Consider the following 115,343-nt stretch of genomic DNA (forward strand, 5'->3'; position numbering starts at 1 on the left):
ACTGGCTGTTGAAGAATGTTCCGAACAATAATGGGCGCGTGGGTGTGATGGGCGTCTCGTATCCGGGGTTTCTGGCGATGATGGCGGGGATCGATGCGCATCCGGCGGTGAAGGCGATCTCGCCGCAGGCCCCGATGACGGACGTCTGGATGGGCGATGACTTCTTTCATAACGGAGCGTTTCGCGAGACCTATGGCTTCGACTATGTGCAGGAGTTGGAGAAGCAGAAGACAGCCAAGACGGTCGAGAGCAAAGAGGACACCTACGATTTCTTTTTGAAGCATGTGAACTTTGCCGGGGCGGCAAAGGAAGCGCACATGAGCAAGCTGCCTACGGCAAAGGCGTTTTTGACGCAGCCTGCGTACACGAAGTTCTGGCGGGACATGGCGGTGCAGACGCATCTGACGAAGGTTGAGGTGCCTGCGCTGGAGGTTGGCGGCTGGTGGGACCAGGAAGATATGTGGGGGACGCAGGCGGAGTATGCGGCGTTGGAGCGGCATGATACGAAGCATGAGGTGTTTCTGGTGCTGGGGCCGTGGAACCATGGCGGGTGGGAGTGGACGACACGGCACCTGGGGGCGTTGGACTTTGGCGCGTCTACGGGAGATCAGTATCGCAAGACGGTGGAGGCTCCTTTCTTCGAGAAGTATTTGAAGGACAGGGGTGGCTTTGATTTGAAGGATACTGATAGTTTTCGGACGGGCGTGAACAAGTGGGAGCGCTATGATGTGTGGCCGCCGAAGGTTGGGTTCACGGCAGAGAAGCTTTATCTGACTGAGGGCGGTGGGCTCAGCTTTAGTGCGCCGGTAGATGGCGGGGTGGCGGCGAGTTATGTGTCCGATCCGGCGAACCCGATTCCTTACCGGCATCGGCCTATTCAGGCGACGTATGGAAATGGGTCGAAGTGGCGGACGTGGCTGGTGGAAGATCAGCGTTTTGTGAGCGGAAGGAAGGACCTGGCGAATTTTTCTACGCCGGTGCTTGATCACGATGTGACAGTTACGGGAGATGTGGCTGCGGATTTGTTTGCGGCTACGACAGGGAGTGATGCGGACTGGGTGGTGAAGCTGATCGATGTCTATCCTGACGATGCTGCGGGCGAGATGGCGGGTTATCAGTTGATGATTGCAGACGAGATCTTTCGCGGAAGATATGTCTCAAGCTTTGAGAAACCGCAGGCCTTGGTTCCGGGAAAGGTGACGGAGTTTAAATGGAGTCTGCATGGAGTGGACCATACTTTTCTTAAGGGCCACAGGATCATGGTGGAGGTGCAGTCGAGCTGGTTTCCGCTATACGACCGCAATCCGCAGACATATGTGCCGAATATCATGACCGCACCGAAGAAAGCTTACAAGGCTGAAACAGAGACGATTTATGGTTCGGAGAAGTATCCGTCGCATCTGGAGATTTCGGTGGCGCAGTAAGGAGTTTTGGGGAGGGTGGCATGATTCGGACGATCAGCAGCCGGGAGGTCTATCGCAATCGCTGGACGCGGGTGCGTGAGGATGTGATCGAGCGGACGAATGGGCAGCGGGGTATCTACGGAGTGGTGGACAAAGATCCGGCTGCGATTATCATTCCGCTGGAGGTGACGGCGGAGGGAGAGTTTGTTTATCTAATCGAGCAGTTTCGTTATACGGTGGGTGCGCGGCATATCGAGTTTCCGCAGGGCGGCTGGGAGATGGCCGAGGTCGACGCGGAGGAGATGGCGCGGGGAGAGTTGCGCGAAGAGACTGGACTGACGGCGGCGAAGATGACTTATCTTGCTACGTTACAGATTGCGTATGGCGTGATGAATCAGCAGCAGCATGTGTTTCTGGCAGAGGGACTGGCGATGGGTGAGGCCGAGCCGGATGCGGAAGAGCATGATCTGGTGGTGCGTCGGGTGAGCGTGAGTGAGTTTGAGCAGATGCTGCTGGATGGGGTGATTGTCGACAACTGCTCGGTGGCGGCGTGGGGACTTTATAAAGTCTGGCGTGAGCGGCGATAGAAATCGTTAGCGCTAGCCTCGTTTTGCCGATACATTGGAGCCATGATTTGCAAGCGGCTTCTCTTGTGTCTGGTTGTACTTCTCTTTTTTTCGAGTGCTGCGGTGGTTAAAGCTCAGACGACGGCTCCTGCCGAGGGCGTGCTGCAGCGATTGATGCCACAGCTTGCGCCGCAGTTCCAGTTGGCTCTGGTTCCACGAGCGGACCATAAAGACTACTTTCGCATTACAGGGACGACCGGCCATATACGGGTGGAGGCGGCTACGACGCCTACGTTGCTGTTCGGGGTGAACTGGTATCTGAAGTATGTGGCGCACCTTCAGATTTCGACCAATGGGTTTCAGCTTGGTCGGGCCGGGTTGAAGCTGCCTGCTGTCGCTGTGCCGATTGAACGACCTGCGCTTTATCCGTGGCGATATGCGCTGAACGAGAACGTCGATGGATACTCTGCGCCTTATTGGAGCTTGAAGCGGTGGCAGCGCGAGATCGATATTCTGGCGATGAGCGGGACGAATGCAGTGTTGATCGAGCGCGGCACGGACCTCGTGATGTATCAGACGTTTCGGGATGCGGGCTATTCGGATGAGGCGATTCGTCAGTGGATCACGCAGCCTGCACACCAGAACTGGCAGTTGATGGGGAACATGTGCTGCTTTGATGAACCGATCTCGCTGGAGTTGCTGAAAAAGCGAGCGGAGTCGGCTAAGGAGCTGATCGCGAGCCTGCGGCGGCTGGGGATTACACCGGTGCTGCCGGGCTACTACGGAATCGTTCCCGCGGATTTTGCGTCGCTGAATCCGGGAGCGCATGTTGTGACGCAGGGCGACTGGAACGGATTTACTCGTCCGGGCTGGCTCGATCCGAGAGACCCGCACTTTGCGAAGCTGGCGGAGTCTTTCTATCGGCATCAGCGCGAACTTTATGGCGATACGACGATTTATGACATGGAGGTATTTCAGGAGGGTGGGAGAGCCGGCGATGTTCCTGTGACCGAAGGCGCGAAGCGAGTGCAAGAGGCGTTAGAGCTGGCGCATCCGAATGCGCTGTGGCTGATGATGGCGTGGCAGAAGACGCCTTCGCCGGAGCTGATTGCCGGTGTGGATGTGAAGCATGTGCTGGTCGCCGATATCGAGCAGGGTCGCATTCCGCGAGACAATCGCGATGCTCAGTTTGGCGGTGCTTCGTGGTTGTATGGCGGATTGTGGGAGTTTGGCGGCCGCACGACGCTGGGTGCTCCGCTGTATGACTATGCGGTGCGATTTCCGCTGATGGCGAAGCGTCCGGGTAGTCACATTGCGGGGACGGCGTTGTTTACCGAGGGGCTGGATACGAACCCGTATGCGTTCGATCTTTATACGGAGATGGCCTGGCATGATGAGCCGGTGGATCTTGCAGTGTGGACAGATGATTATGCTGAGCGCCGTTATGGCAGTAAGGATGCACATGCGCAGAGGGCCTGGCAGATATTGCTGAAGACGGCGTATGGCTATCGTGCAGATGGCAACAGGCAGCATGGCGAACGCGATGCTTCGCAGGACTCGTTGTTCAATGCGCAGCCTTCGTTGACGACGAAGCGGGCGTCATCGCCGGGGCCGGACGTGCTGCGCTATGAGGCTGCCGATCTGCAACCGGCGCTTACAGAGTTGCTTGAGGTCGCGCCTGCGCTGCGGTCGAGTGAGACGTATCGATATGACCTTGTAGATGTTGCGCGGCAGGTAATGGCGAATGAGGGCAGGAGGTTGCTGCCGCAGATCAAGGCTGCCTATGACTCGAAGGACAACGCGGCATTTGCTCAGCTTACCGCTGAGTGGCTTCACGACATGAGGTTGCAGGACGATCTGCTGCGGACGAATGGCGATTTTCTGCTGGGGCGGTGGCTCTCGTATCTTTCGCCATGGACTACGTCTCCGGCGGAGATGGAGAGGCTGAACTACGATGCCCGGTCGATCCTGACGACGTGGGGAAATCGCAGTGCAAGTGAGGCTGGACATCTGCATGAATATGGCAATAAGGACTGGGCCGGGTTGACGAGCGATTACTATATGCCGCGGTGGAAGTTATACTTCGACTCGCTGACGAAGTCGCTTGCGACGGGAGAGCCAGCGGCGCCGATTGACTGGTATGCCTTTGGCGACCGATGGAATCATAGCCGCACGCACTATACTGCTACATCGGAAGGCGATAGCTATGCTGCAGCGCTGGAGATTGCGCGACAGCTTCATCTGGCGCCAGGAGAATCGAAATGACGAGTGAGACGAAGACTGCACTGGTTGGTAGCGAAGAGGTGACAACGACGCGTATAAAGCCGGGACGATTGATGTCGATCGACCTGCTGCGCGGGCTGACCATCGGGTTCATGATTCTGGTGAACAACAATGGAAGCCGTGCGGCCTATGCAGAGCTACAGCACTCTGCCTGGAACGGATTTACGGCCACCGACCTGGTGTTTCCTACTTTTCTATTTTTGGTTGGCGTCTCGACTGTTTTCTCGACTGCCTCGCGACTGGCGCGGGGAGACAGCAAGCAATCGCTGTTTCTGCATACGCTGCGGCGTGCGGTGATCCTGTTTCTGCTGGGGCTGCTGGTCAATAGCTTTCCGCACTTCCACTGGGTCACGCTGCGGTTCTATGGCGTGCTGCCGCGAATTGCGATCTGCTACTTCGTTGTGGCCACGCTCTATCTAATCAATCCGAAGTGGAAGAACAAGCTGGTGCTTGCGATTGCGCTGTTGATCGGCTACTGGGCGCTGATGCGGTTCGTCCCGGTGCCAGGCTATGGGACTCCTGGGCGCGATGTTCCTTTGCTTGATCCTGACCGCAACATTGTGGCATGGCTGGACCGGCATATCTTTGCGGCTTCGCACCTTTATGAGCGGACGCGTGATCCTGAAGGGTTGTTGAGCACGTTGCCCGCGCTGGCGACGACGTTGATCGGATTGCTTACAGGGATGTGGCTGCGGACGCAGCGGGCGTTGGCGGAGAAGGTGCGCGGAATTGCCATTGCGGGTGCGAGCTGCGTGGTGCTGGGATGGCTGTGGAACTTCTCTTTCCCCATCAACAAAAAGCTGTGGACGAGCTCATTCGTGTTGTTCGCTGTAGGGTGGAGCTTGTTGTTACTGGCGCTCTCGATCTGGATGTTCGATGGAGAGGCAGAAGGAAAGACGAAGGCGGTGAAGCGGTCTCGGTGGTTTACTCCGCTGCTTGTCTTCGGCACAAATGCAATTACAGCGTATGTATTCTCAGAGCTGCTGGCGGGTGGTATTGGGAGCATTCATGTGCGGCCTGGGTTGAACCTTCAGCACTGGCTAGCCAATGGAATTTTGAGTGCGGTGCCTGATCCGGCGTTTGCTTCGCTGCTTTATTCGCTTGGCTTCGTTCTCGTCTGCTGGCTGCCTACCTATTGGCTGTTCCGGCGAAAAATATTTATCAAGATCTGAGCATGATGTCGATCAGATACTGCTAAGGTGCTTTAGAAGAGAGACGGGCGGGCCGAGGCTCCCAGCAGCGTGTTGCTGATGGAGGCGGTGGTGTGATGGCCTTCGTTGCCTCCCCATGAGAAGAGGAGATAGACGACGGGCAGGCCGCCGGCGTGGACGGTGAGGCCTGCGGTGAAGGTGTGCCGGAGATGGTCGAAAGAGATATCGTCGCGGTTCATGCCCACCTTGGCCTCGTCGATGGAGAAGAGAAAGCCTGCGGGTAGTTTGCCGAGGGAGTGCTCGAAGGTCTCGCGCAGCAGGAGAAGGTTGGGTGCGCGGAAGCGATAGTCAGGGTAGCTCGCGAGGATAGGCTGACCATTGAGGTCGGAGCCGCCGATGGTGGGATCGAAGTAGAAGGGGACGACGCTTCCGGCGTTAGCGATAGAGCCGGTCATGAAGAGACGAACAGCTATAGATCCTTCGAGATTTTGCGTGAGCGAGATGTGTGGGCAGGCGGTGGTACTGGAACTGGTGGAACAGCTATCGGGGCCGTTCTGATCGTTGGCTGCGGTAAGGCGGACGTTGCGATAGAGGGGGAACTCGTGGCCGAAGTCCGCGTTCCAGCGACGGAAGGAGTAGTGCGAGTCGGACAGCGCAACGAATTGCTGGAACTGGAGGAGGTAGTTGAGGCGGAGAGTATCGCGGAAGAGCGAGGGACGAATGCGGAGTCCTTCTCCGGCTTGGAGAAAGGCGGGCTGACGAGTGAGGCCGGGGGCGGTGGACTCGTTGTAGAGAATAGCGATGGAGGGGCTGGACTCTCCGTTGTTGCTGCGTAGTTGGGGGACGCGGCCATTAAGTTCACCGACGAGTGAGATGCCGGTTTTGCCTGCGAGGGGAAGGATAGCGCTGGCTCCTGCGATGGTTTGCGTGAGGCCGAAGGCGCTTCGATCGGCGGGAAGTGTGTTGGGGCCAAGGCCGTAGAAGTAGATGCGGTTGAGCGAGGTGGTTTCGGCGTAGAGGTTGAAGAGTGGTGCGGTGCGGTAGAGAGGGTTGGTGTTCTTTGAAGGGCCAGCGACTACGATGATCTTTCCGCCGGGTTGGCGAAAGGCTTTCATATAAGCTCCGGCGCGCCAGGAGCCGTTGCCGCTGCCTACGGCATCGAGATCCCAGTTGAGGCGCCACTCGTTCGCATAGTCTTTGTGCTCGACAAAGGCGAGGCCCGCCGCGGTGCCATTTTGTGGCGCGAGGCTGCCGACGGCGATGTGCATGGGCTGTCCGGTAACAAGAGTCTCGGCGCAGTTGGCGAGGCTTCCGAAGTTGAAGGTCTTGCAGGATTGGAGCTGCTCGCCTTCGCGGCGGAAATCGGAGTGGATGCGGCCTTCGTTGCCGGACTGCGATTGTGCGGGCAGCACGGCGAGTATCAGCGCGGCAAGTAGGAGTGGACGCGTAAGGTTGGTCATGACTTTTTCTTCGCGTGTTTTTTAGTGTCTGACTTCTTTGAAGCCGAAGCGGCGATGGCGACTCGGTTCGATTGGCGAGTGGACTTGGCAGGAACGGGTATTGCAGATCTTGTCTCGGGAGCAGTATCCGGCCTTGGCGATGAAACAACGCGTATGGGTGCAGGCGTTGGTTGCGCGGCTGAAGCGCGGTCGCGAAGGGCAGCGGTCATCTCGGAAATGTACTGGGATGCTACGGCCTCGGTCGTCAGATCGTGAGGGAGAAATTTTGTGGGCAGCGTGATCTTCAGTTTGTGTTCGAGATGCTGAAAATGCTTGATCTGCGACTTGATAAGGTCTGAGATCGGACGGTTCTTTCGGAATGCTTCTGGAGGGGGCCCGGGGACGCGAATGGTGGCCATGGCGGCTCCTATGGGTTATCCGAGTTGGAAGCTGGGGCAGTCGTCGTCGCTGCGCATGGTGTCGAGCGAGAGTTGGTCGAGGAAGGTGTTGGCAACTTTCTCGCGAGGAGAACGAGCGTCGTAGGGGCCGATGAAGAAGTCGGTAACAGTGGCAGGGATGGAGGCGTGTTCGAAGACGTCGTTGATGACGCCCCCTTTTTGTACCCAGGGAGAGACGAGGATAGCAGGGACGCGGACGCCGAGGCGGTCGAAGTGGAAGGCGTCGAGTGTGCCGGTGTCTGCGGGTTGGGCGACGAAGCCATCGGGAGTGCAGGGGGGTGGAGGAACGTGATCGTAGATGCCGCCGTGCTCGTCGTAGACGATGAGAATTGCGGTGTTGGGCCAGAGGTTGGGATTGCTGCGGATCTTGTTGTAGACGGTGGCGATGAACTGTTCGCCGGCGCGAACGTCGTGGTCGGGGTGCTGGTCGCAGGCGATGGCTTCGCCGCTGCCGTCGGGTGCGTCGTGGTCGGTGTAGTTGGGCTCAATGAAGCAGTAATCGGGGAGCGCGTTATCGTCGCAGGCACGGAGGAAGTCGGGGAATGTGCCGAAGAGACTGGGCTCATTTTGCAGGAGATTGACGACCTCCATGGTGGAGCTCGCCTGGTCGTAATAGAAGAGTTTGACGGTGTGGTTGGCAGCGAGCAGGCGGTCGTAGATGCTCGGGTATTGTTTGCCGACGTAGAAGAGATCCATGCTGACCTGGCCGAAGGAGGTGCCATAGTGCGCGAAGGCGCGGTTGCAGATGGTGGGGCCGGGGATGGAGGCGAACCAGCGGTTGAAAACAGCGTATTCGGTGGCGAGGGTAGTAAGGACAGGCAGCTTGTCGGGCGTAAAGTAGTAGAGAATTTTTTGTGAGTGTGCCACATTCTGCTGCTGGGTGTAGTAGCTTCGCACGAAGCCCTGCATGGTTGGCGGAAGTGGCGGGCCCTGCGCGGGATCGCCGAAGATCTGCAGGTTGACGGCTGCGAAGTGATGATTGGGGTCGGGATCAAGCTGGCTTTGATATTCGGCTTGCGGCAGCACGGGAACTTGAGCTCCGGTGGTGTCGGGATTGGTTTCTTTGCCGGTGAGTCCGTCGATAGACGGATATTGCGCTTTGAGCGCGCCGAGCATGTGGTCGAAGGAGCGGTTCTCCATCATGAGAACCACGACATGCTTAAGTTGCTGGATTCCGGGTTTTGATCTGTCTGGAGTCATTCCCGTGTCCTCGCTGATTTTTGGTGAGGGTAAGTATGCGGGGTAAATGAAGCGATGTCTATCAAAATCGTAGACAGTGGCGTCGAAAGAAAGACCTGGGGCGATATTTTTGCATCTGAAAGGTATGACAGGAGATTTTGATCGAAGAGAGAGAAGCGCGTGAGCGATAGTAAAGATAAGCGCAAGCGTGGGGTGTGGGGATGGATTGCTGTCTCTGGATTGATCCTTGTTATTGCCCTGGTAATCGTTGCAGATGTAATGCTGCATCGCGCGAACCCTATTTTGAAGGGCCGCGTTGTAGAGACCCTAAGTACGCAGTTCAAGAGCCGGGTGGAGCTGGACAAGTTTCAGGTTTCGGTCTTGCGCGGGCTCGAGGTCTCCGGTGATGGGTTGCGAATCTATCCTCCTGACGATGTGGTTGCGGCAGGTGCAACGAAGCCTCTGATTTCGTTGAATCATTTTTCGTTTCATGCGCCATTATCAGGATTGTTTATCAAGCCAATGCATGTTGGGACGGTGCATGTGAGCGGTATGGCCATTAATATTCCGCCGCGCGAGATGCGCCAGCAGGCACAGGGGCTGGGGCCGAAGCGAAAGATGGGAAAGATCAAGATTGTGGTGGAGAAGATCGTCATCGATGATTCGAAGTTGGTAATCGGAACTGCGAAGCCAAACAAAGATCCAAAGGAGTTCGAGTTAAAGCAGATTGTGATGCTCGATGTTGGACCGGAGCGCCCGTGGAGCTACGATGCGACGCTGGTGAATGCGGTTCCGAAGGGAGATATTCATGCAGAGGGAACGTTTGGGCCATGGAATGTGGAGGGCCCGGGAGACTCGATGGTGACGGGTCACTATACGTTCGATCATGCGGAGTTGAATACGATCAAAGGTATCAGCGGGATGCTCTCTTCGGTGGGCGACTTCAAAGGTCAGCTTGACCGAATTGAAGTAGATGGGACGACGGAGACGCCAAATTTTTCGTTGGATACGGCTAATCACGGGATGCCTCTGCATACAAAGTTTCATGCAATCGTAGATGGCCTGAGCGGTGACACCTATTTGCAGCCGGTGGAGGCAAAGCTGGGTGGATCGGAGTTTTCGTGCAACGGTGCCATTGTGAATGTGAAGGGTAAGGGGCACATTATCGATCTGGATGTAAATGTACCGAATGGACGAATTCAAGACTTCCTGCAGCTCGCGGTAAAGACGGTGCCGCCAGTGATGACAGGGCAAGTGACGATGAAGGCGAAGCTGCACATTCGTCCGGGGAAAGAGAGTGTCTCGCAGAAACTGGGATTGCAAGGTGGATTTTCGCTGCGTCAGATCCATTTCACAAATCCAGAGGTGGAAGACAAGGTGGACATGCTGAGCCTACGCGCGCAGGGCGATCCGAAGGATGCGAAGCCGGGTGCCGCGGATGTTCATTCGCAGATGCAAGGTGAGTTTGTGATGGGAGAAGGAAAGCTCCATCTCTCGAATCTGCTGTATACGCTGCCGGGTGGAAAGGTGCAGTTGAGCGGCGTGTACTCGCTCGATGGAGAGCAGTTTGATCTTACCGGGACGGTGCAGACGGAGGCGAAGCTTTCGCAGATGGTGGCTACGAGGTGGAAGTCATGGCTGCTGAAGCCGGTCGATCCGTTCTTCAGTAACAACGGTGTCGGGACGAATATCCCGGTAAAGATAACCGGTACGAAAGGTGCGCCGAAGTTTGGATTGGACTTCGGTCATAAAGATAAGAAGGGGAAAGATAAACAATAATGTCTGATGGTTAATTATTGCCGGCCTGGTCTTCCATCGCGGGCTCCATCGGATTTTGCATAATGCCCAGATCGATGTAGATGGGGCGCATGACGCGGCGGATGGCTTTGAGCTGAGTGGTGAACCAGGTAGCTCCGATGATGCAGAAGGTTCCGGTGATCATGACGGCGTGTGGAGCGCCGACACGGTGGGCAAGGAACCCCGCGAGAAGGCTGCCGAAGGGAGCCATGCCGACAAATGCCATGGTGTAGTAGCTCATGACACGTCCACGCTTGTCCTCGGGGACGAGGGTTTGGATGACGGTATTGCTGGCGGCAAGGCCCTGCATCATTCCGAAACCGACGACGAGCATGAGCAGGAGCGAGAGAGCCAGATGGTGGGAGAGTCCGAAGAGGATGAGGCCACTGCCAAAGAGGAAGGCGGAGATCTGGATCATCGTGGTGAGACCGCGGACCGATTTTCTAAGAGCTAAAGAGATGGCGGAGATAAGCGCACCTACGCCCGATGCTCCCATGAGATAGCCGAGAGTGTGCGGTCCGCCATGCAACACCTGCGAGGCGAAGATGGGCATAAGGACGATGAAGGGCATGCCCATAAGGCTGATCAGTGCGAACAGGGTGAGGATGGTGCGGATGGGGCTGAAGTCAGTGACGTAGGACCATCCTTCTTTGAGCTGCTCGAACATCGATGTTGCGGCGCGTTTAATCGTTGATGCAGGTACCTGCATCATAAGCAGAGAGACAACGACAGCGATGTAGCTGAACCCATCGATGGCAAAACAATAGCCTTCGCCTACGGCCGCAATGACGAGGCCGGCGAGTGCCGGGCCGATGAGTCGTGCCGTGTTGACCATAGACGAGTTGAGGGCGATGGCGTTGCCCAGGTCCTGTTTATCTTCCACCATCTGGACGAGGAAGGATTGGCGGCCGGGCATGTCGAAGGCATTGATGAGTCCCTGGAAGGCACTAAGGGCGATGATCTCGTGGATGGTGATGACCTTGGCTAGTGTAAGCGCGGCCATGATGAGGGATTGAATGCCGGCAAGTACCTGCGTCCAGACGAGGAGGTTGCGGCGGTTGAGGCGGTCGACGAGCACACCGGCAAAGGGTGCGAGGAGGAAGGTGGGGATCTGTCCGGCAAAGCCGACTACGCCAAGAAGGAGTGCGGAACCGCTGAGCCTGTAGACAAGCCAGCTGGTGGCGATGCGCGTCATCCAGGTGCCGATGAGAGAGATGCTCTGGCCCGTGAAGAAGAGTCGGAAGTTGCGATGGCGCAGCGCTCGCCATGCGTGGGCGTAGCGGCTGGTTTTGGAAGGCACTGTTTCTGTGGTATTCGCCATGCTTAAGGTTAGATGTTCTGGCGAGCTTGGCGGATCATGTCGACGAGAGCGGTTCGCGTTTCGCCGGGTGTGCGCACCTCGTTAGGAAAATTAATGCGAGTGCCTTTCATGCCTTCAGCGGTTTTGAGACGGAGATGGAAGCCGAGACGATCGACAGCAGTCATGGTGGCCTCCGCGGCTTCGAGTTGGGAGTGAGTGCGGGCAAGAAGGATCATTGCTTCGACGTGGTCGGCATTCATATGAGCGAGGATGCCCTGCGCTGAGTCGGCAAGAGGATCAGGTGCAGCGAGAGCATAGTCGGATGCTGTGATCCAGCCCATGACGCCGAAGCCGCCAACGTAGTAGAGATCGAGGATGTCCATGCGGAAGAAGGAGAAGTCGGCGAAGTCGACCCAGTAGCGGGAGTTTTCGTGGCGAGCGAGATAGACCTCACGAACATTGGATTTATCTTCGTCGGGAACTTGCAGGATGTTGCCGATGAGTGTGGCGCGAGCGGCGCCGAGCGGATCGCCGTCGGCTGAGGGTTGGGTGACAAACAGGCTCGCGCGCGGATCGGCCTTGAGGTTCTGTGTGTGCATGGCCATGTTGCTAATGAGGAAGAGAGGGCGGCCTGCGTCGTCAAGCGCATAAGGCATGAGCGAGCCAAAGGGGAAGCCGGGCTGCTTGCGCGAGAGGGTGGACAGTGTTGCAAGAGCATTGAGGTGAAGGAGAGTGCGTGTGCGTTCGGCGTGTGTGGGCTCGGGGACGACGGGAAGCGCGGGGCCGCTATAGGCGTGTTGGGGACGTGTAGACATGAAGACCATTCCGGTTGCGAGGTCAATGTTTTGCTCCAGGACTTTAGAGCTTGTATTTAGAGTATCGCCTTGTGTGGCATTATCGTTTGCGTCTGGCGTAGCGCGCTGTGCTCTCGATGAGAATGAGAGCCAGTCCAGCGAAGAAAATGAGTGCGACGATGGCGGGCGAGAGATCAAGGCGGGATATGATCCAGCCTATGAGGCCGAGCCAGATGAGGATGGCGAGTGCAAACGCACCGTCGTCGACGAAGAGCCCGTAGATCTCACGAAGGATGGTTTTGATCCACTTCATGATCGCTCCCCGATGGGTGCAGAGGATTTTGATTGACTGCGGCAGAGGGGAACCATCACCAGAGCGATGGCTAGATAGGCAGCGATAAGCGCGAGGATTGACCAGTCATCTGCGGGCCATGCGAGATGCATGCCTTCGCCAACCCAGAAGGTCCCGAAGGCGGAGAGCAGAACACCGACGATGAATTTGAGCGTGTTTTCGGGGACACGGGCGAGCGGGCGATGCAGGATGAGACCGAATGCGATGACTGTAAGGAGAGCAGCCACGGCTCCGAGGCTGGCAGGGAAGAGCGTTCCGGTGCGGCCTGCCCCAATGGCGATAACGATGAAGACGACTTCGGTGCCTTCAAGCATAGTGATGTTGAAGGCGGCGGCGAAGGCTATCTTGTCCCATGCTGTGCGGCCTGTGCCGAGGTTCCGCATGGCTTCGGAGTTTTTTGCGAAGGCAGCCTCCTCGTCGTGAAGAGGAATGAGCCCGGCGGAGCGAAGGATGGCCTTGCGCAGCCAGCGTAGGCCGAAGAGCAACAATAGCGTGCCTACGACGAATTGGATGATGGGCAAAGGAATGCGGGTGAGCGCGGTTCCAAGTGCAGTAACGATGATGAGAAGTACCGCGATGGCTGTGGCAGCACCAACCAGTGCGGAGCGCCAGCCGCGTACGCTGCCCACGGCGAGAATGACCGTGAGGGCTTCGACGCACTCCACCAGTGATGCGAGGAAGGAGGCGACGATCGACGTTCCTGTGTGTGCCCAGCCGATGTCCATGATCTCTATGTTAGTGGACGGTCTTCATGCGGCGAGACATGAAGTCCATGAGAAGGTAGTTGCCAAGGTTTTCCGGGCTAGTGAAATAGGCCTTGCCGCGGCACATCGCTGAGACCTTTTGAACGAACTGGACGAGAGAGAAGTCGCTGGCGAGCATGAAGGTATTGATCATGATGTTGCTGCGCTTGCAACGACTGACCTCTTGCAGGGTTTCTTCGATGACGAGAGGATCGAGGCCGAAGGCATTTTTGTAGATACGACCGTCGGCAAGAGTAAGCGCGCTGGGTTTGCCGTCGGTGATCATGACGATCTGCTTCATGTCCTTGGTCTGACGGGCGAGGATACGTTGAGCAAGGCGCAGACCTTCACGTGTGTTGGTATAGTGTGGGCCGACCTTGACGCGGGAGAGTTGCGAGACCGGAATCTCTTCGGCGGAGTCGTGGAAGAGAACGAGGTTGAGTGTGTCGCCGGGGAATTGAGTGCGAATGAGGTGGGCTAGCGCCATGGCGACGCGCTTGGCAGGAGTGAAGCGATCTTCGCCGTAGAGGATCATCGAGTGCGAGCAATCGAGCAGGACGACGGTAGCGCAGCTCGACGTGTAGTCGGCCTGCTGGACGTGGAGATCGCTGTACTCAATGTTGAGGGGCGTGTTCTCTTCGCCTTCGACGGCGGTACGAATGCCCTCGCGGGCGAAGACGCTGGAGAGCGTGGCGGTAAGGTCGAGGTTGAGCGTGTCGCCGAACTCGTAGAGCTTACTGCTGCCGTTGGTCTCGACGCCTGCGGCCTCGTGGCGGGTATCGTGACGGCCGAGGTTGGATTTGCCGAGCGGCCCGAGGAGTTCGCGCAAGGCTTTATAACCAAGGAAGTCCATGGCCTTGTCAGTGACCTCGAAGCGCGCTTCGCCGTTGCCTTCGCCTTGTTGGCCCTGGCCTTGTTCGGGCATCTCGGCGTTGATGAAATTCTGCTCCTGCATCTTCTGAATAATTTGATCGACTAATTCTTCGACCTGATCGGCATCGAGCTGATCGAACTTCTCCTGTGCCTCTTCGTCGAAGATGTCGCCGGATTCAAGGGCTTGTTTGATGGCGTCGCGCAGGTTGTCGAGTGTCTGGTCGTTGAACTCCTGGAACTGCGAGTAAGGGTCGTTGAAACCTGAGTCGAGCAGAAAATCGGAGAGGGCCTGCATGAGGTCTTCTAGCCCGAAGCTGGAAGATAGATCGCCGGTGAACTTGGTATAGCGGATGCGCTTCATAGGGCTGCCTACCAGTTTAGACGCGCTGCGATGGGCCGCGGTCGCTCAATTTGCATCGCCTGTAGTTTCTATGCGCGCGTGCCTGCCATAACGGCGAAGCGATTGTCTTTGAACCAGCAATCGGCATCGGCGAAACCTGCATCTCGGAGCCAGAGGAGTTGGTCGGCGACGGTGGCGCAGCGGTCTTCCTGCTGGCGGAAAAGAGATGCGGTGATCTGTGGCTCGGTGGCTCCGGCGGCGCGGACTTGCTGAAGCCAAAGGGCCTTGTAGCGTTCTTCAAGCGCGGGCGTGGGGCCGGCAACCTGTTCGGCATTGATGAAGACGCCGTTGGGCAGCAGGGACGCATAGATCTTTTTGAAGATGGCGCGTTTGTCGGCGTTGTCGAGATGGTGGATGGAGAGCGAGGAGACGACGGCACAGAGCTTATCCGGCAGAGGCTCGGTGACGTAGTTCGCGTGCTGATACGTGATATTGCGATCGTTCCCGAGACGGTCGCCCGCGAGCGAGAGCATGGGCGTGGAGAAGTCAATGAGGTGAATGCGTGCGTTGGGGAAGCGATTGCGAATCAGGATCGTGAGCAAACCGGAGCCTGCGCCGAGATCGACAATGTTCTTCGCGCCGGCAGGAATAAGGTCGATTGCCCAGCGATAAAAAGTATCGCAGCCGGGAATAAGGCGGGAGCGATCGGCATCGTAGGTGGAAGCGGTGGCGTCGAAGACAGCTTTTGTGCGATTGATCATTAATTGCTCCTTGGAAAGAGCATAAGACATTTGAATGATGTTTTTAATTTATATAACTATTATGAATAGTTGTATTTGCGCTTCCTTGTGGAGGGAGGTCACTGTACGCCAAGTTAGCGGGGTAGGCCTGCGATGACGGTGGTGCTGCCGCCGATGCGTGTGGCAAAGGTTGGCTGTTCGAGGCCTTTCTGAATAGATGCAGGCATCGGGGCGGAATTGGTGTAATGCGAGTAGAACTCTGCGAAGGCGAAAAAGTCAGGACCGTCATCTAGTAGTTGCGTATCGGGAGTGTAGGCCTTGATGATTGCAGGGTTTGTCAGGGCGCTGCCGAGGAAGTCTACGGCGTCATGTATGGTGCGGCCTGTGGGCGAGCGGTACTCGTAGAGGGGAACATGCTGCCGTTCTGCAAAGGATGCGAGCGGAGTGAGGGGTTGCAGCGCGAAGGACTGATAGTGGATGGCGCGCTCATGACGGCGCATCTCCTGCGGAAAGGCGCCGCGCTGGTCCAGCTCGTTGATGGCTTGCTTATAGACGCCGACGCCCCAGTTGAAGAGGCTGTCGTCGGAGGAGATGACGCCGGTTGACACGGCGGCAAGTCCGCGCCAGTAGTGGTGATTATTTGTTTGTTTGCCGGCCTTGTCGAAGTCCATGGTGCGGTGAGCAACTTTGTTCATCCACTGGATGTCGCGCTTCACAACTGCCTGATCGAGTGATGGCTCATTGACGAGAACGGACTCGCTGGTGGCGATGGCGCTGAGTGTCCATTCCACTTGATACCAGGCCTGCGAACTTTCCTGTGGTGTGTAGTCGAGCAGTGCGCCAGCCTGTGCCCATGCGTCGATCTGCTGCTGTGCGCACTGTGCCTCGTTTTTGTCGGAGGTCACCAGCCACTGGTTCATACCGGCAGTGACGCGCTTCTCAAAGTGTCCGTAGATGCGCGTGACTGGTGCCTCCGCAGGGTTGATGGGACCATGTCCTCCGCTGAGATAGTGCGGCGGGATAATCATGCGGCCTGTGGGAGCAGGCACCTCAGGTAGTTTGGTGCAGAAGCTGAGGGAGGCAATGGCCTTTGCTATATGGGGATCGGCGTTGTGTGCCAACTGCGCGTGACGCTGCTGCACGTCGATATAAGAGGCTTTGGGATTGGTGACGTGATCTGCGGCGAATGCGAATGAGCATGCGAGCGCGAGAGTAATGACAGCGCACATTCTTACAGAATTGGCAGACATACGGTTCCTATCCTGATTGCAGGTGTGAGGAGTGATTGAATCAGAGTTAGTTGAAGCCGCGGCGGGTGCGGTTTTTGGCGGCGAAGTCCAGTTCCTTTTCGCGCTCGCGCATCTTCTCGGCGTAATCGATGGCCTGGTCGTTGCGCGACTTCTTTTCGGCGGCACTGAAGACGCGCTCTTCTGCGCGGCTGATGCGTTTGTGGGCGTACATGCCTTCGAGCAGAAATTCGGCGGCGCTCACGGCTACTTCGGGTTTGGTCTTCGCGTTGATCTGTAACGGTGAGAGCTTTTCGAAGAGTCCCTGGATCTGCTGTAGTTCGGCGAGTGATCCGGCGGCGGGCTGCGAGTCGTTGAGCTGAACAGTGCCGCCGAGGTTGAACCATTGCTCGATCTGCTGGGTGTTAGTAGCGGCGAAGTACTGGTCGAAGACGCTGGCGACACTGGTGCGAATAATCTCGCGGATGACGGCGTCGGCTCCGCGCATCTCGCCTTCGTACTCCAGCTCGACCTTGCCGGTGATGCCGGGGAGCGCGGCGTAGATATCGCCTACGCGGGGAACGGTGAGGTTCTCGTCATGGAGCAGGGCGCGGCGTTCGGCGTTCGATATGACGAGCTCCATGGTGGTGATGGGCAGGCGCTGCGAGACGCCGCTGCGCTTGTCGACCTTTTTATCTTCGCGGGCGGAGAAGGCGATCTGCTCGACGATCTGGCGGATGTAGTGAGGGATTTCGATACTGCTGGCGGGGCGATTCGACCAGGCTTCCTGCGTGGTGATGGCGATAGCTTCGTCGATCGACTCGGGATAGTGAGTGCGAATCTCGCTGCCGATGCGGTCTTTGAGCGGTGTGACGATCTTGCCGCGAGCGGTGTAATCCTCGGGGTTGGCGCTGAAGACGATGGCTACGTCGAGAGGCAGGCGAACAGGGTAGCCCTTAATCTGTACGTCGCCTTCCTGCATGATGTTGAAGAGCGCGACCTGAATCTTCCCGGCGAGGTCGGGGACTTCGTTGATGGCGAAGATGCCGCGATTGGCGCGGGGCAGAAGACCGTAGTGCATGGTCAGCTCGGAGCCGAGGTCCTGATTGCTGCGTGCGGCCTTGATGGGGTCGATGTCGCCGACGAGATCGGCTACGGTAACGTCTGGGGTGGCCAGTTTTTCGACGAAGCGGTCGTTGGGCGTCAGCCACGCGATAGGCGTTTCGTCACCGAGTCTGGCGATGAGGTCGCGAGCAAACTTCGAGATGGGCGCATAGGGATTGTCGCGGGTTTCGGCACCGGCAACGTAGGGGCAGGCTGGGTCGAGGAGGGTGGTGAGCGAGCGCAGGATGCGGGACTTGGCCTGTCCGCGAAGGCCCAGCAGGATGAAGTTGTGTTTGCTGAGGACCGCATTGACGATCTGCGGAACTACGGTGTCTTCGTAGCCGACGATGCCGGGAAAGAGGGGCTCTGGATTTTCTTTGCTGCGGGCGCTTGTGCGGAGCTTGGCGATGAGGTTCTCGCGGAGCTCGTCTTTGACGCTGCGGGCGAGGCGTTCAGGGGTGAATTCTGATTTGCGGAGTTGGCCGAGTGTGGTGGGGAGTGCGGTCGCCATGTCTAAGTATAGATGTTTGACTAGGGCAGAGGGTTCGGGCTCTCGTCTGCCATTGTCGCTTCGAATTTGTGGCTTAGGAGATCTCGTCGCGCAGGGCTTCCATCTCGGCGAGAGCGTGCTGATTGCCTGTGCGGTTAGCGGCGGCGATGCCTTCGTGGAGCCGTGTGGCGGCTTCTTCAGTGCGGCCTAGCTTGACCAGGGTTTGTGCGGACATCTGGTAGGCAGGAACGTAGTCGGGGTTGTGGCTGATAAGGATGTTGAATTCGGTGAGGGCCGTATCGGTATTGCCTTCGGCGGCGTAGGCCATAGCGAGACCGTAGCGGGTGAAGGCGTCGGTGGGGTTCTGCTCAAGGATCTGGGTGAAGAGGGCGATCTTGTCCATGGCTTTATGGTGCGGTGTTTGGCGGGGGCTTGGCAAATGGACGCTCAGTTCGACTAAGGCGTTTCCGACTGAAGTCAGAGCAGCGCGAGCCTGCGGCGGTTAGACTTATATGTAATGAGCGATACGGTTTTAGAGCGAACGGTGGAAGAGTCGCAGTCGGAGCGCAGCGAGATTGTCTTTCCGGCAGATGCGAATGCGCTGGGCAATCTGTTCGGCGGACGGCTGATGCAGTTTATCGATCTGGTGGGAGCGATGGCGGCGAGCCGTCATGCAAGGGCAATTACGGTGACAGCCTCGATGGACCACCTCGATTTTGTGGCTCCCGTGCGCGTGGGTGATCTGCTGATTCTGAAGGCGAGCGTGAACCGTGCCTTCAAGACCAGCATGGAGGTTGGCGTGCGCGCCATGGTGGAAGACATTCGCGAGCAGCGGTTGCGGCATGTCTCTTCGGCCTACCTGACCTATGTGGCTGTGGACAAGGATGGCAAAGGCATCCTGGTGCCGAAGGTAGTGCCGGTGACGGAGCACCAGAAGCGACGATATGAAGACGCTGGCCGTCGGCGCGAGATGCGCGGCGAAGAGACGATGCGTAAGCGCGAGATGAGGATGGCTCTAGGTGAGGGCTGGCATCTCTGATAGACGTTAGCGCCGGTGCGATAAAAATTTAGCGGTTTCGGAATAGGAGAACGTAATGGGACACATGGGAGCAGGAGCACCGCAGGGGCCGCAGCCGTTGCCGGGAGTGGAGTATGTCGTTGCCGTTGGCAGCGGCAAGGGTGGAGTCGGCAAGACGACGGTAGCGGTGAATCTGGCAGTTTCGCTGGGCAAGCTGGGGTATAAGGTTGGGCTGATTGACGCCGACATCTATGGGCCGAATGTGCCGATGATGCTGGGCGTGACGCGGCAGCCGAACATCGTCGGGGAGAACCGGATTGAGCCGATCCTCTCACACGGGGTGAAGTTCATCTCGGTGGGATTGATCTCGCCGGGCGACAAGCCGATGGTGATGCGCGGGCCGATGCTGCACCAGATCATCCGCCAGTTCTTGCAGCAGGTGGAGTGGGGCGAGTTGGACTTTCTGATCGTCGATCTTCCTCCGGGAACAGGCGACGTGGTGATCTCACTGGTGCAGACGGTTCCTCTGACCGGGGCTGTGGTGGTTTCAACCGGCTCGGGCGTGGCGTTGCAGGACGCACGCAAGGCACTGGAGATGTTTCATCAGGTGAAGGTCGAGGTGATGGGGCTGGTCGAGAACATGTCGCAGATGACGCTGCCGAGCGGAGAGGTCATCGACGTCTTTGGTGCGGGCGGAACGGAGCGCACGGCGGCGCAGTTTGGGCTGGATTTTCTGGGAGCCGTCGATCTTGATCCTTCGATCCGCGAAGGCGGCGATAAGGGGTTGCCTATTACGCTTGCCGGGCCGGATTCGGCCAAGGCGAAGGCGTTCTACGAGGTGGCGAAGAAGGTCGTGGCCAAGGCTCAGGAGATTGCCGACAGCAGTGAGGATGTGCTCGAAATCAGCTAAGGAAAAATAGTTGAAAAAGCGGGCCGTAGTGTGTGGAGTTGACGGCCAGCGTAGAGTTAAAGGTATCGGGAGGATAGCTGGAATGGCGGATGCGGAGCGAGTGACGGCGCGGCAGCGAGCCATTCTGACGGCTGTCGTCGAGAGCTACATCGAGACTGGCGAGCCGGTTGGCTCGGGAACGATCGCGCGATTACAGATGGGCGATGTTTCGGGCATAAGCTCGGCCACGATTCGCAATGAGATGGCTGAGTTGGCCGAAGCGGGGCTGCTGGAGCAGCCGCACACTTCGGCCGGCCGAGTGCCGACGGCGCGGGCGTTTCGCATGTATGTGGAGCAATTAAGCGGCGGCGCGAATCCCAGGGTGAACCCAAGAATTGATGCGGCGCGGCTTCCGGCACGGTCGCGGCGGCAGATCGATTCGAGCTTTATAGGATTGGCCGGAGTGCAGGCAGTGCTGGAGCGGACATCGCATGTACTGGCGACGCTTTCGAGCGGCGTGGGAGTGGCCATCGCCGCTGCAGCGGATGGTGACATGCTGGAGCATGTGCATTTTTCACGGCTGGCTCCGGCGCGGGTGCTGGCAGTTGTCGTGACTCGCAGCGGAACGGTGCGCGACCGCGTATTAGCGCTCGATCGGGACCTTACGCTGCGTGAGCTGGAGATAGCGGCGAACTTTCTGAATGAGAACTTTCGCGGATGGAGCGTGGAACGGGTTCGCTCCGAGATTGCGCGGATGCTGGAGCAGGAGCGAAGCGAGTACCAGCGGCTGCTGAATTCCGTGCAGCAGCTCTGGACGAAGGCGGTGCCGGAGAGCGACGTTCCAGTGCAGACGGTCTACGTTGAGGGTGTGGCCAATCTGTTGGGCAGCCAAAGCGTAGGCAGCTATGAAGATCGTGAGCGGTTGCGCGAGGTACTGGCGGCGCTCGAGGCGAAGCAGCGGCTGGTTGAGCTGTTGAATGCCTATATCGATGCCCGACAGGAGAGTGTCCGCGTAGTCTTCGATCTGGAAGAGCAGGCCCCGGAGATGGCGGGGCTGGTACTGATTGCGGCACCGGCGCGTATGGGTGGTGAGAGCCGGGGAACGGTGGGTGTCATCGGCCCGAAACGGATGCACTATGAGAACACGATGAACGCGGTGGGCTATATTGCACAGGTATTTGATCGGATGCTGCATCCAATAGAGTGATAGCTTTCCGCTGGTGGGGTGGACAATGACCGTGGAACGGCAGTGGGATCGACTCGCGCGATGGGTCCGAATGGGCAACAATAGAAGAGGTAACGATATGAGGAGACACGAACACATGCAAGACGAGATGACGGTGGAAGGTGTGCAGGAAGGCGATGTTGCGCCTGGCACGACGCCTGAGCCGATAAGCGAGACGAGTGTCGCGCACGCGGAACTGGAGCTGGTGAAGGGAGAACGCGACCAGTTGATCGACCGGCTGGCTCGACTGCAGGCGGAATTTGATAATGCCCGCAAGCGCGAGGCGAAAGAGCGTGCCGACGCCCGGGATTATGTGATTTCCAATACGGTTGAGCCGTTTCTGGGTGTGATGGACAACTTTCAGTTGGCACTGAAGGCCGATGGTACGGTTGAACAGCTTCGGGGTGGTGTAGAGCTGATTCTAAAGCAGATGGAAGACGCTCTGAAGGGATTAAATGTAGTTCCGGTCGAGACAGTCGGGACGCAATTCGACCCCCGGGTCCACGAAGCTTTGGGCAGCATTGAAACTAAAGAGTTTCCCGATCATCAGGTACTAGAAGAGATTCGGCGGGGGTACAAGATCCGCGAGAAGTTGCTGCGGCCTGCGCTGGTGAGAATTGCCGCGAACGCGGATCAGGTTGCTGACTAAAGCGCATCGACGAAGGCGCAACCTGCAAGGTTATAGAAGAGAGACTGTGGAATGAGTGCGACGGAAAACGTGACAAAAGTTGATTTTTACGAAGTGTTGAGTGTTTCTCGGGACGCGAACGATCAGGAGCTGAAGACGGCTTATCGGAAGTTGGCGATGCAGTATCATCCCGACCGTAACCCGGACGATCCCACGGCGGAAGAGAAGTTCAAAGAGTGCAGCGAGGCTTACCAGGTTCTGAGCGATCCGGAGAAGCGCGCTGCCTATGATCGTTATGGCCATGCAGCGTTCAGTGGCGGCGGTCCAGGCGGTGGAAATCCGTTTGCCGGCGCGCAGGACATTGGAGATATCTTCGGCGATCTATTCGGCGAGATGTTCAACATGGGTGGCAGCGGCAACCGCAAGGCCTCGCGGGTTCAGCGCGGGCGCGATCTGCGCTACGACCTGACCCTGGAGTTCGAGGAGGCGGTCTTCGGTAAGGAGAAGGAGATCACTATCCGCCGAATGGAGACCTGCATCGACTGCAAGGGCTCGGGCGCAGCCAAGGGCAAGGCTCCGGTGACCTGTACGCAGTGTGGTGGACGCGGCCAGCAGAGGTTTCAGCAGGGATTCTTTTCCGTGGCCCGGACGTGTTCGGTCTGCGGCGGTACAGGTACGCTGATTGTCGATCCGTGCCAGACTTGCCGGGGTGAGACAAGGGTGCAGTCGGAGCACACCATTCTCGTCAAGGTTCCGGCTGGCGTAGAGCAGGATACGAGGATTCGCTATCAGGGCGAGGGCGAGGCTGGGAAGTTTGCCGGGCCGGCGGGCGATCTTTATGTCGTGCTGAACGTGAAGGCGCACAAGTTCTTCGAGCGCGAAGGCGACGATCTGCATTGCGTCATGCCGATCTCATTTCCGCAGGCTGCTCTGGGGACGGAGCTGGAGATTCAGACCCTTGAAGGGGAGGCCACCATCAAGATCCCTGAGGGCACGCAGAGCGGCAAGGAGTTCAAGCTGCGCGGCAAGGGCGTGCCGCACCTGAATTCGCATGGCAAGGGCGATCTGATCGTCGAGATTCGTGTGCAGACACCGGGCAAGCTGAGCAAGCAGCAGAAGGAGTTGCTGCGGCAGTTGAGCGAGACGATGGTGGTGGAGAACACGCCAACTTCGCGCGGCCTGTTCGACAAGGTCAAGGAGATGTTCAGCTAGACCTATTACATTGACCCTGGATTATCCCGGAGAAGAGGTGGTTTAAAGTCCACTTTGAATCCGGAATAGTTCAGGGTCATTAATTTGTAAGTCAGGCCATGCAGGATGACGCGATTGCGATAGCGGCAATGGCTGCGGTTTCGGCGCGAAGGATGCGAGGGCCAAGAGTTACGGATGTCCAGTTGTGAGTGGCGAAGAAGGCCATCTCTTCGGGAGTCCAACCGCCTTCGGGGCCTATGGCTAGAGCGACGGACTCATAACCCGTAGGTCCAACGGATGCGAGTGCTGCGGCCAGCGGGGTGGCCTGCTCGGTCTCGCTGAGCAGGATGCGGGTTAGGCTTTGTTCTTGTTCGAGGGCAGCTTTCAGCGTGATTGGAGCGGCGATCTCGGGGATATCGGTGCGACGGGACTGCTTTGAGGCCTCAAGTGCGATGCGGCGCCAGCGTTCGGCCCGTTTGGGGGCGGCGAGAGTAAGGTGCTTCTCGCTTCGTCGCGCCAGGACTGGGGTGATGTGAGCTACACCTAGTTCTGTCGCCTTTTCGATGGCCCACTCCATGTGGTCGAACTTGAAGACGGCCAGCAGCAGGCGGAGAGGAAGCGCGGCGTCGGCTTCGAGCTCTTCGTGGAGGGTGAAGAGGACTTCCTGGTCGGAGACGCTGGTGATCTCGGCGCGATGAAGAAAGCCTCCGGCCACGACGTCGAAGATCTGACCGGGTTCGGCGCGGAGTACGCGGGCGAGATGGGCGGCCTGATCGCCGGTGAGGGAAGCTGTGGTTGGGGTCCAGGTGTCGGCGATCCAGCGGCGTCGGGTCATTCGTTAATTATTACCGATGGCCTGAATGATTACTGATCGAAGTTGGTAGAGACAGTCTTGGTATTGAAGGGAATGGCGATAGGGAAGGCTCCGCCGTGGTAGAGGTCCACGTTGAGGATGGCGGATTTGCGATGGTTCCAGACGTCCAGCGTGATGGGAAACTGGAGGAGAACCATGCCTTCAACCGATGTGCCGGGTGAGATAAGGGTTTCGCGGCGGAGCGGAGGGGAAGCGAGTGGCTTGAGCCCGGGGAAGCTCGTGTAGATGTTAGGCAGATCCTTAACCTCGGCAGCGCTGGTGGTGATCTGCTGATCGTCGGCGGTGGTGAGGGTGGCCGTGAAGTCTTTGAGGAAGAGCGGAAGGTGTAGCGGGTCGTCGACGCGCAGATTGGCGAGCACGTAGAGGTTATCTTCGGCCTTATCGCTGCCTACGACGTGGGTGTCGGACTTGAAGACAGTATGCGTCGGGTAGATCGCCGTGTGAGTAATGGTGAGGTCCACGGCCTGGCCTGGGGTGTGCCGAATGACAAGCGCGATGATAATACCGAGCAGAAGGAATGCAATCAGTACCGGAGCAAGCAGGTTTCGATGTGCGTGTTGTTCAAATTTTAAGTCGCTCACTCGATTGAGGATAGCAAGGGAAAATGCTGTCGAGAAAGATTTTTTGGGTGCGTCAACTACACTAAAGTATGTATACCTCGAAACCGCGTAGAAATCGTTTTACTGGACGGCGTACTCGTCGAGCAGAACGCTGATCAGGGCAGCCGTCGGAACGGCGACGAGAGCTCCCACGATACCGGCCAAAGCCGTTCCGCAGAGCAGAGCGATCAGTACAGTCAGTCCCATCAAATTAACGCTGGAGCGCATGATGCGCGGGGTGAGGAACGCGTTCTCGACGTTGACGTAGATTGCGTAGAAGATCAGGACTCCCGCCATCTTGGTCCACGAGTCCAGGGCGGCGACGCCGGCTGCGAGGACGATGGTGATCACTCCGCCGGCGATGGGGATGATATTGAACAGGCCCATCAGAACACCCAATAGAAGGAAGTAGCGGACGTGGAGAATGCCGAAGACGATGGTGCTGGAGATGCCCAGGATGAGCATGAGCAGTCCCTGGCCGAAGAGCCACTTGCTGATCTTCAGATCGGCTCTTTGCAGAGTATTGTCGAGGCGAGCGCGCTGTTGATAGGGAAATAGTGAGAGAAAAAAGCGGTAAGCATATTCGCCCTCCAGCATGAAGTAGATGCAGAGAAAGGCAGCCGTAAGGATATCGAAGACATGCGAGAGCCAGGCGGGCAGCGAGGTGAAGATATAGCTGGCAGTCTCGGTGAGCGCGCCTTCCGCGCGCTGGATCATGGAATCGACGTTGAACTTGGTGGCGAAGGGAAGCTTGTTGATGCGTTCGACGGTCGCTGGAATGCGCTGGGGAAGCTCGGTTGAAAACTCCTTGAGGTCGCGCAGCACCGGCGGCAGGCCGAAGGTCAAAAAGAGGGTGAGCGCAAGAATGGCTCCGGCGATAAGAAGGATGAGAGCCACTACGCGCGAGGGATGGTAGCCGCGAAGATTCAGCTTGGTGATGCTGGTGACAACCGGAGTCAGCACGACTGCAAAGAGGGCGCTGACGTAGATGATCTCCAGCTCTTTGAGCAGGTGCCAGGCCAGATAGAGGGCAAGCAGGATGCCGATGCAAAAAAGTATGTGACCGCGTACAGCTTTGCGGGATTCTTTGTTGCCGGGATCAAGATCAGGCGTCGAGGTGGCCAGCGTTATTCTCCTGGGGTGCTGACAGAGTTGGATGCAAATAGTCTGCGCGCAGCGGTTCAAAGGCGATAGTGCGGAGTTTGATTCAGCGCAGCGATCAGAAAGTCGACGGTCTCCTCTGGCGTAATGGAGGTGGTGTCGATGGTGAGGTGGGCAAGGCGGACGTAGAGCGGATGGCGGGCAGCAAAGCGGAGTTGGGCTGCATCCGGATCGGCCAGCACTGGCCGCGAGAGGCCCTGCATGATGCAGCGGTCGAACAGGACCGGGAAGGGGGCATCAAGGAAGACGGTGAAGGTTGCCGGTGTCTGCTCCAGCAGCAGGCGGTTGGTGAGGCCTTCGGGAGTACCGCCGCCGAGTGCGAGGACCGTATTGGAATGGGCGAGCGCGGAGGCGAGTGCAGTGGATTCGAGACGGCGGAAGCGGGCCTCGCCGTGACGCTCGAAGAGCTGGGGAATGGTGGCACCGGTGCGTTGCTCAAGGTGCGTGTCGAGATCGAGAAAGGTCCAGCCGAGACGCGAGGCGAGGGTGCGGCCGATGGTGGACTTGCCTGCTCCCATGAATCCGGTGAGAACCAGACGTCGAAGATGCGGCGGGATCGTAGGCGTGATGGCGGGTTTCGTCCCGGTTTCGGTCAGTATCTCTGGCTGCTTGGTTGTCATGGTTCTCCTTTAGTTTAGTTCGGTCTGGTTGGGTAGCAAACATGCAAAAGCCGCGATCTTTGGGGATCGCGGCTCGGGAAGTTCGAAGACTCTGAAGGGGTGTCTGGTTCAGAGAGTCATGCGAGGATTCCGCGTGGCCGCAATCACGGGCCAGTAGCGGAAGCTAAAAAAGACGGACTGTAAGCCGCTCGACATGATCAGTTCACCATACACGGGCATTGGAATGGTTGCAAGAACTACCTCTGACTTTTGGGGAGGTACTCCCCTCCCTATACCTAGTCAGTAAAGTATCTGAAATCAAGACTTTATCGGGAAGGTGTTCGTTAAAGTCTTGTATCGAGGTGAGTTATGGGCAAAGTCTTGTTTCTAAAAGATTTAGGCCCAACACGAATGCTGGGCCTGACATGAAAAACTCTATGCTTTTAAGTGTAACGAATGGAGTGAAACTAATTTGCAGATTGCCCGGTTTTACCTTTGGACGTATAAATCGTTTGATTGCAATGCTTTAGTGGTCCAAGACGAAGTGCTGCCGCGCTTTCGGGTCTTGACAGCAAACTAAGACGGTTCTGAATGGTTATTTCGGCCGGTGAGAGTCCGCGTGGACACGTTCCGAGTCCATGCCTTCCTGAATCCTCTTCCAGACATTGTCGCTTGGTTCAAGGGTGGGTTGCAGCAGAAGACTGGCTTGATCGGCGATGTATTGAAGGTCCCGGACGAGGGCCGAACAGTTTTCGCAGGTCTTCAGGTGTTCGACGAGGTCGGGATCTTCGGGAACGCCGTTGCCTCCGGAGGCAAAGAGATCGGGGAGCTGCTCTTGAAACTCGGCGCAGGAGAGATGGGCGTGTGGCTTTGAATTGGAATTCTGCGAAGTCATTGAGCGGCCTCCTTGAGGCCCGCTTGCTGGATAGACTGTTCGGGTTGACGAAGCAGTTCGCGTAGCTTGAGTCGTGCCTTATGTAGCTGGGATTTACTGTTTCCGGTAGAGCATTCGAGCATGGTGGCAATCTCATTATGCTCGAAGCCTTCGACGTCGTGGAGAATGAATACCATGCGGTAGCCGGGCGGTAACGAGGCCACGGCACGCTCGAGCGCGACGCGATCGACGGAGCCTGCGAGCTGCGGGTCGCGGCTGCCGAAGTCACGCTTGGGTGCGTCGTCTTCCGATGGGTTGATCGTCTCTTCGAGGGAGACGAGGTTCAAGCCCTTTTTGCGCAGATGCATCAGGACGAGGTTGACGGTGAGGCGATGCAGCCAGGTGGAGAAAGCCGACTCGCCGCGAAAGCTGCCGATCTTGCGGAAGAGGTGGAGGAACGCCTCCTGGGTCATGTCTTCGGCTTCGGAGACATTGCCGAGCATGCGCAGGCAAAGGGTATAGACGCGGCGCTTGTGAAGCGCGTAGAGCTTCGAAAACGCCTCAGCGTCTCCTGACTTGGCGCTTTCGATTGCTTCGGCTTCCCCGGCAATCGGAGGATTTCGTTTGAACAGGCTGGGCCCGGGCTTCGTCTCAGTCATTCGTAGGCCTTGTTGCTCCATGAGGGTTGAACTCCATGTTTGTGCATCGCTTCGTCATCGCCTGCCTGAAGCTTATCGCAAACGGAGGGATTTTCAGGTTCCTAAGGTTTGAGGAAGAACGCGGCAGAAAGGTTGTGTGCCCCCTTTAAACAGACGGATTTCAAAGGAGTTCGCGAGCGTTTCGGCTACGTGCTGTCATGACCCGATGAAGCGCGCATAAAGTGAGCGGGCGAGGGTTACATCGGTTGTGCCCTGGATGATGGCTCGGCCATCGGCGAAGAGTGTGAGGGTATGAGGGGCGCGTTCGAAGCGGAGCAGCAGATTGTTGAAGCGAACCTGTCCGTGAGGTGAGAGACGATCGCGCATGGCGGCAAAGTCGACGGGGCGATGATGCTCGTGGATCTGGACGGAGTTGCGCCCGCAGAGTGTGATGTGGGGACGGCCTTCGCCGGCGAGATGGCTGAACACGCGCTGACCGCAGACGATGCAGTCTGGATTGGGCTGGCGGGTCGATATCTCGGAGCGCTCGTTCGTCCACAGGTCGAAAGATAGTAAAGACCGGCGCATGAGGTTGGACTGGCCGGTGAGGAATTTGAGGGCTTCGGTGACCTGGATGGAGGCTGCGAGATTGACGGCTGTGGCGAGGATGCCGGAGGTATCGCAGGTCTCGACCGGACCGGTAGGCGGTTTGGGAAAGATGCAGGCGAGGCATGCCGTGGGATCGGGTGATGCGCTGCCGGGCAGGATATTCATTGTGGCAGCGTAAGCGCCAATGGCGGCAGCGTAGACCCACGGCTTCGATTGCTGAACTGCGTAGTCGTTTATGAGATAACGGGTCTCGAAGTTGTCTGTGGCATCGAGGATGAGGTCTGCGGAGCCAAGGAGTTCTGCGATATTGGCGGGTACGAGATCGGCGATGCGAGCGTGGACGACGACACCGGAGTTGAAGAGCGCGATCTTGCGGCGAGCGGCCTCGGCCTTGGGCAGCGATTCGAGCGCGTCTGCCTCGTCGAAGAGCACCTGGCGCTGGAGGTTTGATGGCTCGACGAAGTCGCGGTCGATGAGCGTGAGCGAGCCTACACCGGCGCGGGCGAGGAGCGATGCGGTAGCGGCTCCGGTGGCTCCCACGCCGATGATTGCGACATGAGCCGAAGCGAGCTTTTGCTGACCTGATGCGCCGATGCCGGAAAAGAGAATCTGACGGGAGTAGCGGTCTTCGTTGGAGATGGCCGTAGAGGGAATCAGGGGAGCGACGGGCTGAAGGGAAGACTCGGGCATGATCAAAGCGATGCACGCTAAAATGGCGTGCTCTTTCGTAGTATAGGGAATGCGTGGATGGTTGCGTAGCGCTAGCCGACATCGCAGGAGCTTTTGGCATCCAAACCTGTTCAGGGCAAGTCTTTACGTTGTTCCGGCAAGTATTCAGTATTGTTCTGGTTAAGAGAAAAACGGGGAAATGGCGGGGTCTGCTTGTCGTTTTGGCTTAAGAGAGGATGTGGGGTATTGATTCGACGGAGAGGAGGTGCAGTGTGCGCTACGGCGACTCAATGCTTTGCAGCATTGATGCTGATATGCGGCCTTGCCCTTGCACAGGACGTACCTCCGCCGAACTCGGCCGCTTCGGTCACTGATGGGGCGCAGACGCCCTCAGTGGTGGTAAATCCGTTGGCCGTGCCACAGGCCTCTCGAGCGGAGACTCCAGAGCAGGCGCAGCAGCGGATTAACTCCTCGCTCGCCGATATTGGCCCCGGACTTACGACGACAGTGTGGCAGTGGAAGGGCTTGCAGGTCAGCAAAATTGAATTTGAGGGCGTGACTTTTGATGCGACCGACAAACTGCCGGGCCAGCTTGCGCAGAAGGCGGGTGAACCGTTCGATCCGCAGAAGGTCCGCCAGAGCGTACGGAGATTATTTGCCAGCGGGCGATATCGTGACGTCGAGGTACGAGGTGTGCGGCACGGTAACGAGGTAACACTGATCTTTGCAGGGTCTCCGCGTTATTACGTTGGCCGGGTAACGATTGCAGGAGTCAAGAACGAGCGACTCTCCTCTTTGCTGGAGTACGCGACCAAGCTCAATCCGGGGACTGCGCTGACCAGGTCTGCGGTACAGGATGGAACCGATGGGATTACCGAGACGCTGGAGCAGCAAGGCTATTACCAGCCGAAAGTCTCCGTGAAGACTGTGACCGATAACGCCGGTGAGCAGGTGAACGTGACTTACACCGTGGACGTGGGGCCGCAGGCACGTATCGGGCAGGTCCAGTTGGAGGGCACAGATCCTGGGATGACTCTTGAGCAGTTCAAGAAGACAGGAAAACTGAAGACCGGGAAAAAAGTCACTCGCGATACGACCAGCAATGCACTGACCAAGCTACGATCTCGGTATCAGAAGAAGGACCATCTGGAAGCTGTAGTGACGCTACAGAAACAGAGCTACGTTCCGGTGCGCAAGCAGCTTGACTATAACTTTCACGCGAACCAGGGACCGGTGGTCAAGATCGTAGTGGAGGGAGTAAAACTCGCGAAGAGCCGCCTTCATCTGCTGGTTCCGATCTATGAAGAAGGAACCATCGACAATGACCTGCTGAACGAGGGGGTCTACAACATTCGTGACTATCTGCAGCAGCGTGGATACTTCGACTCAAGCGTAAAGGTTCGCGTGGTCGGGCAGAATACGCCGTCAGAGCGCGTTGTCTTTTCGGTTGATCGTGGGGCCAAGCACAAGGTGATCGCGGTCAATATCAAGGGCAACAAATATTTCTCCACCGATCTGCTGCGCGAAAGAATGCAGGTGCAGAAATCCAACGCCTATCAACGCAGCGGCAGGTACAGTCCTTCGCTGGTGACGGCAGATGTTAACTCCATTGAAGCTCTGTATCGTGCCAATGGATTCGATCAGGCGAAGGTGACGACTGATGTGCAGGACGTTGACGACGCGGCGAATGGCAAGCCTCTTAAGTCTGCACAGATTCGCGTGACTTATACGGTAGTGGAAGGAAGGCAGCAGAAATTCGGCACGATTCAGTTGGCGGGTGTCGATCCCAGCCGGATGAATGAATTAAAGGGGATCATGAACTCTCAGCAGGGCCAGCCCTTTTCGCTGGTCACGCTCTCTGGCGACCGCGACGCGGTGCTGGGATACTACCTGAGCCACGGGTTTGATCAAGCCAGGATCGAAGTCAAGCAGGACAATACTGCTGACCCTGACAAGGTAAATGTGACACTCAATGTCACCGAAGGCCCGCAGGTCTTTATCAACCATGTGCTGTTGTCGGGAATTGAAAAGACCAAGCCAAAGGTAGTTGAAAAAAGTATCCGGGTGCACCCCGGCGACCCGCTCGACCAGAGCGCGCTGCTGCAGACGCAGAGAAATCTATACAACATGGCACTCTTCAACGAGGTCGTGACGGCGGTGCAGAATCCCTCCGGAGATGCGCCGACCAAAAATGTGCTTGTACAGTTGACCGAAGCAAAGCGCTGGAACGTGACTTATGGATTTGGGTTTGAGGCGCAAACGGGAACGCCGAGCCGAGGCATGATCTCAGAGGCTTCGTGCATTCAGTTGGGAATACCTCTCGACCAGTGCAATAACTACTCGCAAGAAGGCAAAGCAGGAATCAGCCCGCGAGTTTCAATCGATGTATCGAGGATTAATCTTCGCGGATCGGAAGACTCGGTGACGCTGCATGGGTCTTATGGATTGCTGGAGGAGATTGCAACGCTGACATTTCAGAATCCGCATCTGTTTGGTGCAAAGAACATTTCTGCGAGCGTCTCGGGCGGATATTCCAATGTGCAGGACATTACAACGTTCGCTTCCTCGACCTTGCAGGGTGATTTTCGCATTACCGAGAAGGTAAAACGCGCCGACACGTTTATCTACGATTTTCAATACCGCAGGGTCAAGGTCGATCCGAATAGCCTGCAGGTTTCGGCTGACCTGATTCCATTGCTCTCGCAGCCTGTCCGCGTAGGCGGTCCTGGCATTACATGGTTTCATGACACGCGATCGCCTAGTCCGCTCGACGCCGTGAAGGGATCGTATACCACTGTCCAGGCGTTTCTCGCCTCGTCGAAGTTCGGTTCGCAGACCGACTTTTACAAGCTCGATGGAACGAATTCGAGCTACTACCAGTTTGGCAAGCAGAAGTATGTGCTGGCACGAAGCACGCGCATTGGCTATGAACGAGCATCAGGAGAGAACCCTAACTCCGGCAGCCCTGTATGCCAAGGCGATCTGTTGACGACGAATCCAAGTTGCGATGCGGTGCCATTACCGGAGCGTTTGTATGCTGGTGGAGCATCTTCGCATCGCGGTTTTGGAATCAATGCAGCCGGCCCGAGAGATTTGCAGACGGGCTTTCCGGTAGGCGGAAAAGCGGCGTTTGTAAACTCGCTGGAGCTGCGTCTTCCGCCGCCGACGTTGCCTTATGTCGGCAACAGTGTCAGCTTTGTCTTGTTTCACGACATGGGCAACGTATTTCAGAATGCCAGTGACATGTTCCCTAGCTTTCTGCGGTTTCACCAGCCGAATAATCGAACCTGCTCGGATGTGTCGTCGAATGTAGGCACGTGCAGCTTCAATTATTTTTCTCACGCAGTGGGTGTCGGTGCGCGTTATAAGACTCCTGTCGGGCCGGTTCGTGTCGACTTCAGCTACAACCTGAACCCCCCGGTCTATCCGGTGATAGCTGACTTCAATAACAGTCCTCCGCATGTCGGGCATGCGGGCCACTTCAACTTCTTTTTCAGTATTGGGCAAAGCTTCTAGAATGCATTCGAAAAAACACAATGCGAGGATGTGGTGGCTCGAAGGCGCCGGAGCGCTGGTTGTGGTGGCCGCGTTGGTGCAGAGCTCGTATCTGTGTGCCCAGAAAGCGGCAGTGCCGTCCGAGGCTTCTGCTGCGACTCAGCCCGGTGCAGGGCAGGGAGTCGTGCTGGACCGTGTTGTCGCAATCGTGAACGGCGATTTGATTCTTGAGAGCGATGTCGATGAAGAGATGCGGTTCGAGGAGATTCAACCTTATCGGACTACCGATGAGAACCGCTCGCGCGAATCCACCGTGAGGCGGCTTATCGATCGATTGCTGATTCTGCAACAAGCGGAGCTGGAGCCGGAGACTGCCATCTCGGACAAAGAGCTCGATGCTCAGCTCATGACCTTGCGCAAGGACATTCCGGAGTGCAAGCAATATCATTGCGAGACCGACGCGGGTTGGGAAAAATATATTAATGCCCACGGATTTACCCTCGAGGAGTTCCGCAAGCGTTGGCGAGAGCGCATGGAGCTGTTGCGGTTTATCGAGGTGCGATTTCGCAATGGCATTCAGATCTCGGATGAGGACATCAAGAACTACTACGAGAAGACGATGCTGCCGGAGTACGCAGAGCGTCACGTAACTCCTCCGAAACTCGAGACGATCTCTCCGCGAATTGAAGAGGTGTTGTTGCAGCAGCAGGTTGGTAACTTGTTGCGAGACTGGCTGACATCATTGCGGGCGCAGGGAAGGGTGCGCATCATGAGGCCCGGCGAGGTGGCTCCGTGAGCGACGCAGAGAAGAAGCCGCTGCCGGACAGGATCGAGGAAAAGCTTGAGAAGAAGCTTGCCACTGTGAAGCGTTCGCTCGGCGGAAAAGTAGCCCATGCCATCGCATGGACCGTTGCGGGTTTCAGCGTCCTGCTGCTCGTGTTTGTTGGAGTGTTCTCATGGTATTCGACGACGCCTGATTTCAATCAACGGGTGAACAAAGCAGTCGTGAATGTGCTGGAAGATGCGACCGGCGGTCGTGTCGAGCTGAAGGGGATCAGCTTCAAGCTGTGGCATCTTGCTATCGAAGCGGATGGCCTTGTCGTTCATGGGCTCGAAGGGCCGGGAGAAGCGCCGTATCTCTCTGCGGACAAGATACAGGTTAGAGTCAAAATCTTCAGCTTCTTTTCGCATGTGGCCGGAACCGGGATTGCATCGCACATCAGCCTGAACTTTCTGCGGGTCGATCATCCGCAGGTCCATCTGATGATTGACAAGAATGGGAAGACCAACCAACCGGTGCCGAAACATCCGAGCACAAGTAAAGAGCCGGTGATGGATACCCTTCTGGATTTGAAGGCAAAGCAGGTTGAGCTGGCGAACGGTGTCTTCCTGTTGAACGACCGCGCGACTCCGTTTGATCTCGCAGCTCGCGATGTGGATGCGGAGGTGCATTACATTGCGGCTAATGATCACTATGGCGCAACGGTCGATCTCAAGGATCTGCGGACGAAGCTGGGCAAAGAGCCAGAGGCGGACTCGACGCTGCATGTCGAGGCCGAGGTGGGCCGAAATGTGGCCGAGCTGAAGAACCTTGTTCTGCATACCGGGAAGGCATCAAACCTGAAGGCGAGTGCCAGCCTTCAGAACTTTGCTCATCCGGCCTGGCAGGCAAGAGTACAAGGAACTTTGGAGCTGAATCAGATTGCAGTGCTCAGCGGTGTGGATGGGCTGAAGGCCGGTACTGTAGACCTCGATTTAAATGGCCATAGCTGCAATACATCGCCGGTGGTCGCTCAGAAACACCCCAGGTTCTGGCAGCGGTTCCATCCCAAGTCGAATGCCAAGACCAACACTAAGGTTCTGCCGCCCGATCCCGATTGCGTTGCAGGGTATCTGCTGGTGGGTTCTGCGAAGATCCATAAGGCTGCTTATCGCGATGAGTATGTCCGCCTGCACGATATCGACGGTAGCTCGCAGCTGCACATTACGCCGACAGAGTTATTACTGACCGCGATGACCGGATATCTTCCTGGTGGCGGAAGCGCGACGGGAGATCTGCGCATCTCCAATTGGTTGGGGGAAGTTCCCGCGGATGCATCTGCCACGTCGCCGACGACGAAGGCTGCTATTGCTACTACAAATACGACTGCAAAGACGATTGGTGCGAAGGCTCCGATTACCGGAAAGACGACATTGCCACAAGTGGTCTCCGCCCATGCCTATCTGTCTGCAACGATCAACAGAATTCCGCTGCGAACGATCATGGACATTACGGCGCCCGAAAACTATGGTGATCTTGGCTTTGATACAGCAGTCAGCGGTCCCGTGAAGATGGAATGGGGAGGCCCGGCGAAGGATATCGCCGACACCGTGGTTGCCGATGGCACCCTGAAGTTTTCGCCGACCGGCGTTCATCGCAGAGGAGCACTCTCCGATATTCCGGTGACCGGGCAGGCGAAGGCGCACTACTCAGGAACCAACGAGACGGTTCAGATCCAGAACGTGACCATACAGACGCCGCAATCAAACATTGATGCGAGTGGCGTGCTTGGCGTCAACGAAGGCGATCCGTTGACGGCATTGCGCGTCGATATGACCGTGCGCGATCTTGGCGAATATAACCAACTACTCCTGACGCTGGGACTGGAGGGCAATGGGAAGAAGGGCGTAGCTGCCATTCCTGTTGTCCTGCACGGCGCGTTGCAATTCAATGGAACAGCGCGCGGCGCGGTGCGCGATCTTGATGTGAAGGGCCATCTGGAGGCTCAGAACATTGAGGCAAAGATCGGCACAACCGACGCGCTAATCGATTCGCTGGTAGCTGACGCCGAGTATTCGCCGGACTCGGGGATACTGGTGGCAAGCTCCATTATCAAGCGCGGCACTGCGGTGTTGAATGTGGCGGGCGATCTGGAGCCGAGGAAGGCAGTCTCCCATCGCGGGGTTACCACGTACGAGTGGGACGAGGGCATGTCGATCAACGCAAAGCTGCAATTGGCCGATGCTCAGATGACAGACCTTCTTCAGATCGCAGGACAGCAGCAAAATATCCCGGTTACAGGAACCGTTGCTGCAGACGCGCATGTATTGGGGACATTGAAAGACCTAAATGGCAGCGGACACCTCTCCTTAACGAAGGGTGTCGCCTATGGAGAGCCATACGACTCCGCGATCGCTAATCTGTCCGTCCACGGACAGGACATGGAAGTGACTGACCTGCTGTTGAAGACTCATGGCATGCAGATCGCTGGTAACGGCGGCTATGACATGGAATCGCAACATCTGCACGGTCATGTCGAAGGGAAGAATCTTCAGCTATCGAAGTTCGACACCGTGCGCCAGGCTGATCCCGATGTTGACGCGACCCTGAGCGTCCTCGCCGATGCGAACGGTACGTTGAAGGAGCCGGGGCTGAAGGCAGATTTGAAGCTTGCTGACATCCTTGTCAAAGGTCAACCGATGGGCGATGCAGTCGCCAATGTCCATACGCAGGGCCAGATGATGTACCTTACGGCTACCTCAACGATGGTGGGTGCGAAGCTGGATGCTACCGGCCAGGTGCAACTGTCTGGCGACTATCAGACTCAGGCAAAGGTGACGCTTACTGGTCTCGATATCGGCAAGCCGTTAGCGATGTTCGGCTCCAGTGCCTTGAAGGCGCAGTCGGCCATCAACGGCACTATTACAGTGAATGGGCCGCTCAAAACTCCGAAAGAGCTTAGCGGGACGGCTGAGTTCAATCCGGTTGACGTGAAGCTGCAGGGAATTGAACTGAAGGCAGCGGAGCCTTTGAAGGCCAGCCTGCGCGATGGCACGGCAACGCTCGAACAGATTCATATCACCGGGCAGGATACGAATCTACAGCTCAGCGGAACGGCCCAGCTCTTTGGCTCGCCCGATCCCAAAGGCGGCAAGCTGAACGTGAAGGGCAGCGGAAGCGTCAGCATGGCTCTGCTGCATACCTTCCGCTCTGATCTGATCACCAGCGGCAAGGTCGAGTTCACCGTTGCCGCCGGCGGACAGGTGAAGAATCCTGCTCTCACCGGCAAGGTGCAGTTCGACGACGTAAACATAGCGATGGATGGGATTCCGAACGGCCTCAACAAGATGAACGGTACGCTCGTCTTCAACGAAGACCGGCTGCAGGTTCAGAGCCTGACGGCAACTACCGGTGGCGGTCAGTTGAAGATTGGTGGCTACATCCGTTATCGTAACGGCCTCTTCGCCGATCTCACTGCTACCGGCGATGTCGTTCGGGTGCGCTTATACGGTCTCAGCGCAACTGCGACCACGAAGCTTAGGCTGCAGGGATCGGCAGATAGCGCACAACTCACTGGAACGGTGCTGCTCACTCGTTTCGGTATCGGCCCGGATATCGATCTGGCGGCCTTCTCTTCGACCGGAGGAATCAGCGCGCCTCCCGATCCCAACGCACTTTCCAACAAAATTCGCCTCGATGTTCGAATCACCAGCTCGCCTCAGCTCGATTTTCAGAACTCGTATGCCAAGCTCGCCGGAACGGTAGACCTGACGATTCGCGGAACTGTGGCGACTCCGTCCGTCCTGGGACGCATCCAGATCACCGATGGCAGCGCAACCTTTGCCGGCACGAAGTACCAACTGCAGCGCGGCGATATCTATTTCACCAATCCGGTACGCATCGATCCCATCATCGATCTCGACGCCACGGCGCAGGTAGAAAACTACGACATTACCGTCGGCCTGCACGGAACTATGACCAACCTGAAGCCCACCTACAGGTCAGAGCCTCCATTGAGCGAGGCCGATGTCTTTGCGCTGCTGGCTCTGGGACGCACGCAGGAAGAGGCTCAGATCTACCAGGAGAAACAGGCACAGGCCGGTACCGATCCCACAACCAGCGCGTTGCTGGGCGGTGCGCTGAATGCGACTGTCAGCAATCGCGTGGAGAAGCTCTTCGGTGTCGGCAGCGTCAAGATCGATCCCGCTTTCGTGGGAACGCTGGGAAACTCGGCGGCGCGAATCACCGTTCAACAGCAACTCTCCAAGCAGATCACGGCGACCTTTGCCACCAACGTCAACAGTTCAGCGCAGCAATTGATTCAATTGCAATACGATCTCAATCACAATATGTCGATTGTGGTGACCCGCGATGAGTCGGGCGTCTTCAGTATTGTGTATAAGCTGCGGCAAAGATATCGTTAGCTGCTGAGCCAGATGTCTGGATTGTATCTCATTATTGAAAGACCGTGGACTGGAGAGGTAAGGCCGGTTCACCGGAAGGAAAGACCGATGTCCGTGTTGAAGAGCATGAAGATTACAGGAGTCCTCGGGTTGTCGTGCGTGCTGCTGCTCGCTCCTGCGGTAAGAGGTATGGCGCAGACGCCAGCCGCTGCTACAGCAGCAGATAACGCAAACGATGCACAGATTCAGTCAAATCTGACGAAAGCACTGAGCAATAAGCGGTTCAAGGGAATAACCAGTACCGTGCAGGACGGCATGGTGACGTTGCACGGTACGGTCGACGTCTACAGCGATAAGGAGGACGCGGACAAGCGGGCTCACCGCGTCAAAAACGTGAAGAGCGTTCAGAACCTGATCGAGATAGGCGGCCCGGTCGTCGATGATGCAACCCTTCGTAACAAATTGGCGGAGAAGCTGGCCTACGACCGCGTGGGCTATGGCACCACGGCCTTCAATGCGCTCACCATTGGCGTAAAGAACGGCGTGGTCAGCCTTGGCGGCACGGCGTACGGCCCGGTCGATCGAGATTCGGCTGTCAGCCTGGTGTCGAATTATCCCGGCGTAAAGGACGTGGTCGACAACATCAACGTAGCACCGGTCTCGCCGATGGATGATCGTGTTCGACTGGCCGAGGCGCGCGCCATCTACGGTGCGCCACAGTTGAATAAGTACGCACTCGACCCGGCGAAGCCGATTCGGATCACCGTCATCAACGGAAATGTGACCTTGTCCGGTGTTGTGGATAGCCAGTCGGACAAGGAGATCGCCGGTATTCGCGCAAATGGCGTCCCTGGAGTCTTCAAGGTCGTCAATAACCTGCAAGTAGCCGGAGCCCCTGCCCAGAGCGAAAAATAGTCGCGCTCGTCAGCTAAAGGGCCACGTTCGCAGTGCGGGCGTGGCCTCACCTCTTTTACGATAGAGGAATGACCTCATTGTGGAAGAGTACGGCGGTAACGCTGGAGATGATCAAGTGGGAGCACTCGATCTTTGCCTTGCCGTTTGCGCTTACGGGCGCAGTATTAGCAGCGGATGGTTGGCCTCCGCTGCGTGTTCTGGGTTGGATCGTGGTTTGCATGGTAGCGGCGCGCTCGGCTGCGATGGCGTTCAACCGGCTGGTCGACGCGCGGCTCGATGCAGCAAATCCGCGAACCTCTATGCGCGCCATTCCCGCTGGAGCGTTAAGCAGTAACTTTGTAGGCGGCTTTGTTGTGATATCTGTCGTCGTCTTCGCGGTGGGCGCGGCGATGCTGAACAAGCTCACTCTCGAACTTGCCCCGCTGGCGTTGATCGTGGTGTTGGCGTACAGCTACATGAAGCGCATTACGCGCTGGTCTCATCTCGTCTTGGGACTGGCCCTGGGAATCGCTCCTTCGGCGGCGTGGATCGCGGTGCGTGGCTCGCTCGATCTCCGCATCGTTGTGCTTACTGCCGCAGTGCTGCTTTGGGTGGGCGGCTTCGATGTGCTCTATGCCTGTCAGGACTTTGAGCACGACCGCAAAGTCGGCCTGAACAGTGTTCCTCAGTCCTTTGGCGTCGGCGCGGCCTTCTGGATTGCGCGCATCATGCACCTCGGCATGCTCATGCTGCTGTGCTGGCTGATTGTGCTCTTCGGTTTGGGCAAGGTTGCTGTGTTTGGCGTGGCGCTGGTAGCGCTGCTGCTGCTCTATGAGCACCTGATCATCTCGCCGAAAGACATGCGCCGCATGAATGCAGCCTTCTTTACTCTGAACGGAGTGATCTCTGTTGTGTTTTTCGGCTTTGTGGCTGCGGATGTTTTGCTGCGACGATAAAAAAAGCCCACCGCAAGGGTGGGCTTTAAGGCTGCTTGGCTAAAGTTTAGTGGACTAACGTGCATCGTTGTGATGCAGGTCATGTCGCACGTCATCCAGCTTGGCATTGATCTTATCCTTGACGTTCTGTGCAGTGGAAGTAATCTTTTCGCGAATATCGTGGGCTTTGTCGTCGGCGCGCTGCTTCAGATCCGCGCCCTCTGCGTGGTTCTCGGCCCGTGCTTTATCGGCGGCAGCGGCAGCTGTGTCCTTGGCATTGCCCCAGGCTTCTTTTGCTGCGCCTTTTACCTGTTGTGCAGCGCCCGAGTTGGCAAGCTTCTGGTCGCCGACAGCTTCTCCGACTTTCTGTTTTACTTTGCCTGCAACCTGGTCAAATTTACCTGCTACATTTTCCTTGTTCATGAGATGGCTCCGTTTTTCCCGTTCCAGTCCCGGTTTTAGGGCCGTATCTTGTTCGTTGAACAGGCTAAAGAGCCCGTCTGCCGGATAAAAGGTTGAAGATGAGAACGATGATGGCGAGGACCAGAAGGATATGAATCCAGCCGCCGAGCGTGTAGCTGCTGACGAGTCCTACGATCCAGAGGATGAAGAGAATAATTGTGATAGTCCAAAGCATTGGTCGCTCTCCTGAAAGTGATTTCCGGCGTCCGCTTCTGCCGTTCGCAATCAATCGCTGCAATTGCACATGGCCTTTTTGTAAGTTGCCGGGTAGAAGAGCGAGGTTGCCAGAGGGCACTAAAATAGGATTTTTGAGGTGTCTGATTTGAAGATTGCGATTCAGGGAGAGTTGGGGTCGAACAGCCATATGGCGACCCTCCGGATGCTGGAGAACGCAGAGATTGTTGCGTGCAGCGTATCTGCCGAAGTTTTGGCAAAGGTTGTCTCAGGAGAGGTTGACGGTGCGGTGCTGCCCATCGAAAACAGCCTGCATGGTTCGGTTGCCGAGCACTATGACCTGCTGCTGGAGCTTCCCGTACGCATCGAGGGCGAGAGCCTGATGCACATTCGTCACAACATGATCGCGATGCCCGGCGTAAAGCTCGCTGACATTCGCAAGGTGATCTCGCACCCGGTGGCCTTGTCGCAATGCCGCCACTTTCTGGCCAACCACCCGGAGTTTGAAGTTGTATCGTTCTACGATACCGCCGGCAGCGTAAAGCACCTGATGAAGGCCGGTCTACGCGATGTTGCCGGCATCGCTCCTGTGTTGGCTGCCACAGAGTACGGCGCAGAGGTTCTGCTGCCCGGAGTCGAAGATCACGCCGAAAATTACACTCGCTTTCACCTGATCCGTCGCGATGACGCTGCGCCGGACACCGTTGAGCTCGAGAGAGCAGACAAGATGAGCGTGGCCTTCACCATCGAACACCGTCCCGGAACGCTCGTAGCTGTGCTTGAGAGGTTGGCCGAAGCGGGCATGGATCTGACCAAAATTGAATCCCGCCCCGTCCCCGGTAGTCCCTGGGAGTATGCTTTCTACGTGGATATCCGCTTTGAAGACGCAGAAAGAGCCGATGCCGCCATCGCTGCAATACGGAATCACTGTCGAATGGTCAAAGTTCTAGGCCGCTATAAGGCTGCCTAGCCTGTGAATGCAGGGCTTTATGCCACTGCACTCTATAGCTCAATAAGCTGTTTATTTTCAATAGTGTATCGATTGCTGACGGTGTTCTCCGCTTGCAGGTGCTGCAAGTGGATGGAAATCCGCAACTCTCTCATGAATAAAGCTGCTACGCCGATGACGGAGAGAGGTCAGACGGCGTCTTACAGGGCAGAGATGTCGGGTTGCGACCAGATTAATACTTGCTGCATCCAATAGCTGGTAATCTGATAGAGGGGCACTCAATGTCAAATGATTTCGTAAGTGTGATTCAACCGAAGGCATCCAAAAACGGGGAAACCGTTGGGGAACAGATCGTAGCCAAGAGCCCTGTCCCGGTTCTTCCTGTCCGGGATACCGTGCTCTTCCCTCACGCCGTTCTTCCTCTGACGGTTGGCCGCGAAAGCTCCATCCAGCTCATCCAGTCGCTCGGCGAAGAGAAGACCATCCTTGTGGTGGCCCAGCGCGACGCGCGTCAGGACACGCCGCAACCCGCCGACTTATATGCCATTGGTACTCGCGCGACCGTCCATAAGGTCGTCAAAATGCCCAACCAGAGCCTCTTCGTCTTCACCGAAGGAAACGAGCGTGTGCATCTGGGTGAGTTCTCGCAGCTGACTCCTTTCATGATGGCCGAGGCAGAGACGATCGAAGAGATCGAGCCCGCAACCTCTCCTGAGGCCGAGGCACTGCAGCGCAATGTGGTCAGCCAGTTCCAGTCCATTGTGACCTCGTCGCCTACGCTGTCGGACGATCTCCAGACCATCGCCATCAATATCGAGGAGCCGGGCCGTCTGGCCGACTTTATCGCTTCATCCCTGCCATTTCTCACCACGACGGACAAGCAGGAGCTGCTCGAAACTCCGGATGTCTCGGCACGTTTGGAGCGCATTAACAAGCATCTTGCCAAGGAGCTTGAGGTTCAGCAGCTCCGCAACAAGATCCAGAGCGAGGTGCAGGATTCCGTCCAGCAGTCGCAGCGCGACTACTACCTGCGCGAGCAGATGAAGGCCATTCAGAAGGAGTTGGGCGATCTCGACGACTCGCAGAAGGACATCGCCGAGCTGAAAGAGAAGATCGAAAACGCCGGGATGCCCGACGAGGTCAAGAAAGATGCCCTCAAGGAACTTAGCCGCCTCAGCCGCATGAACGCCATGGCTGCCGATTACGGTCTCACTCGCAACTATGTGGAGTGGCTGGCTGTGCTGCCGTGGGCAAAGAGTTCGGCCAGCGAGATCGATATCGCCAAGGCGAAGGAGATTCTCGATGCGGACCACTACGGCTTGCAGAAGGTGAAGGACCGCATTCTGGACTATCTCTCTGTCCGTCGTTTGAAGCCGGACATGAAAGGGCCGATCCTATGCTTTGTCGGGCCTCCGGGTGTGGGTAAAACCTCGCTTGGGCGTTCGATTGCCAAGTCGCTGGGGCGCAAGTTCTCGCGCATCTCGCTGGGCGGTATGCATGACGAGGCGGAGATCCGTGGCCATCGCCGTACCTATATCGGTGCGCTGCCTGGCCAGATCATCCAGAACCTGAAGCGCGTCGAGACGAACGACCCTGTCTTTATGCTCGACGAGATCGACAAGCTGGGCCGCGACTTCCGTGGCGATCCCGCCAGCGCGCTGCTTGAGACGTTAGACCCGGAACAAAACAACACGTTCCGCGACAACTATCTCGACCAGCCGTTCGATCTCTCGAAGGTGCTCTTTATCTGCACGGCTAACCAGCTCGATACCGTTCCTGCGCCGTTGCTGGACCGCATGGAGATCATCGAGCTGACCGGCTATACCGAGGAGGAGAAGGTCAACATCGCTGAGCGTTACTTGATTCCGCGCCAGATCAAGGAGAACGGTATCGATCCGGCAATGGTCGAGTTCCCAACGCCAAGCGTGCACCTGATCGCGCGTCACTACACGCGCGAGGCAGGCGTCCGCAAGCTCGAACAGCTGATCGGAACGGTCTGCCGCAAGGTGGCCCGTCGTGTGGCCGAAGGCAAGACGGACAAGGTCGTCATTACGCCCGAGACGGTGCACGAGTTTCTTGGCGGCATCAAGGTTCGTGTCGATACTGAGATCGCCGAGCGCACGAAGCGCCCCGGCGTCGCAGTCGGCCTTGCCTGGACGCCCGCTGGAGGCGATGTGCTCTTCATCGAAGCCAACCGTATGAAAGGTAAAGGCGGCTTCACTATCACCGGCCAGATTGGTGATGTGATGAAGGAGAGCATGCAGGCCGCACTCACGTGGGTCCGTTCTAACGCGGCATCCTTTGGGCTCGACGAGGACTTTACCAAGGACGCCGACCTGCACATCCATGTGCCTGCCGGAGCTATCCCCAAAGATGGCCCCTCTGCGGGCGTAACCATGGCGACGGCGCTGGTCAGCCTGCTGACGAATACTCCGATCCATCCGCTTACGGCGATGACCGGGGAGATTACTCTCAGCGGCAACGTCCTTCCGGTTGGAGGCATCAAGGAGAAGTTCCTCGCTGCCAAACGTGCCGGTGTCCGTGACGTCATTATGCCTACGGAGTGCAAACAGCAGGTGGACGAGGACCTCACGCCCGACCAGATCGAGGGGGTCACCATCCACTACGCCTCGCACATCGAAGACGTATTGGCCGTGGCTCTGCCTCATACCAAGCGCGAGGCGGTCCACGACGAGCAGGTACGGGAAGAGGTCTTGCAGGCAGCCGTCTAAGCCGGTCTTGCAGTCCTATCAATAGAGCGGCTCCTCAAAAAAGGGGCCGCTTTTCTTTCGCAAAAGGAGAAGGCTTCATGATGACAATTGGCCATTCCACGCTGCCGCTTGAGGTCTTCCTTCAGGCGCTTCTGGACAATGGCTGCCGCCTGCTGATTGATGTCAGAAGCATCCCTCGCTCCCGCCACAACCCGCAGTTCGAGCAACCTAATCTCTTTGCAGCGCTCGAGGGCGCCGGTATTGCTCCGGTCTGGAGAAAGGCCCTCGGAGGTCGTCGCAGCACGCGTAAAGACAGCATCAACCGGGGCTGGCGTAACGAGAGCTTTCGTGGATATGCCGACTATATGCAGACCCCAGAGTTCTCCGCGCAGATTGACTGGCTGATGGCTCTCCCCAACCTGGACGCAACCGCTGTTATGTGTGCCGAAGCCGTCCCCTGGCGCTGCCATCGTTCCCTTATCGGCGATGCCGTGCTCGCGCGTGGCGGCGTGGTGGAAGACATCTTCGTCCCTGCCACAGGCAGCAGCTTTCGCAAGCCGCACGAGCTTACGAAGTTTGCCCGCATCGAAGGCAGCCGTCTCTGGTACCCCTCGCCCGAAGAGGAGGCCAGTCCGCAGCTCTTCGACTAAAGAGAGCAGCGCGATATCCTACCCACATGCGCGTCAACGTGCTCTACTTCGGTATCTTGAAAGACCTCTTCGCCAGCGAGCGCAATTCAGTCGACCTTCCCGAGGGGGCAACGGTTGATGTTCTTCTCAGCCTTTTACGCGGCCAAACGTCTAAGCAGAGCGAGGCATGGAGGACGCTAGCGGTGGCTGTCAATCGAGAATATGCGACTCTCTCGACCGTTCTGCGAGAAGGCGACGAGATCGCCCTGCTGCCTCCGGTCAGCGGCGGCGCGCAGGGCAGGTGCGGCGCATGAGAGTCGAGCTTGGCACGAACGTGATTCCCTCGGCTGAGGCGCTTGAAGAGATCAAGGCTGCCTCCGATGGTGCGGTCTGCATCTTCGACGGCATCGTTCGCAATAACACCCGAGGTCGTCAAACCCTCTTCCTCGACTACGAAGCCTACGAAGAGATGGCGCTGAGTCAGATGCGCAGCCTTGCAGCTGAGGCGCTCAATAAGTTTTCTATCCGCGATGTAACCCTGCTTCACCGGCTCGGACGTCTTGAAGTAGGAGAGACCAGCGTTCTCATCGTCGTCGCCTCCGCCCATCGCGCCGCGGCCTTCGACGCCTGCCGCTGGCTGATCGATACTCTCAAAAAGACCGTTCCCATCTGGAAGAAGGAGTATTTTGCCGATGGAGCCGTATGGGCCGCGGGCGAGCCTTTTCCCGACGAGCTGGGTGTTGCAAAGGAGACGCGGGAATGAAGATTACCGCCGTTGCTCTCGTTGCTGCACTGTGGTTCCAGGCTCCTATTGAGCGTCGTCCGCCTCCGCAGCAGGTGCCCACCATCAAGGTCGAGACTCGCCTCGTCAACGTGGCCGTCAATGTCACCGACGCTCACGGAGCGCCCGTTCCCGGACTCACTCAAAGCGACTTCCAGATCAGTGAAGACAATCACCCGCAAAAGATAGCCTTCTTCGAGAAAGAGTCCACCACGCCGCTTTCCATCGTCCTCGCCATCGACACCAGTGAGAGCGTCTTCAACAATGAGCGCCTTGAAAAAGAGGCGGCCAAGCACTTCATCAATGCACTGCTGCGTGATCAGGATGAGCTCGACCTCATGGATTTCTCCGATACTGTTCGTGAGATCGTCTCCTTCACGAACCAGAAAAAGCAGATCGAGCACGGGCTCAACCAGCTTGAGCCTGGTGACGAGACCGTCTTATATGACGCCATCTATCTGGCCTCGCAACGGCTCTCCCAGACCCGTCAGGATGCGGGCCGCCGCCGTGTGCTGGTGCTCATCACAGATGGCGTCGACACTAAAGACACTCGCTACGAGCAGGCTTTAGAGCAGGCCCAGCGTGCCGGAGCCATGATCTACTCGCTTATCATCGTCCCGGTTGAGGCCGATGCGGGGCGCAACACCGGCGGCGAACATGCCCTTATTCAGATGTCCGAGGACACAGGCGGAAAGTACTACTACGTCGAAGATCCCAAAGACCTTGATGCGGACTTCACGCACATCTCCGACGATCTCCGTACGCAGTATGTTCTCGGCTACTATGCTCCGCAGGGCATACGCCACGAGCAGTCGTTGCGCACGATCGGCGTGCAGATGACCGATCCCTCGCTGCGGGGCAAATATTCCTTGCGCTATCGCACCGGGTACTATTCCGATGCGCGTTAGTCTTATGAGTAAGAAGACTGAGAGGTAGCTAGTGACCAAATTTGAATTTGCCCATACTGCCGACGGAATCGCGCGCCAAGCCGGAGCCCTGCTCCGCAAGTTCTACGAAAAGGGTGTCTCTACCGAATACAAGGGAGACGTCGACATCGTTACCGAAGCCGACCGTGCCAGCGAGCAGCTCATCCGCGAAAAGCTGAAGGCAGCCTTTCCCACCCACGGGGTCTATGGTGAAGAGGGAACTCGGGACCAGATGGAGAGCGAGTACCGCTGGTATGTCGATCCGCTCGACGGCACCACGAACTTCGCCCATGGCTTTCCGGCCTTTTGTGTTGTCCTTGGCCTGGAGCACCGCCCTCCCGGACTCGCGCCTGATGCCGATGGCGAGATCGTCGCCGGCGTCGTGTACGATCCTCTGCGCAATGAGATGTTCTCCGCTGAGCGCGGAAAGGGAGCATTCCTCAATGGCCGTGCCATCCACGTCTCCAAGACAAAGACGCTGCAGGAGTCCCTTACGGCAACCGGATTTCCCAGCCGCAAGCGTCATGCCAGCCCGAACATTCACTTCTATCAGGAGTTCACGCTGCGCTCTCACGGTGTCCGCCGTGCCGGTTCCGCCGCGCTTGACCTTGCGTACGTCGCTTGTGGCCGTCTCGATGGCTTCTGGGAGTTCAATCTCAATCCCTGGGACACCTCTGCGGGAGTTCTTCTGGTGGCGGAGGCAGGCGGAACGGTGACGCACTTCGACGGCGGCAAGTTCACGCTCGACAGCCGCGAGGTTCTCGCCACCAATGGCCTGATTCTTCCGGAGATGAAGCACCTTTTCGTCGAACTTTTTGCTGGTAGAGGGTTGGACCCCATCCCCACTCCGGCGGAGTTTGCCGCGAGGCGGGCCGAATCGCAAAACCAGGAGTAGAGGCTCTGAATCTGAAATCGGCCTAGAAAAGTCCTATATTTGCGGCAAACTTCATTTGCAGCAGCGACGACAACTGCTGCTAAAATCGAGACACAAGCTCAGACACAACCAGTATTTTTCAAGTTGTACAAAGGGAGATTTAACGAGATGGCTTATGTGATTGCGGAACCTTGTATCGGGACAAAGGACACGGCTTGCGTGGACGCCTGCCCGGTGGACTGCATCCACCCGAAGAAGGATGAGAACGGCCACGCCGATTCCGATCAACTGTTTATCGATCCAGTCGAGTGCATCGACTGCGGCGCATGTGTTCCTGTTTGCCCAGTCTCTGCAATCTATGCAGGCGACGATCTGCCCGAGAAGTGGGTTGAGTACCAGGCCAAGAACGCCAGCCACTATGGCCGCTAGTTTCGCTGAAACAGCAAGCTATAAAACGCGCAGCCAAACGGCTGCGCGTTTTGCATTGTGATTGTCTTTTCTTCAACTATCGCGCTGCGTAGCTTGCACTTCACTTCTTAAGACCCAGAGCAATAGATGATACAGCGGCAAAGCGAGGCGATTGTTTTGCGGGCGTGGCCCTTTCAGGAGGCGGATCTGCTCGTCAGCCTTTTTACGCGCGAGCAGGGGCGTATTAAGGGAGTGGCTCGCCATGCCATGCGTTCCCGCCGCCGCTTCGGTGGAGCGCTCGAACCCATGACCCACGTTCGAGCTACCTATGCCGAACGACCCCGCCAGGAGCTTGTCCGTCTCGATGCCTTCGAGATCCTGTCTTCTCCTTTGAGCCGCCCTATCGACTACGCTCGCACCGCTGCATTACAGCTTGTAGCGGAGGTCCTCGAAGAGGCTCTGCCTGAGCAGGCTGCCGAAGATGCAGTCTTTCGCCTGGCTCTCGCCGTTCTCGAGGAGATTCAGATCGGTAGAACCTCAATTCCTGTCATCTACTTCTCGCTTTGGATCAACCGGCTCATGGGCTGGATGCCCGAGCTTGGTCACTGCGTTGTGTGTGGTCTCGACCTGCGCGGCGGCACGGTCTGGTACTCGGCCACCAGCGACGGAGTTACCTGCTCTGATGATCGCCGCAACAGCAGCGTCGCCCTCTCTGCCGAGTCCGCATCCATTGCCGCCCGCATCTTCCGCGGTACCGTGCGCGATCTGGCAAAGGAGCAGTGGCAGAAGCAGCCATTGGTAAACCTCGAGCGGTTCGCCATCGACACCCTGGAACGTCACCTCGAACGCAAGCTGGTCAGTGCCCGGGCTTTGTTCCGGCTCGGCAAAAACCGCTTTGAATTTTCTTCTGAAAAAGACTCCATTTAGAATCGGTTAACTACGCGAACAGAAAAGAGACTCATGCAGGCGACAGGCAAGAAGAAGGCAGCGCTCACATTTCAGGAGCTTTTATTCACCCTGCAACGGTTCTGGGCCGACCAGGGCTGCGTGTTGCAACAGCCCTATGATGTTGAGGTCGGTGCAGGAACCATGTCTCCCGATACCTTTCTGCGCGTGCTCGGTCCCAAGCCCGTCCGCATTGCCTATGCGCAGCCTTCGCGCCGCCCTGCCGATGGCCGCTACGGCGAAAATCCCAATCGCCTCTTTCGTCACACTCAATTGCAGGTCATCCTCAAACCGCCGCCGGTTCGCATTCAAGAGCTGTATTTGGAGTCACTTACGGCTATCGGTATCGATCTGCGCGAGCACGATATCAAGTTTGAAGAAGACAACTGGGAGTGGCCTGTAGGAGGAGCATGGGGTGTCGGCTGGCAGGTGATGCTCGACGGCCTTGAGATTACCCAGTTCACCTATTTTCAGCAGTGCGGAGGCATGGACCTCGATCCGATCTGCGGCGAGATCACGTATGGATTGGAGCGAATCGCCGGTTTCCTTCAGGATGTGGACTCCATCTATGACATCGTCTGGGCCGTGGAACCTGATACAGGCCGCAAGGTCACTTACGGCGAGATGCGTCTTGCCGAAGAGGAGCAATTCTCTGCCTACAGCTTTGACTATGCCGATGTCAGCAAGCTTTGGGAGCACCTGAATCTCTACGAGTCCGAGTGTCTGAGCCTGCTGAATCAGGCCAAAAACTTTGAAAAGATGGACTCGCTTGAATTGAAGCGGTTCCCTGTGCTCGGAGCCTACGAGCTGGCACTGAAGTGCTCGCATGTCTTCAACTTACTGGATGCGCGCGGAGCCATCTCTGTTACCGAGCGCGTGGGCGTGATGGCCCGGATCAGGACGCTGGTAGTCGGTGTGGCCAGGATCTACGCCGCTCAGGGGCAGCTTTTAGAGTCAGCAGTCTAGCGAATTATTTACTGGAATTATTGAAAGCGTAAGGAAGGTTATGGCGGAGTTTCTGTTCGAGATTGGTCTGGAAGAGATTCCAGCGCGGATGATTGCCAGCGCAGAGGCAGAGCTGCAACAGCGCGTGGTGGCAATGCTGGAGCGGGAAAGACTTGTATCGGCTGGAGTTGCGAGCAAGAGCTTCGCTACGCCCCGACGTCTTGCCGTCTGGGTGGCAGAGGTTGCCGAGCGTCAGCAGGACATTACGGAAGAGCTGGTGGGGCCTTCGGTAAAGGTGGCCTTCAAAGACGGTGTGCCTACTCCGGCTGCTGAGGCATTTGCCAAAAAAGCAGGCGTCGCTGTTTCTTCCCTCAAGACCGTCACCACTCCTAAAGGGGAGTACATTGCGGCGAGCTCGACGAAGCAGGGGCTCGATGCGGCGGATGTGATTGTGTCTGAGCTGCCCAAAGAGCTTGCAGCAATTTACTGGGCCAAGAACATGTACTGGCGTCCGGGACGTCCGGAGCGGTTTGTTCGGCCGGTGCGCTGGATGGCAGCTCTGTTGGGGGCAAAGCCGGTAAAGGTTAGTTTTGGCGGTTATGAAGCGGGCTCTGTGACCTATGGCCATCGAGTTCTCTTCGGCGACGAGCCAATTGCGTTGAAGTTGCCGGGTGAGTATGAGCAAACGCTGGAGAAGAGCTTTGTTGTAGCCGATGTTGCAGTTCGCAGGCATAAGATTCGCAAGGCTCTGGATGCTGTCACCCGCACCGTCGCTGAAGCTCGCTGGCGCGAAGACGAGGACTTGGTTGAGACCGTAACCCAGCTTACGGAGTGGCCTTCGGTCATCATGGGCAGCTTCGAGACCGAATACCTGGCCTTGCCTGAGGAAGTTCTGGTGACGGTGATGCGGGATCACCAGAAATATTTCGCCGTGGAAGACAAAGCCGGGAAGCTAGCGCCACATTTTCTGGCGGTTTTGAATACCGAGGCAGATGAAGCGGGACTGGCAGTGATTCGCCATGGCAATGAGCGCGTTCTGCGGGCGCGGTTTAACGATGCAAGATTCTTCTGGGAGTTCGATCAGCGAGTCTCTTTGGCAGATCGCGTGGAGCTTCTGAAGAACGTTACGTTCCAGAAAGATCTGGGCAGCTATGCGGCGAAGACTGCGCGGGTGCGGAAGCTGGCATCCAACTTGGCGGGGCTGGTGCTTCAACGGAAGTGCGAGCTAAATCCTGTGGCACTCGACGAAGCGGTCTCCTTGGCCAAGACAGACCTGACGAGCGAACTGGTGAAGGAGTTTACCGAGTTGCAGGGAATCGTCGGCGGTCTGTATGCACGGGCGCAGGGGCTTAGCGCGGCTGCCGCCGATGCCATCTATGACCAATACAAACCGGTGTCGATGGAAGACTCGGTTCCGCGTACTGTTGAAGGCGCTGTGCTGGCGATGGCAGATAAGGCAGATACTATTGCCGGAATGTTTGGGCTGGGAATGGAGCCTACGGGTTCGAAAGATCCATTTGCTCTCAGACGTGCGGCGAATGGAATTGTGAAGGTTTTGGCCGAGACGACAGTGGCGTTGCCGCTGACGCTGACTGAGGTTGCAGCCGCAGCCTGCGGGCAGAATGAGGCCTTGACGGGCAAGGTTCGTGGATTCCTAGCGGAGCGATTGGAGTTCTATCTGAGGGAAGCCCGAGGGCAAGCCTACGATGTGGTGAAAGCGGTTCTGGCTGCGGGAGCTGATGATGTTCGCGATGCTGTAGCGCGGGCAGAAGCGGTGACGGCAGTACGCGGGTCCGATGATTTTGCCGCGGTTTCAGCGGCCTTCCGGCGCATGAAGAACATTCTGGCGCAGGCGGCGGAGAAGAGCATCGCTCCGGGGGCTCACGTAGAAGATGCTCTGCTGGCGGAGGCTTCGGAGAAGGCTTTGGCGCAGAGATCTTCGGAGCTGGCAGCGCGAGTAGCGTCTTTACGAGCAGAGAAGAACTACAAAGCTGCGCTCGAGTCGATCGCTACACTGCGTCCGCAGGTAGATGCCTTCTTCGACGGTGTGATGGTGATGGTGCCGGAGCCTGAGGTTCGAGCAAATCGTCTGGCTCTGCTCACGCAGGTGTTGGGAGATTTTTCGGGGATCGCGGATTTTTCAGAGATTGTGACGGCCGGATAGGTAAAAGTATTTCAAAGTCGTAGCTTGTATATTGGCCGCTCAGGAAAGATGTAACGCTTTACATCCAAAGGTTTTTGTCGTCTAGTTGGTACTGCGGTTAAACGTCCGGTCGATCGGAGTCATCCTTGACACACTTGTCTCGCGCTGCCACGTTGCTGATTGTGTTGTGCAGTCTCTCTCTCTATTCTTTTGCCGACGACATCCCTCATCTGGAAAAGAAGGATGGCCGCTTCGCGCTGATCGTCGATGGTCAACCATTCCTGATGCTCGGTGCTCAGATTAATAACTCAAGCTCGTGGGCGAGTGAGCTGCCAAAGGTCTGGCCGGCGCTTGAAGATATGCATGTCAACACCGTCGAAGCGCCTGTCTATTGGGAGACGATGGAGCCGGAGCCGGGCAAGTTCGATTTTGCAAACGTTGACCTTTTGGTGAATGGCGCGCGCGAGCATCATCTGCATCTGGTGTTGCTCTGGTTCGGCACATGGAAGAACGGTCAGGCGCATTATGTGCCGGAGTGGGTAAAGACTCAGCCTGAAAAGTATCCACGTGAGATAAGTTCCTACGGAAAGGTTCTCGATGTTCTGTCTCCTAATTCGGAGACCAATCTTGATGCGGATAAGACTGCATTCTCGGCATTGATGCGGCATATCAAAGAGATCGACTCTGCGCAGCACACGGTCATCATGATTCAGGTTGAAAATGAATCGGGATCGATAGGGTCTGTTCGTGACTTCTCACCTGCCGCTCAAAAGGACTTCAACGCGCAGGTTCCGTCCTCATTGGTGAATGCTCTCCATCTGACCTCGGGCACGTGGTCGAAGGTCTTTGGTGCGGATGCGGATGAACGCTTCGCTGCGTACTCGACTGCGCGGTATATCAATGAGGTAGCGCGTGCGGGCAAGGCCGAGTATTCGCTACCGATGTACTGCAATGTGTGGATAACCTATCCTGTTGCCGCGCTTGAAAATCGCGATCATCCAAGCCCTGGACAAGAGTATCCGAGCGGAGGTCCTCAGCAGGGCAATATTGGAATATGGAAGGCTGCGGCACCATCGATCGATATTCTCGCTCCGGATTTTTACTCCAACGATGTGGCGCTTTATCACAAGACGGTTGCTGCCTACCATCGCGATGACAACGCGCTCTTTATCCCCGAGACCGGCAGAGGACCGAACTTTGGAAAGTATTTCTTTTATGCGCTCGGTCATGGAGCGATTGGCTTTTCTCCCTTTGGCGTGGACTATACGGGGTGGTGGGGTACTGAGAAGGTGCCGGAGTCTATGTCCGAGAATTATTCGCTCGTAGGCCCCATGGATCGAGAGATCGCCAAGCTCAACTTCGACGGCAAGCTGCAGACCGCAGTCGAACAAAAAGGCGAGCCAAGACAGTCTCTTCATTTCGACGGAGTAGATGCAATTGTGTCATTCGGTTTTCCGCAGCGGGATGGTGAAGCACCGCCGGGAACTGCGGACGATCATGGTCGCGCGATTGTGGCGCAACTGGGACCATCGGAGTTTCTGGTGACAGGATTCGATGCGAGTGTCAGCTTCAAGGTAGCGGATGTGCCTGGGGCAGCAGCAAAGAATGAGCAGTTGGAGATTCTTCGCGCTGATGAAGGGCAATATGTCGATGGCACATGGCAGACTTCGCGCATATGGAATGGAGATCAGACAGACCGCGGATTGAACTTCAGGGGCCCAAAGCAATCGGTGATTCGCATTCGTCTGCACGTGCTTCCTCTTTATGACCAGAGCGTGCGAGAGAGATAACGGCTGAGGTTCAGTTAAAAGCGGTACAAAGAATATTGGAGAATTTTTATGTTGAGACGCGACTTCATTAAAACGACAGGCACACTTCTTGCCGCATCTACCCTTCCCAGTGCTGCGGCGCTCGCATCATCGACGGAGGATGGATCGACGCGATCTGTTATTTCGATCAACCGCAACTGGCGTTATCATCCCGCAAAGGTAGAAGGCGCACATGCTCCGGAGTTCGACGACTCATCGTTTGAGCGCGTCGTTGTGCCGCACACGAACGTTCGCCTTCCATGGCACAACTTCGATGATAAAGATTATGAATTCGTCTCCACTTATCGGCGACGCTTCAAGTATCCGGCGAACGCTAAAGGGAAGCGAGTCTTTGTTGATTTCGAAGGTGTGATGACTGCATCGACTGTTTGGATCAATGGCGTCGCTCTCGGCGAATACAAAGGCGGCTTTACGCCATTTTCCTTTGAGCTTACTCCGCATCTTCATACAGACGCAGAGAATGTGCTGGTCGTCCAGGTCGATTCAACAGAACGCGCCGATATCCCACCCTTTGGATACGAGATCGACTACATGACCTTCGGTGGCATCTATCGCGAGGTCTCGCTGCGAGTTGTTTCGCCGACGTACATCGACAATATATTTGCTCATCCCAAAGACGTTTTAGGCGACTCGCCCTCGCTCGATGTGGATTGCTTTCTTGCCGGTCCTCATCCTGAGGACGGGTTGGCGCTTGAGATTGAGCTGCGCGATGGCGATCAGGTTGTCGCCAAGCAAAGTCAGCTTGTGAAGAAATACGTACCGACGACGGACGCCGCTTCTCCGCTCGATCCAACGACCAGCGCGCCGGTATATGCGAGTGTGCAGACTACTTCAGATCCGGCATTGCACACAGTCTCCCTGGATCATCTTGGAAAGATACAGTTGTGGGATCTTGAGCGGCCCCATCTTTACAGCGTTCATGTGCGGCTCTTGCGTTCCGGGCAGGTGATCGACGAAGAATCGCGCCGCATTGGATTTCGCGAGGCTACGTTCACCGATCACGGCTTCTCATTAAATGGAAAGATCATTAAATTGCGTGGTCTCGATCGGCACCAGACATTTCCCTTTGTTGGTCAGGCGATGCCTGCGCGTGTTCAGCGTAAAGATGCTGAGATTCTGCGCCAGGGGATGCACTGCAATATCGTTCGCACCTCGCATTATCCGCAGTCTCGACACTTTCTGGATCGCTGCGATGAGATCGGGCTTCTTGTTCTCGAAGAGATTCCCGGATGGCAGCACATCGGACCGGAGCCATGGAAGCAGATCTCTATCGACAATGTCGGCAGGATGATTCGTCGTGACTGGAACCACCCTTCCATCATCTTATGGGGCGTACGCATTAACGAGTCCAAGGACGATCACAGCTTCTATACACGAACCAATGCGTTGGCGCACGCTCTCGATAAGACACGACAGACTGGCGGCATCCGCTACTTTCAGGAATCGGAGTTCCTTGAAGATGTCTTTACAATGAATGACTTCGGTTTCCCATTGAAGAAGCCGAATCACCCCAGATATCTCAACACTGAATTTGTAGGTCATACGTTTCCTACAAAGACGACCGATGACGACGAGCGCCAGCGCGAGCATACGCTGCGTCATGCACGCATCCACAATCAGCTTGCATCGGACCCGCAGTATGCGGGCGGTATCGGCTGGTGTGCCTTTGACTACAACACGCATTCCAACTTCGGAGCGGGCGACCGAATCTGCTACCACGGCGTTGCTGATATGTTTCGCGAGCCGAAGCCGGCAGCGGGCTTCTATAAATCACAGTGCGACCCTGCGGAGGAGATTGTTCTGGAGCCTGCATTCCATTGGGCAAAGAGCGATGAATCGGTCGGCTTCTCGAAGGCTGTTGTCTGTTCGAACTGCGATCATCTGAAGTTCTATCTTCGTGAGCGCAGCCTTGAGAGCAATCCGTGGACGTTGTTTGCGGAGCTTGATCCTGATAAAGAAGAGTTCGGAAATCTGGTTTATGCTCCGTTCATTCTTGAGCTTTCAGCAATAGACAGGAAGCAGTTTGAATTTGCCTGGGGAGATCTCCGGATCGACGGATATCTGAAAGGGAAGAAGGTCATCTCCAAATCGCTGTCCGGGCTTGGGGTCGATCGTCAATTCCATCTATTGCCAGACGACACAACTCTTGCAGCCGATGGAGCTGATACCACTCGTGTAGTGCTTCGAGTGACGGATGAATTCGGTGCGGTGCGCACTTATGCCAATGATCCGATTATCTTCACGCTGGAAGGACCTGCAGAGCTTCTCGGAGATAATCCGTTTGCGCTGATCGGTGGAACCGGTGCGGTCTGGATTCGTGCAAAAGAGACGGCGGGTACAGTGAAGTTAACGGCAAAGCATCCGCGACTCGGATCGCAGACAGTCGAATTTAATTTGACGGCTGCTCCTTCCGAATTGATTTAGCGGGTGCTTTTTATAACTGGCCCAGTGGATTGGCGCAGGATTAGTGTTGGTTGAACATCATAATCCTCGCCAATCGGAGGCTTCTTCGTCTTTGCCTGTGAGGATTGGTAGAGCGCTCGAAAGGCCGCGGTTGCAATCTCGATGCGCGGTAGACGAAGGGTCGTCAACGAAGGCTGTGTATAGGCGCTTAGCTGAATATCGTCGTACCCGACGATCGAGATTTCTTCGGGAATGCGCAATCCACGCTCATGAATTGCTCCCATCGCGCCAATCGCTGTCAGATCGTTAGATGCTACGATCGCTGTCGGCTTTGCGCCGGAGTTAAGTATCCGAAGCATCGCTTCGTGACCACCGTCGGCGCGATGGTTGGCCTCTTGAATCAAGGCCGAATCGCGTTTTAGTCCGTGCCTTTCGAGGCTCTTAAGGAATGCCTGGAAGCGGGTGCGAGCTGAAAACAGATCGAGCGGGCCGCTGATAAATGCGATCTTGCGGTGTCCCAGCTCTACCAGGTGATCCATCGCCATGGCTACGCCGGCGGCATGGTCGACTCGGACACGGCTTACACCAGGCCCCAGTGCTCCCACATCCATAAAAACCAGCGGAATATTTCGATGGCTGAAGACTTTGATCAAGCGATCTTCCATCTCGGAGGTCATGATGGCAACGCCATCAACTTTGCGCTGCATCATGCGTGTGACACAACTCTCCATACGCGCGGGATCGTAATTAGTATTGGCGACGAGCACCTCCTGTCCATGCTCGACCGCAATATCTTCAAAAGATTTCACCAACTCCGGAAAGAATGGATTTGTGATGTCGGAGATGATTAGGCCATAGAGGCTGCTGCGTCCGGAGCCAAGCGAACGAGCGTTGGTATCGGGATAAAACTGAAGCGCCTCAACGGCGCGTCGAACTCGCTCTGCAGTCTTGGGGGTTACCTTGTCGGAGCCATTGATGGTTCGCGACACAGTGGCAGTGGAAACCCCGGCTCTTCGGGCGACAGCTTTAATATTCATGTCGGTAATCCCATTCTAGGTTGCCGAGGTGTCTCCCCGGTGATCTCGGATGTCCTGAGCAGTGTTCTTAAACGTTCTAAATAAATAAGTTACAATTAAATTCTCTCTTCTGAAAAGATTGGCTCAAACTAGCAAGTTATTTTGGCACATAAGACAGGCTGGCTCGACTAATTTCATTCGCTATTTCAGCGCAAACAATAGAAACAGTTTCTGCCTTTATTGTTAACCTTTTAGTGATCTAGGGATCGCAGAGAGGTCGCGCAGACATTTAGAGTCTTCACGCTCCTTCTTAAAAACCGCAACTCTTTTTGACAACGCTCAATTCCTTCCGACAAGAGTGATCTAGATCAGGGAATTGCTCCATTTAAATAAAAAGCTTGACTGAGGTACTACTGATCAGGCTTAATAACTAGCGCATTCGTAGACCCGTCAAAGACAAACGTTTGTCTTTGGCCGTGACGGTTATACCAACGAGTCGACGAGCGTACAGAACACAGCTGCAGCATCATTTTTTGGAGGCACTACGATGAAATTCAGATGGCAAGCGCTGATGCTTACCGTTGTCATGCTAGGAGCGGGATACGTCGGAATGGGGTTTGCGCAGAACACCAATTCGGGCGATCTCCGCGGGACGGTGACGGACACAACCGGAGCTTTGATTCCGGGGGTGACCGTAACAGTCGTCAATAACAATACAGGCGTGGTCAAAACGCTGACGACCAATAGCGATGGGTTGTACGATACAGCCTCGATTGTTGCGGGCAACTACAAGATCACGTTTGTGAAGGATGGCTTCACGAAGCTCGAGCGGTCATCTATTACGGTGTTGGTTGGAACGACGACGGTCAATGCTGCGTTGACTATAGGCTCAGTGACCGATCAGGTCGTCGTCAATACCGACGTGCCGTTGCTGAACACAGACAATGGAGAACAGACCACAACTCTAGAAGCCAAGACGATGTCGCAGCTCCCGCAGGTCGGACAGGATTGGCAGAACTTTACCATCTTGTTGCCCGGAGCCACCGGCGCACCGGGCGGTTCGCAGGGTGCCGCGAACCCCGGCCAGGAAGTTTCGGTAAACGGAAACCTGCCGTATAGCACGGTACTTGCAGACGGTGCATCAACAACATTGCCATCCAGCGCCAACTCTGACGTTTCCACGCTGGAGACCGTGCAGGAGCTTCAGGTCAGCACCTCGGCTTTCTCTGCTCAGTACGGAATCGGCGGCATCCTCTTCAACCAGATCAGCAAGGGCGGCACGAACAGCTTCCATGGTTCGCTCTATGAGTATTTTCAAAATACTGCGCTGAACGCAGCTGATTATGCTTTTGGAAGCACCAACGCGAAGGTTGCGATTCAGCACTATAACAACTTTGGTGGTTCTGTCGGTGGACCCATCTTCAAGAACAAGATGTTCTTCTACTTTAACTACGACAAGATTCTTCAGCATGGCGGCTCAGCAAACGGGTTCGAAACAGTCCCGACGGCGGCGATGTTAGGCGGAGATTTTACTGGGCAGAACGTAATTTACGATCCAGCGACCACGACGGTGGTTAACGGCGTTGTGCATCGCACTTCTTTTGCGGATGAGTATGGAAACGGCAATGTAATTCCGGCCAGTCGAATCGATCCGGTTGCCAAAGCCATTCAGGCCTTCTATCCGAAGCCGAATACACCTGGAAAGATTGTGAACGGAATCGCTCAAAACAACTTCTTCTATAACGTTCCCGGTTCCAATCCATATACCAAATACTTTGGCCGTCTGGATTACGACATCACTCCTAATAATCGGCTCACGGTGTCTGAGACCGAGGGTGACAACCCGCAATATGGTTACGCCCAGGGCATCTGTCCTATCAACTGCGGAACCGAGGACGTTAGCAGGAACAATGCTCAGATCAGCGATGTCTGGACCGTTTCGTCTCATCTAACCAACGAAGCCAGAATCGGCTATACCAATCAGCTCAACTTTTTTGTGCCTGCAACTCTCAATCAGGGTTTCCCCGGAAAACTTGGATGGCAATTCGCCAAAGCGGATAACTTTCCCACGGTTAATATCACTGGTTACTATTCGCTCGCTTCTGCAACCAATGCCGTTTACAAAGAGCATGCCTACGACCCATCCGATGTCGTGACATTGATTCTCGGTAAGCACATCCTGCACTTTGGAGGTGAGTTTCTGTTCTTCAGAGACAACTCCACGGCTTGGGGTAATGTCAATGCTGGAACGATGGGCTACACCGGAGCATATACCGAATCAACCCAAGGAAATAGCGCAACGGGTCTTGCTTATGCCGACTTCCTGCTTGGCCAAACACAAAACTGGAGCGCACAGGTTACGCCAGAATACGGTGGCAGAATGCGCCTTCCACAGATGTTCGTGCAGGATGACTACAAGATCCTTCCGAATGTGACTGTAAATCTGGGACTGCGTTATCAAATCCAGTCGGGATGGGGAGAAGTCAAAGGCAACATGAGGGTCTTTGATCCAACCGTACAAAACCCCGCAACAGGTACGCTGGGTGCCATGTGGTATGGGTCAACCCATGCAAATGGACGCACAACTCTTCAGGCTCCTGTCTACACCACACTCCTTCCACGCGTTGGATTTTCATGGCAGGTTCATCCGAATACAACATTGCGCGGCGGATTCGGGCTCTATGCCTATAACTGGAGTCTTGATACCTATGGCGGAGGAATGGGATCAGCCTTCGGTAGCCAGGGCAACGACACCGACCAGACCAATGGTGTTACATCGGTTGTACAGCTCTCCGGAAGTGGCGCAAATCTTCCGTATCTTACGGCCTCGACGGACCCGAGTGCCTTCAATGGTCAGGGCGTAACCTATAACCAATACCACACCTCTGTCGGCGGATCTTACCAATGGAACCTGAGCGCGCAGCAGGAGTTAGGTACAGATACGGTGGCTTCACTTACCTATATCGGCAACCATGGCCACAATCTGCCATTCCCTGTTGATATCAATCAGGTTCCCGAAGCCAAGCTATCCCCGAACGACCAGCAGTTCCGTCCTCATCCGCAATATACAAATATCAGCGGTAGCACGAATAACGCGATCTCGAACTACAACGCACTTCAGGCTGCAGTTCAGAAACGCTTTACGAGTGGGTTGAACTTTAACTTTAGCTATACGTGGTCTCACTTTCTGGATGAGATGGATTCATCTGGTTGGGGAAGCCGCGCGGGTTCGCAGGCATATCAGAATTCTTACAATCCTGAGGCCAATTACGGGAACTCGAACTTCGATGTACGAAATGCATTGAAGGGCAGCGTTGTCTATCAACTGCCCTTTGGTAGAGGTAGAAAGTTCCTGAACAACAACTGGGCGATGGATGAAGCACTGGGCGGCTGGCAGGCTTCGGGCACTGTGGTAGCTCAGAGCGGTCAACCATTCACTGTGACAATGAATACAGATAACTCGTACAGCCTCGGTGGCTCAGCATCGAATGGAAGTAAGTGGTATCCCAATGTTATTGGGAACCCTCGTATCTCCAATCATGGCGCTAATCACGGAACTGGCCAGTGGTTCAACGAGGCGGCGTTTGCACAACCGACTCCGGGAACCTTCGGTAACTCCGGCCGAAATAGTCTTACCGGCCCTGGCCTGACAAACGTCAACTTCTCGCTGGGTAAGTCGTTTGCGATATGGGAACAGGTGCATTTGCAGATTCGTGCAGATGCTAACAATGTGCTCAATCATCCCAGCTTTAAGTTGCCGAACTCTGCACTCACTGTATGCTCCGATACGACGAGCGCCGGCTGCACAAATGCATCTGCAGGTGCAGTCGCTACAGGCAGTTCAACAATTACAGGAGTCACGATCGGTGGCCGCACCATGCAGTTAGGGGCGCGACTGACCTTCTGATACACTCCGTTGGGATGGCGGGAATCTCCGCCATCCCAATGTCTTTTAATCGGACGACCTATTGGAAAGGTCAAACGGTCTTGCAATGAAGGTGTTTTGTCTTCTTTTTTTATTGAGCCTCGGTGGAGTTGGCTCAGGGGTAGCGCAATCTGCGAATACTTCAACAGCAAAGCAGGTTCAGGCTCATGAACAAAGAGCACATGAGCTTTTGAGTCAGAAGAATCCGGCGCTCGCGGCGAAGGAGTTTGCAGCGGTTGTTGCGCTGGATCCGAACAATATTGATGCGCAAGCAAATTTAGGCGTACTCCTTTTTTTTCAAAAAGATTATGCCCAAGCTGAGCCGCATCTTCGCAAAGCGGTTGAGCAGCAGCCGGAGCTGACTAAGATTCGAGCACTCCTCGGCATGTGTGAGAGAAATCTTGGTGAGAACGATCTCGCGCGCACCGATCTACAGGCGGTCGTCGATCAGCTCAAAGAGCCAAGTGTGCGGCTAGAGGCTGGATTGGAGCTGATTGAGCTATACACTGCAGCACAGGAGCTTCCTAAGGCAGCAGCAGTCGTCGAAGTCTTGCGCGCCGGCGCACCGACTGATCCGCGAATCCTCTATGCGGCTTACCGCATCTATTCCGATCTGTCAGGCGAAGCGCTTCTGGATCTGTCGGTGGCCGCACCGAACTCCGGGCAAATGCATCAGGCGATGGCACATGAACTCAATCGCATAGGAAACACCTCCGGTGTGATCGCCGATCTTCGCAAGGCAATTGCAATTGACCCAACCCTGCCGGGAATTCATTTTGAATTGGCAGAGGCGCTCCGTGCATCCTCCGATCTGAAGCTTCGCGCAGAAGCAGAGCAGGAGTACAAGCTGGCTGTAGCAGCGAATAGCCGGGACGAAAAGGCGATATCGCGGCTTGGCGACATTGCTGTTGAAAAAGATGACTTCGACGGCGCAACAACATATTACAAACGTGCCCTTGCACTGGTGCCGGGAGATGCGGATGCAACTCTAGGGTTGGCCCATGTCTATATCGAGAAGGATCAATCTGCTGCAGCACTGCCGCTGTTGGAGCCTCTGGTTGCTGCCGACCCCACCAATGTCCTCGCCCACTATCGATTGAGTACGGCTTATCGCAAGTTGAAACGGCCAGCTGACGCGAAGCGTGAGATGGATGCCTATCAAAAGTACAAAGGCATTAAAGAAAAGCTGGGAGCGGTTTATAAAGATATGCGTCTTGAAAATCCTCAGGATGAGCCGGATAAGTAGATGCATTCAGTGCTGCACAAGATACGAACCTGGAAACCGCATAGGGCAACTCTTCCATCATGCCTTGTGAAACTAATCTGTCCTCTTGGCCTGATCTTTTGTGTGGGGTTCATTCAAGCGCAGGCAAAGGCAGTATCGAGCTCTGCGAAGCCGAACCTCTCCGAGGAGCATTCCGCTAATAATGAGCGTGTGCCGCAATTAGTGGATATAACGGCTTCAACTGGTATCCACTTCGAACACCTCTCCAGCCCCGAGCAGAAGTACATCGTTGAGTCGATGAGCGGCGGAGTTGCCTTGCTTGATTATGACGGCGATGGCTGGCTCGATATCTACTTCACCAACGCTCCTAGCGTATCTATGGCACTGGCCGGAAAAAAAGCAAGGAGTGCGCTCTTCCATAACAACCATGACGGAACGTTTACGGATGTTACGGAGAAGGCCGGTGTCGGTTATCCGTGCTGGGCAATGGGCGCTGCCGTGGGTGACTATAACAACGATGGCCGGCCCGATCTAATCGTTAGCTGCTTCGGTGGTGTGGTTCTCTATCGCAACAATGGCGACGGCACGTTTACCGATGTCACCAAGGCAGCGGGACTCGACAAAGACACAGGCTGGGCTACCGGTGTTACCTTTGGCGATTATGACGGCGATGGAAACTCCGATTTATTTGTGCCGCACTATGTAGATTTGGACATGAACGATCTGCCGAAGTTCGGATCGAGCAAGACCTGCCAATATCACGGGGTGGCCGTTCAATGCGGGCCGCGTGGACTCAAGGGATCTCCCGATACCCTGTACCACAATAACGGAGATGGCACTTTTACTGAGGTTGCTAAACAGGCCGGGGTCGATGATCCGAATCATTTCTTTGGACTTGGCGCGGTCTGGTCTGATTTTGACAATGACGGGAAACTTGATCTCTTTGTTGGAAATGATGGCGAGCCAAACTATCTTTACCACAATGAAGGCAATGGGCACTTTAAGGAGATGGCCTACGACGCTGGCGTTGCTGTGAGCGAAGATGGAACGGAACAGGCAAATATGGGCCTTGCGCTAGGTGATTACCTGAATGTTGGCCGCATAAGTCTGGTCGTAACGCACTTCAGCGACGAATATGCCGCGATGTTTCGTAACGATGGCGGAATGACCTTCTCCGATGTTTCGCGTGCGTCTGGGATCTCACGTTCGAGTTCGCCCTACGTCGGTTGGGGCGATGCTTTTCTGGATCTCGATAACTCCGGTTGGAAAGACCTGATTTTAGTGAACGGACATGTTTATCCGCAGGTTGACAGCGTGAAGATGGGAACGAGATATAAGGAGCCCAAACTTGTCTTCAAGAATCAGCACGACGGTACATTCAAAGACGTAAGTGAAGAGTCGGGCGAGGCCGTGCGCGAGCTTCAGGTCAGCCGAGGGCTTGCAGTCGGAGACCTATTCAATACCGGCAAGCTCGATGTCGTGGTGGAGAATTTAACTGGCAGTCCCATGATTCTCGCAGCCAAAAGCAATCCAGCGAATCACTGGGTAAGTTTCGATCTGGAAGGAAGCCCCAAAAACCGATTAGCTCTGAACGCCCGGGTTTGGGTGACGATCGGTAAGCAGCGGCAGATGGATGAGGTCCGAAGCGGTGGCAGCTATCTGTCTCAGAACGATCTTCGACTACACTTCGGATTGGGTGACGCGGCTCGAATCGATAAGGTCGAGGTGCAGTGGCCCAATGGTGAGCGACAGTCTTTTGAGAATATTGTCGGCGATCACTTCTATCATCTGAAGCAGGGTGGCACTCTCATCCCAGTGCCGCAGACGCGATAAGCTCGGCTATTCCATAAACGCCAACAAGATCAGTTTGCAGCGTCGGCGCGTTTTTTAGACGGTTTAGAGGCCCGAGCTGTCGATTCACGAATAATGAGCTCTGGGTCAACTCGAATCAGCTCCGGTGTAACTTCGTCCGCAAGTTTCTTCAGCAGCATGCGGGCGGCAGTGCTGCCCATCTTCTGCAGCGGCTGGCGAATGGTGGTAAGGCTTGGAACCTGATATTGAGCAGACTGGATATCGTCGAATCCCAGAACCGAGACATCTGTCGGAACACGAAGTCCACCTTCATGCAGCGCGCGTATGGTTCCCATGGCCGATACGTCGTTGAAACAAAGAACCGCTGTAAAAGGCCGTCGACTCTGGATAAGATGGCGAATGCCCGGGTAACTGATCTCGGGCGAATGAGAATCTTTTTCGAGATGAATTGTCAGGTCGTCGCTTACTGCCAGTCCGAGCTCTCGTGCTACATGCATCGTTGCGGCCCAGCGGGTATCGGAGTCGGAGCTGAAGGGCTGCCCCTGCATGAATGCTATCTTGCGGTGCCCAAGCTGGTGGAGATGTCGCAGCGCGAGCTCCGCAGCTCTCTCGTGATTCAAGATCACGTTAGTCACCCCGGACAACTCCGTATGTCCGGCCACAAGAACGGTGGGTAATGGTAGCAAGGCATCTTCTGGCAGATGCGTATCAATCGCCAGAATGCCGTCGACACCGCGCGACCGCAACAACTCAGGATAGGTCGAGACCAGTTCTTTTTTGTGTCGGTGGTGGACGGTGAAGTAGAAGAACCCCTCTCGCATCAGAAGATCGCCAACGCCGCTGAGCACTTGGGAGTGGTATCCCTCGCCCAACTCCGGCAGCAGCACACCGATGGTCTGCATACGTTTTCCCTGCAGGGTGCGCGCAATCATGCTGGGTTGGTAGTTGAACTTAGCTGCCGCAGCTTTGACGCGTTGCCGGGTGGCCTCGGGGATGGATCTGCCGGGTGCATCGTTCAGGACAAACGATATGGTCGAGGGGCTGAGTCCAAGATATTCCGCCAGCATTTTGAGGCTGGCGGGGCGTGCTGTACGTGGAGCGTGCGCGGACTGTTTTGACATAGACGATTAGCTGGCAGAGTTCTCTCGCGTAAAGAAATGGCCTGATTAGAGAGTATCAACAGGACGTTGAGCAGTCATACAAAAATCGATTCGGCAGCCAAAGCCAATATTCTGAGCAAAGAGAACCGAGAAGTTAATTTCGTGTTGGACAATGGACAAACGTTTGTCTAAACTTATCCAGCTACAAGATCAACTGGATTTCAGGGTAGGACGTCAATGACAGGACTTTAAGTCCATGATCGCTCAACGTACCCGCCCAGGAAAGAAACCGCTTCAGGAGTTGCCAATGACACATCGTTTTATTTCGCGAGCCTTCATTCATCAATTTGTTGTGGGTGGCTTGTCGCTCGCTCTGCTCGGTGGGTTGTGCCCACACAAGCTATTGGCGCAGGTGCATCCGATGGCCAGGAGCCAGCATACCCAAAGCGCTGAAGACACGAAAATGGCTCGCTTTGTAGATGATCTCCTGCGCAAGATGACGCTTGAAGAGAAGATTGGGCAGATGAGCCAGATTGCGCTCAATCAGCCGCAGGACGTCTCGCCGGACCAGCGCATCCTTAACGGTCAGGTGGGCTCATTTCTCTTTCTCACCGACGCTAACGAAATCAATCGCCTTCAGCATATTGCTGTCGATCGCAGCCGACTCCATATTCCCCTCATCTTCGGATTCGACGTCATCCACGGATTTCGCACGATCTATCCTGTTCCGCTGGCTCTCGCGGCTTCCTGGGATCCGGAGATGGTCGAGCACGTTCAAAGCATGGCTGCCAAAGAGGCCAGCGCCGTAGGCGTCAATTGGACCTTCGCTCCTATGGTCGATATTGCGCGCGATCCACGCTGGGGCCGCATCATGGAAGGTGCGGGCGAAGATCCATACCTTGGCTCCAAGATGGCGGCAGCTCAGGTTCGCGGCTTTCAGGGAGATCGCCTTGGAGCCCCAGATCATATTCTTGCCTGCGTAAAGCACTTCGCAGGGTATGGAGCTGCGGTAGGCGGCCGCGATTACGACTCGTCCGATATCTCGGATGAACAACTCTGGAACGTCTACTTTCCTCCGTTTGAGGCTGCGGTACGCGCAGGCTCCGGATCTTTAATGCCGGCCTACATGGACTTGAACGGAGTTCCGGCCGCAGGCAACAAGTTTTTATTGCAAGAGGTCCTTCGCGATAAATGGAAGTTCAATGGCTTTGTAGTCAGTGATTGGGATGCAGTTTTCAATCTGACCACGCATGGGTTTGCCTCCGGCCCCGAGGATGCAGCGGCTCGCGCCGTAAACGCCGGTGTCGACATGGAGATGACAGGCCACGTTTATCGCGACAATCTCGCTGCTGCGATCAAAGATGGCTTGGTCAAAGAATCGACCATCGACGAATCAGTGCGGCGCATTCTGACCACCAAGTATCGCCTTGGCCTCTTCAGCCATCCTTACGTCGATCCATCGAAGGCATCCGCACAACTTGTCTCGCCGGAACAACGCCACTCTGCCAGAGTTGCTGCTGAGCGAACTGCTGTCCTGCTGCGTAACGAAGACCACTTACTCCCTCTCAGCAAGTCGCTGAAATCGATCGCAGTCATCGGGCCGCTTGCCGATTCAAAGCCGGACATCATGGGCTCATGGAGTCTGGCCGGGCATCCTGCCGATGCAGTGACTGTACTCGAAGGGATTCGCAAACGCTTCGGCGCAGATACAACCGTGTCCTGGGCAAAGGGAGTTGAGATTGCGCGCGGTCAGCCCTCTATCTTCGACAGCCAGTTTCCCAGCCCACAGCCTACGCTGAAGACAGATGCGGAGCGCGATGCGGAGTTTGCGCACGCGATCGATCTCGTCAACAAATCTGAGGTCACCGTGATGGTTCTTGGAGAGGCGCAGAACATGAGCGGCGAGCGTGCTTCCCGGTCCACACTTACACTTCCCGGCAAGCAGCAGCAGCTCCTCGAAGCTGCGGTGGCAACCGGCAAGCCTGTAGTCTTGGTGCTTCTCAATGGAAGGCCGCTTAACATTACATGGGCGTCTCAGCATGTGCCTGCCATCCTTGATGCATGGTATCCAGGCACAGAAGGCGGCAATGCAATCGCCGATCTGCTCTTCGGCGATGCAAATCCCGGAGGTAAGCTGCCAGTAAGTTGGCCGCGCAGCGTAGGGCAGGTTCCTATCTTTTATGCGCGCAATCTGACTCAGATTCCCAATGACCCCGATACACGCTATTGGGATGGATCCAGTGCTCCTCTCTACCCATTCGGCTATGGACTCAGTTACACCAGCTTTAATTTGGATGGCCTCAAGCTGGCCTCTTCTTCTGTAAAGTCCGGCTCCTCGCTGACAGTTTCAGTGGATGTACAAAATACCGGATCGATGACAGGTGATGAGGTCGTGCAGTTTTATACTCATCAGCGTTCTGGCAGCGCTTCCCGTCCCGTGCGTGAATTGAAGGGCTTTCGGCGCATAACGCTTAAGCCTGGCGAGAAGCAGACTGTTGTGCTGCAACTCGACACGCGCGATCTTGGTTTCTGGAGCTCGCAGACACATCACTGGGCGATCGAGCCTGGTCTCTTCGATCTTTGGGTAGGAACCAGCTCAGCCGCCACCGACCACGCTACCTTCACCGTTTTGCCTTAGCAAGAACAAGAAGAGGAACTCATGACGACTCGTCGAATATTGTGTATCGCTGCTCTTCTCTTTTGTCTGTTGTCGTTCAATTCTTTTGCGCAGTTCGCGCATACGCAGCAAAAGCAGATTGTTGATGCGAATGGTAAGCCGTTCCTTATTCGCGGAACAAACCTTGGCAACTGGTTTATGCCCGAAGGATACATGTGGGACTTCGATGGCGGTCCACAGTCGGCTCGCGAGATTGAAGCTCTTGTGACGGAGCTCCTCGGACCGGACAAGGCAACAGACTTCTGGCATCAATATCGGGAAGACTACATCACACGGCAGGACATTCACCTGCTGCACGAATCTGGGTTTAATACCATTCGCATCCCGATCCACTACAAGTTTTTCGAGACAAATAATTCAGAGGGCTTCGCTCTGCTCGATCGTGTCATTCAATGGAGTCACGAGGAAGGGCTATACGTCATCATCGATATGCACGCTGCTCCGGGTGGACAGACTGGGGCAAATATCGACGATAGTTACGGCTATCCCTGGCTATACGATAGCCCGCGTGAACAGGCTCACCTGATCGCAGTCTGGCAACGAATCGCCGCTCACTATAAAGACAATCCAACTGTGCTTGGCTACGATCTGCTGAACGAGCCAATCCCGCACTACCCCAGCCTTGCACCGCTCAATGCCAAGCTTGAGCCGGTTTACAAAAAACTAACGGCTGCTGTTCGCCAGGTCGATACCCATCACATTCTCTTTCTTGGTGGAGCGCAGTGGGACGGCAACTTCTCGGTCTTCCATCAACCATTCGACAACAACACTGCTTACACCTTTCATAAGTACTGGTCCAAGACGGACGTTTCAGTGATTCAGCAATATCTCGATTTTCGTGATCGCTACAACGTTCCTATCTGGATGGGTGAATCTGGAGAAAATACTGACGAGTGGATCACCCAGTTCGTCGATCTGCTCAATAAAAACGACATCGGCTGGACCTTCTGGCCTTATAAGAAGATGTCGAAGACCTCTGCTGTTGTGACGATCACGCCTCCAGATGGATGGGATAAGATCGTTGCCTTTGCCAAGCTGCCGCGAGGCACAGGACAGGTGGAAGAACGACTCAAGGCAAGGCCCGATCAAGAGACGATCAACCGCGCCTTTGCAGGCCTGCTCGAAAATATCAAGCTAAAAAACTGCCATGTTAACCCAGGCTATCTAAAGGCGCTTGGGATGAAGCCCGTATCAGCAAACTGAAAATTTACAACACCGTTGAGAGAACGGATTGCTCAGGAGAGAAGATGAATTTCAGAATTAGTAGTTATCTGCTGCTCGCTGCCTCGATACTTACTTCGCAAGCAATGTGTGCGCAAAAAAAAGCTACCTATTGGCTGACGACTCCCGATAGATCATCTCTCTTGCAGTTACAAAAGACGCCGCTGGATTTTGCCAAACCCTCAGGGAGCAACCCGACCATCAATGTAGATGACAAGCAAACATTTCAGACGATGGATGGATTCGGCTTTGCATTGACGGGCGGTAGTGCTCAGCTAATCATGCAGATGGATCCTGCAAAACGTGCTGCATTGCTTCACGAACTCTTCACCGACAATGACAATAACATCGGCGTCAGCTACCTGCGAGTCAGCATTGGATCGTCTGACATGAACGCTTATGTCTTTTCCTACGACGATCTTCCGGAGGGCCAGACCGATCCAGAGATGGCCAAGTTCGATCTCGGCCTCGATCGCAAAGATGTTATTCCGGTGCTAAAGCAAATTCTGGCAATCAATCCGAAGATAAAGATATTAGGATCGCCCTGGTCCGCTCCACTATGGATGAAGATGACAGGCAAAGCAAAGGGGGGTGTCCTGAAACCAGAATACTTCGCAGCCTACGCCACTTATTTTGTTAAATACATTGAGGGGATGAAGGCGGAAGGCATTCCTATCGATGCCATCACCATTCAGAATGAGCCGCTGAACGAGAAGAACACGCCCAGCATGGTGATGCTTGCCCCCGAAGAAGCTGACTTCATCGAAAACGATTTGGGGCCGGCCTTTGCCAAAGCTGGAATCAAAACCAAAATTGTTCTATACGACCACAACCTCGATCATCCCGCTTATCCGCGCTCCATCTTGAAGGATCCCGCCGCGAATAAGTATGTCGATGGCACTGGATTTCACCTCTATGGCGGTACGGTCGATGCAATGACTCAGGTTCATAATGCATTTCCTGACAAGAACATGTATTTCACCGAGCAGTCGGTGACGGATCATGGCGGTAGCGATCAACTCAACATAGCTCGCCCTGTAGCGGGAATCGTCATCGGCGTCGCCCGTAACTGGAGCAAGAATGTATTGCTCTGGAACCTTGCTGCCGACCCTCAATTCGGTCCGCATACCAACGATGGCGGATGCACTGGCTGCCAGGGCGCACTCACCATCGATGGTAGTAAGGTCACCCGCAACCTTGCGTTTTACACAATTGCCCATGCATCCAAGTTCGTTCCGGCTGGATCTGTTCGTATCGGATCGAATGACATCGATAACCTTCCGAATGTTGCCTTCAAGACTCCCGAAGGGAAAGAAGTACTTATCGTTGCAAATCCCAACGATTCATCTCAGACGTTCAATGTCAGTTATCACAAAAAGGCATTTACTTCTGTCCTGGGAGCGGGAGACGTTGCAACTTATATCTGGTAACGATCTGAAATAAGAAGGCGACCATGACGCTTAGGCAACTTCGATGCATAACGGCTAGTGTTGCATTTTTATTGAGTGCAGTTCCTCTGTGGGGAGCTTCGTATTACACGCTACGTCCTGACGATCCTAAGGCTGTCTATCTGGTCAAAGGCGATCAAGGTGTGCATGGTGATGGCATCGCCGACGATAGCGATGCCATTCAGCAGGCCATCGATAAAGTACAAGAGTCAACGGTGCAGGGAATAGTCTTTATTCCCGAAGGGCGTTACCGCATTAGCAAAACAATCCTCGTCTGGCCCGGTATCCGCTTGATCGGCTATGGCGCAAAGCGTCCTGTCTTTGTACTCGGAAAAGATACACCTGGATTTCAGAAGGGAATCGGTTATATGGTTCTCTTCACGGGTGGCCGCCCGGATGCAGCCCATCGCAGACCCCGCCGTGGTGAGCCTCTGGCGGGAATTGTGCCACCCAACGATTCGATCTCAGATGCTAATCCTGGAACGTTTTATTCCGCGATGAGCAACATTGATTTTGAAATTCAAGATGGCAACCCAGCGGCTATCGGCATTCGTTTTCATGTAGCGCAGCACTGCTATCTGGCACACATGGACTTTCACATCGGTTCCGGCATGGCCGCATTGCATGACATAGGCAATGAGGCCGAGGACCTGCACTTTTATGGCGGCCAGTACGGCATTATGACTCGCAAACCATCTCCCGGATGGCAATTCACGCTTCTCGACTCCACATTCGAGGGACAGGCTCGCGCCGCAATCAAGGAGCATGAAGCCGGACTTACATTAGTTCGCGATCATTTTAAAGATGTACCCACAGCAATATCCATCGATCCAGGTTACTCCGATGAGCTATGGGTAAAGGATGCGCGGTTCGAAGATATCAGCGGCCCTGCTGTCATTATTAGTAATGAGCTCAATGCGCACACTGAAATCAATCTGGAAAATATAATCTGCCGCAATGTTCCTTTCTTCGCTCAGTTTCGCGAGAGCGGCAAAAGGATAAACGGAACCGGAGATATCTACCAGGTAAGCCATTTCACTCATGGCTTAACGTTTGCAGTAGATAACGCTACTCCAACGATCCAGACAACGAATGATGCTCATACACTGAACTCACTTCCTGCTACGGTTCCGTCTGACATTCCGCCTGTCCCTGCGATGAATACTTGGGTCAACATACGCACGCTCGGAGCGAAAGGTGATGGCATAAGCGACGACACGGCCGTCATCAAGAAGGCGATTGCCGAGCATCGCACGCTCTATTTTCCATCGGGACACTATATTGTCACCGACACAATTACTCTGAAGCCCGATACGGTTGTGATCGGCCTTAATCCCAGCACAACACAAATCGATCTACCCGACTCTACACCGGCATTTCAAGGTCCCGGTTCACCGAAGCCACTGCTGGAGACACCTCATGGCGGAACGAACATCGTCACCGGCATAGGGCTCTATACCAACGGAATCAATAGCAGGGCCGTCGGCGCAAAGTGGATGGCTGGAACTAATTCACTAATGGACGATGTTCGCTTTCTAGGTGGCCACGGAACAAACTATCCCGGAGTTTCTTTTTCCACGATCTACAACAACACCCATACCGCCGACTCTGATGCACGTCGCAAATGGGATAGCCAGTATTCGAGCCTATGGATCACCGACGGAGGTGGCGGTACCTTCGCCGATATATGGACTCCGAGTACCTTCGCGCAGGCAGGCGTGTCGATCTCTAATACTTCAACTCCAGGACGCATCTACGAGTTATCAAGTGAGCACCACGTTCGTAATGAGGTGAAGTTGAATCATGTCTCTAATTGGCAGATCTATGCTCTGCAAACCGAAGAAGAGCGTGGAGAGGGTCCATTCGCATTGCCGCTTTCCATCAACGATTCAAGTAACGTCACTATCGCGAACTACCATAGCTATCGAGTAGTTAGCAGTTATCAGCCATTTCCAAATGCAATCAGAGTTACAAACTCACACAACATCCAACTGCGAAATATTCATGTCTACAGCGATAGCAAGGTGTCTTTTGATAACTCCGTAGTTATCGAGCAACCGCATAACATCGAAATCCGCGATCGCGAATTTGCCGCACTTGCTATCGATGAGCCTCGGGCAGCCAGCACGACTCCTCGCCACTCTATAGTTCTCGCTGCCGGAGCAAAGGTAGAAAAACTTAGTACAGGCTTCTTTAATATCTCCGGCGCAACGGTAGATAAATCCGGACAGCTTTACTTTGTAGACGCCCACTGGCAGCGAATCTATAAGTGGTCGCCCGAGAGCCACAGCCCGGTGATTGTTAGCGACAGCCCATTGTCGCCCGTGCAGTTAGCATTCGATAAATCCGGCAACCTGATAGTCGTCTCCTACGACGGGGATGGCACCATCTACACCTTCAACCCGAATTCATTAGAAGAGAACATCACATTGCTCAAGCCGCAGCCGGCCTCGAAGAGGCCAGGACTTACGGCAGTTCTTCCAGTAAATTACTGGCGCAACGAAAATGACTTTATGCAAGCTGTTCCGGTCTTAAAGCCTTATCAGTACGTCTCTCTCGACGGCACTACTTTCATTCCCGCCGGCGAAGATTTTGTCACGGGGGCGTTGTATTACGGAACAAAGATGGCTGATCTTCTCCGCGCGTTTAGCCTGGCGCGGGCTGTGCCTGGGCATCCCTTCTATAGCAGTGATGAATCGCAAGAGAAGACATATGTCTCCAATGTCGGTTCCGATGGAACATTGATGAACACAAAACTTTTCGCGGAGCAGGGCGGCGAAGGCGTCGCACAGGATGAAGAAGGAAATGTCTTTATCGCGGCTGGTCAGATATATGTATACAACTCTTCCGGAAAACTAATCGACACGATCGACGTTCCGGAACGTCCTATCGACATTCTCTTTGGCGGAAAGGACGGACGAACGCTGTTTATTCTTACTCACAACTCACTCTATTCAGTGCAGACAAAAGTGCAGAGGCTTCGCTAGCAGCGAGAGTCCTGCAACACTACGGATAAAGTCGTTCCTTCACCCAGACACTATCGACGCGCGAAAACAAAAAACGGTCATGCAGTCGATCTGCGCCATTTATCCAAAACTCAATCCGCTCCGGCCACAGAACATACCCACGCCAGAAATCAGGTCGCGAGACATCATCAGGGCAGCGTTCCTCTACAGCACGAACACGCTCTTCCAATGCCTGCCGACCAGCCAGCGGTCTACTCTGTCGTGAGGCAACGGCCCCAAGCTGGCTGCCACGCGAACGGCTATGAAAGTAAGCATCGGCCTCCGTCTCCGGCAACTCCGAAACTAAGCCTTCTACACGTACCTGCCGACGCAACGACTTCCAGTGAAAGCACATCGCTGCTCGTGGATTCGCCGCAAGCTCCACGCCCTTCCGGCTCTCTGCATTGGTATAGAACGCAAAGCCGCGCTCATCCAATCCCTTCAGCAATACCATGCGGACACTTGGGGCACCGTCAACCGTAGCAGTAGCCAGCGCTGCGGCATTCGGATCGTTTGGCTCTTTTGCCTCTGCCTCATGCATCCACGCACGAAACAGCGCAATCGGTTCCGCTGCTGTCTCTGCGTCAATCATGTTCATACTGATTCCTCGGCTTGATGGTAAGGCCGCCTATTAGACCAGCCCGTCGAATAGATCTTTCTCAAGCTGCGCGGGCTGTGGCTCTTTCGTTGCCACCAGAGTATAAAACTCCTCGGCTCCATACTGCTCAAATAGGTCCTTGGTCTGCTCCATCAGTGGCGCTTGCGAGGTGTGCTGGCGAAAGGCCTCTGTCTTTCGCGCCCGTACCGATTCAATGTCGAGCGTGACCGTCCAGGGCATCGGCTTCGGTGCCTGCCTGCCGGGGATGAAGAAGTTCGTACTCAAATGAAACAACCGCTTCGGCTCATGCACCGTGCCAAGCAGCGGATACCGCTTTGCCTGTCCCGACCAATGAAACGCCGCTGTAGTCAGCATCGAGACCATCATGTGATCGGGATGCGTATTCAGTCCGCCATCGGTGCCAAATGTAATTACGACGTCCGGACGAAACTGCCGCATCTTCTCTACCAGCCTTCCCGCTGCCTGCGAAAAATCGACAAACTCCAGGCGCGCATCGTGATAGTCCAGCAGCTCATGCCTGCTTACGCCGAGCACTTCGCACGATGCGACAAACTCTTCTCGCCGCATCTTTCCCAATGCTTCACCCGAGGCTGCATCGCCCCGGTTAGTAGCTGCTTGCCCATCAGTCAGACAGATGACGTAAGTCTCAACTCCATTCTCAGCAGCCAGTGCCAGCGCTCCGCCGAATGCAAAACACTCATCATCGGGATGCGCTACAACACACATCAATTTCAATCCCACTTCGTCCCCTCTTCTATTTCGAAATCATCGAACAGCAACTCTTCGGTCACCTGTGCCTCAGCCACAGCATCAGGATCGACCGCCCGCACTGGTGCAAATGTACGCCGGTGCAACGCACATGGCCCACGCTCTGCCAACGCGCGCCGATGCTCCGGCGTGCCATAGCCTTTATGCGACGCCAGCCCATATCCCGGATGCACCAGATCCAAATCGCGCATCAATGCATCCCGATGTACTTTGGCTACCACCGAAGCTGCCGCAATGGAAAGACTCAGCGAGTCTCCATAGATCAACTTCGTCTGCTTACAGGGATGGTCCAGACGCATAGCATCGATCAGCAGATGATCAGGAGCAACCTCCAAACCCTGCACCGCCGCCAGCATGGCCATGCGCGTCGCCTGATAGATGTTTACGCGGTCAATCGTTGCAGCATCTACTTCAGCGACACAAACCGCAATTGCCATCCGCCGGATGCGTTTGTTCAACTGCTCTCGCTGCTCCCGCGTCAACTGTTTAGAGTCAGTCAACCCAGCCTTCGCCAATCCGCTCAGGCGTTCAGGCAGAATCACCGCAGCCGCGACCACAGGCCCGAACAGCGCACCGCGGCCAACCTCATCGACGCCGGCAATGCTGCGAAAGCCGTGGTAGCGCAAAGCCTGTTCCGGTGCATCGCTGCACACAAGCTGTTTCAGCATTCGCTGTTTCGCCGTTGCGGCAGTGACTGTCTTCGAGATTCGAATCGATGCAACCGAGGCCATAAGCGTCATCAACGAGTGTATAACTCTGCACCGAGCAAAACGAAGCCACGACCGAAGTCGTGGCTCTGTAAAACGGAAGATGAAAGCTTAGCTGGCGCGCTCGACTTCACGCAGACGGGCAGCCTTGCCGCGCAGACCGCGCAGGTAGAACAGCTTGGCGCGACGAACTTCGTAGGAGCGAACCTTTTCGACCTTGTCGACGACCTTGGAGTTGTATGGGAAGATGCGCTCGACGCCCTGGCCGAAGCTCATCTTGCGAACGGTAAAGGTGCCCTGGGCTCCCTTACGGCAGGCAATCACCATGCCTTCAAACGCCTGCAGCCGCTCTTTCTCGCCCTCACGAATCTTGACTTGAACGCGGACGGTATCGCCAGGGGCAAACTCGGGTAAATCGGTCCGCTCGAACTTGGCGGCCAGCTTCTGCATGATTGGATTGATCGACATGACAACTTTCCTGTGTTTGGACTCGAGTCTTTAGTGTACACGAATACGGGGGTCAAAGTCCTTATTTAAGCCTCATATTCGCCGTTCAGCCGCAGTTCCGCCAGCATCTCCCGGTCCTCATCGCTGATTACCATTCGTTCCAACAGATCTGGCCGGTTTCGCAGGGTCTTCTCCAGCGCCATCCTTCGCCGCCAGCGCCGAATCGCCTCGTGGTCCCCGCCGCGCAAAGCCTCTGGAATCGCGATTCCGCGAAACTCCGCAGGCCGCGTGTAGTGCGGATAATCCAGCAACCCACCCGCTCCATAGGTACTCCGCGGAACTCCATCCTCCGTCGTCGTATCTTCCGCCACATCATCCGCCCCAAAGCTCTCAAACCGCGAAGAATCAGGATTCCCCAGCGCACCCGGAAGCAGCCGCACAACAGCATCCACAATCACCGCCGCCGCCAGCTCGCCACCCGACAGCACATAGTCTCCAATCGAAATCTCCCGATCGCAAAGCATCTCGTTCACCCGCTCGTCGACCCCCTCATAGCGACCGCAGATAATCACCACGCGCTCTGCAGCGGCAAGCTCCTGCGCGACAGCCTGCGTAAATGGCCGACCCTGTGCCGACAGCAGGATCACTGTCTCCTTCGCCGTCTCCCGCTCGGTCTTCGCCGAGACTCCCAATGATGCGAAGGCGTCATAGATAGGCTCCGGCTTCAGCACCATGCCCTCGCCCCCGCCAAAGGGGCGATCATCCACCGTCCGGTGCCGGTCATGCGTAAAGCCGCGAAGATCATGTGCGACCACGTCCACCAAGCCCGCTGTACGGGCGCGCTTCAGTATCCCATAGTCCAGAGGACTATCGAAGAAGCCGGGAAAGATCGTAATGATATCGAAGCGCATAAGAATTCAGTGTAGAGCCTGCATTGCCCAGCCGGAACCGGCCTACTGCTTCGACTCTCCGCGAGCCTTCGCATCCTGATCGGATCTCTGCGACTGATTTACTTCCACCAGCCCCTCCGGCAGAGTCATGTTCACTCGCTTCTCTTTAGTATCCACCTCAACGATGAAGGCCTTCGCGAAGGGAATCAGGATCTCATTACCATCGGGGGATATAACCTCCAGCAGAGGTGCAGCCTCCTCGAGCCGACGAGAGCCGTCCGCCGTAGCAGGGAAGTGAACGTCGGTGATTGTGCCCACCGCTATCGCGCCGTCGTACACCGTGCAGCCGACTAATTCGCTGATATAGACCGCGTCCTCGTCCAGAGGCACACGCTCGTTGTCCGGAATCAGAACCTCGAGCCCAGCCAGCGCCTCTGCCTGGGTAATTGAATCCACCCCTGCAAACTGCAGAACAATGCGTCCCTCGTTCTTGCCCATCGGCAGCCAGAACGCGACGACCTCTGCGGCGCGGGCCTGCGCAGCCTCGCCATCAAAACCGGGAGCGGCCAGAAAGACCTGAGTTCGTTCTTTGAACCGTTCAGGAAAGTCGGTGAACAACTCCGCGAGCAACTCGCCCTTACGGCCCTGAGGCCGTAGCAGGTGAGCCAGCGCGATCCACGAAGAAGCATTTGCTGTCATAGGTTGAAACGAAAATCAACTTAGCAGATCACGATGCTCGGTTCTCTTCCACGATATCCAGTGAAAAGCGACGCTTCAGCTTCATGCTGGCTGCGCTCAGCACGGTGCGTATCGAGCGCGCCGTCCTGCCCTGTTTTCCGATCACCTTACCTACGTCGCTCTGTGCTACATGCAGCCGCAGAAGCGTCCCGTCGCCGTCCTGAATCGTCTCTACGGAGACCTCTTCCGGTTTATCCACCAATGCGCGGGCAAGTTCAGCGACCAGGTCGCTCATCTTTTTCGCAGAATCGTCACCTGACGCCAATTGCATGGCTTCGTCCATTACACACACCTCTTGGGAGTCACGCTGCAACGCTCACGCTCAACCTTTCGTCTCATCTGATGCGAGATCTTCCAGGCTGTGCTGCTACGAGCATCACAACGGTTCATGGGAAGCTTGGTTGAGTACGCCATGCTTTTCCCATTGTGCACCACCGATTTCGCGACGGTGCAATAGAGAAATTCTACGTGAGTAATAGGCACGATGCGATATAAGAAACCGACTCAGTTACGAAATCTTTGGGAACCTTACCGTTCGTTCCCAAAGATCACCGGTAATGTGACTTAAGCGGCAGATGCTGTCTCGGTTGCAGCAGGGGCCTGAGCCAACAGCTTGCCAACGCGGTCAGAGAGCTGCGCACCCTTGCTGACCCAGAAGTCAATGCGGTCGCGCTTCAGATCGACGGTCGCAGGATTTGTGCGGGGATTGTACGTGCCTACGACTTCAACCGACCGGCCATTGCGAGCACGGTCCTTTTCGATTACAACGACGCGATAGTGGGGCTGCTTACGCGCTCCAACGCGCGCCAAACGGATCATCAACACTAGGAATGCCTTTCAGAACTGTTATTTTGAGCCTGACGTCTATCCGCGAAAGCCTTCACACAGGACAGGACTGATGCAGCCCAACACCTAAGTATGGCTGAAAATGCAGCTTTTCGCAATGCTCAGACGCTCAAATTCCTATCACCCAATCTCGATACAATAGACCCCAGTGAACCGCGAATATCACAAATGGTTATCGCCTGCCCTCGGGCGGGAGATGGAACTTCTCGTCTTCGGACACGCCGGACCACCAGCCATCGCCTTTTCAACCTCTTGCGGTCGCTTCTTCGACTTCGAGGATCGCGGTATGGTCAATGCCGTCCGCCACAAGATCGAAGCTGGTCACCTGCAACTCTTTTGTATTGATTCAGTTGACGCCGAAAGCTGGTACAACCGCACCGTCGTTCCACGAGCCCGTCTCGCCCGCCACCTTCGCTTCGAGCAGTACATCCTCGAGGAAGTCGTTCCCTTCGTCCGTTACAGGAACGGCTGTTCCAGTCTCAACGCCATCGGGTGCAGCTTTGGCGGTTACCATGCGGTCAATATCGCCCTTCGACACCCGGAGATCTTCACCGGAACCCTCTCCATGGGGGGTGCGCTCGATCCCTCCGGCTTCCTCTCCGGCTACTACGACCAGGACTGCTACCTCAACCTGCCGACCCACTACATGCCGAACATCAGCGACGCCCATTATTTCTACTATTACCGTCGCAATAGCTGTATCCTCGCCACCGGCGTCGACGACGTCTGCCGCGAGATGAATCAGCAGATGGCCCACATCCTCCACACCAAGGAGATTCCCTGTCGTCTCGATGTCTGGGGCGACGGTGCCGGCCACGACTGGCACACCTGGCAACGCATGATCGATGCCTATCTATAACAACTAAGGGAGAAGATTTGAAAGCTATGCGGAGCGTGCGTTGAAGAAGATTGGCGTCCTGTTCGGAGTGGAGAATACCTTTCCCGGTGCTCTGGTCGACCGCATCAACTCCATGGAGCTTGAGGACATTCGCGCCGAGTTCGTCCATGTCGGCGGCGTCCAGATGGCCACTCCCTCCGGCTACGACGTCATCGTCGATCGCATCTCGCATGAGATGCCCTTCTATCGCGCGTGGCTCAAAAATGCGGTGCTCGGCGGAGCTCAGGTCATTAACAATCCCTTCTGGTGGTCTGCCGACGACAAATTCTTCAACTACGCTCTCGCCTCAAAGCTTGGCGTGGCAGTGCCTCGAACCATCCTGCTCCCGCACAAGGAATTTCCGCCGCAGATCAACGCTCGTTCCGTCCGCAATCTGGAGTACCCGCTCGACTGGGACGGCATCTTTGACTACGTCGGCTTTCCCGCCTTCCTCAAGCCGCACGACGGCGGCGGCTGGCGCGATGTCTTCCACGTACACAACCGCGACGAGTTCTTCGCCGCCTACGATCAGACCCGCGATCTTTGCATGACCCTTCAAGCGGCGGTCAACTTTCAGCAATACTTCCGCTGCTTCGTCGTCGGCCAGTCCGAGGTCCGCATCATGGCCTACGATCCGCGCCAGCCCCACGAGCACCGCTACATCTTCGAGCCGCCCACCGATGATCCCAAACTCTTGCAGCGCATCGAGCGAGATGCCATTATGCTTTGCCGCGCCCTCGGCTACGACCTCAACACGGTTGAGTTCGCCGTCGAAGATGGCATCCCTTATGCCATCGACTTTATGAACCCAGTGCCCGACGCCGATCTCTACTCCGTAGGCGAGGCCAACTTCAACTGGATCATCGATGCCATGGCAAGGCTGGCGGTGAAGAAAGCCCAATCTCCATCGCACGTCGAAATTGCTCCTCAATCACAGGCCCATTGGTCTGTCTTCCTCTCCGGCGTTCCAGCACAGACCCCCAAGCCGAAGACACCTCGACGAACTCCGGTCAAAAAATCCTCAGCTAAAACCAGGAAATGACATCTGCCATGTCGAAACCATGCAGGGCGCGCGGATTTTATCACAGATCAAGAATTTTTGTTCCACGTGGAACATTCTTGCTAACGTTGCCATGACCGGCATGACTGGTCTCGATGCAGCCTGAGGGATGGGATGGCATAGACTCGATTCCGAATCTCTCCTCCTCTCAAAATTCTCTTGCTCAATCTCATGCGTACGGTAGACTCCTGTATGTCAGTCAACGGGTCGCATCGCGGCCACAAGGCTAGGCAAGGAGGACGTGTGAGTCAGCGGCCCAGGACGAGTGGAGACAATCCAGTTCGCAATGCAGTCCGTTTTCCGATGAGACTGGCCATTCATCTCTCGACTGAGGATGGCGACATCGAAGCCGTAACCGAGAATATCTCTGCCAACGGCCTGCTCTTCGTCAGTGACCGCCTTCCCGAAATTGACAGTAAAATTGAGTTCACTATTACAATGCCCTCGGCGGTAATGGGTTCCGCTACCGATGTCACCATTCATTGCAGGGGTCGCGTGGTACGCCACTCCATAGAGAATGGTGAAAAGAAGGCCGCTGCTGTGATCGACGAATATTTCCTAAAGGCCTGATTTATGACGGTTGTTCATTTTGACAAAACCCGGAGTGATGACGAGGTTCCGGACGAGAACGTTCAGGAAGGTGCAGGTTCCGCTGGAATTCGCGTCATTTTGGCCGATTCGCAGGCAATCTATCGTGTCGGGATCCGGAAGATCTTTGCGCTCGAGGACGACATTCGCGTCGTTGCTCAGGTAGAAACCCTCAATAATCTCTATCTCGCGCTGCAACGCTACCCCACCGACGTTGTTGTGCTCGAAGGCCAACTGATCGCCGGCACCATCGACGCCATTCCGGAGCTGGTGCGTCAGGCTCCCGATGCCAAGCTGATCGTTCAGGTCTCTGAGGCGGATGAGGCCAACACCGTCGAGCTCTACCGCCGTGGAGTTCGCGGCGTGGTGCCGCGCTCTATCTCTCCGGACCTCCTGATCAAATGTGTCCGCAAGATCGCCGACGGCGAGACCTGGATCGACAATCAATCCATTAGCTGGGTCATCGAGGCCTATCGCGCCCAGGCGACCTCGCTCACTGATCCCAAAGTCCAGCCCAAGCTCTCGAAGAAGGAGCTGGCCATCATCAGCTGCATCACCCGCGGTATGCGTAACAAGGAGATTGCCTACCAGATCGGCACGACTGAACAGGTGATCAAGAACTATCTCCGCAAGATCTACGACAAGCTTGGGGTGTCGGATCGCCTGGAGCTGGCGCTCTATTGCCTGCACCATGAGTTGCTGAAGAAGTACACCCAGGAGCTCAACAGCGCGGGTATCGCAACAGAGCCGTCTCAGCCGTTACGAGCCAAGATGTAATTTTCCGGCGCTCATGTGGAGAGCTAAACCCTGGCGATCCCCGGCATTTATCGCGCCTTCGAGTGGCCTGCATTGCTCTACCCACTGGCTGCATTTACTATGGTGCAAGTATTGACTTTAACGTAATCGTCCTTCTGTTTTGGCACCCTTCTGCTCATGTCAGCCATCCAATCCCCAGCGACGGAAGAAATTCACCCGGATGTAGCGCTTGTAGCTCGCGCAAAGACGGGTGACGCGGCTGCTTTCGAGCAGCTCGTGCGGCAGTACGAACGCCAGATCTTCCGGGTAGCGCAGCATATTACGCAAAACCGTGAAGACGCCGAAGACATCACGCAGGATGCATTTCTCAAGGCTTACGAGAAGCTGGACCAGTTCCAGGGAAACTCCAAGTTCTCGACTTGGCTCGTCCGCATCGCTGTCAATGAAAGCCTCATGCGGTTGCGCAAGCGCAAGACCAGCAAGACGGTCTCGATGGACGCGGACGTTCAGACCGAAGAAGGGGCAATTCCAAGAGATTTTGCTGAGTGGCGGCCTAATCCCGAGCAAAACTACAATCAGGCGGAGCTTGCAGAGATCCTTCGCAAGACGATCCAGGGCCTTCCCCCCGGTTTTCGTACTGTCTTCACCCTTCGCGACATTGAAAATCTCTCCACGGAAGAGACTGCGGAGGCACTCGGCTTGAGCGTTCCTGCTGTCAAATCGAGGCTGTTGCGAGCGCGTCTACAATTGCGCGAGCGTCTCAGCAGGTACTTCCATAAGAAGGAGGGTCAGCCAGCATGACCTGCACCGACTTTCTCAGCCAGCTAACCGATTACTTCGACGGTCAGATTAGTGCCGAACTGCTCGAAGAGGTTCGCGCTCATACCGCCGGGTGCAGCCACTGCGAAGTGGTCCTCAATACCACCCGCCAAACTATTGAAATATATCGCGGTAACGAGGTTTACGAGGTTTCTGACGAGTTCCGCGAGCGGCTTCACTCCGCCATTATGCGGAAATGTAGTCAAAAGGCGAGTGCTTAGACCTCGTTTTTCTTGACGCATGACAAGGCTCCGACTATCCTAATATCAATGGCGAACCTTTGCGCATCCCGTTGTTGCATGTGTTGTTGCGACGCCGCGCGCCTTCGCCTTTGCCCCGCTTCGTAGATTGATTGAGTAAATCTCGAACACCTTAGCAAAGTCATAAGCGCCCACGAACCTCGGTGGGCCTTTCTTATTTCTGCTTCACTAAAGGAATCTAATGACCACCCCTTCCGCTCCCGTTATCAAAGAGACCAAAGCCCAGAAGACAGAGCGACTCAAGCTCGCGAAGAATCCCTGGGAGGCCTTTGATGAGATCCGCCAGTTTGCCCGCGACGGCCGCGACTCCGTCCCTGAAGAGTGGGCGCTCTACTTCCGGTGGTGGGGAGTGTACTCGCAGGGCGACGGCCTTGGCCTGGCGGGCGGCAAAAATGGCGAAGGCAAAGCCACAGAGTTCTTCATGCTGCGCATCGGCCTGCCCAACGGCCTGCTCACCAGCCATCAGCTCCGCGTTATCGGCGGCATCACCAAGAAATTCGCTCGCAATCTGGCCGACATTACCACTCGCCAGAACATTCAGCTTCACTGGCTCACCATCGCCGATCTGGTCGAAGTGGTGGATGCGCTTACCGAAATCGGCCTCTCCCCCAAGGGAGCCTGCGGAGACGTCGTCCGCAACGTAACCGGCTGCCCTCTCGCCGGTCTCAGCCACGACGAGCTCATCGACGCGTCGCCTCTCGCCGTCGAAGTGGCCCGGACGCTTACGGCGAACACCGCCTTCTACAACCTGCCGCGCAAGTTCAAGATCTCCATCTCCGGCTGCTCGTTGTGGTGCAGCTATCCCGAGATCAACGACGTTGCTCTCACCGCGACGAAGCATGTTGTCGACGATAAGGAAGAGGTTGGTTACACCTTGCGCGTTGGCGGCGGTCTCTCTACCGAGCCGCACATCGCCGCTCGCATTCCCGCCTTCATCCGTCAGGACCAGGCCCTCGCTGCTGTCATCGCCGCTGCGGAGATCTTCCGCGATGCCGATGTGCTCCGTGAAAACCGCATGAAGGCCCGTTCCAAGTATCTCTTCATGAAGTTTGGCTGGACACCCGAATCCTACCTCGAAGTGCTCGAATCGAAGCTCGGTTACAAGCTGATCCCTTCGCCCGCAGAGGACGAGAACATCGCCGACGATATCTATCGCGACCACATCGGAATCACACAGCAGCGCCAGCCCGGCCTCTCTTCGGTCGGCGCCAGCGTGCTTCGCGGACGGGTCACCGGCGATCAGTTGCAAAAACTAGCGGACCTCGCCGACAAGTACGGCAACGGCCAGCTTCGCGCGACGATCATGCAGAACATCATCATCGTCAACGTGCCGAACGAGGTGACCGCTGCTCTGGTCATCGAACTGAATACCCTCGGTTTTCAGGTGGATGTTTCGTCTTTCTGGCGCGGCGCGATTGCCTGCACAGGCACTGAGTTCTGCAAGCTTGCCATCACAGAGACCAAGGGATTTGCGAAGTGGCTGGTCAGCGAGATGGAAGACCGTCTCCCCGGCTTCGATCAGCAGATCAAGCTGCACGTTACGGGCTGCACCAATAGCTGCGGACAGCACTGGATCGCCGATATCGGCCTTGAGGGCAAGAGAATCAAGAAGGATGGCAAGCTGGTGGATGCCTTCCACTTCTGCGTTGGCGGAGCGGTTGGCAAGTATGCTCGCACCTCTCGGCCTCTCGGCTACCGCGCCGCTGCGGAAGATGTTCCGGATGCCATCGAGCGCTTGCTTCAGGCGTATCTGGCCGATCGGCAACCGGACGAAGATCTCCGCGCCTACTTCGCGCGTCACGACGATGACACTCTCCGCGCATTGCTGAACGGAGAGGCTATCGATGCGGTCGAGCGCGATGCTCCCCCTGTTGGAGCTGGCCGCCTCGCTCCAGGCGAGTAAAAGTCCAGACAGCGGGACGTAGGAACATTTCTCAATGTGTTTCTGCGTCTCCGCTATCATTAAAGGAAGATATTATGTCTCTCTTTCCCATCTTCCTGAAGCTCGCTGCTCGTCCTTGCGTCGTGATCGGGGCGGGAAATCTGGCTGAATCCAAGATCGAATCGCTCCAGGCTGCAAATGCCCGGATTACGGTGATCGCTCCCGAGGCTAGCGAGCGCATTCGGAGCCTTGCCGCCGCGGGCGAGATTGAACTTCTTCAGCGGCCTTATGTTGACGGCGACCTGACGGGCAGCTTTCTCGTTGTGGCTGCGACGAATGTTCCTTCGGTCAATCGCGCGGTCTTTGCCGAGGCGACCGCAAAGGGCGTTCTTTGCAATGCCGTAGATGATCCGCCCTTCTGCGACTTCTACTTCCCATCGGTCGTCCGGCGAGGCGACCTGCAGATTGCTATCTCCACCGCCGGCGCCAGCCCTGCTCTCGCGCAGAAGATACGAAAAGACATTAATGCACAGCTCCCTCTCGATGCAGGGGAGTGGCTCGCCGACCTTGGCAATCTGCGCCGCGAGGTCGTCGCTGCCGAGCCTCTTAATGACGAGCGCAAGTGGCTGCTTCACCAGCTTGCCCAGCGTGAGGTGTGTTCTTTTGACCAATGCCCTTCGCGTCTGTTGGCTCGCGAGCACGCCAAGACCAATACCCCGGAAGGTAACTCTTGAGCGGACATGAAGTGGCAAAGCATCCTGCGGCTTCGTCCTTACCGCAGAACAGGCGATCGGCCAGGGCCGAACGCGGTCACGTGTATCTTGCCGGAGCAGGCCCCGGCGATCCTGATTACCTCACCTTGAGAACGGTTCGGCTGCTCGAGACGGCAGACCTTGTACTTCCTGATGATCTTGTCTCTGAAGAGATCCTTGCGTTGATCCCCGCAGGGACGGAGATTATTCCGGTGGGGAAGCGCTGCGGCCAGCCCCGTATTACCCAGGCCGAGATCCATGTGCTTATGATCGACGGCGCGCGGGCAGGCAAATCGGTCCTGCGCCTCAAGTCAGGCGATCCGCTTATCTTCGGACGCGCCGGAGAAGAGCTTCAGGCGCTTCGCGGTGCGGGCATTCCGTTTGAGATCGTGCCCGGCATTACTACTGCGTTTGCTGTGGCCGCCGGTCTGAAGACGCCGCTGACCGATCGCAGTGCTGCGTCCAAGCTCATTCTGGCTACCGCGCATCATGCGGCGGGCAAGGTGCAGCTTACGCCCAAGTGGAGTGGGGCATTTCCACCGGATGCTACGCTGGTCATCTATATGCCGGGCAGGAACTTTCGCGCGCTCGCCGATGATCTGATCGAGTCAGGCATCGCTGCCGACACCCCTTGCGTTGCTGTCTCCAAGGCTTCAACCGCTGCGGAGCAGGTCCACGCCGCGACCCTTGGGTCGATCGACGATGCCGCGGTGGGGCCGGCTCCGGTGATCCTGCTTATCGGGCAGGCGATTCAGGTCGACTGATTCTAGCTCCTGATCTTTCGGCGTATGACGCCGGCTCCCGCAATAAGACCGGTCAACAGCAGAACAAGGTTCTCCGGCTCGGGAACAGGTGTTATCGGCGGAGAGCTTGGAGGAATGAAGCCGCCAGGGAATCCGGGTGTCGAGGAACCCGGCGGTCCGCCCGAACCTGGAGTATCGGGAGTTACTCCCGTATCGGTATAGGTCGGCGGAACGGTGGATGCGATCAGTTGTTGATCATCGGAATCCGATACCGGCAGAAAATCCAGCGGCCGCTGTGCGGCAAAGTTTGCCGGAGTCTCTTCTTTGATGATCGGCTGATCTGCCTCTCGTTCGGGGAGCACACCGCAGGCCAGGTTGTACCGGCGGAGAATCTCGGCGCGGGTCATTCTGGGACGATGCGGATAGTGGCGGTGCGGCCTGACGACAGGCTTCGGCTTGACGTAACCCGCCAGCTTCATGCGGGCATAACGCTCTGCTCTGAGCTTCGCCAGGCGCAAGCGCTTCACTGCCTGAGAGTGCGCAAGCTGCTGCTTGTAGGCGATGAACCAGCGCTGGCATTCTGTCGACGCGTTAACGCCGGTCGCCGATCCGGTCACCAGAAGCACGATCATCAGAAGTAGCAGTGTTCGTCGCCGCATTGAATCGCTCTTAAGCGAAATGTCGCTCGATACGGTACCTAGCAATTCAAGTGCCAGAGTCAGTAATTCTCCATATATCCGCAATAATGGAGAAATGAGAGGCAATTCTGGTAAGGCGGGTGGAACAATAATTGCCCAAATGGGCTGTGGTGTGTGACAAAGTTTGCATACTTGCTATTCGCTGCACAAGATTACTGTTCCTTTGCAGAGAATCCAGAAGGTTACCCCTTGCCAGTCCTCCGGGATGAAGGAAAGGGATGATGAGCTTGTTGTGTAAGTATTTGTATACAAGAGGCTTATCTTCGAGTTTTATCTTTTTCTCAGCTAAGGTGCGAAAAGAGGGTTTGCCTCTTGTAGAGCTATAGGGTGAGCGTGGAAGGCCCCTGCGGCGTACCTGTTGTGATTCTGCCTTGCAGTTGTAGTGACAACGTGGGAGCGTGTGCAGCTTAGAGTAGATAGGTGGGTGAGAATAAGAACGAATTGATCGTGCGTCGTTGTGCCGGAGCTTCCTTGCCGGTTTTTGTTGGGCTTCTGCTGGTCGGAGCGATGGTTGTTCTGGGGAGCGGCGCAGTGGCGCAAACTGCGACGACATCCAGCCATGCTCACTCTAAAACTGCGTCAACGGCAAAAAAGAGTACCTCTTCGAAAGAGAAAAAAAGCACTACTAAGGGAAAGAAGAGTTCCGCGCGGACGACGGTAAAAACCAGCAAGCGAGGAACCACCACCTCTGCTTCCAGTCGACGGGCAAAAAGCAGACGGACTGCCACACACAAAAGGCACCATCCCGCACCCAAGGCTACGGCGCGGAGCATCAAGCTGACCAGCGCCTTTCATGCCACGGAACAGTTGCGTCCCATGGCGCAGCAGCTAACGGCGACCCGGTCGGTGGCGGCGTACCGGGGTGTTGAGAGCTATGCACACTCCCATCCGGGGGAAGGAGCGGCTGCGGCCTATCTGGCCCTGGGACATGCATACATGCTCGACCATCGGTATGACGATGCGGCGAATGCCTATCGCCAGGCGAACCAGAGCGGCAAGGCCCTGGACGACTACGCCGACTACCTGGGGGCGCAGGCCTCCTTGCAGGCGGGCCACGGTGCCGATGCCTATGCTCTGTTGAACAACTTTGCGGAGCGGCATCCGGGGAGCATCTTCATCCCCGACGCTCCGGTGCTGCTGGCGAATGCCTATCTGCAGCAGCTTGATCCGCAATCCGCTCTGAAGGTGCTGCAACCGCTTGAAAGTACGCCACAGGCATCTCATGTAGATTTTCGCTATGCCTTGGGCCGCGCCTACCAGATGTCGAACGACACAACGCGGGCGGCTGCTATCTTCCGCAGCATCTATCTCAAGCAGCCTTTGAGCTTTGAGGCAGGTCAGGCGCGGACGCAGTTAGTCGCGATGGGAGTGCCGTTGACTGCGGCCGAACGCAAGGCCCACGCCGATCAACTCTTCAATGCCAAGCAGTATTCTGCTGCGAGCGAGGAATACCACGCCATCGCGAGCAACAGTGCCGGGCTGAGCGCGAGCGATCTGGATGTTTTGAAGATCTACTCTGCGGTGTGCGACATGAAGTTAAAGCGCATCAGCCGCAAGCAGGTGGAGGCGCTGCCGGAGACGACGGGAGACAGCGCGGCGTTGAAGCTGTACATGCTGGCGGAGCTTTCGCGCGATGAGGACGACGAGACCGGGCACGACGCGCTGATCGCTCAGATGATTCAGCGTTTTCCCAAGAGCCGCTGGCTGGAGGAGGCGCTTTATTCGGGCGGCAATATGTACCTGTTGAAGCACAATGCGCAGCAGGCGACCTATCACTACTCGATGCTGGTGAAGATGTTCCCGCAGAGCACCTATGCGCCATCGGCGCACTGGCGAGCGGCGTGGATGAACTACCGCCTGCGCAACTACTCCGAAGCGGCTCGGTTGATGGACGAGCAGATTCAGATGTATCCGGCGGGCGTGGAAGTTTCCAGCGCCCTGTACTGGCGGGCGCGCATCTACGAGGACGAAGAGCATAACTTTGGCCAGGCGGTGAACTACTACCGCACGCTGTCGACGACGTACACGAACTTCTACTATGCGAATCTGGCCCGGCAGCGGCTGAAGGTGCTGGGAGACCAGCCCGCTGTGGCCCCTTCTCCGGTGTTGAGCGCGGTTCCGCCATTGGATGTGCCGGAGTTGACGGGTGAGCTGCCGGAGAATGACATCCACCTTATTAAAGCGCGGCTGCTGGCAAATGCGGCGCTGAACGAGTACATCGGGCCGGAGATTCAGGCGAGCGAGACATCGAGCGAATGGGGCGCGCTGGCTGAGGCCGAGATCTATGCCTCATACGGGGAGTACACGCGGTCGGTGCAGTCGATGAAGCACAGCGGGATCTCGTTCTACTCGCTGCCGGTGGACCAGGTGCCGACGCTCTATTGGCATCTGCTGTTTCCGCAGCCCTACTGGCCGGACGTCGTAGCGGAGTCGAAGAAGAATGGGCTCGATCCCTATTTTGTGGCTTCGCTGATTCGGCAGGAGTCGGAGTTCAATGCCGGTGCCGTAAGCCGGGCGAATGCGTATGGGTTGATGCAGCTGCTGCCGTCGGTCGGTAAATCGCTGGCCAGGAAGCAAAAGATCAGGCATTTCACGACAAGCGATCTGCTGAATGCAAAGGTGAACCTCGAACTGGGTACGATGAACCTGAGGCAGGTGCTGGACCGGTTTGGTGGTCAGAAGGAGTACGCGCTGGCCGCGTATAACGCGGGAGACTCGCCGGTGCGGCGGTGGATGTCGAGCAATGATTACAAGGACATTCCCGAGTTTGTGGAGTCTATCCCTTACTCGGAGACCCGGGAGTATGTGCAGGCAATTCTGCGGAACCGGGAGATGTACCGGATCCTGTATCCGGGGAACTGAATGGCTGAGCTTGACTGAGATCGGCAATCGACCGGGTGAAGCCGTCGTTGGCGGCTTGGCGATTGCAACTCTTTGGTAACTTTGCTCACGATTTATGGGCGAAGGATGCCCTTTTACGGGGAAACAGAAGTACCGACTCGTAATTTTTGCCTGCCGGAGTAGATACACTGGAACGTGGGTGTGCATCCAAGGAAATATCGATGCCAAAGGTTGAAAGGTCGGTATGAGCTCGGAAAAAGTTCTGATTGTTGAAGATGAAGTTCACGCACGAAGCGGCTTAACGGAGTTGATCGAAAGCTGGGGGTATCGGGCGGAGTGCGCTGCCGATGGAATCGAAGGCCTGGAGCGGGCGGTGGAGTGGGCCCCGGCGATTGTGGTGACAGACCTGAAGATGCCGCGTATGGATGGCATGGAGCTGTTGAATCGCATCAGCGAGCTGCCGCAGCGCATCGCTGTGGTGATGCTGACTGCGCAGGGATCGATTGAGTCGGCTGTAGAGGCGATGCGGATGGGAGCGTATGACTACATCCCTAAACCGGTCGATCCTGTACGGCTGCGAACCATTCTGCATAATGCAAGCCGACAACGCGAAGCTGACGTAGAGCTGGAGGCGACGCGGCGCCAGTTGCGGGATACGGGTGTTCTGGGGCCGTTGGTGGGATCGTCTCCGCAGATGAAGGACATCTTCAACATGATCGAGCGGGTCGCGCCGTCGAATGTTTCGGTTCTGGTGACGGGAGAGAGCGGCACGGGCAAGGAGCTGGTGGCGCGGGCGCTGCACGATCTCAGCTCGCGCCGTCTGAAGCCGTTTGTGGCGGTAAACTGCGCGGCGATTCCGGAGACGTTGATCGAGAGCGAGATCTTTGGCCACGAGAAGGGTGCGTTTACGGGCGCACTCGAGCGCAGGGCCGGGTGCTTTGAGCTGGCCGAGGAGGGGACACTGCTTCTGGATGAGATCGGCGAGATGCCGGCAGGAACCCAGGCAAAGCTGCTGCGCGTGCTTGAAGACAGAAAGCTGCGGCGACTTGGCAGCAAGGTAGAGACGGCCGTGGATGTGCGGGTTGTTGCGGCGACGAATAAAGACCCGGAGCAGGCGGTGGCCAGCGGTGAGTTGCGAGGCGACCTTTATTACCGGCTGAATGTCTTCAACATTCATATGCCTCCGCTGCGCGATCATCTGATCGACGTCTCGGCAATCGCCGAAAAGATGATCGACGATATGAACGAGCGGCACCATTGCACGGTAGCGGGCTTGAAAGATTCGCTGATGACGCGCATGGAAGAGTATAAGTGGCCGGGAAACGTGCGTGAGCTGCGCAATACGATCGAACGGGCAGTCATTCTGGCGGGGACGGGAATGTTGGGGGTAGAACATCTGCCGCCGCACTTTGGAGAGCCTGGATTTGCTCCGGCGCCGACGCGGTCCAGCCGGGCAATGGGGGAGAGCGAGGCCGGTGAGGCTTCGAGCGAGATGCAGCGGTATCTGGAAGACAAAAATACCGTGCGCGTCGAGGTGGGAACGACGGTAGACGAGGCGGAACGGCAACTGATTCTGAAGACGCTGGTATCGACGCACAATAACAAGACGAAGGCTGCGGAGATACTTGGGATCAGCTCGAAGACTCTGCAGAACAAGTTGAAGGAATACCAGAGTGCGTCTACTGTTGTGACGGAGTAGCGATGCGGCTGAAGACGAAGCTGGTGGTGTCGGCTACCGGGTTGACGTTTGCGATCGTCCTCATTCTGTCGGCGTTGTTTGTGAGCGAGTTGCTGCGCCAGAGAATTGAACAGACGGCGGCAGCAAACGACGTTCTGGCGCACGAAGTATGGTTGATGACGCGGCAAGCGGTGGAGACAGGGCTGCGCGCACAGCCTCCGGTAGACAAGACAGACGCTGCTCTTCAGGTTGCGGTGACAAATGCGCTGCAGAGCAATCAGCCGCTGATTGATGGCATGAATATGGTGGTGCGCTACTCTCCTACAGTGCAGGACGTGAGTGTCACGGATGCACATGGGCTGACATTGGTGAGCACGGACCCCGATGCGTTAGATCAGCAGGCAATATCCAGGATGAGCCTGCAGAGCATACAGGCAGGGAGCATCGCGTCGCAGATGAAGATGGTCTTCGGTCAGCCGCGCGTGCTCGATATCGTGCAGGTGCTGGACCGGAACGGCAAGCCATTCCTGATGGTGCATGTGGGAGTGCGTTCGACATTTCTGCGCGCTTCGTATGAGCCGTGGCTGAAGGATGCTCTCATCTTCGCGCTGCTTGCGGCGTTGGCTGCAATGATTGCCGCCGGATTGCTGGCAAATGTGGCGTTACAGCCGATTGAGGTCATCAGCCGGAAGCTGGAGAGCTTGACTATCGCTGACCGCGATGCGCTGCCGGCTGCGAGAGGAGAGGACTCGGGCAATGATGCCGTAGTTCGCGTGTCGAAGACCATCGATCGTTTGGGACAGCGAATTCGCAGCACTGAGGAAGGCTATACGGCGTTACAGGCGAACCTCACTCAAATGCTGGATACGCTGCGTGACGGCGTGCTTCTGTTTACTGCTGACTATCGTGCAGTGATGGTGTCCGATGCTGTGGCCTATTTTCTGAACAAAACCGAAGGCGAGCTGGTGGGCAAGCAACTCGACGAGATCTTCGAGCGAGGGACGGCGTTAGGAGCGGCTGTGTTGCGAGCCTTTGCGCGCGGCGGACAAGTGAGTGCGGAGAGCGTGACCCTCGAAGACGGACGACAGGTGCAGATTTCGCTCGACCGTATCGATGACGGATTAGGCGGAAGCAGCAATATGGGAACGCTGCTGACACTGCGTGACACAGAGTCGGCGCTGCAATTGGAGCAGGAGTTGGAGGTAGCACGCAGGCTCGCAGCGATCGGACGCTTGACTGCCGGTGTGGGGCATGAGGTCAAGAACCCAATCAATGCGATGGTAGTGCATCTGGAGCTATTAAGAAGCAAGCTGGCTGGCGGTGATGCCTCGGGGTTCGCCGGAGCGCAACGGCATGTCGATATCCTGGCTGGAGAGATGCAGCGGCTGGACCGCGTTGTGCAAACGCTTGCGGACTTCTCGCGGCCTATGGAGTTGCACCTCAGGGAGCATGATCTCCGCCAGGTCGTTAATGCGGTTACCGAACTGACGGCCGCTGAGATGCAGGAAAATGGTGTGCAGGTGATTGTGAGAGCTCCGGCAGAGCCAGTGATGGTGCGCGTAGATGCCGAACTGGTGCGGCAGGCGTTGTTGAACTTGATGCTGAATGGAATGCAGGCGATGCCGCACGGAGGTAAGATGCAGTTGTTAATACGCCGCGAGCACTCGTTTGCCGTGGTGGAGGTAGCGGACGAAGGAGAGGGTATACCACCGGAGCTGTTACCGCGTATCTTTGAGTTGTACTTCACCACAAAAGCGAAGGGCAGTGGAATCGGGTTGGCAACGACGTATCGCATCTTGCAGATGCATGGCGGGGCTATGGATGTGCGGTCCGATGCAGACGCCAGTTCTCCGGAGCGGGGAACAACGTTTACGTTGCGGCTGCCAATTGCGACAGGAGCAGGAGTGGAGGGACGCAAGACGATTGCTGCGGCAACCGGTCATCAGAGAATGGGAGAGCGCGTTTGAACGTGTACGACAATATAACGCGAAGATTGATGACGGCGATCGTCTGCACAGGACTGTCATGCGGATTGACCGGGTGCCTGCATTTTCACAAGGGACCTAAAGTTCCGGTTCTGCCGCCGGTGCTGACACCGATTCCGCTCCTTACCATACCGCCTCCGGCGAATCCACCGTTGATTCCCGCGCCGGTAATTGATCTGCCGCCGATGCCGATTGCCGCAGCAGCGGCAACTCCGCGTCGCGAGCGAAGACGGCTGGCGCCTAAGAGCAGTGCTACAGCTCCTGCGGAAGAAGCTGCTCCAGAGCCAGCGACGGACGAGTCTGCTATCGGTGATTTAACTGCCGGAGGAGCAGCCAATCCGGAGGCCCAGCACGAGGCGGCGAGTTTGATCCACACGATTCAGATACGTTTGAACGGGTTGCCGCCACAGGTTGCCAGAAGACAGCGGTCGCAGGTCAATCGCGTTCGCAACTTCTGGAAGCAGGCGCAGGAGGCATTGAACTCCGGCGATGTGGAAGGTGCAACAACACTGGCCACAAAGGCGAAGCTGTTGCTGGACGATCTGGACAAACTGGGCGGAGAATAATCTCGGTCTGAAGCAGAAAGTTGAATGCCTAAAAAGCTTCAGCGCGGCAGAAGCCGCGCCGAACTCATTTAACTGTTATGGAACTAAACCTCTGCGCCGTGGCACTTCTTGTACTTCTTGCCTGAGCCGCAGGGGCAATCATCGTTACGACCTACTTTTTCTCCGGTGCGGCGAGGAGTTGCGCCGTTGCTCTCCGCACTGGCTCCGGCGGCGCGGGCGAGGTCCAACTCGCGCTTCTTCTTCTGCTGAAACTCGCGCTCGAGCGCATCGATTGTCGTGGACGGTTGCCGCGTTGGGATGGGAACCGGAGCATGCGTCGTTGATGAGGCTGGAAGCGCATTGGGATCTGCGTTCTGTACTGGAGGGCGCTGAAGCTGAGCCTGCTGCAACTGTTCTGCAGTCTCGATCGGCTTACCGTCCGGTCCGATGATCTGCATGCGGAAGAGATGACGTGCAGTGTCTTCCTGAAAGCGGAGCATCATGCCTTCGAACATGTCGAAGGACTCCTTCTTGTAGGCGACGAGCGGGTCCTGCTGTGCGTAGCCACGCAGTCCGATGCCTTCCTTCAGGTGGTCCATCGCGAGGAGATGGTCCTTCCAGAGGCCATCGAGGACGGAGAGCATCACGATGCGCTCGTGATAACGCATGGCCTGAGCGCCGAGAATCTGCTCCTTGACGTCATAGCGTTCGCGCAGCTTCTCGAAGATGGACTCGCCGAGCTCGTGACGAGTCATCTCGGTGGCGTTGATCTCGTTTTCGAGATGAGCGCCGAAGACATCGTAGATCTGGGCGAACAGGGCATCGAGCTTCCACTCGTCGGCGTGGGCCTTTTCCGGCGCGTACTCGTCGAGCAGATTCGAGAGGATCGTCGAGACGTAGTCATCGGTGATGAGCTGCTTCTGATCGACACCACCCATCAGCTGCTTGCGCAGACCATAGACGGCCTCACGCTGCTTGTTCATGACGTCGTCGTACTCAAGCACGTGTTTGCGCGACTCGAAGTTCTGGCTCTCGACCGCCTCCTGCGCAGAAGCGATGCGCTTGGAGATCATGCGGCTCTCGATGGGAACGCCCTCTTCCATGCCTAGTCGCTGCAGCAGGGTGGAAACCCACTCACGCGCGAAGATACGCATCAGATCGTCTTCGAGCGAGAGGAAGAAGCGCGAGGAGCCGGGGTCGCCCTGACGACCAGCACGACCGCGAAGCTGGTTGTCGACGCGGCGTGACTCGTGGCGTTCGGTGCCGAGGATATGGAGCCCGCCTGCATTGATGACGGCCTCGTGCTCCTTCTTGGCTGCTGCCTCGTGCGTGGCGGTGGTGGTGTCCCAGGCATCCTGCGTAGTCTCAAACTCCTGACCGGTGTAGTAGAAACGAACCATACCGGGACCTGCGACGGGCGAGATCGTTCCTTCGGCGGCAGAGACCGCACGTGCAAGATTCTTGCGAACAAGCTCCTGGCGCGCCATAAACTCGGCGTTGCCGCCGAGCAGAATGTCGGTTCCGCGGCCCGCCATATTGGTGGCGATGGTGACCATGCCGAGACGTCCGGCCTGGGCCACGATCTCAGCTTCTTTCTCATGGAACTTGGCGTTAAGGACGACGTGACGAACGCCCTTGCGCTTGAGAATCTCGCTGAGCAGCTCGGACTTTTCAATGCTGGTCGTACCCACCAGAACCGGCTGCTTGTTCTCATGCAGCTTCGCGATCTCGTCGGCCACGGCGAAGTATTTCTCCTTCGACGTGCGATAGACGACATCGGAGTTCTCGATGCGCTTCATGACGCGGTTCGTCGGAATGACGACGATGTCCAGCTTGTAGATCTTTTCGAACTCCGCAGCTTCGGTCTCGGCGGTTCCGGTCATGCCTGAAAGCTTCTTGTACATGCGGAAGTAGTTCTGGAAGGTAATTGTTGCCAGCGTCTGGTCTTCCTTGCGGATGGCCACGCCTTCCTTGGCTTCGACGGCCTGGTGCAGGCCATCGGACCAGCGGCGTCCGGGCATGAGGCGGCCCGTGAACTCGTCGACGATGATGACTTCGCCTTCTTTGACGACATACTCCACATCGCGCTTGTAAAGGCTGTGGGCTTTGACCGCGACTTCGACGTGGTGCTTGAGGTCCCAGTTCTCGGGTTCGGCAATGTTGCCGATGCCGAGCAGCTTCTCGATCTTCTCCCAGCCCTCATCGGTAATGGTGATGGCGCGCGCCTTCTCGTCGACGACGAAGTCACCGGTATACGTCTTGGTGTCGAGGGTCTCGGTCATCTCGCCCTCTTCGAGCGAGGGGATGATGGCGTTGACACGAGCGTACTTGTCGGTGGTCTGGTCTGTGGGGCCGCTGATGATGAGCGGCGTACGCGCCTCGTCGATCAGAATGGAGTCCACTTCGTCGACGATGCAGTAGTAGTTGCCTCGCTGCACCTGGTCGGCAAGCTCGAACTTCATGTTGTCGCGCAGGTAGTCGAAGCCGAACTCGTTGTTGGTGCCGTAGGTAATGTCGGCGCCATAGGCTTCGCGGCGCTGCTGGTCGTCGAGGTCATGCACGATGACGCCGACGGTCAACCCGAGGAAGCCGTAGATCTTGCCCATCCACTCGGCGTCGCGCTTGGCCAGATAGTCATTAACCGTAACGACGTGGACGCCGCGCCCGGCGAGCGCGTTGAGATAGCAGGGAAGCGTCGCGACGAGGGTCTTACCTTCACCGGTCTTCATCTCGGCGATGTTGCCGGAGTGAAGGACCATGCCGCCGATGAGCTGCACGTCGAAGTGACGCATCTGCACGGCGCGTTTGCCCGCCTCGCGGACGACGGCGAAGGCCTCGGGCAGAATCTCTTTCAGTGCAGCCTGTTCGGCATCGTAGGTGGCCTTTTCAGCGTCTTCATCCTCGGGATTGATCTTGGCCGCAGCGATGGTATCCGCGATGCGCTGACGAAACTCGACGGTTTTGGCGCGCAACTCGTCGTCGGAGAGCGCCTGAATGGTGGGCTCAAGGTCATTAATCCGCTTAACGGCTGGCAGAAGGCGCTTTACGGCGCGTTCGTTGCTGGTGCCGAAGACTTTTGCAAAAGCTTTATCGAGCAAACGAGTGTCCTTCGGGGTGCATTTTCCCCCAAGTTCTAGTGTAAATGGTGTGGAGACGGACGGACAGAGGTGTCCCAGAGTTGCGCCAGGTATCTGCTCAGGAGGCCCAGGCGCGGGATGTGCCGTTCCAAGGCAGGTTCTTCCAGACGCCATCCTTCGTTTTAAGAATGTCGAAGATACCCCCGCCGCAGAGTGAACTGCAACTATGGCCCATGTAGACAATAGTGAGCGTTCTGTCCAGATGGAAGGCTACAGGCGATAGTTGGAAGTTGGCGACGGTAACGGTCCACTCTGCTGGAAGAAGGGACTCATATAGCTTGTAGGCCTCGACATCGTTATAGGAAAGAGGCTTTTGCGATGAGGCGACGCTTTGCACGTGGAGGGCAAGGCAAAGAAAGATCAGAGCCGATGTTGCAATTGTGATCGTGTGATGACGATGCAGCATAGCGGCTCTCCTCGTGGTGAGTTTAGCGCAGATGGGATGCGTGTGTCCTCATTACTGCGGTTTGAGGTAGGCAACAAGGGGCGAGTGTGCCTTACGCAGGGCGATAACCACCGATTGAGCATTTAGCTCGGCCCCTTCGGCGCTGGTATGGGTGTGGTCTTTGGGGAAGAGCAGCGCAGTCTTTTCCTGCCCCGTAGCCTCCAGCCGATCAGCTTCCACGGTGGCCATGTCGACATAGGCGACGTGTTGCTCGGCGGCGAGCTGTTTCAACTCGGCGTCGTAGCCCATGTCGCGCTCGATCTGGGGTTTGCCGTCGGGGTCATCCTTCCAGATATTACGGATGGTCAGCGAGAGCAGGATTGGCGTGGCATTCTTGGCGCGTGTGTCGGCAATGTATTTGCGCATGTACCAGCCATAGGTATGGACGGTTTCGGTATGGCCATCAGGCAGGGTAACGTCTTTGGTTTCGTCGCCCAAGCCTTTGAGTGAGCCGCGGGCCTTGGGGCCGTTGAGGTTGCCGCCGTCATTGTGGCCCATCTGCAAAAGAACGAAGTCGCCGGGTTTCATCTCGGCGAGCACGCGGTCCCAGGAGCCTTCATTGATGAAGGTGCGGCTGCTGCGGCCGGCGCGGGCGCGATTGGCCACATTGATACGCGTGGTGTCGAAGTAATGGGCGAAGTGGTCTCCCCAGCCAAGATCAGCCTGGTTGCGTGCCGTGGAGTCGCCCACGACAAACACCGTGGGCAGATTGGGGTTCAGCGGAGCTGAAGGTGCGACCGAGGTTTGCACCGGCGTAGGCGGCGGCTGAAGAGAGTTTTGGGCAAAAGCGGCCGTGGCTGTCAGCAGAACAAGAGCAGTGTAGCGGTTGAGACGGGCGAGAGGGAGCTTGATCCTTGACATGGCGGTAAGAGTAGCTGACGGCGCTATTTAATTTCAATAGAAATAATATTTCTTATTCTTGAAACTTTTATCAGGCACGGCTGCGATAGAGATGGCATTGGACCAGATCAGGGCGTAGGCTGGCGGGTGGATTCAAGCTGATTCGACAGGGGATTGCTTATGTTGAGTTATGGGCAGAGCGCCTTTGCCATTGCTCTGGCGCTAGTGGCTTCCATGCTTTTGGTGGCGTTGCTCAATCGCTTCTGGCCGGTGGAGAACCGCAAGATCATCAACGACGTCAACGCGTGGCAGATGGGCGTTCTGGGAACGACGTATGGGGTCATCCTTGGCTTCATGCTGTTCACGGTATGGAATGACTTTCGCGCAGCGGAGATGGATGTGGCGCTGGAGACGGCGTCGCTTATCAATGTGCATCGCCTCGCGGTGGGCTTGCCGTCGTCGCAGAAGGAGATCATGCAGAAGCTGACGGTGCAGTATGCCGATGCTGCGGTCCATCAGGAGTGGCCCGCGATGCAGACGCAGCGCGAGAACCATTCGGGTGGGATCGTATTGCAGCAGATGTGGCAGACACTCACTTCGACTCAGGCGGAGACGCCGGGGCAGGTCAGCAGCCTGGACCACATGACAAGCGCCATGAGCAACTTGTCGGAACGGCGAAGATTGCGCGAGGAACAGCATGAGAACAGCCTGCCTGCCGTTCTATGGGTGTTATTGATTGTTGGCGGGATTGCAACGGTCGTTTCTTCATGCCTGTTAGGTAACGACAAAAGATGGCTCCACTATGGCCAGGTGCTGGCGCTGACGTTTGTAGTCTCGGTGACGCTGGCGGCGATTGCGGACCTGGCAAGGCCCTTTGAGGGCGCGGTTGCCGTAGCGCCGACGCCTTTGCAGCGCGCGCTGGTGATCATGCAGCAGAGCGCGCCGCAATAGGGGAGGCGATTTGCCGCTGCGGTTTTAGAATGGGTGATTGAGGTGAGTTATGGGGATGAGTGACGAGGCGTTTGAGGTGATGTGTCCGGATTGCGGTGGGATGTTGAAGATCGATCCCGTGACGCGCGCGGTGATCGCGCATACGCCGGCTCCTCGGAAGAAGATGTTCGAAGACTTTGGCGAGGCGGCGCGGGCGCTGCGCGAGAGCGATGAGCGGCGCGACTCCATCTTTGCGCAAAGCGTGGAGGCGCAAAAGAACAAAGACGATGTTCTGGCAAAGAAGTTTGCTGAGGCGGTCAAAAAAGCCAAGGAAAGCCCGCTGGGAGAACGTCCGCTTCGGGATTTTGATCTGGACTAAAAACCGATTTCAATCGGTGCGAATGTTTACAAAATGACGGTTGCTGCCGTGCGCGCGCTCGGGATAATATTCAGCCTGATCAGGAGCTCGTTACCATGCGTCTCTCGTTGTCCCTGTCTCTCTGCCTTCTTTTCACGCCTGCCATACTCAGCGCCGCCAGCAGAAATCCTGCCGATTACCCTCTGCGCATCCACATCTTTGGTCGCAATCAGACGACCTTCTATTCCATGCGAAGTGTCGACGAATCGAAAGGCGATGGCCGTGCGAACCTCTTTGAGAACGGCGAAGCCCGGGGAGTCGATTTCAACTATTCCTGCTCGGACAAGTTGAGGGCTTCTTTTGGCTATGAGACCTATCCGGCGAAGTGGAAGAAGCCGGGGCGGGAGCTGATCGTTCTGATGCCTGTGTTCGGGCGGTCCAACGCCTATTGGACCTGCAATCTTCAAACCGACGTCAAAAGCTTTGCGTATGCGACGCACAATGGCAGGATGAACTCTGAGCCGGTAGAAGCGTTCAAGACCTGGATGGTCAATCACGATTATGACCCGGAGCATGGCAAGGATGTCCCAACGAAACGGGAACCGTCGGCCGCTGAGGCTCCGCCGTCCGCTCCGCCGCAACAGTAACTTCTTTGTCTGTTGGGGCCATCTATTTTGTGGCGCGGTAGACTGAAGAGATGCCACCGATCTTAAATGCGCAGGGCTTGACCAAGGCCTTTGGCGCGACTCCCTTGTTTCGTGATATCTCATTTACCGTCTCCGATGGAGACCGCATTGGGCTGATTGGGCCGAACGGCGCAGGCAAAAGTACGCTGCTGAAAGTGCTGGCTGCTGAAGAAGACGCGGATACGGGCGATGTTGCGCTTCGTAAGCGGGCACGTGTCGGCTACGTCAAGCAGGAGTCGGAGTTTGCCGCCGGGCTGACGGTGCGCGATGTATTGGAGGCTGCGCTGAAGCGTGCGCATGTCTCCGAGGCAGAGCGCGAAGGACGGCTGCGCGAGACAGGTGGGCGAATTGGATTTCCATCGCTGGAAGTAGAGGCGTCGAAGTTGAGTGGAGGCTGGCGCAAACGGCTGGCCATCGCCGAAGCCGTGGTGAGCGGGCCGGATGTGCTGCTGCTGGACGAGCCGACGAACCATCTTGATCTGGCGGGAATTTCGTGGCTGGAGGGACTGCTGAATGAGGCTGCTTTTGCTTGTGTGCTTGTCAGCCATGATCGTTATTTTCTTGAGAATGTGGCGACAGAGATAGTCGAGCTGAACCGCGTCTATGCGGACGGTCTGCTGCGCGTGAAGGGGACTTACTCGAAGTTCCTTGAAGGCAAAGAAGCTTACATGGAGGCGCAGACCAAGTTGCAGGATGCGCTGAAGAATCGTGTGAAGATCGAAGTCGAGTGGCTGCGACGCGGACCAAAGGCTCGTGCGACGAAGGCGAAGGCGCGAATCGACAACGCGAATGAGCTGATCGGGCAGTTGAAGGAAGTCAATTCACGCGTGCAGACGGCGACTGCGGGAATCGACTTTTCTGCGACGGAGCGGCAGACGAAGCGATTGGTCGAACTCGAAGATGTGAGCATCACGCTGGGCGACAGAAAGATCGTCGAAGGGCTGAATTTTCTGATCACCTCAGGAATGCGTGTCGGTCTGGTTGGACCGAATGGCAGCGGAAAGACGACGCTGCTGCGGCTGCTGACAGGAGAGTTGGAGGCTTCTGCCGGTACGGTGAAGAAAGCCTCGATGCTGAAGATTGTCTACTTCAGTCAGATGCGCGAGCTGGATGAAGGCGTTACGCTGCGGCGCGCGCTCGCTCCGGATTCGGACTCGGTGGTTTATCAGGGACGCGTGGTGCATGTGGCGAGTTATGCGACGAAGTTCCTGTTCACCAGCGAGCAACTGAACCAGCCGGTAGAGAGATTGAGCGGTGGTGAGCGCGCGCGAGTGCTGATTGCGAAGTTGATGTTGGAACCTGCGGATTTGCTGCTGCTCGATGAGCCGACGAATGATCTCGACATCGCCACGCTCGAAATTCTTGAAGAGAGTTTGCTCGAGTACACAGGCGCGCTTGTATTAGTGACCCATGATCGTTACATGTTGGACCGCGTATCCACTATCGTGCTGGGACTTGATGGCAAAGGCGGAGCCGAAAGATTTTCGGATTACGCACAGTGGGAGCAGTGGCGCGGCGTAAAGATTGAGGAAGCAATTGCTCCTGAAGCTACCGGAAAGGCGGTTGCTTCCGTTACACCAGCGGCCCCTCCAGCAAGCGGGAAGAAGAAGCTGTCCTATCTCGAAGCTCGCGAATTTGCCGGAATCGAAGCTGCGGTCGAGGCTGCTGAGGAACGGTTACAGGCTGCGCGCGAAATGATGGAGCGGCAGGATGTGGTGATCGACGCAACCAAGCTGACCGCAGCGCTGGCAGAGATGGAGACCGCGCAGACGGCTGCGGATGGTCTCTATGCGCGATGGGCTGAGTTGACGGAAAAGGCCGGTTAGAGCAGTTTCTGGGTCAGCTTGATGGATGTTGTCTGAAACTCAAATGTTGGGTCGGCTCAGCCTCCCATGCCTTCGTCGGCGGATGGGCCGTAGAGTGCGGGGACGGGAATGTCGTTGAGACGGAGATAGACGCCGAGCTGCGCGGTGTGGTGGATGAGGTGGTTGAAGAACATTCCCCGGAAACAGAAAGAACGAGCGCTGTTGGAGATGACCTGTTCGCCGAAGCTGAACTTCCAGATCTTCTGCATGTGTTCGTCAGAGGCTGCAGCGAGCGAAGCACGGCACTTGGCCGATGATTCGTCCAATAATTTAAGCGCGGCCTCGCGGGTGGTGAAGACCAGCGGGACGTGCGGACGCTTGGGTGCTGCGAGGTCCATGCTCTCGTCTTCGATGATGTAGTGGCCGAACAGCGGCAGGCTGGCGCAATGCATCGCCAGCTTGCCGAGAGGCATGGACTTTTCGTGACACTTGAAGTCGTTCTTGCCCTCTGGGACGCGCTCAAGGGTGCGGCGCGTGTTCGAGATTTCGATGTCGTAGTCCTGAAGCAGAACTTCTGCGATGGTCATAGATTTCTCCCTGAAGGTTAGAGTCCAGTGATGTTATAGCCGCAATCGACGAAGGTGATTTCGCCCGTGATTCCGCTGGAGAGGTCGCTGGTAAGGAAGAGTGCTGTGTTCCCGACTTCGGCGACTTCAACGTTACGGTGAAGCGGGCCGCGCTGTTCGACGGCATTAAGGATTTGGGTGAAGTCGCTGATACCGCGAGCGGCGAGGGTCTTGATGGGACCGGCGGAGATAGAGTTGACACGGATCTTCTTGTTGCCGAGATCGGCGGCGAGATAGCGGACGGCTGCTTCGAGTGCGGCCTTGGCGACGCCCATGATGTTGTAGTTGGGGAAGACCTTGGTTGAGCCGTAGTAAGTCAGGGTAAGGATCGAACCGCCTTCGGTCATCAGCGGCTCTGCGGCGCGGGCCAGCGCGATGAGCGAGTAGGCGCTGATGTCGTGCGCCACGCGGAAGTCCTCGCGAGTCGTCTGGAGGACGGTGTTCTTGATGTTGGGCGCAAAGCCGATGGAGTGGACGAGGATATCGAGCTTGCCGTAGGCGGACTTGAGTTGTTCGAAGACTTTGTCGATGTCGGCGTCGATGGAGACATCGCACTGGAAGGTACGTGCGTTGGGCAGATCGGCGGCAAGTTCTTCGGCGTCGCGCTGAAGGCGCTCGTTCTGGTAGCAGATGGCGAGCGACGCGCCGGCTTCGGAGAGCTTCTGGGCGATGCCCCAGGCGATGCTGCGCTTGTTGGCGAGGCCGAAGACGACGGCTACTTTGCCTTTGAGATCGATCATAGTGTCATGTGCTCCTGTTAGATATCGATGGTTAGGATAGCAGTGAGTGAGGCGAATACGCACGTGGGCGAATGCCGCTGGAGCAAATCTGATGCTAGTGGCGACTAGCTGGGATTGTTCGGCGCTGTAACCGCTGCGGGAATTTCTACATCGACAGTTGGCGGAATCACACGGCAGCAGTTGCGTCCGGCACGTTTCGCTTCGTAAAGAGCGGCGTCGGCGCGGGCGAGAATGACCTCCGCTGACTCGAACGGCACAGCCTGCGTGACGCCGATGCTGAGGGTGATGGGAAGCTCCGGCCGAGGGTGCGGGAGTGCGCGAATGGCTTGTTGGATGCGTTCAATAATCTTTGTTGTGTCTTGATAGCTGACCTGGGGAAGCACAAGAAGAAACTCATCGCCACCATAGCGGCCGACGTAATCGTAGTCGCGCAGGCGGGAAGAGATGGCATGAGCTACCTCGCGAAGCGCTTTGTCGCCGGCCGCGTGGCCTTGCGTGTCGTTGATGGCCTTGAAGTGGTCGAGGTCGATGAGGGCGATCGAGGGAGCCATGCGTGTGCGCTTGGCAGAGCCGAGTTCGATGGCGAGCTTCTGCTCGATGCCGCGCCGGTTGAGCGCGCCGGAGACAAGGTCCTCGAAGGACTGGCTTTCAAGGGCGTCCATGAGCTCTCCGCTTAACATAAGCAGAAAGAAGAGCCCGATGATGCAGACAAGAATTACGTTGATGACAAGAACGGAGCTTTGTATGAGGTTCCGCTGCATAAAATCGGCGGGCGAGCCGTAGAGCAACGTGAGTACGACGCGGGCCACACCCATCAGCGTGTAGGCAGCCATAATGGCGGCGAAGAGCTTCAGCAGCGATCGATCACGGGCGTAGCGGAAGAGCTCGATGGTCATGAGAAGCCGGATAGGAAAGATGGCGGCTTCGCAGATGATGATGCGCGGGACGGTCTCCTGATGAACAAGGGTGTAGTAAATCATCGGCGGGACCGAGAGAGCGATCACGGCCCAGACGAAGGCGAGCCAGATTCTGCGCTGGTCGTCGAAGAAGCGAAGCAGACCTTGGTAGAACAGGGCAAACGCCGAGAGGATCAGAGCATTGGCGAGGACAACCGATGCAAGATCGGAGATTGCGCCCCGAGCGATAAACAGGCAGCAGCCGACGACTCCAACGGCAAAGCCAAGTGAAAATGTCCGTGCGCCGCGCAGGCGAGGGTGCGTGTGCTTCATGCCAAGAAAGACGAGAGCGAGCACGCTGCTTGTGAGTATCTGACAGCCGATCAGAGTCCGATTGTCGATCCACGAAAGCAGAGACATTCCATTGGCGTCTCCTTTCGAACGCCATCGGTTAAAGTCTATCCAGATAGGCGGCTATCGATGACGAGACTTAAGTTGTAGTGCTGCTTCGTTTGGATGGCCTAAGAGAGCGTGAGCCAGTCGTACTGGGCGTCGGTCAGAGGCACGACGGAGAGGCGGAACTGGCGAAAGAGGATCGAGTCCTTGAAGACGGCGGACTGGCGAATGTCGTCGAGCGACTTCTCGTGCTTCAGCCGTTTGACCGGCTTGATGCGGACGTTCGGATTTTTAGGATCGGTGGCATCGACCGAGACGACCTTGGCCGTGCCGATGGCGGCCTTGCCGATGTTGGAGTGGTAGATGACCAGCTTTTCACCGGGCTTCATGCCGCGCAGGTAGAGCAGGGCCTGATTGTTCGAGATGCCGTCCCATGTGGTCTCGCCGTCGCGCAGGAGATCGTCGTAGGAGTACTTGTTCGGTTCGGTCTTCAGAAGGTATGGCATGTGGGCTCCTGTGTTCGCTCGGATTGCTGGTGAGGAAGAGGTACCTCCCCCCTCCCCGTACTTAAGTCCTAAAGTCTTCAAAAGAAATGATATAGGTCTGGACTAGTCTGGACCTGGTCTGGATCTGATTTTGGACTAGTCTGTGCCTATGACGATTCTCTGTTGGAGATACTCCATGGAAAAAGTCCTGGAATGCGGGGACTTCTTTTGTGATCTCAGTTTCAGTTTAGCGGATGGAAGGAAACTCATTTGCAGATTTCAGCGAGTCTATTTCTCTTCTTATGTGCAGGTTATGAGATTGGGGGCTTGACAGGTTTTAAGGGGGGAGGGGTTGTGGGAAAAGATGCGGTAACGAGCTACAAGGCAAAATACAGGGGTCTCTCCACTTCGCTTCGCTTGCACCCCAACGAGCAAGCTCGTCGGGGACCCGGCAACTCCGGTCGAGATGACGTGATTTAGAGCGGTTCTCCTTCAGATGCCGTTTTGATGATTTGAGCGAAACGCAGATTCCCTTCGGGAATGACAAGCAAAGGGTCTGGCAGGCTCGGATGAGGTTTTTCTTATCTTTTCCAGCGGCCGGTGGCGGGATAGTTGCATGACGCTTCTATGGGGCAATTGGTAGGAGGTGAAATGCACATTCATGGCCACCCGATGACCTTCAATGCGGTCGATCTGTCCTCAACCCGGGCTGCGGAGAAGGCAGCTTCTGCTCAGCGGGCTGCCGATGTTCGCGGCCAGTTGCTGCGAAGCGGCCTCGATACTGAGGGCGAAGTGAATTCCTTTGAGAGCTTTATGGTGGATAAGGAATGGGAGAGAGGTTCCCGGCAACAACCGAGCCAGAATCGGAGACGGGAGCCAGCCAATGGGAGACAGCCACAGCCGACTGAGCAGGAGGCGGACGAGCCCTTATCGTTCTGGGCTTGAGGTTGATTTTCATTGACATGCATTCCTTTGTGGGAATATATAAAGCAGGATAAGCGCGGGAATGCCATGTGGATGAAGGAGAAGTTCTGATCCGTGAAGAACCTTTTTGAACCAGCGACGGTGGAAGAGATCAAGGAGCGGATGTCGCATCTGAGGCCGGACAGCGAGCGTTTATGGGGCAAGATGAACGCGTCGCAGGCGGTAGCGCACTGCACGCGAGGGATGGAGCTGGCTACCGGTGACAGGCGTCCGCCGCGGATGCCGGTGGGGCGAGTCATCGGTTGGATCATCAAGCCGATAGCATTCAAGGAAAGTGAACCCATGCGGCGGAACTCGCCGACGGTTCCAGAACTGATTGTGGACGATGAACGGGACCTGGCGGTGGAGCGGGAGCAGTTGAACAGGATTATTGACCGGTTTGCCGCAGCCGGGCCAGAGGGATGTACGAGCCATCCGCACAGTTTTTTTGGAAAGCTGACGCCGGAGGAGTGGTCGGCGTGGATGTACAAGCATCTGGATCATCATCTGCGGCAGTTTGGGGCCTGATGCCGTTCGACTTGGCAACGTTCTGCTGCCTTTTATCCCATGGGATGAAACGAGTCCAGTAAGGCGACGAAGAGCACCCCAAAGAGGATGACCAGCAGAATCCACCAACGATCAAACCATGACTCTTTTTCACGAGAAGAACTCATAGCAGCGTTCTCCTTTTATGGTCCGCAATCGTGCGTCCTGCCAGGTAGGATGCGATGTGGGCTGGGCTAGCCGCCCAGATCGAGCAGGTGGACCTCGCTGACCGGCTGGTTGAGGAAGGCGGAGCCGAGGCGCTGGAATTTTTCAATCGAGTCGGTCGCGTAGAAGCGGCTGGTGGCCGGTGCGCCGTTGGGGTTGGGTGGGAAGTATGCGGCTACGTCGGCGGCGGTGGCGGCGGCGGAGTCGATGATGGTCATGGGGTGGTTGAGCTCGGCGAGGGTGCGCTCGATGAGCGGCTGGAGCAGAGGGTAGTGGGTGCAGCCGAGCAGGAGGGTTTGGGCGTTGGGAGCTTCGGCGAAGGCTTCGTTGAGATAGATGCGGAGGACTTCGGCGGTGACGTGGTGGTCGATCCAGCCTTCTTCGACCAAGGGGACGAGCAGTGGGCAGGCCTTTTCGGTGGCGGCGAGGCCGAGGGCGTTGAGCGATTGGGCGTAGGCGTGAGATTGGGTGGTGGCGGTGGTGGCGAGGACTAGGACTGATTTTGGAGTCGAGGGAGAGGCTTCCGAAGTAGCGAGGGCGGCTTCGGCTCCGGGTTGGATGACGCCTACGACGGGGATGGGCATGGCCTGCTTGATGTCTTCGAGGGCGAGGGCGCTGGCGGTGTTGCAGGCGATGCAGAGCAGGTCGGCGCCTTGTTCTTCGAGAAACTTTGCGCTGGAGACGGCGTAGCGGGCGATGGTCTCACGGGACTTGGAGCCGTAGGGCAGGCGGGCGGTGTCGCCGAGGTAGATGTAGCGCGCGCCGGGGATGAGGGGTAGCAGATCGCGCAGGACGGTGAGGCCGCCGAAGCCGGAGTCGAAGACGCCGATGGTGGGATTGGGGGGAAGGAGCTTTGCTGGCTTTTCGGTCATGGCTAGGGTGTTTCCTGTGGGTTGGGTGCGGCTTCGGGCTGGGGTGGTGTGGGGGTTGTCGTGGTGTCGATGGCGGGATAGATGCGCTTGAGGTCGGCGTGGCCGGCGAGGGTGTCGTGGGGCTGGCCGTCGACGAGGAAACGGACCTCGGTGAGTTGAGGGAAGGCGGCGTGGAGGGTTCCGATGATGGAGAGCAGTGTGAGGTTTTCGACCTGGATGCCGGAGGGGTGGTTCTCTACGAAGGAGCCGTGAAGATTGACGACGGCCAGTTCGCCGGTTGGTTTTGTGGAGTGGGTAGGAGCGGCTTTTTGTTGTTCGGGTAGGCCGGTGGTTTCGCTGAGGGTGTTGGTCGGCGTTGGCGTGGTGATGGGCAACGGGAGAAAGAAGACGTCATCGACGGCGGGGCCGCTTTGCAGGACGTGAGCGGAGGTGGGGAGGGAGTATTCGCCGAGCAGATGATCGAGCAGGGCGCGGGCGCGGAGGGTTGGATCTTGCGGCAGGGCGATCTGCTGCTGGTCGGGCGCGATGGAGCCGTCGGCGTCGTTGGCGAGGTAGAGGGTGACGTCCTGCGTGCTGGCGGTGGTGGGCGCGGCGATGGGGGTGGCGTCGTTGAGCGCGGTGAGGCGCTTATGTGCCTGTCGGCAGCCGTGAATGAGGAAGGCGGCCATGAGAAAGATGCCGCCGACGAGGCTCCAGAAGAGGATGCGCTGGTAGCGGGGGATCATTGCGCGGCTCCGTCGGGGGTAGCTGTGGTTTCGGTACGCCACTGGGCGAGGGCGGCGACGATGGCTTGTGCTGCTCGCTGCTGGTAGCTGGGGTCGGAGACGGGAGTGGGGGTCGCCGATCCGTTGGCCAGCGGTGCCAGCTCGATGGCGATGGCGGGGCAGATGAGGTTATCGAGCGGAGGGACGGAGGCCTGTTCGAGGATGACGGGGAGCTTGGCCTGGAGGAGGGAGACGCCGATCTGGTTGGCGATGAGGCGGCTATCGGGGACGGAGGCGGCCTGAGCGGTGTTCCAGTGGAGGATGCGGGTGGGATGTGCTGGCGGCGTGAGGGTAGAGGTGAAGAGGTGGATGCCGGAGCCGCTGCTGGTGGCGTGGAGGATGAGGCAGACGGCGGGGTGGTCGTGGTTGGCGATCTCGGCGCGCTGGTCGGTGGTGAAGGCGGCGGCGGGGTCGGAGGTACGGGTGGAGATGACGGCGAAGTTGTTCGCGGAGAGCAGGGCACGGAGCCGGTTGTTGAAGGCGAGGGTGATGTCTTTTTCGAGGAGGTCGTTGGGGAGGTGGGCTCCGGTATCGGGGCCTCCGTGGGCGGGGTCGATGAGGACTAGGGTGCGCTTGGGCGTGAAGGGAACTGTCAGTGGAGGCTTTGGGGCTTGGGGTTGGGCTGGCTGAGGGGTTTGGGCGAGGGACACGAGGCTGCTGAGGCTGAGCAGGATGGCGGCGGCGAATTGCTTCCGGGGAGGAGTCAATGGATTGAGTTGATTGTAATTGGTTGGGATGACGGGCGTGGTTGAGGGTGTTGATTCCTTGTCAATGTGAGAAGGTAGGCTTAACGAGCCTGTTACGAAACTCGCACTCGACCAAAAACGATAAGGACCAAAGAAGGTAGGAGCCTATTGCACGCGACAGTCACTTGGTCTGATATACCGTTTTTCGGACAAGTGACGAGGCCCTTGGTTAGACTGTTGAGATTACAGACAGTCATTTGTCAAACGAGATGCCAATTGCCTACTAAAGGCGACGGGAAGAGGGTGTGTGACGACTTTAGACCAGCGATATCGGAAGATGTCAGCCAACCAACTGGCCCAACTTGCCGCCGACGAAGACAAACTAGTTCCCGAAGCACGCGAAGCACTCCGCGCCGAGATTGCGCGTAGACCACCTCCGATTGCGCATAGACCCCCTTCAGTCGAAGAGTCGGCTTCCGCAAAGGATCCCCTCGATGGTGTTGAAGGTTGGCTGGTTTGGTACTGCCTCGGGTTATTCGGGGGAATATACACGCAGATACGGTTGGCTATTTCGCTGCGTGGAGGCATTTCCAGCATCATGCTTGCATTCGCAATTCTCTGCCTCGGAATAGCTGCATGGAATTTGGCGACCGGTATTAGCGTCATGCGGCGGGCTCGGTCCTCGTTGAGGATGATCTTCATTCAACTCACAGCTGGCGCTTTCCAAGGGGCAATCATCATGATTGATGGAATAGCACTGTTAGCTTCCTCTCCCGGCACTGCTGAGTTGGCTGTGGCGTTGATCACAGAAGGTCTACTCATTGTCGCGGGTTACGCCATCTGGTTCCGATACTTCCAGGTGTCGAAGAGAGTAAAGATCACGTTTGGCCGGAATTTGTAGATCTCACAACAATCTGGGATAACTCAAGCAAAGGCAAATGCGGGGGTTCTTCGCTGCGCTCAGAATGACGGCGGGGAATGTTATGGGTGGGCGCGGTCATCTTTGTGATGACCGCGCCTTTAGGTTGGTTTAGTCGAGGGCGTAGATGGCGAGGCCGCTGAGGAGTTTGGGGTAGAAGTCGGTGGACTTCTGCGGCATGACGTCCATGGAGAGGGAGACGTCCTTGAGCTGGTCGAGGGTGATGGGCTTGATGAGGAAAGCCACGTCGGCTTCGCCGCTGGTGACCAGGCCCACCGCCTCGTCGACTTCGCGGATGAAGCGGACGTTGCCCAGCTTGGTGATGGTGTCAGAACTGAGGCCGAGGATGCGATCGAGGATGATGGAGTGGAGCTGAACGACGTCGAGCTGGGCCTGACGCGCGGGGATGTTGGCCAGTTCCTTGGCGATGACTTCCTTTTTGGCCTTGAGCAGATAGTTGCCGTCTCCGGTGGCGGCAACGATGGCCACGCCGGGAGTTTTGGCGAGGATGCTGACGTCGGGGGAGTCGAGCTCTTCGATGTCGAAGAAGGCTGAGGCCTTGGTGATGAAGTCGGGCGAGCTGAACTCGGGGATGTCATAGACCACGCGGTGGGTCGGCAGGATGGTGATGCCGGGGGCCTCCATGTTGACGAAGGTCATCATCATGGCCGCTTCGGGGAAGGCCGGGACGGGCAGGTGGCCGGTGCCGAGCTTCGAGTCCTCGTTCATGGGCGGGTAGGGCTGGTTGAGCGGAAGCTGGAGCTGGGCAGAGCGCTCCTTGGCGTAGGCGACGGAGGTCTCGTAGCGGTGGTGGCCGTCGGCGATGATGAGCTTTTTGTCGGCCATGGCGGTGACGATGAGGTTGATGAGCTGCGGATCGGTGAGCTTCCAGACCTTGTGGACGACGCCGTACTCGTCGGTGATGGCGAGGTCGGCGGGGGAGCCGCTATCGAAGATGAGCTTTTCGGCGGTGAAGGCTGGGTCGGAGTAGAGCATGTAGATCTGCTCGCAGTAGGCGCGGGTGGCCTTGAAGAGGCTCAGGCGGTCGGACTTGTGCTTGGGGAAGGTCTGCTCGTGGCGGTAGACGACCTTGTCGGCGTAGTCGTAGAGATGGCCTAAGGCGATGAAGCCGCGGCGCTCGCGTACCTCGTCGGTGTGGGGGACGGTATAGGTCTGGGAGTAGCCGTAGAGGGCAGGCTCGGCCTCTTCGCGGAGGATGTTCTCCTTGCGCCAGTCGCGGAGGGTCTCGGCGGCGCGGGTGTAGCAGTTCTCTTCGTCGGTGTCGGTGGGGAACTGCTTGCCGAGGATGACGCGGATGAGGTTGTAGGGGCTGGTCTCGTAGTAGCGTTCCTGCATGGCCGGGGTGATCTTGTCGTAGGGCTGGGTGACGACGTCCTCCATCTTGACGCGGGAGGTGTCGTAACGAAGGGCGCGGAAGGGGTAGATGCGGGCCATGCTTTTTATTTTCTCCAGAGAATGGGTATGAGGATATTGTACGGGTGTTGTGTGAATCGGTGGCGTCGGCGGTAGTTTGAGGCAACCGCAGAGGGCTGGTTCTCGTCCAGTGACACAGAGGACCGAAGATCGGTGTAAGCTGCGTGCGTGGTTTGTTTGACGAAGGAGTATGGTGGGAGACTTCTTCTCTGGTTCAGGCAAGGTACGGGTACTGATATGCCGGGTGCAGACGCTGCGTTTGGTTGTTGGGTGAAACGAGGGATTGCCGTTTCGATCTTGATGCTTTGTGCTCTGGGTTGGGGCGGTGTGGGATGGGCGCAGGAGAATCCGCTGGACCAGGTGCAGACGCCGGCACCGCCTCCGCCGAAGAAGTCGCCGGAAGATGCGAAGCCGGTGGTGGAAGGCGCTGAGAATGTGGCCGCCCACGCTACTTCGCGCCGAAACTCGCGGATTCGCGTGGACGTGAACCTGGTGCTGGTTCCGATGACGGTGACCGACCCGATGAACCGTCTGGTGACGGGGCTGGACAAGGAGAACTTTCAGATCTTCGACGACAACGTGGGGCAGACGATCAAGAGCTTTTCGACCGATGACGCTCCGGTGTCGATTGGGGTGGTCTTTGATCTGAGCGGCAGCATGGAGTCGAAGTTCATGCGCTCACAAAAGGCGCTGACGGAGTTTCTGCGTACGTCAAACCCGAAGGACGAGTTTTTTGTGGTGGGGTTCAACGACCGGCCAGCGGTGATCGTTGACTACACCTCGGAGGTGGACGATGTTGAGGCGCGGATGGTGATGCTGAAGCCGGAGAAGCGGACGGCACTGATCGATGCGGTCTATCTGGCGGTGGACAAGCTGAAAGAGGCGAAGTACGACCGCAAGGCGCTGCTGATTATTTCCGACGGCGGCGACAACCGTAGCCGGTATACGGAGGGCGAGCTGCGGCGGGCGGTGCGGGAGAGCGATGTGCAGATCTATTCGATTGGGATATTCGACGCGTATGCGCCGACTCCCGAGGAACAACTGGGGCCGTTGCTGTTGGCGGATATGTGCGATGCTACCGGCGGCAGGATGTTTCGTGTGAACGATGTGTCGGAGCTGGGAGATATCGCTGCACGGATCAGCGCGGAGCTGCGGAACGAATATGTCATCGGATATACGCCATCGGTGCTGAAACGTGATGGGAACTGGCGTAAATTGAAGGTACGATTGCTTCCACCGCCGGGGCTTCCCCCGCTGACGGTGCACAATCGCCAGGGGTACTATGCACCTTCGGAGTAACCGGTTTTGGCCGCTGGCGTTGGCGGCAGGAATGTTGATGGTGGGAGCTGGCACGGTGGGTGCGTGGGCTCAAAAGGCTTCGACTGCGCAATCGCAGAGCACCGCTCAACCGCCGCTTACGGTGGACCGCGACCCGGTGCCGTCGCCGGACCCGGAGACGCAGGCCGCTCCGGCAGAGGGAGCGCCGCAGGGGATTCCGCAGCAGACGATTGAGAAGGGCGCGCACGGAGCGTATACGCTTCGCGAGAATGCGTATGAGGTGCGTCTTAATGCGACTGTGGTGGATGGCAGCGGACGCTCGATCCAGACGCTGACGAAAGATGCTTTTCATGTCTACGAAGATGGGGTTCCGCAGACGATCTCGTCGTTCCGGCATGAGGATTTGCCGGTCTCGCTGGGAATTTTGATCGACAGTTCGGGGTCGATGTACGACAAGCGTGCAGCGGTCGAAGAGGCTTCGCTCGATCTGGTGAAGTTGTCGAACCCGGAGGATGAGGCGTTCGTAGTGGACTTCTCGTGGGAGGCGTTCATCGACCAGGACTTTACCAGCGACATTAATAAGCTGCAGAAGGGATTGGACTATATCAAGTCCAGCGGCGGAACGGCGCTTTATGACGCGCTGGTGGCCTCGGCGGACTACACGGCGAAGAATGCGAAGCATCCCAAGCAGGTGCTGCTGGTGATTACGGACGGCGAGGACAATGCCTCGACGGCGACACTGGAGCAGACGATTCGCAGGATTCAGGATATCGACGGGCCGGTGATCTACAGCATTGGTCTGCTGTTTGGGCAGGATACGGACAAGCGTGAGGCGCGTCATGCGCGCAGGGTGCTGGAGGCGCTGTCGGAGGAGACGGGCGGGGTGGCTTACTTCCCCAAGTCGGTGCAGGATGTGGACGAGATTGCGGCCGAGGTCGCAAAAGATATCCGGACGCAATATACGATTGCGTATCACTCGACTAAGTCGCCGACACTGGGCGGATACCGGCAGGTGCATGTCGAGGCCAAGGAGAAGGGGTTCAGCAGGCTATCGGTGCGGACGCGGGCCGGGTACTTCCCCAAGGTGGCGGATGAGACGAAGAGTGAGAAGGGCTTGACCGATCCGGGGAAGCGACAGCAGTGATGCGGGTTGCGGAGAGCATTATCGATCTGGTGGGGCAGACGCCGATGGTGCGGCTGGGGCGTCTGAGCCCGGCGGGCGGCGCGGAGATATGGGCCAAGCTGGAGTTTCTGAATCCGGGTGGCAGCATTAAAGATCGGGCTGCGCTGGGGATTGTTCTGGATGCGGAGCGGCGTGGGGTGCTGCGGCAGGGGTCGACGATTGTGGAGGCGACGGCGGGCAATACCGGCGTGGGGCTGGCGCTGATCGGCGTGAATCGCGGCTACAAGGTGATGCTGTACGTGCCGGAGGGATTTGCCGAGGAGAAGTGCATCCTGATGCGTGGGCTGGGAGCTACGGTGGTGCGGACTCCTGAGGCCGAAGGGATGGCTGGCGCAATTCGGCGGGCGCTGGAGTACGAGGCCGAGACCGAGGACGCGTTTGCGGCGTTGCAGTTTGAGAATCCGGCGAATCCGGATTTTCACGAGCAGACGACTGCGGTTGAGATCTGGGAGCAGATGGAGGGCCGTGTCGACGCCTGGGTTTCGGGGGTTGGGTCGGCGGGGACGTTTACCGGCGTGGCGCGATTTTTGAAGGCGCATCGGCCATCGGTGGTGAATGTCGCGGTCGAGCCACAGGGCAGCATATTGCAGGGCGGTGAGCCGGGGAAGCATAAGGTTGAAGGGATTGGGGTGACGTTTGTTCCGGTTACGTTTGACCGCAGCGTTTGCGACCGGATCATCAAGGTGATGGATGACGATGCGTTCGCGATGGTGAAACGGCTGGCCGCGGAAGAGGGTGTCTTTGCTGGATCGAGCGCGGGAGCGATGTTGCATGCCGCGGTGGAGGTGGCTCGGGAGTTGGGTGCAGGGAAACGGGTGGTGACGGTGATTCCAGATTCGGCGGAGAGATATCTGTCGAAGGGGATTTTGGGGTGAAGGTGCTGGATGTGAAGGCATACCCCAGGGGCTAAAGCCCCTCTATCTGGGGGCGGTTGAGAGACCCAAGGCTAAAGCCTTGGGGTATCTTTTGGATTCTGAAAAGGAAAAGAACATGGCAGAGAAGAAGCTGGGATTTGCTACGCGGGCGATTCATGATGGGCAGGAGCCGGACGAGCTGACCGGTGCGGTGAACGTGCCGATCTATCTGACTTCGACGTATCAGCAGGAAGAGATTGGCAAGAATAAGGGGCATGAGTATGCGCGGCTGACGAATCCGACGCGGGATGCGCTGGAGGAGAGTTTGCGCTCGCTTGAAGGCGGCGCCAGCGCCCATGTGTTTGCCAGCGGCATGGCTGCGATTACGGCGATGTGCACCATGATGAAGGCGGGCGACCATGTGGTGTGTTCGGACAACGTCTACGGCGGCACGGGGCGGCTCTTCGACAAGGTGATGACGAACTATGGGCTGACGTTTACCTATGTCGACAGCAGTGTGGCGGAGAAT

The 115,343-nt window shown here is 56.7% G+C and carries 102 protein-coding genes (2 of these 102 cut by a window edge); 60 read left to right on the forward strand and 42 right to left on the reverse strand.

The window, feature by feature from the left end:
- From IEW09_RS12335 to IEW09_RS12350, 4 genes are all read left to right on the forward strand, one after another.
- Positions 1 to 1,424: the 3' portion of a CocE/NonD family hydrolase gene (locus tag IEW09_RS12335; protein WP_229739278.1), read on the forward strand. The gene continues 727 nt to the left of window position 1, outside the view; only the last 1,424 of its 2,151 coding nucleotides appear in the window; the start codon falls outside the window, past its left edge; it ends in the stop codon at positions 1,422 to 1,424.
- A 20-nt stretch (positions 1,425 to 1,444) separates the two neighbouring features.
- Complete coding sequence (locus tag IEW09_RS12340) at positions 1,445 to 1,990, forward strand: NUDIX domain-containing protein (RefSeq protein WP_188554536.1); 546 nt, start codon at positions 1,445 to 1,447, stop codon at positions 1,988 to 1,990.
- Positions 1,991 to 2,092: 102 nt separating this feature from the next.
- Positions 2,093 to 4,234 (forward strand): alpha-N-acetylglucosaminidase, encoded by a 2,142-nt coding sequence (locus IEW09_RS12345; RefSeq protein ID WP_229739279.1) that lies wholly within the window; start codon positions 2,093 to 2,095, stop codon positions 4,232 to 4,234.
- Positions 4,231 to 5,424 (forward strand): acyltransferase family protein, encoded by a 1,194-nt coding sequence (locus tag IEW09_RS12350; RefSeq protein WP_188554538.1) that lies wholly within the window; start codon positions 4,231 to 4,233, stop codon positions 5,422 to 5,424. The genes IEW09_RS12345 and IEW09_RS12350 overlap by 4 nt, the downstream gene beginning before the upstream one ends.
- 32 nt (positions 5,425 to 5,456) lie before the next feature.
- Here IEW09_RS12350 and IEW09_RS12355 read toward each other — a convergent pair whose 3' ends face one another.
- Positions 5,457 to 6,863 (reverse strand): hypothetical protein, encoded by a 1,407-nt coding sequence (locus IEW09_RS12355; RefSeq protein WP_188554539.1) that lies wholly within the window; start codon positions 6,861 to 6,863, stop codon positions 5,457 to 5,459.
- A 24-nt stretch (positions 6,864 to 6,887) separates the two neighbouring features.
- Here IEW09_RS12355 and IEW09_RS12360 point away from each other — a divergent pair, with 24 nt between their 5' ends.
- Positions 6,888 to 7,118, forward strand: coding sequence for a hypothetical protein (locus IEW09_RS12360; protein ID WP_188554540.1), 231 nt, complete (start codon positions 6,888 to 6,890; stop codon positions 7,116 to 7,118).
- A 158-nt stretch (positions 7,119 to 7,276) separates the two neighbouring features.
- On the opposite strand, the gene IEW09_RS12365 is transcribed toward IEW09_RS12360, so the two are convergent.
- A complete protein-coding gene (locus IEW09_RS12365; RefSeq protein WP_188554541.1) occupies positions 7,277 to 8,500 on the reverse strand; it encodes an alkaline phosphatase family protein in 1,224 nt (407 codons plus the stop codon).
- 159 nt (positions 8,501 to 8,659) lie between these two features.
- Between IEW09_RS12365 and IEW09_RS12370 the strand changes: the two genes are divergently transcribed.
- A complete protein-coding gene (locus IEW09_RS12370; RefSeq protein WP_229739280.1) occupies positions 8,660 to 10,258 on the forward strand; it encodes an AsmA family protein in 1,599 nt (532 codons plus the stop codon).
- 10 nt (positions 10,259 to 10,268) lie between these two features.
- On the opposite strand, the gene IEW09_RS12375 is transcribed toward IEW09_RS12370, so the two are convergent.
- The 9 genes from IEW09_RS12375 to IEW09_RS12415 all read right to left on the reverse strand — a co-directional run bounded on the left by IEW09_RS12375 (position 10,269) and on the right by IEW09_RS12415 (position 18,641).
- On the reverse strand, positions 10,269 to 11,597 hold the full coding sequence (locus IEW09_RS12375; RefSeq protein ID WP_188554542.1) for an MFS transporter: 1,329 nt from the start codon (positions 11,595 to 11,597) through the stop codon (positions 10,269 to 10,271).
- A gap of 8 nt (positions 11,598 to 11,605) precedes the next feature.
- Entirely contained in the window at positions 11,606 to 12,391 is a 786-nt protein-coding gene (locus tag IEW09_RS12380; RefSeq protein ID WP_229739281.1) for a HugZ family pyridoxamine 5'-phosphate oxidase, read from the reverse strand.
- Between the two features lie 79 nt (positions 12,392 to 12,470).
- The gene (locus tag IEW09_RS12385; RefSeq protein WP_188554544.1) at positions 12,471 to 12,683 is read right to left on the reverse strand and encodes a hypothetical protein; all 213 of its coding nucleotides are present in this window, start codon (positions 12,681 to 12,683) and stop codon (positions 12,471 to 12,473) included.
- Positions 12,680 to 13,447, reverse strand: coding sequence for a COG4280 domain-containing protein (locus IEW09_RS12390; RefSeq protein WP_188554545.1), 768 nt, complete (start codon positions 13,445 to 13,447; stop codon positions 12,680 to 12,682). Before IEW09_RS12390 ends, IEW09_RS12385 begins: the two co-directional genes overlap by 4 nt.
- A 10-nt stretch (positions 13,448 to 13,457) precedes the next feature.
- Positions 13,458 to 14,699 (reverse strand): vWA domain-containing protein, encoded by a 1,242-nt coding sequence (locus IEW09_RS12395; RefSeq protein ID WP_188554546.1) that lies wholly within the window; start codon positions 14,697 to 14,699, stop codon positions 13,458 to 13,460.
- A gap of 68 nt (positions 14,700 to 14,767) precedes the next feature.
- Positions 14,768 to 15,439 carry a class I SAM-dependent methyltransferase gene (locus IEW09_RS12400; protein ID WP_188554547.1) on the reverse strand — a complete coding sequence of 224 codons (672 nt, stop codon included), beginning with the start codon at positions 15,437 to 15,439 and terminating at the stop codon, positions 14,768 to 14,770.
- Between the two features lie 113 nt (positions 15,440 to 15,552).
- A complete protein-coding gene (locus tag IEW09_RS12405; RefSeq protein ID WP_229739282.1) occupies positions 15,553 to 16,668 on the reverse strand; it encodes an alginate lyase family protein in 1,116 nt (371 codons plus the stop codon).
- A 46-nt stretch (positions 16,669 to 16,714) separates the two neighbouring features.
- Positions 16,715 to 18,259 carry a sigma 54-interacting transcriptional regulator gene (locus IEW09_RS12410; protein WP_188554548.1) on the reverse strand — a complete coding sequence of 515 codons (1,545 nt, stop codon included), beginning with the start codon at positions 18,257 to 18,259 and terminating at the stop codon, positions 16,715 to 16,717.
- Between the two features lie 73 nt (positions 18,260 to 18,332).
- Positions 18,333 to 18,641 (reverse strand): tetratricopeptide repeat protein, encoded by a 309-nt coding sequence (locus tag IEW09_RS12415; protein WP_188554549.1) that lies wholly within the window; start codon positions 18,639 to 18,641, stop codon positions 18,333 to 18,335.
- Positions 18,642 to 18,755: 114 nt separating this feature from the next.
- Here IEW09_RS12415 and IEW09_RS12420 point away from each other — a divergent pair, with 114 nt between their 5' ends.
- The 5 genes from IEW09_RS12420 to dnaJ all read left to right on the forward strand — a co-directional run bounded on the left by IEW09_RS12420 (position 18,756) and on the right by dnaJ (position 23,210).
- Positions 18,756 to 19,277, forward strand: a complete 522-nt coding sequence (locus IEW09_RS12420) for an acyl-CoA thioesterase (RefSeq protein WP_188554550.1) — start codon at positions 18,756 to 18,758, stop codon at positions 19,275 to 19,277.
- A 55-nt stretch (positions 19,278 to 19,332) separates the two neighbouring features.
- Positions 19,333 to 20,166 (forward strand): Mrp/NBP35 family ATP-binding protein, encoded by an 834-nt coding sequence (locus tag IEW09_RS12425; RefSeq protein ID WP_188554551.1) that lies wholly within the window; start codon positions 19,333 to 19,335, stop codon positions 20,164 to 20,166.
- Positions 20,167 to 20,248: 82 nt separating this feature from the next.
- Complete coding sequence (hrcA, locus tag IEW09_RS12430; RefSeq protein WP_188554552.1) at positions 20,249 to 21,352, forward strand: heat-inducible transcriptional repressor HrcA; 1,104 nt, start codon at positions 20,249 to 20,251, stop codon at positions 21,350 to 21,352.
- A 97-nt stretch (positions 21,353 to 21,449) separates the two neighbouring features.
- Positions 21,450 to 22,019, forward strand: a complete 570-nt coding sequence (locus IEW09_RS12435; protein WP_188554553.1) for a nucleotide exchange factor GrpE — start codon at positions 21,450 to 21,452, stop codon at positions 22,017 to 22,019.
- A gap of 51 nt (positions 22,020 to 22,070) precedes the next feature.
- Positions 22,071 to 23,210: a molecular chaperone DnaJ gene (gene dnaJ / locus IEW09_RS12440; RefSeq protein ID WP_188554554.1), complete on the forward strand. Its 1,140-nt coding sequence runs from the start codon at positions 22,071 to 22,073 to the stop codon at positions 23,208 to 23,210.
- Positions 23,211 to 23,301: 91 nt separating this feature from the next.
- On the opposite strand, the gene IEW09_RS12445 is transcribed toward dnaJ, so the two are convergent.
- From IEW09_RS12445 to IEW09_RS12475, 7 genes are all read right to left on the reverse strand, one after another.
- Entirely contained in the window at positions 23,302 to 24,024 is a 723-nt protein-coding gene (locus IEW09_RS12445; RefSeq protein ID WP_188554555.1) for an RsmE family RNA methyltransferase, read from the reverse strand.
- 29 nt (positions 24,025 to 24,053) lie between these two features.
- On the reverse strand, positions 24,054 to 24,644 hold the full coding sequence (locus IEW09_RS12450) for a hypothetical protein (RefSeq protein ID WP_188554556.1): 591 nt from the start codon (positions 24,642 to 24,644) through the stop codon (positions 24,054 to 24,056).
- Between the two features lie 99 nt (positions 24,645 to 24,743).
- Positions 24,744 to 25,847 (reverse strand): AI-2E family transporter, encoded by a 1,104-nt coding sequence (locus IEW09_RS12455; RefSeq protein WP_229739284.1) that lies wholly within the window; start codon positions 25,845 to 25,847, stop codon positions 24,744 to 24,746.
- Entirely contained in the window at positions 25,844 to 26,443 is a 600-nt protein-coding gene (locus tag IEW09_RS12460) for a shikimate kinase (RefSeq protein ID WP_188554557.1), read from the reverse strand. Before IEW09_RS12460 ends, IEW09_RS12455 begins: the two co-directional genes overlap by 4 nt.
- Before the next feature lie 574 nt (positions 26,444 to 27,017).
- Positions 27,018 to 27,317 carry a hypothetical protein gene (locus IEW09_RS12465; protein WP_188554558.1) on the reverse strand — a complete coding sequence of 100 codons (300 nt, stop codon included), beginning with the start codon at positions 27,315 to 27,317 and terminating at the stop codon, positions 27,018 to 27,020.
- Positions 27,314 to 27,955: an RNA polymerase sigma factor gene (locus IEW09_RS12470; protein ID WP_229739285.1), complete on the reverse strand. Its 642-nt coding sequence runs from the start codon at positions 27,953 to 27,955 to the stop codon at positions 27,314 to 27,316. Before IEW09_RS12470 ends, IEW09_RS12465 begins: the two co-directional genes overlap by 4 nt.
- Before the next feature lie 195 nt (positions 27,956 to 28,150).
- A complete protein-coding gene (locus IEW09_RS12475; RefSeq protein ID WP_188554560.1) occupies positions 28,151 to 29,233 on the reverse strand; it encodes a ThiF family adenylyltransferase in 1,083 nt (360 codons plus the stop codon).
- A 249-nt stretch (positions 29,234 to 29,482) separates the two neighbouring features.
- Here IEW09_RS12475 and IEW09_RS12480 point away from each other — a divergent pair, with 249 nt between their 5' ends.
- The 5 genes from IEW09_RS12480 to IEW09_RS12500 all read left to right on the forward strand — a co-directional run bounded on the left by IEW09_RS12480 (position 29,483) and on the right by IEW09_RS12500 (position 39,720).
- The gene (locus tag IEW09_RS12480) at positions 29,483 to 32,728 is read left to right on the forward strand and encodes a POTRA domain-containing protein (protein WP_229739286.1); all 3,246 of its coding nucleotides are present in this window, start codon (positions 29,483 to 29,485) and stop codon (positions 32,726 to 32,728) included.
- 1 nt (position 32,729) lies between these two features.
- Positions 32,730 to 33,503: a peptidylprolyl isomerase gene (locus IEW09_RS12485; protein WP_229739287.1), complete on the forward strand. Its 774-nt coding sequence runs from the start codon at positions 32,730 to 32,732 to the stop codon at positions 33,501 to 33,503.
- Complete coding sequence (locus IEW09_RS12490; RefSeq protein WP_188554561.1) at positions 33,500 to 37,891, forward strand: translocation/assembly module TamB domain-containing protein; 4,392 nt, start codon at positions 33,500 to 33,502, stop codon at positions 37,889 to 37,891. The genes IEW09_RS12485 and IEW09_RS12490 overlap by 4 nt, the downstream gene beginning before the upstream one ends.
- Before the next feature lie 87 nt (positions 37,892 to 37,978).
- A complete protein-coding gene (locus IEW09_RS12495; RefSeq protein WP_188554562.1) occupies positions 37,979 to 38,785 on the forward strand; it encodes a BON domain-containing protein in 807 nt (268 codons plus the stop codon).
- A 68-nt stretch (positions 38,786 to 38,853) separates the two neighbouring features.
- On the forward strand, positions 38,854 to 39,720 hold the full coding sequence (locus IEW09_RS12500; RefSeq protein ID WP_188554563.1) for a UbiA-like polyprenyltransferase: 867 nt from the start codon (positions 38,854 to 38,856) through the stop codon (positions 39,718 to 39,720).
- A gap of 54 nt (positions 39,721 to 39,774) precedes the next feature.
- Here IEW09_RS12500 and IEW09_RS12505 read toward each other — a convergent pair whose 3' ends face one another.
- Both IEW09_RS12505 and IEW09_RS12510 read right to left on the reverse strand, forming a co-directional pair.
- Positions 39,775 to 40,122: a CsbD family protein gene (locus tag IEW09_RS12505; protein ID WP_188554564.1), complete on the reverse strand. Its 348-nt coding sequence runs from the start codon at positions 40,120 to 40,122 to the stop codon at positions 39,775 to 39,777.
- 64 nt (positions 40,123 to 40,186) lie between these two features.
- A complete protein-coding gene (locus IEW09_RS12510) occupies positions 40,187 to 40,336 on the reverse strand; it encodes a lmo0937 family membrane protein (RefSeq protein ID WP_121472057.1) in 150 nt (49 codons plus the stop codon).
- A gap of 138 nt (positions 40,337 to 40,474) precedes the next feature.
- On the opposite strand from IEW09_RS12510, the gene IEW09_RS12515 reads away from it, so the two are divergent.
- The 13 genes from IEW09_RS12515 to IEW09_RS12575 all read left to right on the forward strand — a co-directional run bounded on the left by IEW09_RS12515 (position 40,475) and on the right by IEW09_RS12575 (position 55,899).
- Positions 40,475 to 41,305 carry a prephenate dehydratase gene (locus IEW09_RS12515; protein WP_229739288.1) on the forward strand — a complete coding sequence of 277 codons (831 nt, stop codon included), beginning with the start codon at positions 40,475 to 40,477 and terminating at the stop codon, positions 41,303 to 41,305.
- A gap of 260 nt (positions 41,306 to 41,565) precedes the next feature.
- Positions 41,566 to 44,016 carry an endopeptidase La gene (lon, locus tag IEW09_RS12520; protein WP_188554565.1) on the forward strand — a complete coding sequence of 817 codons (2,451 nt, stop codon included), beginning with the start codon at positions 41,566 to 41,568 and terminating at the stop codon, positions 44,014 to 44,016.
- 77 nt (positions 44,017 to 44,093) lie between these two features.
- Complete coding sequence (locus tag IEW09_RS12525; RefSeq protein ID WP_188554566.1) at positions 44,094 to 44,645, forward strand: DUF488 domain-containing protein; 552 nt, start codon at positions 44,094 to 44,096, stop codon at positions 44,643 to 44,645.
- Between the two features lie 26 nt (positions 44,646 to 44,671).
- Positions 44,672 to 44,938 carry a MoaD/ThiS family protein gene (locus IEW09_RS12530; protein WP_188554567.1) on the forward strand — a complete coding sequence of 89 codons (267 nt, stop codon included), beginning with the start codon at positions 44,672 to 44,674 and terminating at the stop codon, positions 44,936 to 44,938.
- Positions 44,935 to 45,387 (forward strand): molybdenum cofactor biosynthesis protein MoaE, encoded by a 453-nt coding sequence (locus IEW09_RS12535; RefSeq protein WP_188554568.1) that lies wholly within the window; start codon positions 44,935 to 44,937, stop codon positions 45,385 to 45,387. The genes IEW09_RS12530 and IEW09_RS12535 overlap by 4 nt, the downstream gene beginning before the upstream one ends.
- Positions 45,384 to 46,313 (forward strand): VWA domain-containing protein, encoded by a 930-nt coding sequence (locus tag IEW09_RS12540; RefSeq protein ID WP_188554569.1) that lies wholly within the window; start codon positions 45,384 to 45,386, stop codon positions 46,311 to 46,313. The genes IEW09_RS12535 and IEW09_RS12540 overlap by 4 nt, the downstream gene beginning before the upstream one ends.
- A 31-nt stretch (positions 46,314 to 46,344) precedes the next feature.
- Positions 46,345 to 47,226, forward strand: coding sequence for an inositol monophosphatase family protein (locus IEW09_RS12545; RefSeq protein ID WP_188554570.1), 882 nt, complete (start codon positions 46,345 to 46,347; stop codon positions 47,224 to 47,226).
- 147 nt (positions 47,227 to 47,373) lie between these two features.
- Entirely contained in the window at positions 47,374 to 47,634 is a 261-nt protein-coding gene (locus IEW09_RS12550) for a 4Fe-4S dicluster domain-containing protein (RefSeq protein ID WP_188554571.1), read from the forward strand.
- A gap of 126 nt (positions 47,635 to 47,760) precedes the next feature.
- Entirely contained in the window at positions 47,761 to 48,540 is a 780-nt protein-coding gene (gene recO / locus IEW09_RS12555) for a DNA repair protein RecO (protein WP_188554572.1), read from the forward strand.
- A 33-nt stretch (positions 48,541 to 48,573) separates the two neighbouring features.
- A complete protein-coding gene (locus tag IEW09_RS12560) occupies positions 48,574 to 49,524 on the forward strand; it encodes a glycine--tRNA ligase subunit alpha (protein ID WP_188554573.1) in 951 nt (316 codons plus the stop codon).
- A 40-nt stretch (positions 49,525 to 49,564) separates the two neighbouring features.
- On the forward strand, positions 49,565 to 51,667 hold the full coding sequence (glyS, locus tag IEW09_RS12565) for a glycine--tRNA ligase subunit beta (protein ID WP_188554574.1): 2,103 nt from the start codon (positions 49,565 to 49,567) through the stop codon (positions 51,665 to 51,667).
- Between the two features lie 125 nt (positions 51,668 to 51,792).
- On the forward strand, positions 51,793 to 53,436 hold the full coding sequence (locus IEW09_RS12570; protein ID WP_229739289.1) for a GH35 family beta-galactosidase: 1,644 nt from the start codon (positions 51,793 to 51,795) through the stop codon (positions 53,434 to 53,436).
- A 48-nt stretch (positions 53,437 to 53,484) separates the two neighbouring features.
- Positions 53,485 to 55,899 (forward strand): glycoside hydrolase family 2 protein, encoded by a 2,415-nt coding sequence (locus IEW09_RS12575; protein ID WP_188554575.1) that lies wholly within the window; start codon positions 53,485 to 53,487, stop codon positions 55,897 to 55,899.
- On the opposite strand, the gene IEW09_RS12580 is transcribed toward IEW09_RS12575, so the two are convergent.
- Positions 55,896 to 56,915: a LacI family DNA-binding transcriptional regulator gene (locus IEW09_RS12580; RefSeq protein WP_188554576.1), complete on the reverse strand. Its 1,020-nt coding sequence runs from the start codon at positions 56,913 to 56,915 to the stop codon at positions 55,896 to 55,898. The two genes, IEW09_RS12575 and IEW09_RS12580, sit on opposite strands and share 4 nt — an antisense overlap.
- Before the next feature lie 526 nt (positions 56,916 to 57,441).
- Here IEW09_RS12580 and IEW09_RS12585 point away from each other — a divergent pair.
- From IEW09_RS12585 to IEW09_RS12595, 3 genes are all read left to right on the forward strand, one after another.
- Complete coding sequence (locus tag IEW09_RS12585) at positions 57,442 to 60,801, forward strand: TonB-dependent receptor (protein ID WP_229739290.1); 3,360 nt, start codon at positions 57,442 to 57,444, stop codon at positions 60,799 to 60,801.
- Between the two features lie 85 nt (positions 60,802 to 60,886).
- Positions 60,887 to 62,065 carry a tetratricopeptide repeat protein gene (locus tag IEW09_RS12590; protein WP_263369172.1) on the forward strand — a complete coding sequence of 393 codons (1,179 nt, stop codon included), beginning with the start codon at positions 60,887 to 60,889 and terminating at the stop codon, positions 62,063 to 62,065.
- Positions 62,066 to 62,131: 66 nt separating this feature from the next.
- A complete protein-coding gene (locus IEW09_RS12595) occupies positions 62,132 to 63,877 on the forward strand; it encodes a CRTAC1 family protein (protein WP_308420555.1) in 1,746 nt (581 codons plus the stop codon).
- A gap of 29 nt (positions 63,878 to 63,906) precedes the next feature.
- Here the strand turns inward: IEW09_RS12595 and IEW09_RS12600 are convergent, their stop codons facing one another.
- The gene (locus tag IEW09_RS12600) at positions 63,907 to 64,977 is read right to left on the reverse strand and encodes a LacI family DNA-binding transcriptional regulator (RefSeq protein ID WP_229739291.1); all 1,071 of its coding nucleotides are present in this window, start codon (positions 64,975 to 64,977) and stop codon (positions 63,907 to 63,909) included.
- 286 nt (positions 64,978 to 65,263) lie between these two features.
- On the opposite strand from IEW09_RS12600, the gene bglX reads away from it, so the two are divergent.
- The 4 genes from bglX to IEW09_RS12620 all read left to right on the forward strand — a co-directional run bounded on the left by bglX (position 65,264) and on the right by IEW09_RS12620 (position 73,289).
- Entirely contained in the window at positions 65,264 to 67,594 is a 2,331-nt protein-coding gene (gene bglX, locus IEW09_RS12605) for a beta-glucosidase BglX (protein ID WP_229739292.1), read from the forward strand.
- Positions 67,595 to 67,615: 21 nt separating this feature from the next.
- A complete protein-coding gene (locus IEW09_RS12610; protein ID WP_188554579.1) occupies positions 67,616 to 68,836 on the forward strand; it encodes a glycoside hydrolase family 5 protein in 1,221 nt (406 codons plus the stop codon).
- Positions 68,837 to 68,880: 44 nt separating this feature from the next.
- Entirely contained in the window at positions 68,881 to 70,284 is a 1,404-nt protein-coding gene (locus tag IEW09_RS12615) for a glycoside hydrolase family 30 protein (protein WP_188554580.1), read from the forward strand.
- A 71-nt stretch (positions 70,285 to 70,355) separates the two neighbouring features.
- A complete protein-coding gene (locus IEW09_RS12620; RefSeq protein WP_229739293.1) occupies positions 70,356 to 73,289 on the forward strand; it encodes a glycosyl hydrolase family 28-related protein in 2,934 nt (977 codons plus the stop codon).
- Positions 73,290 to 73,308: 19 nt separating this feature from the next.
- Here the strand turns inward: IEW09_RS12620 and pdxH are convergent, their stop codons facing one another.
- The 8 genes from pdxH to rpsP all read right to left on the reverse strand — a co-directional run bounded on the left by pdxH (position 73,309) and on the right by rpsP (position 78,295).
- The gene (pdxH, locus tag IEW09_RS12625; protein ID WP_188554582.1) at positions 73,309 to 73,905 is read right to left on the reverse strand and encodes a pyridoxamine 5'-phosphate oxidase; all 597 of its coding nucleotides are present in this window, start codon (positions 73,903 to 73,905) and stop codon (positions 73,309 to 73,311) included.
- A gap of 33 nt (positions 73,906 to 73,938) precedes the next feature.
- Positions 73,939 to 74,667, reverse strand: a complete 729-nt coding sequence (locus IEW09_RS12630; protein ID WP_229739294.1) for a PIG-L deacetylase family protein — start codon at positions 74,665 to 74,667, stop codon at positions 73,939 to 73,941.
- Positions 74,658 to 75,425, reverse strand: coding sequence for a ribonuclease HII (gene rnhB / locus IEW09_RS12635; RefSeq protein ID WP_188555233.1), 768 nt, complete (start codon positions 75,423 to 75,425; stop codon positions 74,658 to 74,660). Before rnhB ends, IEW09_RS12630 begins: the two co-directional genes overlap by 10 nt.
- Before the next feature lie 87 nt (positions 75,426 to 75,512).
- Positions 75,513 to 75,869 carry a 50S ribosomal protein L19 gene (gene rplS / locus IEW09_RS12640; protein ID WP_373282821.1) on the reverse strand — a complete coding sequence of 119 codons (357 nt, stop codon included), beginning with the start codon at positions 75,867 to 75,869 and terminating at the stop codon, positions 75,513 to 75,515.
- A 65-nt stretch (positions 75,870 to 75,934) separates the two neighbouring features.
- Positions 75,935 to 76,759, reverse strand: coding sequence for a tRNA (guanosine(37)-N1)-methyltransferase TrmD (gene trmD, locus IEW09_RS12645; RefSeq protein WP_188554583.1), 825 nt, complete (start codon positions 76,757 to 76,759; stop codon positions 75,935 to 75,937).
- Positions 76,760 to 76,801: 42 nt separating this feature from the next.
- On the reverse strand, positions 76,802 to 77,437 hold the full coding sequence (rimM, locus tag IEW09_RS12650) for a ribosome maturation factor RimM (RefSeq protein WP_188554584.1): 636 nt from the start codon (positions 77,435 to 77,437) through the stop codon (positions 76,802 to 76,804).
- A gap of 28 nt (positions 77,438 to 77,465) precedes the next feature.
- Entirely contained in the window at positions 77,466 to 77,759 is a 294-nt protein-coding gene (locus IEW09_RS12655) for a KH domain-containing protein (protein WP_158910835.1), read from the reverse strand.
- Positions 77,760 to 78,040: 281 nt separating this feature from the next.
- Positions 78,041 to 78,295 carry a 30S ribosomal protein S16 gene (rpsP, locus tag IEW09_RS12660; RefSeq protein ID WP_188554585.1) on the reverse strand — a complete coding sequence of 85 codons (255 nt, stop codon included), beginning with the start codon at positions 78,293 to 78,295 and terminating at the stop codon, positions 78,041 to 78,043.
- 223 nt (positions 78,296 to 78,518) lie between these two features.
- Here rpsP and IEW09_RS12665 point away from each other — a divergent pair, with 223 nt between their 5' ends.
- The 9 genes from IEW09_RS12665 (at position 78,519) to cobA (ending at position 86,080) form a co-directional block, all read left to right on the forward strand.
- Positions 78,519 to 79,181 (forward strand): esterase family protein, encoded by a 663-nt coding sequence (locus tag IEW09_RS12665; RefSeq protein WP_308420556.1) that lies wholly within the window; start codon positions 78,519 to 78,521, stop codon positions 79,179 to 79,181.
- A 40-nt stretch (positions 79,182 to 79,221) separates the two neighbouring features.
- Entirely contained in the window at positions 79,222 to 80,241 is a 1,020-nt protein-coding gene (locus tag IEW09_RS12670; RefSeq protein ID WP_188554587.1) for an ATP-grasp domain-containing protein, read from the forward strand.
- A 261-nt stretch (positions 80,242 to 80,502) separates the two neighbouring features.
- Positions 80,503 to 80,829: a PilZ domain-containing protein gene (locus IEW09_RS12675; RefSeq protein ID WP_229739295.1), complete on the forward strand. Its 327-nt coding sequence runs from the start codon at positions 80,503 to 80,505 to the stop codon at positions 80,827 to 80,829.
- 3 nt (positions 80,830 to 80,832) lie between these two features.
- Positions 80,833 to 81,624, forward strand: a complete 792-nt coding sequence (locus IEW09_RS12680) for a response regulator transcription factor (protein ID WP_188554589.1) — start codon at positions 80,833 to 80,835, stop codon at positions 81,622 to 81,624.
- A 156-nt stretch (positions 81,625 to 81,780) separates the two neighbouring features.
- Positions 81,781 to 82,404, forward strand: a complete 624-nt coding sequence (locus tag IEW09_RS12685) for an RNA polymerase sigma factor (protein ID WP_188554590.1) — start codon at positions 81,781 to 81,783, stop codon at positions 82,402 to 82,404.
- Complete coding sequence (locus IEW09_RS12690; RefSeq protein WP_188554591.1) at positions 82,401 to 82,643, forward strand: anti-sigma factor family protein; 243 nt, start codon at positions 82,401 to 82,403, stop codon at positions 82,641 to 82,643. Before IEW09_RS12685 ends, IEW09_RS12690 begins: the two co-directional genes overlap by 4 nt.
- Positions 82,644 to 82,863: 220 nt before the next feature.
- Complete coding sequence (locus IEW09_RS12695) at positions 82,864 to 84,585, forward strand: nitrite/sulfite reductase (protein ID WP_188554592.1); 1,722 nt, start codon at positions 82,864 to 82,866, stop codon at positions 84,583 to 84,585.
- Positions 84,586 to 84,659: 74 nt separating this feature from the next.
- Positions 84,660 to 85,298, forward strand: a complete 639-nt coding sequence (locus tag IEW09_RS12700; protein WP_188554593.1) for a precorrin-2 dehydrogenase/sirohydrochlorin ferrochelatase family protein — start codon at positions 84,660 to 84,662, stop codon at positions 85,296 to 85,298.
- Positions 85,295 to 86,080: a uroporphyrinogen-III C-methyltransferase gene (gene cobA, locus IEW09_RS12705; RefSeq protein ID WP_229739296.1), complete on the forward strand. Its 786-nt coding sequence runs from the start codon at positions 85,295 to 85,297 to the stop codon at positions 86,078 to 86,080. The genes IEW09_RS12700 and cobA overlap by 4 nt, the downstream gene beginning before the upstream one ends.
- Positions 86,081 to 86,082: 2 nt before the next feature.
- On the opposite strand, the gene IEW09_RS12710 is transcribed toward cobA, so the two are convergent.
- Complete coding sequence (locus tag IEW09_RS12710; protein ID WP_188554594.1) at positions 86,083 to 86,718, reverse strand: PEP-CTERM sorting domain-containing protein; 636 nt, start codon at positions 86,716 to 86,718, stop codon at positions 86,083 to 86,085.
- Positions 86,719 to 87,228: 510 nt separating this feature from the next.
- Here IEW09_RS12710 and IEW09_RS12715 point away from each other — a divergent pair.
- The 4 genes from IEW09_RS12715 (at position 87,229) to IEW09_RS12730 (ending at position 93,827) form a co-directional block, all read left to right on the forward strand.
- The gene (locus IEW09_RS12715; RefSeq protein ID WP_229739297.1) at positions 87,229 to 89,619 is read left to right on the forward strand and encodes a lytic transglycosylase domain-containing protein; all 2,391 of its coding nucleotides are present in this window, start codon (positions 87,229 to 87,231) and stop codon (positions 89,617 to 89,619) included.
- Between the two features lie 223 nt (positions 89,620 to 89,842).
- Entirely contained in the window at positions 89,843 to 91,297 is a 1,455-nt protein-coding gene (locus IEW09_RS12720) for a sigma-54-dependent transcriptional regulator (protein ID WP_188554595.1), read from the forward strand.
- Positions 91,298 to 91,299: 2 nt separating this feature from the next.
- Positions 91,300 to 93,243 (forward strand): sensor histidine kinase, encoded by a 1,944-nt coding sequence (locus IEW09_RS12725; protein ID WP_188554596.1) that lies wholly within the window; start codon positions 91,300 to 91,302, stop codon positions 93,241 to 93,243.
- A 2-nt stretch (positions 93,244 to 93,245) separates the two neighbouring features.
- A complete protein-coding gene (locus IEW09_RS12730; RefSeq protein ID WP_188554597.1) occupies positions 93,246 to 93,827 on the forward strand; it encodes a hypothetical protein in 582 nt (193 codons plus the stop codon).
- An 83-nt stretch (positions 93,828 to 93,910) separates the two neighbouring features.
- On the opposite strand, the gene secA is transcribed toward IEW09_RS12730, so the two are convergent.
- The 3 genes from secA to IEW09_RS12745 form a co-directional block, all read right to left on the reverse strand.
- Positions 93,911 to 96,904, reverse strand: coding sequence for a preprotein translocase subunit SecA (gene secA / locus IEW09_RS12735; protein ID WP_188554598.1), 2,994 nt, complete (start codon positions 96,902 to 96,904; stop codon positions 93,911 to 93,913).
- 97 nt (positions 96,905 to 97,001) lie between these two features.
- The gene (locus IEW09_RS12740; RefSeq protein ID WP_188554599.1) at positions 97,002 to 97,349 is read right to left on the reverse strand and encodes a hypothetical protein; all 348 of its coding nucleotides are present in this window, start codon (positions 97,347 to 97,349) and stop codon (positions 97,002 to 97,004) included.
- A gap of 51 nt (positions 97,350 to 97,400) precedes the next feature.
- A complete protein-coding gene (locus tag IEW09_RS12745) occupies positions 97,401 to 98,249 on the reverse strand; it encodes a rhamnogalacturonan acetylesterase (protein ID WP_188554600.1) in 849 nt (282 codons plus the stop codon).
- 159 nt (positions 98,250 to 98,408) lie between these two features.
- Between IEW09_RS12745 and IEW09_RS12750 the strand changes: the two genes are divergently transcribed.
- The 4 genes from IEW09_RS12750 to IEW09_RS12765 all read left to right on the forward strand — a co-directional run bounded on the left by IEW09_RS12750 (position 98,409) and on the right by IEW09_RS12765 (position 102,028).
- Entirely contained in the window at positions 98,409 to 99,179 is a 771-nt protein-coding gene (locus tag IEW09_RS12750) for a bestrophin-like domain (RefSeq protein ID WP_188554601.1), read from the forward strand.
- Between the two features lie 49 nt (positions 99,180 to 99,228).
- Entirely contained in the window at positions 99,229 to 99,537 is a 309-nt protein-coding gene (locus tag IEW09_RS12755) for a hypothetical protein (protein WP_188554602.1), read from the forward strand.
- Positions 99,538 to 99,632: 95 nt separating this feature from the next.
- A complete protein-coding gene (locus IEW09_RS12760) occupies positions 99,633 to 100,163 on the forward strand; it encodes a hypothetical protein (RefSeq protein ID WP_188554603.1) in 531 nt (176 codons plus the stop codon).
- A 50-nt stretch (positions 100,164 to 100,213) separates the two neighbouring features.
- Positions 100,214 to 102,028, forward strand: a complete 1,815-nt coding sequence (locus tag IEW09_RS12765; RefSeq protein WP_188554604.1) for an ABC-F family ATP-binding cassette domain-containing protein — start codon at positions 100,214 to 100,216, stop codon at positions 102,026 to 102,028.
- A gap of 56 nt (positions 102,029 to 102,084) precedes the next feature.
- On the opposite strand, the gene IEW09_RS12770 is transcribed toward IEW09_RS12765, so the two are convergent.
- From IEW09_RS12770 to IEW09_RS12785, 4 genes are all read right to left on the reverse strand, one after another.
- Positions 102,085 to 102,594, reverse strand: coding sequence for a DinB family protein (locus IEW09_RS12770; protein ID WP_188554605.1), 510 nt, complete (start codon positions 102,592 to 102,594; stop codon positions 102,085 to 102,087).
- Positions 102,595 to 102,611: 17 nt separating this feature from the next.
- Positions 102,612 to 103,373 carry an enoyl-ACP reductase FabI gene (locus IEW09_RS12775; RefSeq protein WP_188554606.1) on the reverse strand — a complete coding sequence of 254 codons (762 nt, stop codon included), beginning with the start codon at positions 103,371 to 103,373 and terminating at the stop codon, positions 102,612 to 102,614.
- Positions 103,374 to 103,477: 104 nt separating this feature from the next.
- Complete coding sequence (locus tag IEW09_RS12780) at positions 103,478 to 104,689, reverse strand: GGDEF domain-containing protein (protein ID WP_188554607.1); 1,212 nt, start codon at positions 104,687 to 104,689, stop codon at positions 103,478 to 103,480.
- Between the two features lie 101 nt (positions 104,690 to 104,790).
- Positions 104,791 to 105,171 carry an EVE domain-containing protein gene (locus IEW09_RS12785; protein ID WP_188554608.1) on the reverse strand — a complete coding sequence of 127 codons (381 nt, stop codon included), beginning with the start codon at positions 105,169 to 105,171 and terminating at the stop codon, positions 104,791 to 104,793.
- 630 nt (positions 105,172 to 105,801) lie between these two features.
- Here IEW09_RS12785 and IEW09_RS12790 point away from each other — a divergent pair.
- Together IEW09_RS12790 and IEW09_RS12795 are read left to right on the forward strand one after the other, a co-directional pair.
- Positions 105,802 to 106,095 carry a hypothetical protein gene (locus IEW09_RS12790; protein ID WP_188554609.1) on the forward strand — a complete coding sequence of 98 codons (294 nt, stop codon included), beginning with the start codon at positions 105,802 to 105,804 and terminating at the stop codon, positions 106,093 to 106,095.
- Positions 106,096 to 106,188: 93 nt separating this feature from the next.
- Positions 106,189 to 106,641, forward strand: a complete 453-nt coding sequence (locus IEW09_RS12795; RefSeq protein WP_188554610.1) for a DUF1569 domain-containing protein — start codon at positions 106,189 to 106,191, stop codon at positions 106,639 to 106,641.
- Positions 106,642 to 106,853: 212 nt separating this feature from the next.
- On the opposite strand, the gene murI is transcribed toward IEW09_RS12795, so the two are convergent.
- The 3 genes from murI to IEW09_RS12810 are packed head-to-tail and all read right to left on the reverse strand — an operon-like array spanning position 106,854 to position 109,167.
- Positions 106,854 to 107,696: a glutamate racemase gene (murI, locus tag IEW09_RS12800; protein ID WP_188554611.1), complete on the reverse strand. Its 843-nt coding sequence runs from the start codon at positions 107,694 to 107,696 to the stop codon at positions 106,854 to 106,856.
- 2 nt (positions 107,697 to 107,698) lie between these two features.
- Entirely contained in the window at positions 107,699 to 108,421 is a 723-nt protein-coding gene (locus tag IEW09_RS12805) for a GerMN domain-containing protein (RefSeq protein ID WP_188554612.1), read from the reverse strand.
- Entirely contained in the window at positions 108,418 to 109,167 is a 750-nt protein-coding gene (locus IEW09_RS12810) for an N-acetylmuramoyl-L-alanine amidase family protein (protein WP_188554613.1), read from the reverse strand. Before IEW09_RS12810 ends, IEW09_RS12805 begins: the two co-directional genes overlap by 4 nt.
- A gap of 286 nt (positions 109,168 to 109,453) precedes the next feature.
- Between IEW09_RS12810 and IEW09_RS12815 the strand changes: the two genes are divergently transcribed.
- Positions 109,454 to 110,047 carry a hypothetical protein gene (locus IEW09_RS12815; protein ID WP_188554614.1) on the forward strand — a complete coding sequence of 198 codons (594 nt, stop codon included), beginning with the start codon at positions 109,454 to 109,456 and terminating at the stop codon, positions 110,045 to 110,047.
- 129 nt (positions 110,048 to 110,176) lie between these two features.
- Here IEW09_RS12815 and IEW09_RS12820 read toward each other — a convergent pair whose 3' ends face one another.
- Complete coding sequence (locus IEW09_RS12820) at positions 110,177 to 111,520, reverse strand: DUF1015 domain-containing protein (protein WP_188554615.1); 1,344 nt, start codon at positions 111,518 to 111,520, stop codon at positions 110,177 to 110,179.
- Between the two features lie 279 nt (positions 111,521 to 111,799).
- Between IEW09_RS12820 and IEW09_RS12825 the strand changes: the two genes are divergently transcribed.
- From IEW09_RS12825 to IEW09_RS12840, 4 genes are all read left to right on the forward strand, one after another.
- On the forward strand, positions 111,800 to 112,798 hold the full coding sequence (locus IEW09_RS12825; protein WP_188555237.1) for a VWA domain-containing protein: 999 nt from the start codon (positions 111,800 to 111,802) through the stop codon (positions 112,796 to 112,798).
- Positions 112,782 to 113,921, forward strand: coding sequence for a VWA domain-containing protein (locus IEW09_RS12830; RefSeq protein WP_188554616.1), 1,140 nt, complete (start codon positions 112,782 to 112,784; stop codon positions 113,919 to 113,921). The genes IEW09_RS12825 and IEW09_RS12830 overlap by 17 nt, the downstream gene beginning before the upstream one ends.
- The gene (cysK, locus tag IEW09_RS12835) at positions 113,921 to 114,835 is read left to right on the forward strand and encodes a cysteine synthase A (protein WP_188555238.1); all 915 of its coding nucleotides are present in this window, start codon (positions 113,921 to 113,923) and stop codon (positions 114,833 to 114,835) included. Before IEW09_RS12830 ends, cysK begins: the two co-directional genes overlap by 1 nt.
- Positions 114,836 to 114,950: 115 nt before the next feature.
- Positions 114,951 to 115,343: the start of a trans-sulfuration enzyme family protein gene (locus IEW09_RS12840; RefSeq protein WP_188554617.1), read on the forward strand. It continues 765 nt past the right edge of the window; only the first 393 of its 1,158 coding nucleotides appear in the window; the start codon lies at positions 114,951 to 114,953; its stop codon lies off the right edge, out of view.

It is taken from the genome of Edaphobacter dinghuensis, from assembly GCF_014640335.1.
GTDB classification, from domain to species: Bacteria; Acidobacteriota; Terriglobia; order Terriglobales; family Acidobacteriaceae; genus Edaphobacter; species Edaphobacter dinghuensis.

Bases quoted from the DNA above. Each gene is read 5' to 3' on its own strand.
- IEW09_RS12340 (WP_188554536.1), top strand. From the start codon at position 1,445: ATGATTCGGACGATCAGCAGCCGGGAGGTCTATCGCAATCGCTGGACG.
- IEW09_RS12350 (WP_188554538.1), top strand. From the start codon at position 4,231: ATGACGAGTGAGACGAAGACTGCACTGGTTGGTAGCGAAGAGGTGACA.
- IEW09_RS12355 (WP_188554539.1), bottom strand. From the start codon at position 6,863: ATGACCAACCTTACGCGTCCACTCCTACTTGCCGCGCTGATACTCGCC.
- IEW09_RS12365 (WP_188554541.1), bottom strand. From the start codon at position 8,500: ATGACTCCAGACAGATCAAAACCCGGAATCCAGCAACTTAAGCATGTC.
- IEW09_RS12375 (WP_188554542.1), bottom strand. From the start codon at position 11,597: ATGGCGAATACCACAGAAACAGTGCCTTCCAAAACCAGCCGCTACGCC.
- IEW09_RS12380 (WP_229739281.1), bottom strand. From the start codon at position 12,391: ATGTCTACACGTCCCCAACACGCCTATAGCGGCCCCGCGCTTCCCGTC.
- IEW09_RS12385 (WP_188554544.1), bottom strand. From the start codon at position 12,683: ATGAAGTGGATCAAAACCATCCTTCGTGAGATCTACGGGCTCTTCGTC.
- IEW09_RS12390 (WP_188554545.1), bottom strand. From the start codon at position 13,447: ATGGACATCGGCTGGGCACACACAGGAACGTCGATCGTCGCCTCCTTC.
- IEW09_RS12395 (WP_188554546.1), bottom strand. From the start codon at position 14,699: ATGAAGCGCATCCGCTATACCAAGTTCACCGGCGATCTATCTTCCAGC.
- IEW09_RS12400 (WP_188554547.1), bottom strand. From the start codon at position 15,439: ATGATCAATCGCACAAAAGCTGTCTTCGACGCCACCGCTTCCACCTAC.
- IEW09_RS12405 (WP_229739282.1), bottom strand. From the start codon at position 16,668: ATGTCTGCCAATTCTGTAAGAATGTGCGCTGTCATTACTCTCGCGCTC.
- IEW09_RS12410 (WP_188554548.1), bottom strand. From the start codon at position 18,259: ATGGCGACCGCACTCCCCACCACACTCGGCCAACTCCGCAAATCAGAA.
- IEW09_RS12415 (WP_188554549.1), bottom strand. From the start codon at position 18,641: ATGGACAAGATCGCCCTCTTCACCCAGATCCTTGAGCAGAACCCCACC.
- IEW09_RS12420 (WP_188554550.1), top strand. From the start codon at position 18,756: ATGAGCGATACGGTTTTAGAGCGAACGGTGGAAGAGTCGCAGTCGGAG.
- IEW09_RS12425 (WP_188554551.1), top strand. From the start codon at position 19,333: ATGGGACACATGGGAGCAGGAGCACCGCAGGGGCCGCAGCCGTTGCCG.
- hrcA (WP_188554552.1), top strand. From the start codon at position 20,249: ATGGCGGATGCGGAGCGAGTGACGGCGCGGCAGCGAGCCATTCTGACG.
- IEW09_RS12435 (WP_188554553.1), top strand. From the start codon at position 21,450: ATGAGGAGACACGAACACATGCAAGACGAGATGACGGTGGAAGGTGTG.
- dnaJ (WP_188554554.1), top strand. From the start codon at position 22,071: ATGAGTGCGACGGAAAACGTGACAAAAGTTGATTTTTACGAAGTGTTG.
- IEW09_RS12445 (WP_188554555.1), bottom strand. From the start codon at position 24,024: ATGACCCGACGCCGCTGGATCGCCGACACCTGGACCCCAACCACAGCT.
- IEW09_RS12460 (WP_188554557.1), bottom strand. From the start codon at position 26,443: ATGACAACCAAGCAGCCAGAGATACTGACCGAAACCGGGACGAAACCC.
- IEW09_RS12465 (WP_188554558.1), bottom strand. From the start codon at position 27,317: ATGACTTCGCAGAATTCCAATTCAAAGCCACACGCCCATCTCTCCTGC.
- IEW09_RS12470 (WP_229739285.1), bottom strand. From the start codon at position 27,955: ATGACTGAGACGAAGCCCGGGCCCAGCCTGTTCAAACGAAATCCTCCG.
- IEW09_RS12475 (WP_188554560.1), bottom strand. From the start codon at position 29,233: ATGCCCGAGTCTTCCCTTCAGCCCGTCGCTCCCCTGATTCCCTCTACG.
- IEW09_RS12485 (WP_229739287.1), top strand. From the start codon at position 32,730: ATGCATTCGAAAAAACACAATGCGAGGATGTGGTGGCTCGAAGGCGCC.
- IEW09_RS12495 (WP_188554562.1), top strand. From the start codon at position 37,979: ATGTCCGTGTTGAAGAGCATGAAGATTACAGGAGTCCTCGGGTTGTCG.
- IEW09_RS12500 (WP_188554563.1), top strand. From the start codon at position 38,854: ATGACCTCATTGTGGAAGAGTACGGCGGTAACGCTGGAGATGATCAAG.
- IEW09_RS12505 (WP_188554564.1), bottom strand. From the start codon at position 40,122: ATGAACAAGGAAAATGTAGCAGGTAAATTTGACCAGGTTGCAGGCAAA.
- IEW09_RS12510 (WP_121472057.1), bottom strand. From the start codon at position 40,336: ATGCTTTGGACTATCACAATTATTCTCTTCATCCTCTGGATCGTAGGA.
- lon (WP_188554565.1), top strand. From the start codon at position 41,566: ATGTCAAATGATTTCGTAAGTGTGATTCAACCGAAGGCATCCAAAAAC.
- IEW09_RS12525 (WP_188554566.1), top strand. From the start codon at position 44,094: ATGATGACAATTGGCCATTCCACGCTGCCGCTTGAGGTCTTCCTTCAG.
- IEW09_RS12530 (WP_188554567.1), top strand. From the start codon at position 44,672: ATGCGCGTCAACGTGCTCTACTTCGGTATCTTGAAAGACCTCTTCGCC.
- IEW09_RS12535 (WP_188554568.1), top strand. From the start codon at position 44,935: ATGAGAGTCGAGCTTGGCACGAACGTGATTCCCTCGGCTGAGGCGCTT.
- IEW09_RS12540 (WP_188554569.1), top strand. From the start codon at position 45,384: ATGAAGATTACCGCCGTTGCTCTCGTTGCTGCACTGTGGTTCCAGGCT.
- IEW09_RS12550 (WP_188554571.1), top strand. From the start codon at position 47,374: ATGGCTTATGTGATTGCGGAACCTTGTATCGGGACAAAGGACACGGCT.
- recO (WP_188554572.1), top strand. From the start codon at position 47,761: ATGATACAGCGGCAAAGCGAGGCGATTGTTTTGCGGGCGTGGCCCTTT.
- IEW09_RS12560 (WP_188554573.1), top strand. From the start codon at position 48,574: ATGCAGGCGACAGGCAAGAAGAAGGCAGCGCTCACATTTCAGGAGCTT.
- glyS (WP_188554574.1), top strand. From the start codon at position 49,565: ATGGCGGAGTTTCTGTTCGAGATTGGTCTGGAAGAGATTCCAGCGCGG.
- IEW09_RS12575 (WP_188554575.1), top strand. From the start codon at position 53,485: ATGTTGAGACGCGACTTCATTAAAACGACAGGCACACTTCTTGCCGCA.
- IEW09_RS12580 (WP_188554576.1), bottom strand. From the start codon at position 56,915: ATGAATATTAAAGCTGTCGCCCGAAGAGCCGGGGTTTCCACTGCCACT.
- IEW09_RS12585 (WP_229739290.1), top strand. From the start codon at position 57,442: ATGAAATTCAGATGGCAAGCGCTGATGCTTACCGTTGTCATGCTAGGA.
- IEW09_RS12590 (WP_263369172.1), top strand. From the start codon at position 60,887: ATGAAGGTGTTTTGTCTTCTTTTTTTATTGAGCCTCGGTGGAGTTGGC.
- IEW09_RS12600 (WP_229739291.1), bottom strand. From the start codon at position 64,977: ATGTCAAAACAGTCCGCGCACGCTCCACGTACAGCACGCCCCGCCAGC.
- bglX (WP_229739292.1), top strand. From the start codon at position 65,264: ATGACACATCGTTTTATTTCGCGAGCCTTCATTCATCAATTTGTTGTG.
- IEW09_RS12610 (WP_188554579.1), top strand. From the start codon at position 67,616: ATGACGACTCGTCGAATATTGTGTATCGCTGCTCTTCTCTTTTGTCTG.
- IEW09_RS12615 (WP_188554580.1), top strand. From the start codon at position 68,881: ATGAATTTCAGAATTAGTAGTTATCTGCTGCTCGCTGCCTCGATACTT.
- pdxH (WP_188554582.1), bottom strand. From the start codon at position 73,905: ATGAACATGATTGACGCAGAGACAGCAGCGGAACCGATTGCGCTGTTT.
- rnhB (WP_188555233.1), bottom strand. From the start codon at position 75,425: ATGGCCTCGGTTGCATCGATTCGAATCTCGAAGACAGTCACTGCCGCA.
- rplS (WP_373282821.1), bottom strand. From the start codon at position 75,869: ATGTCGATCAATCCAATCATGCAGAAGCTGGCCGCCAAGTTCGAGCGG.
- trmD (WP_188554583.1), bottom strand. From the start codon at position 76,759: ATGCGCTTCGATATCATTACGATCTTTCCCGGCTTCTTCGATAGTCCT.
- rimM (WP_188554584.1), bottom strand. From the start codon at position 77,437: ATGACAGCAAATGCTTCTTCGTGGATCGCGCTGGCTCACCTGCTACGG.
- IEW09_RS12655 (WP_158910835.1), bottom strand. From the start codon at position 77,759: ATGGACGAAGCCATGCAATTGGCGTCAGGTGACGATTCTGCGAAAAAG.
- rpsP (WP_188554585.1), bottom strand. From the start codon at position 78,295: ATGATCCGTTTGGCGCGCGTTGGAGCGCGTAAGCAGCCCCACTATCGC.
- IEW09_RS12665 (WP_308420556.1), top strand. From the start codon at position 78,519: ATGGAACTTCTCGTCTTCGGACACGCCGGACCACCAGCCATCGCCTTT.
- IEW09_RS12680 (WP_188554589.1), top strand. From the start codon at position 80,833: ATGACGGTTGTTCATTTTGACAAAACCCGGAGTGATGACGAGGTTCCG.
- IEW09_RS12685 (WP_188554590.1), top strand. From the start codon at position 81,781: ATGTCAGCCATCCAATCCCCAGCGACGGAAGAAATTCACCCGGATGTA.
- IEW09_RS12690 (WP_188554591.1), top strand. From the start codon at position 82,401: ATGACCTGCACCGACTTTCTCAGCCAGCTAACCGATTACTTCGACGGT.
- IEW09_RS12695 (WP_188554592.1), top strand. From the start codon at position 82,864: ATGACCACCCCTTCCGCTCCCGTTATCAAAGAGACCAAAGCCCAGAAG.
- IEW09_RS12700 (WP_188554593.1), top strand. From the start codon at position 84,660: ATGTCTCTCTTTCCCATCTTCCTGAAGCTCGCTGCTCGTCCTTGCGTC.
- IEW09_RS12710 (WP_188554594.1), bottom strand. From the start codon at position 86,718: ATGCGGCGACGAACACTGCTACTTCTGATGATCGTGCTTCTGGTGACC.
- IEW09_RS12720 (WP_188554595.1), top strand. From the start codon at position 89,843: ATGAGCTCGGAAAAAGTTCTGATTGTTGAAGATGAAGTTCACGCACGA.
- IEW09_RS12725 (WP_188554596.1), top strand. From the start codon at position 91,300: ATGCGGCTGAAGACGAAGCTGGTGGTGTCGGCTACCGGGTTGACGTTT.
- IEW09_RS12740 (WP_188554599.1), bottom strand. From the start codon at position 97,349: ATGCTGCATCGTCATCACACGATCACAATTGCAACATCGGCTCTGATC.
- IEW09_RS12745 (WP_188554600.1), bottom strand. From the start codon at position 98,249: ATGTCAAGGATCAAGCTCCCTCTCGCCCGTCTCAACCGCTACACTGCT.
- IEW09_RS12750 (WP_188554601.1), top strand. From the start codon at position 98,409: ATGTTGAGTTATGGGCAGAGCGCCTTTGCCATTGCTCTGGCGCTAGTG.
- IEW09_RS12755 (WP_188554602.1), top strand. From the start codon at position 99,229: ATGGGGATGAGTGACGAGGCGTTTGAGGTGATGTGTCCGGATTGCGGT.
- IEW09_RS12760 (WP_188554603.1), top strand. From the start codon at position 99,633: ATGCGTCTCTCGTTGTCCCTGTCTCTCTGCCTTCTTTTCACGCCTGCC.
- IEW09_RS12765 (WP_188554604.1), top strand. From the start codon at position 100,214: ATGCCACCGATCTTAAATGCGCAGGGCTTGACCAAGGCCTTTGGCGCG.
- IEW09_RS12770 (WP_188554605.1), bottom strand. From the start codon at position 102,594: ATGACCATCGCAGAAGTTCTGCTTCAGGACTACGACATCGAAATCTCG.
- IEW09_RS12775 (WP_188554606.1), bottom strand. From the start codon at position 103,373: ATGATCGATCTCAAAGGCAAAGTAGCCGTCGTCTTCGGCCTCGCCAAC.
- IEW09_RS12780 (WP_188554607.1), bottom strand. From the start codon at position 104,689: ATGTCTCTGCTTTCGTGGATCGACAATCGGACTCTGATCGGCTGTCAG.
- IEW09_RS12785 (WP_188554608.1), bottom strand. From the start codon at position 105,171: ATGCCATACCTTCTGAAGACCGAACCGAACAAGTACTCCTACGACGAT.
- IEW09_RS12790 (WP_188554609.1), top strand. From the start codon at position 105,802: ATGCACATTCATGGCCACCCGATGACCTTCAATGCGGTCGATCTGTCC.
- murI (WP_188554611.1), bottom strand. From the start codon at position 107,696: ATGACCGAAAAGCCAGCAAAGCTCCTTCCCCCCAATCCCACCATCGGC.
- IEW09_RS12805 (WP_188554612.1), bottom strand. From the start codon at position 108,421: ATGATCCCCCGCTACCAGCGCATCCTCTTCTGGAGCCTCGTCGGCGGC.
- IEW09_RS12820 (WP_188554615.1), bottom strand. From the start codon at position 111,520: ATGGCCCGCATCTACCCCTTCCGCGCCCTTCGTTACGACACCTCCCGC.
- IEW09_RS12825 (WP_188555237.1), top strand. From the start codon at position 111,800: ATGCTTTGTGCTCTGGGTTGGGGCGGTGTGGGATGGGCGCAGGAGAAT.
- IEW09_RS12830 (WP_188554616.1), top strand. From the start codon at position 112,782: ATGCACCTTCGGAGTAACCGGTTTTGGCCGCTGGCGTTGGCGGCAGGA.
- cysK (WP_188555238.1), top strand. From the start codon at position 113,921: ATGCGGGTTGCGGAGAGCATTATCGATCTGGTGGGGCAGACGCCGATG.